Source organism: Pontibacter harenae, from assembly GCF_020907245.1.
GTDB lineage: Bacteria > Bacteroidota > Bacteroidia > Cytophagales > Hymenobacteraceae > Pontibacter > Pontibacter harenae.
The window spans coordinates 1-115343 of sequence record NZ_JAJJWH010000010.1 but is presented as its reverse complement, the minus strand read 5'-3'; the positions used below and the strand labels follow the sequence as shown (position 1 = coordinate 115343).

Sequence of the window (115343 nt, the reverse complement as noted above, 5' to 3'; positions counted from 1 at the left end):
TCATTTGGTGTGAGGGTACCGTTAGCAGCATCCAGGCGGTAGCTCATCACTTTGTCGGTACCTAAATCTACGGCCAGCGCAAACTTATTTTCTGGGTCTGGAGCAATGTAGTGCGCATGCGCCGCCTCCTGCCTATCTTTGTTCGGGCCTGACCCCTCGTGCTGCTTCACATCCTTCGCCTGGCTTAACTGTCCGCTTTCCTGTATCTGGTAGGCCGCCACATTTCCTCCCATATAATTTGCTACCAGCACCGTTTTGCCAGTCTTATCTATTGATATATGACATGGCGCCCCTCCCTGCGAAGCAATCCTGTTCAGGAAATTGAGCCTCCCAGAATGCTCGTCTATCGCAAAAGCACTGACAGCTCCGCTCTCCTTACCGTCGTAATTCATTGTCTCGTTTACTGCATACAGGTAACGGCGCTCTTCATCTAATGTCAAGAAAGATGGGTTTTCGCCTCCTTTTGCCGCCGACTTTCGGGTTAGCTCACCTGTTTCAGAATTTAAACTGTATAGAAAGATGCTTTCGTCGTTAGCGCCCGCATATGTGCCTACATAAATCATAGCCGATTCTGTGTTTGTTTGTTCGTTCTCAGCCACGGCCTCATCTGTGGCTGCATTATCAGACTCTTTTGTGGTAGAGTTGCAGGAAGCAAATGCAAGCGATAAACTTGCCATGCCTAAGGCCGCTACTCTCATTAAATTATACTTCTTACGGCTTTTACAGTATTTCATGTTATATTATGTTCAGGTCAGGTTGAGGCATTTACGACTTTAACCTCTGTACCTCTGTGTTTCCAACCCAATTTAGCAAAATTATAGTAGTGCTGCGCCAAATTAAAAATTAGAAATTATGAATTAGAAATGAACAGTAAAAGAGTGCAGCTTCAGTTTCTAATAAATAAGTAACTCTAAAAATTAAATTGGTCAAGCAGTAGCAGCCTTATGCTTTTAAGCTAATTTAAAAGCGCCCTTCGGCCTGAAAGGTGTCGCTAATACCTGCGGAGCATTTTTGCTATAAACTTAAGTTACTATACTTGCCCTCTTGCTCCACACATAGCGGCATTGCTATTTTTCAGAAAAGGTGGTAAATTGCATGCTTCGCTTGGTCATCATCCTTACTTATTTATCCTACACTGTGTCTTCTGTTTTTGAGACTTACCTGAAACTGGGCTTCCACCACATCTACGACTTTGGGGCTTACGACCACATGTTGTTTCTGCTGGCCCTGAGCGCTATTTATACTTTAGGCGACTGGCGAAAAGTAATTGCATTGGTTACCTGCTTCACCATCGGGCACTCTATTACGCTGGCACTGGCAACTTTTAACATTATTCAGTTCGATTCTGCACTTATCGAGTTCCTGATACCTGTCACCATCCTTTTCACCTGTATCATCAACTTCTTTAAGTTGAAAGGAACAGCGTCTAAGCAGCACCCCATCTGGTCGCTACACAACCTGATGGCCATTCTTTTTGGCCTGATTCATGGCATGGGTTTCTCTAACTTTCTGAAATCTATACTTGGCAGAAATTCAAAGATATGGGAACAACTACTGGCTTTTAACATTGGAATTGAACTCGGGCAGCTGCTGATTGTTTCTATACTGTTGGTAGCGGGCTTTATCGTTATGAACGTTTTTAATGCTAAAAGGCGCGACTGGATTATGGTGCTTTCGAGTGCCGCAGCAGGCATATCCTTGATTATGATCTTAGAAAACAATATCTTTTAGCGTTCAAACACCTAACACTCAAGAATAAACAAAACTAATCTACCTTTCATCAACTTAATAATGAGAAACCTATTTAAAGGACTTGCGCTATTCGGCTTATTGGCTGGGCCACTGGCAGCCATGGCGCAGGACACCAAGTTTGGGCAGTTGGGGCAGGAGCTCCCTACGCCTAACACCTACCGCACCGCCTCTGGTGCCCCTGGTCATCAGTACTGGCAGCAACGTGCCGACTATACCATAAATGTAGAGCTGAACGATGATAATCAGTCTGTAAAAGGCTCTGAAACCATCACGTACACAAACAACTCTCCAGATGTGCTTTCTTACCTGTGGATACAGCTAGACCAAAACATCTTTGAGCCGAAGTCGATGAGCAACATGACTAACACGGGTGGTGTGCAGGAAAGAATGTCGGTTCAGGCACTGGAGCACCTTACGCGTGAGGAGTTTGACGGCGGCTTTAAAATTGAAGGAGTAAAAGACCGTAGCGGAAAGGCGCTGAAGTATACTATCAACAACACGATGATGCGTGTCGACCTGCCAACATCGCTTAAGCCGAAGCAGAGCTATACGTTCAGCATAGACTGGCACCACAACATCAACGACCAGAAAGCATTGGGTGGCCGCTCAGGTTACGAGTATTTTCCTGAGGACGGAAACTACCTGTACGAGATGGCGCAGTGGTTCCCACGCATGGCTGTGTATGACGATGTAAACGGTTGGCAGCACAAGCAGTTCCTGGGCAGCGGCGAGTTTGCCCTTCCTTTCGGCGACTATAAAGTGAGCATCACTGTTCCTGCCGACCACGTAGTAGGCGCAACAGGCGAGCTTCAGAACGCAAACCAGGTATTATCATCTACCCAACAGAAGCGTTGGGCTACAGCTGCTAAATCTGATAAGCCTGTAGTAGTGGTATCGCAGGAGGAAGCCACACAAGCAGAGAAAGCCAAGGCAAAAAGCAAGAAAACATGGGTATTTGCCGCTAAAAACGTACGCGACTTTGCCTGGGCAAGCTCTCGTAAGTTTATCTGGGATGCTATGAATGTAAACGTAGCAGGCAAAAACGTACTGGCTATGTCTTACTATCCGAAAGAGGCAAACCCACTTTGGGGACAATACTCTACAGAGGCAGTAGGCCATACGTTGCGCACTTATTCTAAGTACACCATTGACTATCCTTATCCTGTTGCCATTTCTGTACACGGCCCTGTAGGCGGTATGGAGTACCCAATGATCTCTTTCAACGGCTATCGCCCTGAAGCAGACGGTACGTACACTGATCGTATTAAGTATGGTTTGATTTCTGTGATTATCCACGAAGTGGGCCACAACTTCTTCCCGATGATTATCAACTCTGACGAGCGCCAGTGGACGTGGATGGATGAAGGCTTGAACACCTTTGTACAGTACCTTGCTGAGCAGGAATGGGAGCGTAATTACCCATCCAGACGTGGTGAGCCAAAAGACATTGTTAGCTACATGAAGAGCGCCAAAAATACGCAGGTGCCAATCATGACGAACTCTGAATCTGTGCTTCAATTTGGCCCTAATGCTTACGGAAAACCAGCAACAGGCTTAAACATTTTACGCGAAACCATTATGGGCCGCGAGTTATTTGACTACGCTTTTAAAGAATATGCTACCCGTTGGGCCTTCAAGCACCCAATGCCAGCCGATTTCTTCCGTACCATGGAAGATGCCTCTGGTGTTGACCTGGATTGGTTCTGGAGAGGCTGGTTCTACACAACCGACCACACCGACCTTTCTATTGAAAACGTGAAGTGGTATACTGTAGATTCTCAGAACCCAGAGCTGGTAAATGCTCAGACACGTGAGCAGCTTAACAAAGCTCCTAAAACACTTTCGCAGCAGCGCAACCTGCAGGATATTTCTAAAACGCTTGTAGACACGAAGCCTGAGTTGAAAGACTTCTATAACAGCTACGACCCATTGGCAACTACATCAGCAGACCAGCAGCGCTACCAGTCTTTCCTAAGCAGCCTAACACCAGCACAGAAGAAAACCTTGGATGCTGGCTTGAACTTCTACGAGGTTGATTTCAAGAATTTGGGTGGTTTAGTTATGCCACTGATTGTGCGTATGGAGTTTGAAGACGGATCTGAAGAAATAGTTAACATTCCTGCTGAGATCTGGCGCTATAACAACAACGACATTACAAAAGTGTTTATCACTGAGAAACCTGTTGTAAACTTTACGCTGGACCCATACCTGGAAACAGCCGATGTGGAGCTTGCAAACAACAACTTCCCTCGTCGTTTGGCACCATCTCGCTTCGAGATTTACCAACAGCAACAAAGGCAAACGCCTCTGAACCCGATGCAACGTGAGCGTGCTACAAGCCGCAGAAACCAAAGCAACGGTAACGGACAATAAGCTAGTTCAATCATAAAAAAACCCCTTCGGATGTAATGTCCGAAGGGGTTTTTTATTTGTTAATCGTGTATTGAATTAGTAATCAGTACAAAAAGTCGTAATTCTAAAAGCTATTCATCAGCGTTATAGTTATTTATAAACTTCCGCTTCGCTCTATCGCCTTTGCGCACAAACGGCCTGATGATTAAGCGAGTGCCTCTCTCATAAGTAAAGAAGTGGTAAATCCAGTTACTTAGCACCACCAGTTTGTTTCGGAAGCCAACCAGGAACATGATGTGCACGAACAGCCAGATGATCCAGGCAAAGAAACCTCCCAGGTGCTTGTTCTTAGGCAAGTCAGCTACCGCTTTGTTTCTGCCAATAATAGCCAGCGAACCTTTGTCATGATATTTAAAATCCTCCAGTTTTTCGCCTCTTACCAGCCGTTGGAGGTTCTTGGCTAGCAATTTTCCTTGTTGTATGGCTGGTTGCGCTACGCCTGGGTGCCCACGCGGGTACTCATCCGTTTTCATGAAGGCAATATCGCCAATGGCAAACATGTCTGGGTAGCCAAGTATTTGGTTATGTGTGTTCACCAGTATTCTTCCTCTTTCAACTGCTTCAGTTGGAAGTCCTTCAATCAAAGCTCCTGACACACCTGCGGCCCAAATAAGCGTGTGTGCTATAATTTTTTCCCCGTTTTTAAAAGTCGCCACACTTCCGTCGTAAGAGTCAACCAAAGTGTTAAGCATAACATTTACACCTAAGCCTTGCAGATACCCTAGCGTTTTGGCACTAGACTCTGGCGACATAGGAGGCAACACCCTGTCCATGCCCTCTACTAGGTAGATGTTCATTTTCCCAAAATCTATACCTGGGTAATCGGTAGGCAGCACGTTCTTGCGCATTTCAGCCAGGGCCCCAGCAAGCTCTACTCCCGTTGGTCCTCCGCCTACAATTACAAAGTTTAGCAAACTTTGCCTGATCTCTGGGTCTATCGTCATGCTGGCCTGCTCGAAGCACTGCAGAAACTGGCTACGCAGGTTAAGGGCATCAGGCACTTTCTTTAGAGGGAAAGAGTACTTTTTAATTTGATCGTTGCCAAAGTAATTCGACTTGGTGCCTGTTGCGATTACAAGGTAATCGTAAGGCAAGTCTCCGATTGGCGTGGATACTGTTTTTACGGCAGGATTTATTTGCGTGACACGTACCAACCGAAAGTGAAAGTCCTGGTAGTCGTCACTGCCGAATATCTTTCGTAGTGGTTCTGCAATGGCATCAGGCTCTAGCCCAGCCGTAGCTACCTGGTACAGAAGTGGCCAGAAGCCATGATAGTTCTGCTTATCGAACATGACTATCTGAAAGTCTTCACACTTCAGTTTTTTGGCGAGGTTTATTCCTCCAAAGCCTCCACCTATAATCACGACACGTGGTTTGGTGGTATCAGGTATATTTAGCGATAGCTTATCGAATTCAAGCATAAGTATGTTTAGTTAAGGCTATGAGCAACCGCACGTAGCACAGGCACAAAATGGTTCCTCCTGCAGTATACGCACGTATCTATATAGGCAAATAACGAAACAGACTGATGTTGGTTACTTTTACAAACTGAATTGCATAGCTTGAAACTACCTATTACACTTACTCCCGCTTCTTATAACTACAGTTTCTTCTAAAAGATAGAATCTTCAGTAACGCTGGCAACCTATGAACACCTCCTCGGCAGGCATCCGTAGAAAAGAAAAAAGGCTATAGGATGTTCAAATACATCCTATAGCCTTTGCAGAAGCACTTAGAAGTACAACAGCTAAGTAGTATCGCGGCATATAAAATGCTACATATAATATACCGCTTTAGTTATTACCTTTAAAAATGGAGTTGATAAGGGCTGGAATAGCAAAAGGGCTTATAGTTGGATACATAATGCGATTCTGCTGTTGCTGTATCTGCTGCTGATTCCAGAACCTGAAGTTACCACCGCCATCCATTGGTGTAGTCAGGAATAGCTCCTCAAGCCTCTTCGGGTCCAGGTTTTGTGTTGCAATGGCCCTACCTTCGTCAGGAAGTTTAACGGCTAGCACTGCATTTTTGAAGTCTCGTTCCGTCGCCCAGGGTATAACTGTAATCTCTGGCAGCGTCACGGCATCTTCCTGCATCTGTATGATAACTGAATAGCTATCGTTTTTGAAATTCTTTGGGATAATCAGGTATTGGGTTTTATAACCTAAAGCGCTAAAAAGCACGCTATCGCCAGTAACCACCGGCATAGAGAAGAAGCCGAATTCATTCGTCATGCTTCCTCTTGTAGTTTCAGGCACATACACGTTCACGCCGCCAATGCCAAACAAGCTATCGCCGAACGCTACAAAACCTGAAAGCTGTACTACGCGCTTCTGGCCTTGTGCCATAGTGCTTTGCGGCATACTTATACCTATAAGCACAAACGCCAACATTGCAAAAAGGCCCTGTCTCACTTTTTTCTCTAGCTTATCAGGAAGGGGTATTGAAAACTTCATGTAGTACAATTATACTGTATTTTCTTTTATTATGGCAGCTTTTAGCTATTTTTGTTTAAGCAGCCATTACAACTATGAGGCTAAAACATTTCAGTCTAACTTTCGGAGAGCAAATCTTTAAAGCTCTTTCCGATGAATCCCGTATTCGGATCGTTAACCTGATTATCCGAAACAAGGAGATGTGCATCTCAGATTTAGAGCAGGTACTGGATTTTACCCAAACTAAAACTTCCAGGCATCTCTCCTACCTCAAAGGTGCTTCGCTTGTAACACCGCGTAAACTAGACCAGTGGGTATTTTACTCTCTAAAAGAGGAGGCTGCCGATGTTGTGCTCCAGATTTTTAATTACCTTGAGCGTGATCCAAAACTACTAAAGGATCAGGAAATATACGAGATATTACACTCTAACAGAGAACTGGCAGCTAACAAAATACAGGCACGCCACTGGCACGCTCCCTGAAGGATTTAACCTGCTTTAAAACTAATAAACGCTGGTTTTATTGTAATCATTCCCGCTCTTTTTCTAACTCTGTCTTAATACAACAACCCCTACGTTATTATAACGTTTTACTTTTAGCACCCCACTACGATTTCATGAAAGCCTATAAGCATATTTTATTTGACCTGGACCACACGCTCTGGGATTTTGAAAAGAACTCCGAAGAAACACTTTTTACATTATTTGAGCAGTATAACCTTGCCAGCCACGGCAAATTCGACTGCAACTCCTTTTACAAGAAGTACAAATTTGTGAACCACCTGCTCTGGGACCTTTACAACAGAGGCAAGATAAATCAGCAGGAGTTACGTGATACACGTTTCAAGAAAACATTAATGGGCTTAGGCCTTGAGGAGCACGAAATACCTGCCGACATCTCTGAAACATATACCTACCTCTGCCCTACCAAGTCTGCATTGTTTCCGTTTACGCACGAAGTACTACAGTACCTGCAGCCAAAGTATGGCCTGCACATTATTACCAATGGTTTCAAAGATGTGCAAGCTATTAAGATGAACTCATCCAAACTGCAGGACTATTTCAAAGAAGTGGTAACATCGGAGTGCTGTGGGTATAAAAAACCTGATAATCGCATTTTCGAGCATGCACTGGAGCGAATCGGCGTAAAACCTGAAGATTGCCTGATGATTGGCGACAACCTCCTCTGCGATGTAGCGGGAGCCCGCGCCGCAGGCATAGACCAGGTGTACTTTAACCCCGAAAGGCTTAAGACAACGCACCGCCCCAAGCCAACTTACGAGATAGCCTGTCTGAGTGAGTTGAAAGAGATTTTGTAGTTCTAGAAGTTAAGCGGATGTAGTAATCTAACCACCCCTACCCCTCCTTGTCTAAGGCGGGAAGCCTGCTATTACTTCTTTCTTTTGCTTTGTGCTATAGTCGAAGGTACTGATTAAAATGCCAGATGAATGATGTCATAGATAAAAAGAGGTAGCTCAGCGACAAGTTCAGATTCCTTTTTTTTGATGAATTAAAGGTTGCATCTACATGCAAGGCAATGGCGGTAGTAAATAAGGCTCCCCTCCTTAGACAAGGAGGGGCAGGGGTGGTTGAACAACAGTAGCTACAATTCAAGAATCTAATTCTCCGAGAATTAGTCAAAAACTGCCTCTATTTCACCGCATCTCACGCAAATTTTAATTCCTACAGAATAGCCCTACCTTTGTGTAGAGGCTTTTGCAAGTACAAAGTACAAAAATTGTATCTCTTGTATCTTTAATACTTGTGTATCTTTTTAAACCGTATACCTCAAATACACCTATAACCTAACTATAGAAAAAAATGGCAACTGGATTTTTTAAAGTACCAACACCTGTTAACGAAACCGTTAGATCGTATGCACCTGGCTCACCTGAAAGAGCAGAATTACAGCGTGTTTATAAAGAACTGAAATCGCAGGAGTTGGATGTTCCAATGTATATCGGCGGTGATGAAGTACGCACAGGCAATACGCACCCCATGCTGCAGCCACACGACCACCAACACATACTGGGCCGCTTCCACGAAGGCGATGCAGACCACGTGGAACAAGCTATAAACGCTGCCTTGGCTGCCCGCGAAATGTGGTCAAACATGGCTTGGGAACACCGTGCCAGCATATTTTTGAAGGCTGCAGAGTTATTGGCTGGCCCTTGGAGAGCACGTTTAAATGCGGCTACCATGCTTGGTCAATCTAAAAATGCTTACCAGGCCGAGATTGATTCTGCCTGCGAACTGATAGACTTCCTGCGCTTTAATGTGCAGTACGCTACTGATATTTACCGCATGCAGCCTGAGTCGTCGCCAGGGGTTTGGAACCGCATGGAGCACCGCCCGCTAGAAGGCTTCGTTTTTGCGCTAACACCATTCAACTTCACGGCCATTGCAGGTAACTTACCAACATCGGCAGCCATGATGGGTAACGTGGTGGTATGGAAGCCAGCTTATACACAGATTTATGCGGCTCACATGATTATGGAGTTACTCAAAGAAGCTGGGCTGCCAGATGGTGTCATCAACTTAATATATGTAGATGGCCCTGTGGCTGGAGATGTAATCTTCAACCATGCAGATTTTGCGGGTATCCACTTTACAGGTAGCACCTCTGTTTTCCAGAACATTTGGAAAACCATTGGCAACAACATACACAAATACAAAGCTTACCCACGCATTGTTGGCGAAACAGGTGGTAAAGACTTTATACTGGCTCACAAAACTTCCGAGGCAAAACAATTAGCAACAGCCATCACACGCGGAGCTTTCGAATATCAGGGTCAGAAGTGCTCTGCTGCCTCCCGTGCTTACATTCCGAGCAACCTTTGGGAAGAAGTAAAAGACTATGTGATCGAGGACCTGAAAACTTTTAAAATGGGGCCTCCTGAAGATTTCTCTAACTTCATCAATGCTGTTATCGACGAAAAGTCTTTCGACAAAATAGCGAAGTACATTGATGACGCCAAAAACAGCAACGAAGTAGAAGTGATAGCAGGCGGAAACTACGACAAGTCGAAAGGCTATTTTATAGAGCCAACCGTACTGCTGTCGTATAACCCAATGTACGTAACCATGTGCGAAGAAATCTTCGGACCAGTTATTACAATCTATGTGTATGACCAGGACAACTGGGAAGACACGGTGGAACTGGTAGGTTCTACTTCTCCTTATGCCTTGACTGGTGCTATCTTTAGCCGCGACCGCTACGCTATTGAGTATGCCACCAAGAAATTAAGCGATGCTGCTGGTAACTTCTATATCAACGATAAGCCAACTGGCGCTGTGGTAGGCCAACAGCCATTCGGTGGTTCCCGTGCTTCGGGCACTAACGACAAAGCGGGCTCTATGCTGAACCTGCTGCGCTGGGTGTCGTCTCGTTCTATTAAAGAAACCTTTGCACCGCCAGTAGATTACCGTTACCCATTCTTGGGCGAAGACAAGTAGGTAGATCCGCTATGACACACTCTTCCTAGCTCTTACGAGGAAAGCAATTCTATCGCAGTAATTGATTTTCCTCTTCAGAGGAGCTAAGGATGGGTTCAGGTATCAGCAAAAGGGTGCACAGCCATCTGCATTAATTAGAATCATTCTAAATTTAAGAGCCATGTTCGCTAGAGCATGGCTCTTCTGTTTATATTGCGCAGACATAATTATAAATCAAATATTTAAGCTATCCATCAGCAGTCGTATCTACCAAATTCACTATATATTTATACCTTTGATTGTTGTTATTTTATAGCTAATTTTGCTCCCAAATCTCAAAAAAGACACCCTTAATATGGAAACTTCTGTGGATCAGTACTTACCATCAGACTATCTCCCGATAATCATTCAGTTTGCAGCGGCTATCGGCTTTGTGGTTTTTGCACTGGTAGTTACACACTTATTAGGTCCAAAGCGAAGCAGTGCGGTAAAAGACGCTGCTTGGGAAAGTGGTATTGAGTCTGTGGGTGATGCGCGTACGCCAATCTCCTATAAGTACTTTATGACGGCCATTCTTTTTGTGCTCTTCGACGTGGAGATCATCTTCCTGTACCCATGGGCTGTAAACTTCCGTGAGTTCGGCATGACAGGTTTCTTGCAAATGCTCGTTTTCATGGGTTTGCTGTTAACGGGCTTCTTTTATGTGTTAAAGAAAGGCATTTTAAACTGGGAGTAAGCCATTAAACTTTTACAAGCGCGTTGATGTTGAGGTATTAAGCATCAAAGCCCTGTTTGTAAAATAAAAATCCTAAAAATGAGTGATTCAAATAAAGATATAAAATTGGTGGACGCCCCTGAAGGGCATTCAGGAGCTGGCTTCTTTGCCACTTCATTTGAGAAAGTGATTGGCCTTGCCCGTAAAAACTCGCTTTGGCCTTTGCCATTTGCTACTTCTTGCTGCGGTATCGAATTCATGGCTACCATGGGTTCTCATTACGATATTTCCCGCTTCGGTTCAGAGCGCCCAAGCTTCTCGCCACGCCAAGCAGATATCCTGTTGGTGATGGGTACGATCGCTAAGAAAATGGGGCCTGTTGTAAAGCAGGTGTATGAGCAGATGTCTGAGCCGCGTTGGGTAGTAGCCGTTGGAGCCTGTGCTTCTTCTGGTGGTATTTTCGATACTTACTCTGTGTTACAGGGTATAGACCGCGTGGTACCAGTAGATGTGTACGTGCCAGGTTGCCCTCCGCGCCCAGAGCAGATTTTGGATGGCTTGATGCGTGTTCAGGATCTGGCAGCAAACGAATCACTCCGCCGCCGCAATTCACCTGAATACCAGGAGCTTTTAGCCTCTTACAATATCAAATAAGTAAATGGAGCTTACGAACGAAAACGTACTCGGCAAAATAATCAGCGAGTTTGGCGAAGAGAACATCAGGGACGCTTATAGCCCCGATGGCATCATGACCTTCACGACAAACCGTGAAACCATTATTCAGCTGATCAAATACCTGCACGACGATGAGGAACTTCAAATACGTTTCCTGACCACGATGTGCGGTATTCATTTTCCTGATCAGAAAGGCAGTGAACTGTGCATGATGTACCAGTTGCACAGCCTGCGCCATAACTACCGCCTCCGCATTAAGGTATTTATGCCAGCATCGGACCCTATTATGCCAACCCTGACGCAAGTTTACGCTACTTCGAACTGGATGGAGCGTGAGACTTTCGACTTTTACGGCATTAAGTTTACAGGCCACCCTAACCTGACACGCATCCTGAACATTGAGGAGATGGAGTACCACCCGATGCTGAAGCAATATCCGCTGGAGGACCAGACCAGGGAAGATAAGATAGATACGTATTTCGGACGTTAAGCCAGTTTGGCTGCCAAGCAGCTAACAATTAGAAAGGAAAACAATGGCTACTGAACATAAAACCGCTGAACTAACTGAGCTGGAGCAATTCCGTAAGGATCACGGCCTTGCCCTGCACGAAGAGCAGCAATTAACTACGCTGAACCTGGGGCCAACGCACCCAGCCACGCACGGTATTTTCCAGAACATACTCCAGATGGACGGTGAGAAGATTGTGGACGCAGTGCCAACAATCGGCTACATTCACCGTGCCTTCGAGAAAATAGCAGAACGCAGACCGTTCTACCAGATTACGCCGCTGACGGACCGCATGAACTACTGTTCTTCCCCTATCAATAACATGGGGTATCATATGACGGTAGAGAAGCTGTTAGGTATAACTATACCGAAGCGTGCTCAGTACATCCGCGTAATTATGATGGAGCTGGCCCGTATCTCCGACCATCTGATTTGTAACTCTATTTTGGGTGTGGACTCTGGTGCGTTTACGGGCTTCCTGTACGTGATGCAGGAGCGTGAGCACATCTACGATATATACGAGGAGGTTTGCGGTGCCCGTTTAACAACGAACATGGGCCGCATCGGCGGTATGGAGCGCGACCTTTCTCCAAAGGCCTTGCACCTGATCGGCGAGTTCCTTAAACGCTTCCCGAAAGTATGGGCGGAGTTTGAGAAAATGCTTACCCGTAACCGTATCTTCATCGATAGAACAACGGATGTAGGTGCTATCTCAGCAGAGCGTGCGTTGAACTATGGCTTTACAGGCCCTAACCTACGTGCTACAGGAGTAGACTACGATGTGCGTGTAATGAACCCGTATTCGTCTTATGAAGATTTCGAGTTCGAAATTCCTGTAGGCTCTAAAGGCGATACCTACGACCGCTTCCTGGTGCGTAACGAGGAAGTATGGCAAAGCTTGAAAATTATTGAGCAGGCTTACAAAAACCTGCCAGAAGGCTCTTACCACGCCGATGCACCGCATTATTATCTGCCTCCAAAGCAAGAAGTATACACCAACATGGAAGCCCTTATCTACCACTTTAAAATAGTGATGGGTGAGACAGACGCTCCAAAAGGAGAAGTATACCACAGCGTAGAGGGCGGTAACGGTGAATTAGGTTTCTACCTGATCAGCGACGGTGGCAGAACGCCTTACAGATTACACTTCCGCAGACCTTGCTTTATCTACTACCAGGCATACACTGAAATGATTAAAGGCGGCCAGCTGGCTGACGCCATCCTGACGCTGAGTAGCCTGAACGTGATTGCAGGAGAGTTGGACGCTTAATATTAAATACAGATTATCAGAGGCTGATGGCTTTTTGGTAAATTGAACTATAAAAATGGCAGAGACTATAAACGAAGTAAAGTTTTCTGATGCGGCCATGGCCGAAATTCAGCGCTATATTAGCCACTACCCAGAAGGCCGACAAAAGTCTGCTATTCTGCCTATCCTGCACATTGCGCAGGCAGAGTTTGGTGGCTGGGTTAGCCCTGAGGCAATGGACAGAGTGGCTGAAATCCTGAACATCCAGCCGATTGAAGTATACGAGGTGGCTACTTTCTATACTATGTTCAACCTAAAACCAGTTGGCAAGCATGTGTTAGAAGTATGCCGTACAGGCCCTTGCTGCCTTCGCGGTGCCGACCAGGTAATCGATATGCTAAAGCAAAAGCTGAACATTGAAGAAGGTGGAACAACAGCGGACGGAATGTTTACTCTAAAGCCAGTTGAATGCCTTGCTTCCTGTGGAACAGGCCCTATGCTGCAGGTACGCGAAAAGTACTACGAAAACTTAGATACAGAAGAGCGCGTGGATCAGTTTCTGGAAATGATGCGCAATTCTGAGGTAGAAACACCTTTTCATCAGCGGCCAGAAGCGAAAGAGCTAAACTAGACAAAAGACTATGTGACATAGGATATAAGACCTCTTTGAAATAAAAAATCTTTTGTCCTTCATCAAAAAATCCTTTGTCTGAATAGAGTAAGTAACCGAGTGAAATTGGTAAGCTTTAGAAAGTAACCCTTAAAATAAATCCTGTTACCATGGGACTTAAAATATTAACCGAACATATAAATGTACCTGGCATCGAGAAGCTGGAGGTATATCGTAAGCATGGCGGCTACCGCTCGGTAGAGAAAGCCCTGAAAACGATGACACCAGAAGAGGTGGTGGAAGAAGTGAAAACCGCTGGCCTGCGTGGCCGTGGTGGCGCTGGTTTCCCTGCAGGTATGAAATGGAGCTTCCTGGCTAAACCCGAGGGTGTTCCGCGTTACCTTGTTTGTAACGCCGACGAGTCGGAGCCTGGCACGTTCAAAGACCGCTATTTCATGGAGAAAACACCACACTCCCTGATTGAAGGTATGATTACGTCCAGCTATGCGTTAGGAGCCAACACTTCTTTTATCTATATCCGCGGTGAGCTGATGTTTATTCTGCGCATCCTGGAAAAAGCAATCGCAGAGGCTTATGCAGCTGGTCTGCTGGGCAAAAACATACTTGGTTCAGGTTATGACCTGGACCTGCATGTGGCCCCAGGTGGTGGCGCTTACATTTGCGGCGAGGAAACAGCTTTGCTGGAATCGTTGGAAGGCAAGCGTGGCAACCCGCGTAACAAGCCGCCATTCCCAGCTGTGAAAGGTTTGTTCGCCTCTCCTACTGTTGTAAACAACGTGGAAACTATATCTTCTGTGCCCTGGATTGTGAACAACACAGGTGCAGAATACGCCAATGTAGGGATAGGCCGCAGCACAGGCACCAAATTAATCTCAGCCAGCGGTAATATTAACAACCCTGGTGTTTACGAGATTGAGCTAGGTGTACCTGTAGAGGAGTTTATCTACTCTGATGAATACTGCGGTGGTATCTGGAAAGGCAAAGAACTGAAAGCAGTTGTACCAGGAGGTTCTTCTGTTCCTATTCTGCCAAAAGACCTGATTCTAAAAACGGCGGCTGGTGAGCAACGCCTGATGTCATACGAATCGTTATCGGACGGTGGTTTTGTGAGCGGCTCTATGCTGGGTTCAGGCGCTTTTATCGTGTTTGATGAAGACCAGTGCATCGTACGTAACACGTGGAACTACTCCCGCTTCTACCACCATGAATCATGCGGCCAGTGTAGCCCATGCCGTGAAGGTACAGGTTGGATGGAGAAAGTGCTGCACCGCATCGAGTACGGTCACGGACATCCGCAGGATATAGACCTGCTGGTAAGCGTGGCGAAGCAGATTGAAGGTAACACCATTTGCCCGCTAGGTGACGCAGCCGCATGGCCAGTTGCCGCCGCTATCCGCCACTTCCGCGAAGAGTTTGAGTGGCACATAAAGCACCCGAAAGAAGCAACAGCTCCAGGTGCCGTGTACAGAGGTCAACTGGCGACAGTAACCGCTTAAGGAGATATTAGACGCTAGATTTTTCTAAAATCTAGTGCTAAGTAAACTCCCCGCCTTAGACAAAGAGGAGTTGGGGGTGGTTGCAAAGCGGATCTGAAAATGTCCTCTTTCATGTCATATTGAAAGAAACTTGATTGAAGGGTGTTTAAGCAGATGCTACTCCTCAACAAGATTCTTACAGAATGACAAATAATTTGAAGTAAATAAGTATAGCTTAAATCGTTAGTTGCTCTGCTTTCATCCCGAAAAATGAACAACGAAAGACGAACAACGAAATATAAAAATGGCTAAAATAACTTTTGACGGTATTGAGGTAGAGGTAGAAGACGGAACTACCATTCTTCAGGCCGCTAGAAAAATAGGAGGCAATGTAGTACCTCCAGCCATGTGTTATTACGGACCATTGAAAGGCAGTGGCGGTAAGTGCCGTGTTTGCCTGGTAAAAGTAACACAGGGCTCTACAAGAGATCCTCGTCCTATGCCTAAGCTGGTAGCATCGTGCATTACGCAGGTGCAGGACGGCATGGTGGTAGAAAATACAACAAACGAAGACGTACTGAATGCCCGCAAAGGTATTGTAGAGATGCTGCTGATTAACCACCCGCTGGATTGCCCAATTTGCGATCAGGCTGGTGAGTGTAGTTTACAGGACCTTTCTTACGAGCATGGTGTAAGTGCTACCCGTTACGAGGAAGAGCGTCGCATATTCAATAAAGTAGACCTGGGTCCATACATCCAACTGCACATGACGCGCTGCATCCTTTGCTACCGTTGTGTTTACACCGCCGATCAGATAACTGAAAAGCGTGTGCATGGCGTGTTAGGTCGTGGTGATGCTGCAGAAATAGGTACGTACATCGAGAACGTAATCGACAACGATTTCTCAGGTAACGTGATTGACGTTTGCCCTGTAGGAGCTTTAACGGACAAGACCTGGCGCTTTAAGAACCGTGTTTGGTTTACAAAGCCTTTGGATGCGCACCGCGACTGCCCTACCTGCAGCGGAAAAGTAACCCTGTGGAACCGTGGCGAAACGGTGTTGCGTGTAACAGCTAGAAAAGACCAGTACAACGAGGTAGAGGAGTTTATCTGTAATACCTGCCGTTTCGATAAAAAAGAAATGAGCGACTGGACGATTGAAGGCCCGCGCCACATCGACAGGCAGTCTGTTATCTCGGCTAACCATTACGAGTTGCCAGTTATAAACGTGCCGATCGTACCGAATTTACCAGTATCTACTAAGAAAAACCTACCACAGGAATAAAATGGAGTCAGTAGACCTAATCTATAAAGCTGTATACATTCTGGCAATTTTTGGCATTACGCTACTAATTGCCACCTACTCTACCTACTTCGAGCGTAAGATAGCGGCCTTTATTCAGGACCGTGTGGGGCCAAACAGAGCTGGTCCTGCTGGCTTGCTACAACCACTGGCCGATGCTGGTAAACTGTTCTTCAAAGAAGAATTTATACCTGCCAAAGCCAATAAGGCGCTTTTCATCATTGGTCCTGGTGTGGCCATGCTGGTAGCTACCATGTCGAGTGCGGTTATACCTTTCGGCGATATGCTGCTGGTGGGTGGCCGTGAGGTTTGGCTACAGGCGATAGAAGTAAATATTGGAGTATTGTATGTATTTGGCGTTGTATCGTTAGGTGTATATGGCTTGATGATTGGTGGTTGGGCTTCGAACAACAAGTTCTCGTTGCTGGGTGCTATTCGTGCCGCTTCACAAAACATCAGCTATGAACTAGCCATGGGCTTGTCGCTTATTGCGGTGCTGATGCTGAGTGGTTCTCTTTCTTTAAGAGAAATAGCAGAACAGCAGCATGGCTTTAACTGGAACATCTGGTATCAGCCACTTGGCTTTGTCATCTTTCTGGTGTGTGCTTTTGCAGAAACCAACCGTACGCCTTTCGACTTACCTGAAAGTGAGGCCGAATTAATTGGCGGTTACCACACCGAGTACGGCTCTATGAAACTGGGTATGTACCTGTTTGCAGAGTATATCAACATCTTTGTAGCATCGGCAGTGATGGCAACTTTATACTTTGGAGCCTATAACTTCCCGTTCATGACAGAGTTGGAACTATGGTTAGCTGACGCAACCGAAAGTGTGGTTACAGCCAATAACATCGTAACTATGTTGGGGGTAGCCGTTATGTTTGCAAAAATCTTTATGTTCATCTTCTTCTTTATGTGGGTACGCTGGACATTGCCACGTTTCCGTTACGACCAACTGATGAAGCTGGGCTGGCAGATCTTAATTCCGCTTTCTATCTTGAATATAATTCTGACAGGTGGCGCAATTCTGCTGAAAGACTCTTTATTTTAAATTATAGTACCTAAACTTGAATGTTGACTGCCATATCTCTGTTAAAAGACAAGAAACACGACAACACTCATAAGCTGTAAGAAATGGAACCATTAACTAATAGAAGAAAGAACGTAGAGCAGAAGGAGATGACTTTCGCTGAGAAAGCCTACCTACCTGCTATTGCACAGGGCCTTGGCATTACGATAAAGCATTTCTTCAAAAAGAAAGCAACTATAAACTACCCAGAGGAAACCCGCCAGCGCAGCGATGTATGGCGTGGACTGCATGTACTGAAGCGCGACGAAGAAGGTCGTGAGCGTTGTACTGCCTGCGGTTTGTGTGCTGTGGCATGCCCTGCTGAAGCCATTACCATGACAGCTGGCGAACGCAAAACTGGAGAAGAGAAGCTTTACCGTGAAGAAAAATACGCTGTTACTTACGAAGTAAACATGCTGCGTTGCATTTTCTGCGGCCTATGCGAAGAAGCTTGCCCTAAGGCTGCCATCTTCCTGCAGGATGATAAGCTTGCCCCAGCACGATACGAGCGTGAAGAATTTATATACGGAAAAGACCGCCTGGTAGAACCGTTAAAAACCACCGAAACAAAATAACCCGATGACAGAGAATCTGTTTTACTTTCTTGCTTCGCTAACGCTGCTGTGCGCCCTGATGGTAGTAATATCAAAAAACCCTGTGCATAGCGTTATCTTTTTGATCGTTACGTTCTTCACCATTTCAGGACATTACATTCTGCTGAATGCGCAGTTCCTGGCAGCGGTGAACATCATTGTATATGCAGGCGCCATCATGGTATTGTTCCTGTTCGTGATTATGTTCCTGAACCTAGGTAAGAATGAGCGTGATGTCAAAACATCTACTTTAACCAAAATTGCGGGCACTATAGCTGGCGGCCTTTTATTTGTAGTGATGATTGCAGCGTTGAAAGATGCAGCTATTGCACCAGCCGTTGGCCCTTTCAATTCGCAGATAGGTATGGTGGAAAGTTTAGGTAAAGTACTCTTTACTCAATACCTATTACCGTTTGAGCTTGCCTCTATTCTGTTTTTGGTAGCGATGGTAGGTGCCGTAATGCTAGGAAAGAAAGAAGCAGGAGAAAGACACTTCTAAGAAGACTTTTTCATAGATGATAGATATAGGAAAGCCAGGGCGATAGCTCTGGCTTTTTTGTTTACTAAAAGCTACAGACGAAATGAAAAACAAAATTAGTGCTGGTGCGCGCTTGCAACTCGTACCTCCTTATCATTTGTTGTCAGCAAACCGTTGATAACAATATTATGATAGGAGCAAACAGAGGTTAGGAGCTGCAAACTCGCACCAGCGACAAGTAAATTAGCTAATGAAGAACTACACTTTGCCACTCTCCCTACTTCTCATCCTGGAACCTTACACGCAGCAGCTCTGAATGGCCTAAATCATCATCTGAAACAACTATAACCTCACACTGGCCTCGCTTCAGCTGACGTGTTACTACCAACGATTCTGCTTTGCCTTTGTAAGCCTGGCCGTTACTATCATTTATAACGGCAGTTGGAGCAGGAAACGGATTTTGTGGATCTGTAGCTCTTGATAATTCACCTAGAGGTATGAAACCAATAAAACTGCCGAGTACTTCTCCATCGTCTATAGCATTTAATGTGCTTTCTACAGATGCAGTAAAAAACAGTCTGTCATGGAAAACGTGAGCACCCGAAAAACCAGCTTTAAAATACTGCAGTTGGGGAAGCGAAAAGTAAAAAGCAGCCGTGGCAGGCAGATCTCCGCCTTCCATCAGATACGAAATAAAAGAAGGAGCTTCAGCACGAAAAAGTATGTTTTTAGCCCCGCCGTACGCTCTTTGCAGGAAATATACATGTGTATCATCTATGGTAACGCCTTCCAGGTTCAGTTGCTGGGCACCCTGTTTGTCCAGTATCTGCTGCAGAAACACGTACAAGCGGTTCAGGCCAATTTCCATCACTTCAAAATTTTCCGACATCCTTACCACAAAGCCCTTGTTACGGGCAGGGCTGGAGCCAGAACCGAGCAGCAGCAGGTAATCTTCGTTTTTATACTTAAAGCGGCTCATGCACTCCAAGTCGGGTTTAAGCGCTTTAGGAATACGGCCTGTGGAGAAATCCGAGGTCTCGAACAGCGGGTACTGCGACACCTGGTTATACTGCATATCCAGCATGTAGAGGTAAGGCGAATCATCTCCCACTATATAAAAACTGTTGGAATAAAAAGACTCTATACCTGAGGCGGAAGGCAGGTTCTCATAGAATTTCTTCGATTCAATAACAGCCAGAGGCGTGACTGCCATAGCAGCAGTACTGCTGCTGGTGTTGGTTTGCAGACAAGATTCCAAAACAAAGGCTAAAACAAGTATAAAAATAATGATTAGCTGTGAGCGCATAGGTAACAAAAGGTTAGACAAAGTATAGTGAGCCCCTCCGAAATGGTTTCAGAAGCAGCTTATCGATAAGTACGGCAAAAGCAGCCAAAGAGGTAAAGTAGCGCCTAAGGAGTCATGGCCTGAAAAGAGGCAACTATGACTATAAAGGTTTCTGTGGTGAGTAGCTAAAGTAGCAGAAAATGGTTCTGGAGCAGCAGCAGCGGCAAATAACAGAGGTTTAGTGTGGAAACGAAGCGAGTAATAAGAATAGAAAATATGTTATGTATTTAGCAAAATTGGGATAACTTTGCAACTTGATTTTTGGATTGTAATAAACCAGTAATACGTTCAGTTCCACAGAAAATGAACCAAATACCTGAGGTTATCAGAACCGTTCCGCTTGAGTATTATTTATACTTCAGCACAGCACTTTTTGTTATAGGCGTGATTGGTGTACTTACCAGGCGCAATGCTATTGTCATTTTCATGTGCGTTGAGCTAATGCTGAATGCAGTAAACGTGCTACTTACAGCCTTTGCTTCTTACCGCTCCGACGCCAGCGCACAAGTGTTCGTGTTCTTTATTATGGCGGTGGCGGCCGCAGAAGTATGTGTGGGACTTGCTATTATCGTAATGACCTACCGCAACATACGCTCTACAGATGTGCAGCTGCTGAACTACCTGAAGTGGTAACGGTTTCCTTTTTCACCCTGAATCTTAAACACCTAACATAAATGCAAGAGATAGTAATGCCCATCAATAACCAAGACATGGCACTGCTCTGTTTGCTCATTCCGCTTCTGCCGCTGCTGGGCTTTATCGTGAACGGACTTGGCAACCGTAAAATTGCCAAGGGCTTGGTCGGACTGATTGGTAGTGGCACGGTGCTGGCCTCCTTCCTCATTTCGATTTACCTGTTCCTGCAGTTTAAGGCCAACGGCAGCCAGCCTTACCTGGTCGATTACTACGACTGGATAACAGCAGGTACGCTAAGAATTGGTTTCTCTTTTATGATAGACCAGCTCACGCTGCTGATGATGCTGATGGTAACAGGTATCGGTTTCCTGATACACGTTTACTCGGCTGGCTATATGAGCCACGACGAGAACTTCGGGAAATTCTTCGCTTTTATCAACCTGTTCATGTTCTCAATGCTGCTGCTCGTAATGGGCTCTAACTACGTGATGATGTTCGTAGGATGGGAAGGCGTAGGACTTTGCTCTTACCTGCTCATCGGCTTTTGGAACAAGAATACCAACTATAACAATGCCGCTAAGAAAGCTTTCGTGATGAACCGTATCGGTGATTTAGGCTTCTTATTAGGTATATTTTTGATCTTCATCACCTTCGGAAGTGTAAGTTACCCACAGGTGTTTTTAGCCGCCAGCAACTATACAGGCATCGATACACCTGTGATGATTGGCATTACGCTGCTGCTTTTTGTAGGTGCCATGGGTAAAAGTGCCCAGATTCCTTTGTTTACCTGGCTACCAGACGCGATGGCAGGCCCGACCCCAGTTTCAGCCCTGATTCACGCGGCAACCATGGTAACAGCGGGTATTTACATGGTGCTTCGCTCGAACGTGCTGTACGTGCTGGCTCCAACTACACTCGATGTAATTGCATATATTGGTTTAGCTACTGCCTTGCTGGCTGCTACCATCGGTCTGGCACAAAACGATATCAAAAAGGTACTTGCCTACTCCACTGTCAGCCAGTTAGGTTATATGTTCCTGGCATTGGGTGTAATGGCTTTTACTTCTTCTATTTTCCACGTACTTACGCACGCATTCTTCAAAGCCTTGCTGTTCCTTTGCGCTGGTAGCGTGATCCATGCTATGAGCAACGAGCAGGATATGCGCAGCATGGGCGGCCTTCGTAAAGTACTTCCGATTACGTTCATCACTTTCCTAATCGGTACTCTGGCAATTTCAGGTATACCGCCGTTTGCAGGTTTCTTCTCTAAAGACGAGCTGCTGGCGCACGTATACGAGCACAGCAAAGTGATGTGGGCTTTTGGTGTACTGGCCTCTTTCATGACGGCATTCTATATGTTCCGCGCTGTGTTCCTGACCTTCTTCGGAGAGTTTAGAGGTACCGAGGCACAACGCAGCCACCTGCACGAATCGCCTGCCTCTATGACCATTCCGCTGATCGTTTTGGCTATACTTTCAACCATAGGTGGTTTTATAGGTATGCCAGAGATTTTCGGAACAGAACACGTACTGGCGAATTACTTAGCTCCTATCTATACCTTTGCCCGTAACAGCGGCAATGCCATAGCCTTAGAACCAGCTCAAATTGACCACGCCACAGAATACATGCTGATGGCAATTTCGGTAGGTGTGGCTGTGGTAGCGACCATTATTGCCTACGTGATGTACGTGAGCAAAAACACAAGACCTGCCGCTGAAGGCGAACGCCTGGGTGGACTGCACAGCCTGATTTACAACAAATACTACATCGACGAGATTTACAATGTCATCATCGTTCGTCCGCTGATGTGGCTTTCCAGTGCCTTCCACCGCTTTATAGATGTTATTGTGGTAGATGGTATTGTGAATGGCTTCGGCAAATTGGTGGTACTGAGCGGAAACGTGTTGCGCTACGCACAAAGCGGCGTGATTGGTTTTTATGTGCTCGTGATGGTGTTCAGCATCGTGCTGATTCTATTTTTAAACTTCTTTATCGGATAAGGTTCTTAGAAGATGATAACAGCTCTATTACTTTTCTGGCCTGCCTTAGCTGCCCTTCTGGTGCTGCTGATAAAAGGACAGGGAGCCAAGAAAGTGGCATTTATCGCAGCTCTGGTGGAGTTTGCGCTGGCTTTATACGCTATCTCAGCTTTTGATGCTTCCCGCGGGTTAGCACAGGGCGTGCTCAATTTCCCTTGGGTAGAAAGCGCAGGCATTAGTTTCCACATCGGCATGGATGGCATTAGCCTATTGATGGTGCTGCTGACAACCTTCCTGGTGCCGCTTATCGTGCTTTCCTCTTTTAAGCACGACTATAAAGACCCGAACGTTTTCTACGCCCTGATCCTGTTTATGCAGACGGGCCTGATTGGTGTGTTTGTGGCGATGGATGCTTTCCTATTCTACTTCTTCTGGGAAGTAGCACTTATTCCGATCTATTTTATCGCCGCTATCTGGGGCGGTGCCAACCGAGTGCCTGTTACGTTTAAGTTCTTCGTGTATACCATCTTCGGCTCGTTTTTCATGCTGGCTGCTTTTGTATACTTATACTTCCAAACAGGTCCTGCAGGTGCTGCGGCTCACTCTTCCAACATCAACGCCTTCTATCAGCTTTCTTTAGATACAGGCACACAGAGCTGGATTTTCTGGTTCCTGTTTATCGCTTTCGCTATTAAAATGCCTGTGTTCCCGTTTCATACCTGGCAGCCCGATACTTATACAGAGTCTCCTTCACAGGCCACTATGTTACTGGCTGGTATTATGCTGAAGATGGGTATCTACGGTGTATTGCGCTGGCTGCTGCCAGTGGTACCGCTTGGCGTAAGCGAATGGTCTGAACTGGTGCTGATACTTTCCATTATTGGCATTGTGTACGGTTCTATTATCGCTATTCGTCAGCGCGACATGAAGCGCTTGATCGCCTACTCCTCTTTTGCACACGTGGGTTTGATTGCAGCAGGTGTCTTTACTTTGAACGATCAGGGCTTGCAAGGCGGTGTAATCCAGATGCTGAGCCATGGTATAAACGTAGTTGGACTGTTCTTCATTATCGACATTATCGCTAGCCGTACGAATACGAGAGAGATCAGCAACCTGGGCGGTATTACACAGACAACACCAGCTTTATCCATCTTCTTTATGATTTTGCTGCTGGGTTCTGTAGCACTACCGCTTACTAACGGATTCGTGGGTGAATTTCTGCTGCTGTCTGGTGTGTTTCAGTACAATGCCTGGTTTGGCGCTGTAGCTGGCTTGACCATTATATTGGGTGCCGTGTACATGCTGCGCATGTTCCAGGGTGTGATGTTCGGTACCAGAAGCACTTATACTGAGAACTTCACAGATCTTACACTGAACGAAAAAGCAGTGCTTATCCCGTTGGTGATCATGGTATTCTGGATTGGTTTGTTCCCGAATATGTTCCTGAGCATTTCAGAGCCTGCTGTTGGGCAGCTGCTGAATATCATTAACCGATAGGTAAGGCATCTATTTTAATAAGAGTATCACAGGAAATAATACGACATGACTTCGATCATACTTCTATCCGTTTTCGGCATCATCAACCTCTTCGTAGGTTTCATGAAGTCAAAGAGGATACTGCTGCCATTGGCGCTGCTCTTCCTGCTAGTGGTTTTTGGCGCAAACATTTTAAACTGGGACAATACGCAGAGCTACTTCAACAACATGCTTACCATCGACAACTATGCGGTGGCGTTTACGGGCGTGATGGTGCTGACAACGATGCTGCTGCTGCCTTTCTCGCAGAACTATGTAGAGGAAGCGAACGAGAATCTGGCTGAGTTTTACTCTCTGCTGCTTTTTGCTTTGGTGGGAGGCGTAATGATGGTGAGCTACGAGAACCTGCTGATGCTTTTTATAGGTATAGAAGTGCTCTCCATTGCCATGTACGTGCTGGCTGGTAGCCGAAAAGGCAGCCTGCGCTCCAACGAAGCTTCGCTGAAGTACTTCCTGATGGGCGCTTTCTTTACAGGTATTCTGCTGTTCGGTATCGTGCTGATTTACGGTGCGACAGGCACTTTCAACATTACAGAGATCGGCGATGCGCAAAGAGCGACAGACGGTGTAACAAACACCATGTTTCTACTTGGCCTGCTGTTGCTGGTAATCGGTATCTCCTTTAAAATATCAGCTGCTCCGTTCCACTTCTGGACTCCAGACGTGTATGAAGGTGCCCCTACCCTTTTCACTTCGTTTATGTCTACCGTAGTGAAAACAGCTGGTGTGGCCGCTTTCTTTAAACTGCTGTGGAATGCTTTCCCTTTGGCTTCAGACTGGTTCCCGACGATCATTGCTATTACTGTACTGACGCTGGTGGTAGGAAACATTGGCGCAGCCGTACAGAAAAGTGCAAAACGTATGTTGGCCTACTCCAGTATCTCGCACGCAGGTTATATGCTGATGGCGCTCGTAGCCTTCAACCAAAGCTCTGATTCTTCTATCTTCTTCTACTCTATTTCTTACGCTGCCGCTACCGTAGCCGCTTTTGGTGTACTGCAGTATGTAAGCAGCCAGCGTGGAGGCGAGACATTTGAAGCATTCAACGGCTTGGGCAAAACAAACCCACTACTGGCTTTTGCCATGACGGTGTCCATGCTTTCGTTGGCTGGTATACCGCTTACAGCTGGCTTCTTCGGTAAGTTCTTCGTGTTCTCTGCAGTAGTTCAAGACCCGAACCTGATGTGGCTAATTATAGTAGCTGTTATTCTGGCAGCTGTTGGTATTTACTACTACTTTAAAGTAGTAATTGCGATGTATATGCAGCCAGCTGGTAACCATGCCCGAGTGCAGGTAGGCAGCTTCGCCTCTTTCATGCTGATCTTTATTTCTGTACTTACCATTCTGCTAGGTATAGTCCCAGGTCTAGTAAGCGATTTGATCTAGAAGTATCTTAACTTATAATAGGAAAGGCTGCCAAATGGCAGCCTTTTTTGTTTTGTTGGTAGACGCTAATATTGGTTTTTACCAGAAGTGTAGAACTCATCTCCCCTTAGGAAAATCTTTCACGGGAAGTACTTATACGTTTCAAAACATTATACACTAAGGTTGAACAGAGCGGCAACTGTTGGTTACCTATGACAACAGGTTTATGATGTTTTTTGGCTCTTATTGTGAAGTTTTTACTACTTCAAAAAGATTCAAAAGTTAGCCCTTTCAGTTTCTCCTTTCGCATCTTTTCCTTGGTTAAAGGTGCAACTACAATGATTGGATGTAGTGGACTATCATGTTTTCCCATTCTTCCGCCAAACAATAAATCAGATCGATAAAAACCATCTTGTAACGGCCCTATAATTCTTTCAGTATCTACCTTATAATCAACTACAGTTCTATACTGACTACATTTGTCGCAAAATTCCTCTACTAAATTAGCAGTAAAGGGAATCAATTTATCATGTACAATTATTTGATAGAAACCTAGATTCCCTTCTAACTCTTTAAATAAGATGTTATTGTAGTTATTACGATTACAAAATTCCTTAAATCTTAATGAAGCAATTGCTATTCCATCGTAAGTATAGGAAAGATCAAAGCTTTTCCTTTTAATCTTGAATAGATTGTTTATTTGTTGGTATTCTGTTCGATAACCACAGCCATCGCATTTACTAGGTTTTACAAGAACATCTAATTCATTAAACATCTCTGAATCATTGTCTTGTCCAAATAAAGCATATCCCAAAACCATCTTTTTTATTTAGATGCAAAACAACTTACGAAACTTTAAAAACTGACACAGTTTGAAAGTAATCAATATCCTCGTCAAACAGAAAAGCCCCTGCCGCTAACTACAGCAACAGGGGCTATTCTATATCCAGAGCAAGAGTTACTTCTTCTTCACATCAATAGAGAGTTCATCTAACTGTGCAGGGGCAATCGGAGATGGAGCATCTATCATGACATCGCGGCCTGAGTTGTTTTTCGGGAAGGCGATGAAGTCGCGGATGGAGTCGGCACCACCGAACAGCGAGCAAAGCCTGTCGAAACCGAAGGCGATACCACCGTGAGGAGGCGCACCGTATTCAAAAGCATTCATCAGGAAGCCAAACTGGTTCTGCGCCTCTTCTGGCGTAAAGCCTAATAGACCAAACATCTGCGCTTGTAGCGTGCGGTCGTAAATACGGATAGAACCACCGCCTACTTCCACACCATTGATCACCATATCATAGGCATTGGCGCGAATAGCACCCGGGTCTGTGTCTATAAGATGCAGGTCTTCAGGTTTAGGCGACGTGAACGGGTGGTGCATGGCGTGGTAACGCTGCGTTTCCTCGTCCCACTCCAGTAGCGGAAAGTCCACTACCCAAAGTGGCGAGAACACATTTTTATCGCGCAGGCCAAGTTGCTCACCCATCTCCAGGCGCAGCTCGTTCAAGGCTTTACGTGTTTTGTCTGCTGCACCAGCTAAAACTAAAATCAAATCACCTGGCTCGGCATCAAAAGCAGTTGCCCATGCCTGCAGGTCTTCTGGTGAATAAAATTTATCTACCGATGATTTTACGCTGCCGTCTTCCTGCACACGCGCATATACCAAGCCTGTAGTACCAACCTGCGGACGCTTCACAAAATTTGTCAGCTCGTCTAGTTGCTTACGGGTATAGCTGGCGGCTCCTTTGGCGTTGATACCAACTACCAACTCGGCATCGTCAAACACTTTGAAGCCTTTATTCTTTACTACATCGTTCAGCTCTACAAACTGCATCCCGAAGCGGGTATCAGGTTTATCAGAACCATAAAGTCGCATCGCATCGGCATAGGTCATGCGAGGCAGTTCTTCTATCGTTACGCCTTTTACCTCCTGGAACAGGTGGCGGATAAAACCTTCGAAAGTATTCAGAATATCTTCCTGCGTGATAAAAGCCATTTCGCAGTCTATCTGCGTGAATTCAGGCTGGCGGTCGGCACGGAGGTCTTCGTCGCGGAAGCATTTTACAATCTGGAAATAGCGGTCGAAGCCCGATACCATCAGCAGCTGCTTAAATGTCTGCGGCGATTGCGGCAGTGCGTAGAACTCGCCAGGGTTCATGCGGCTTGGTACCACAAAGTCACGGGCTCCTTCTGGCGTTGATTTTATCAGCACAGGCGTTTCCACCTCAATAAAGCTCAAGCCATCGAGGTAGTTGCGGGTTTCGCGCATCATGCGGTGGCGCAGTTCCAGGTTTTTACGAACGGGCGTACGGCGCAGATCCAGGTAGCGGTACTTCATGCGCAGGTCGTCGCCGCCGTCAGTCTCGTCCTCGATCAGGAAAGGCGGCAGCTTGGCTGGGTTCAGCACTTCCAGTGCCGTCACCTTCACCTCTATGTCACCTGTGGCTATTTTATCGTTCTTTGAATAGCGCTCTATAACGTTACCTGTGGCTTTTATCACATACTCGCGGCCCAGTTCGCGTGCCTGATCAAACAGTTCGGCGGCAGATACGCCTTCTTCAAAAGAAAGCTGCGTTATGCCGTAGCGGTCGCGTAAATCAATCCAAAGCATGCCGCCTTTATCGCGGAGGCGCTGCACCCAGCCAGTAAGTACAACCTCCTGCCCTACGTTCTCGATGCGTAAGTCGCCACAAGTATGAGTTCGAAGCATAGTATATTTCAAATATTATTTACCGCAAAGGTAAGGATTTGTAAGTATAGAGTATAGGATAAAGATAAAGCAGATATTCTAAAAGCCAATATTTGCTATGAGAACACATATTTATAAGTTAGTAAAACAGCGCCCGTCTAATTTTCTAACCTTTTTGATCTAGTTTAGCTTATTTCATTCTGCTGGTTTTTCGCCTCGCTGGCTGGGCCTTACTTTTCTCCTTGATGAGAAAAGTAAGCAAAAGAATCAAGACGATTTTGAATAGAGGGCCCCTTCCCCCACTCGCTGACCGCTCAAACAAAAAATCGTCGTTAGTGCACCTGGCAAAAGTTTTTTGCTTTGTAGCAGAAATCAGCTTTATACTTGCCCCAAATTCCTTAATCTTAGAAATTGCTTAGCATGACCAAGTATCTAAATTCATCAACAGTTGTTGAGTTCAATCAACCATGGAGCGCATGGTTTCTACGTTGTTTACTTGTATCGCATCGGGCTCCAAGCTTAGCATTTTGGCGATGCGGGAGCGGGACTTGCCGCCGAACAGCACTACTTGTAGGTTATGCTGCCGTGCCTCCTGCACCTGTGCTTCGGTTACTTCTTTACCGTTGGCACAAACGCCATCAAAATTATGCTCCAGTATCTGCTGAAGCGCCTCCTCAAAGTTACCACCTGTATCTATCATCAACGTACTCCTTGGCTCCACCTCACGAAAAGCCTCCAAAAAATCAGGATTGGGCGAAATGAAAACCAGCTTCTCCTGCGGTACTTTATACTTGTTTAGCAAAGCCATCAGGGTTTGGGCGTAGTACTGGTGCCTTGCTGGGTTGTGGTTGCGCAGGTCGATGTGCAGGTGCGGAAAAGTACCGTAGGTGCTAAACCGCTGCAGGAGTGCTTCTAAAGTGATTATTTTCTCATCATGAAAAAGTTCGTATACAAAGCCACCCGTATAGCGCAGCCCCACTACTTCGCTGGCTGGCAGGTCTTCTATTTTTCCCTGCTTCTCCGTCATCGACTCCAAGTCTACGTCGTGGTACAGAATCGGCACCCCGTCCTTGCTCAACTGCACATCTACCTCCACACCATCGGCTCCGTCGTCCTCAATGGCTTCCACAATAGAAGCCATACTATTAGGTGGTAGCGGATTAAAAGGAAAAAGCGGTGAGAAGAACCCAGAACCAGCATGGCCCAGCACCAGCGTATTGGCCCCTTTTCCGTTAGCCGAAAGGCCGAAAAGAAAGTAATAGCCTACACCCAGTGCAATAGCCAGTACCGCTAAACCTGCCCATATAAAACCTTTTGATTTGCCAGAGGACTTCTGACTTTTTGTGGGTGTAAAGTTCATTCACAAATTTATGCACTACAGGCTTAAGGTAACACCATTTTTTTTGACTTACTTTAATTTTGCATTTTCAGATTAGTATGAAGCTTTCATCCACTTCGTCGCTTAACAGTAGCACTTCAAACCAGCTGCAAGACAACCCGATGCCACCTGCCCGCTACATGGTGCCGCTATCAGTTATACTTTTAATTGCTTTGGCAGTGCGTTTGCTGGCAGCCTTTTTCTCGAAGGGTTTTGCCTTTCACGACGATCATTTTGATGTTATAACGATTGCACAGGGCTGGCTGAATGGCTTGCCATACTGGCTCCACGAAGACCTGCCGCCGCGCCACAGTATGTTTTATACCGGCATCCACTATGGCATTCTATACCTGCTGGAAAGTATAGGCATTACCAGTCCTGACGGTAAAATGACAGTTATTCGCCTGTTGCACGGGCTATATTCGCTACTGGTGGTGTACTATGGCTATAAAATAACAGAAGAGCTTTCGAATAAAGCCAATGCCCGCATTGTGGGACTGATACTGGCGCTACTTTGGTTTATGCCCTTTATGAGTGTGCGCAATTTGGTGGAGATGGTATGCATTCCGCCTTACCTAGCTAGCTTTTACCTCATGATCAGGAAAACAGAAAAAGGGGTGGTTATGCGTTATTTCTGGGCAGGTGTGTTGTTCGGGGTGGCTTTTGTAATTCGTTACCACACGGTACTTTTTGCAGCTGGCGCAGGATTGGCCTTGCTCTACAACAGGCAGTGGCGCGAAATCCTTTTCCTGATTCTGGGCTTTCTAGTTAGCGCCACCATCATTCAAGGCACCATTGATATTAGCTTCTTTAATTACCCTTTTCATTCTATAGTTGCTTACTTTTTGTACAACTCCGAAAACGCAAACAACTTCAGTACTGGCCCTATATATAGGTTTTTGCTTACTATACTTGGCTTTTTGGTGCCACCAGTAAGCGTTTTCCTGCTGATTGGCTACTCCCGAACAACCAAACTGTCGCCGATGCTGTTTTGGGGTGGAGTAGTGTTTTTTGTGGCGCACTCGCTTTTCCCGAACAAGCAGGAGCGTTTTATACTGCCGCTCTTTCCCGTGCTTATCATTCTGGGCGTGATTGGCTGGCAGGGTTTTGTTCGCTACTCCGATTTCTGGCGCAATCGCAAAAAACTGCTGGCTGCCAGTTGGGCCTTCTTTTGGATATTAAATATTGGCGTAGCTATTGGCATGGCGCTTACCTATACAAAAAAAAGTCGCATTGCGCCGCTCGTGTACTTATCTGAAAAAGAAGACATGGATGCCGTACTGCTGGAGTTTGGTAACCACGGCACCAAAATGCCACCGCTCTTTTACCTGAACAGAAGCCTAGCGGCACAATACGAGGAGTACGACTTGAACGACAAGCGTGTGTGGGGGCCTTATAAAGATGGCTCTACTCCTTTTCCTGACGACTTTGTAATGGTATATAACCTGAACTGGGACAAGCGTGTAGACAGGCTGGCCAATGAAATTGGGAGTATGCCTTTCAAACCAGACTATGTAGTGGTGGTGGGTACCGACGACATTCCGCAGCGCATGGAACGTATTCAAAGCCTGTATCCAAAGCTTAAGCTCAAGCATACTATAGAACCCTCGCTCTACGACCAGGTGCTGCACAAGCTTAACCCTAGGGTACATAAAGATGAGTTGGTAAGGATTTATAGGGTTTTGTAAAGTCTCGGTATTTATGTCTCTCTCTTAGTTAATTCTTGTCTTTGCTAGCGTAGCTGCTGTTCATCCTCAGCTTTACAGACCTCTAGTTTTATAGTTAATTTTGTGCGCTCCAAGTCCGCGGGGACTCGTTTTCCCATTCAGCGCTGCTTTCGTTTCCTGCTTTACGGCTGCCGCTACCGCGGCACCAGAAACTCTCGAGGCGCTTCATGGAAAAACTGGGAAAGTTTTTTCTCTTCGATTAGCAATGAAAAAGTACTTGCTTTGGCCCAATCGATAACTTAATCCAGTACCATATCTCTTTCTTACTTTAACTATGAAGTATGAGGTCCTGGCCAAGTGCGCCAACGATGATTTTTTGTTTGAGCATTCAGCGAGTTCAATATGGTCTTGATTCTTTTGCTTACTTTTCTCCTTGATGAGAAAAGTAAGGCCTAGACGGCGAGGCGAAAAGCCAGTAGAATGAATAAAGGATGAATATTATTAAGGGAAGTCGCAGAGAAGAATTGCTAAATTGTAAGTAAACTGGATGTTATTGTACTAATTAACAGCCATTAAGATAGTGTGCGACATTTTAATTCCACAAAAACACCGTTAGCAAAAGCTACTCGCATGAGCTTACCTTCAGCGCTTCTATCACAGCAGGAGCTACAACTATTCCTGTCAACACACCCGCTATGCCAATCACAATTACATTACCGTACTGCCTGTAGTCTAATCCAGTACCTAGTCTTATTATTATCACTACTAAAGCAGTTAGAACAACACATAGCCAATAAACTCTTTTGTTGGACAAAGTAGCTACTCCTCCTCCTTTTGGTAATTGCATAATAGCATAAGCTATTATAAGCGCTCCTAACAATGAACTACCATGCTGCAGTATTTTATATAGAGGTACCTCAAGGTTTCCCACCTGCACGACATGAGATAAAACTGATAACTGCTCCACAAACAAACCATGCTCATGTGTAAAACCATCCCACAATACATGCGAAAGCGCCCCAATTACAGTAGAGGCTATCACTATAGAAGAGTGCTTTTGAAAGGTCTCTGTCCAACTCATATCTTTTGTCCATTTAAGCCTTTGGCTAATGAAAGTTGGTAAGTTAGCTATCAGAGCATCTCTAACTAAGAGATGAAAAACGAAGGCAATAGCCAAAGCTAGAGGAACATCAAACCAAAATATACCTGCCCAGGTGTGGCTGTAGATACTATAAACCCTTAGCCTCATAAAATACTCAAGATCGGGAGCAATAGACCCAGCGACAAGACCAGTTAATGAAACCCACCTCTTCGGAAGATAAGCCAGTGGCAACACAACAGCAGGGTGAGAGAAAGTAAAAGGCATACGCTTAACTAATATAGTTTAATCTTGGGCGTGATCATAGCTATAAGTTTGTAAACCTGCCACAGCCTGTAACCTCTCTCTACCTCCCTACAAAAGTAAAAAAGTAATTCAGCGTGAAATTCCAGAGGAAGACGATGAAGGTGGCGCTGAGTTTGGAGAAGTAGAAATTGAGCCTGAGCTTTTCCGTCATCACGAAGATAATCAGGTTATTTAGCGCCAGCCCTACTAAAGCTACCCCCATAAACTTGCCAAACTGCCAACCAACATCAGGATCTGTGCTGTGGAAAGTATAGATGCGGTTCAGGTAGTAATTGTCCGTGACAGCCACTACAAAGCCACAGCTATTGGCTATGTACTTGTTCCACCTCAGTTTCTCCTTCGCTAGGTAAGTAACACCAAAGTCGAGTGCTGTGCCCGACAAACCGACAATGCCGAATTTGAATAACTTCAGGAAAAAAGAATCTACACTAAAGGGCATCTAGGGTTGCTTTGGCTTTGTAAAAATTGTTGTTTACAGAGAGGTTTAACCTACTTGCAAACTGCTAAATTAAACACTTCTGCTGTGCCACCCAAGAACCAGCAGTGCGACAACACTTTTTATATAAAGATTTTCTTCAAGCTCTGCTTTCAGCATTGGTCGAGAAAAGGCCGTGGTTTGTATAGTTTATTTTGATTAGCTCCTACTATTCATTTACTTATCTTAACTAATTCTAACTTTTCACCCTCTTTGCCCATGGAACTTGTCATACAAAACCTCTCCAAAACCTACCCTAACGGCACCAAAGCCCTAAAAGACATTAACCTGACCATTCCGAAAGGTATGTTTGGTTTATTAGGCCCGAATGGCGCAGGAAAGTCCTCTCTGATGCGTACCATTGCTACCTTGCAGGAAGCCGATACGGGCAGCATTATGTTGGGCGATCTGGATGTGCTGCGTCAGAAAGAGGAGATGCGCAAGGTGCTGGGTTACCTGCCACAGGAGTTTGGGGTATATCCGAAAGTTTCGGCAGAAGAGATGCTCGACCATTTTGCGGTGCTCAAGGGCATCAGCAACTCCAAAGAGCGCAAAGAGATTGTGAGGGCCCTGCTGCAGCAAACCAACCTGTACGACGTGCGCAAAAAGAACCTGGGCGGTTACTCAGGTGGTATGAAGCAGCGTTTTGGCATTGCACAGGCGCTGCTAGGCAACCCCCAGATTATTATTGTGGATGAGCCAACCGCTGGCCTGGACCCTGCCGAACGGAACCGTTTCCATAATTTACTAAGCGAAATCGGCGAGAATGTAATTGTTATACTTTCCACACACATTGTGGAAGACGTGACAGACCTCTGCCGCAGCTTTGCCATCATCAACAAAGGAGAAGTGCTGCTGACTGGCGATCCACTGAAAGTAATCGATAGCCTGCATGGCCGCATCTGGCGCAAATTCATCCATAAAACAGAACTGGTGGAGCACCAACTGCAGTACGAGGTTATCTCTTCGCGCCTCTACGCTGGCAAAACCATCATTCACGTGCTCAGCGAGGTGCAGCCAAGTATAGATTTCGAGCCTATCACTCCAGATTTAGAAGATGTATACTTCAGCAAAATACACGAAGCCGTACGTCGTGAGCAAGCAGAGCCAGCTAATTTAATTATGAATTAGAAATTCAGTACAGCTTACATTTCTAATCTTTAATTTCTAATTCATAATTCACTGAAAAGATGTTTACAGAGATATTTTTATTTGAGCTGCGTTACCGTTTAAAGCGGCCAGCTAGTTATATATACCTGGGGCTGATGCTCCTGATGTCCTTCCTGCTGATGCTGGCGTTGGGCGGTGCATTTGGCGGAAGCATTATTTTGGGCGATGCCAGCGGCGGTAAAGTGTTTGCTAATTCGCCTTACCAGATCAACTGGATTATAACCCTGCTTAGCTGGTTTGGTGTGCTGATTACCTCAGCCATGATGGGCACGCCTATTTTCCGCGATTTTGAGCACAAGACACACTCGCTGTACTATACAAGTCCAATAAGCAAGTCTGGCTATCTTTTCGGGCGCTTTCTGGGTTCTTTCCTCATCACGTTTCTGGTGTTTCTGGGAGCAGCGGCGGGTGCTATGCTGGCCACCGTTATGCCTTGGGTGGAGGCCGATAAAATAGGACCGTTCAACTTAATGTGGTACCTGCAGCCTTACCTGACCATCGTTATTCCAAACCTGATTCTGACGGGAGCCATTTTCTTCACCTTTGCCACGCTTACCCGCAGCGCCCTTTCTATTTACGTGGGCGGTGTGCTGTTCCTGGTGCTCTACGGTGTTTCCAGCAGCCTTACTGGCGATTTGGATAATGAAATGGTGGCCAACCTTGTCGACCCGATGGGCGCTTCGGCCATTTACTACACCCAACGCTACTGGACTACCGCCGAACGTAATACGCTCATGCTGCCATTCAGCGAGCACATAATCCTGAACCGTGCCCTCTGGACTGGTGTGGGACTGGCGCTGCTGGCTTTCTGCTACTTCCGTTTCAGCTTCTCGTTTGCTAACGAGGGTGTAAAATTGTTCCGCAAACGCAGCAGTGCCGAGGCAGCTGGAGCCTTTGTACCTACCGCGCGCCTGCAACTGCCAAAGGTTAGTCAGAACTTCTCCTTCAGCCTGAGCCTGAGCCAATATTTTAAACTCTCGAAGCTGGAATTTAAAGGCGTTGTGAAGAGCGTATATTTTATCGCCATAACCATAGCAGGTGTTGTTTTTCTGTTCGCTTCTGGCTCGCAGGTAGGTAAAATGTATGGCACCACTACGTTTCCTGTAACTTCAGAGGTTGTTCAGTTACTAAGCGGCACTTTTGCGCTGTTTTTCCTGATCATCATCACGTTTTATGCTGGGGAGCTGGTGTGGCGCGAGCGCGATACACGCATGAACCAGATTTACGATGCACTTCCGATTCCCAATTGGGTACCTTTTGCCTCGAAACTAACGGCACTGATGCTGATACAGGTGGTGCTGCTGTTCGTGATCATGCTCTGCGGCATTATTATTCAGTCTTTTAAAGGCTATTTTAAGTTTGAGCTGGATGTATACTTTGTGGGGCTGTTCGGAATTCAGCTGATAGATTACCTGCTGCTTTGCGTGCTGGCGATGCTGGTGCAGGTTATTGTGAACAACAAGTACATGGGCCATTTCGTGATGGTGGTGTACTACCTTTTCAACATCTTTAAAGGCCAAATGGGCTGGGAACACAACCTCTACTCTTTCAATTCTGACCCAGGCATTACGTATTCAGCCATGAACGGCTACGGGCATTTTGTATGGCCTTTCACTATTTTTAAGATTTACTGGGGTGCTTTTGCTTTGCTGCTGGCTATACTGTCTAACATGCTTTGGGCTCGTGGCTCAGAAACCATGTTGAAGTGGCGCTTTAAGCTGGCAGGGCTTCAGCTTACCAAATCTACTTTGTTTGTAACGGCGGCGGGTTTAGTTGTTGTTTTGGTTACAGGCAGCTTCATCTTCTATAATACCAATATCCTGAATGAGTATAAAACCTCCGATGAGCGGGAGAAGATGTCAGCGGATTATGAAAAGAAGTATAAAAAGTACGATGGCATACCGCAGCCACGCATTACAGATGTAAAGCTGGATGTAGATATTTATCCGCAGGAGCGTGTTTTTGCCTTCAAAGGATATTACTGGGTAAAGAACAAGCATAACACTCCTATCGACTCGGTGCACCTGATGATTTCGGACGAAGCGGAGATTCGGAAGATGGAGCTCAGTAAGCCTGCCGAGCTGGTTCTAACCGATAAAGAATACGGCTACTATATCTATAAAATGGCGCAGCCGCTGCAGCCAGGTGATTCGGTGCAGCTGAACCTGGACCTAAACTACGCCACCAAAGGCTTTCGCAACAGGGGCTCCAACACGGGCATTGTATATAACGGCACGTTCATCAACAGCCAATATTTGCCTGCTATCGGGTATCAGTCTGCTGGCGAACTAAGCGATGATGATACCCGCAAAGAGCAGGGGCTGGAGCCGAAGGAGCGTATGGCCGATGTCAACGACATGAACGCCCGTCAGAACACCTACATCAGCAACAGCGCCGACTGGATAAATTTTGAAGCAACTGTAAGTACATCCAAAGACCAGATTGCCATTGCGCCAGGTTACCTGCAGAAGGAATGGACAGAAGGTGACCGCCGCTATTTCCACTATAAAATGGATGCGCCTATCCTTAACTTCTACTCTTTCCTTTCGGCTGATTACCAGGTGAAGAAAGATACGTGGACAGGCAAAGACGGTAAGGAGGTAGCCATAGAGGTTTACTACCACAAAGGCCACGAGTATAACTTGGACCGCATGATCAAGAGTGTGAAAAAGTCGCTGGACTATTTCACGACGAATTTCAGCCCTTATCAGCACCGTCAGGTACGCATCTTGGAGTTCCCTGGCTACCAGAGCTTCGCACAATCTTTCCCGAACACTATTCCATACTCAGAGGCCATTGGTTTTATTGCTGATGTGGATGAAAACGACCCTGAGGACGTGGATTATCCGTTTTATGTAACGGCTCACGAGGTAGCGCACCAGTGGTGGGCACACCAGGTAATTGGCGGTGATGTGCAAGGCTCAGTGCTGATGTCGGAAACCATGAGCCAGTATAGCGCGCTGATGGTGATGAAGAAAGAGTACGGCGAAGAAAAAATGAATAAGTTCCTGAAGTATGAACTGAACTCGTACCTGACAGGCAGAACCGCTGAGCGCAAAAAAGAAATGCCGCTGTATAAAGTAGAGAACCAAGGCTACATCCACTACCGCAAAGGCAGCATGGTGATGTATGCACTTGCAAACTATATTGGTGAAGACAATTTAAATGCGACGCTGAAAAAGTACATCAACAAAGTTGCTTTTCAGAAAGCGCCATATACCAATTCTATAGAGTTTATGCAGTACATCAGGGAGGCCACACCAGATTCGCTACAGTACCTGGTAACTGATATGTTCGAGAACATCACCCTGTACGAAAACAAGGTAGCCGATGCCTCTTACAAAAAGCAGCCTGATGGCAAGTATAAAGTTACTTTCACAGTAGATGCCAAGAAGATGTACGCAGATAGCCTCGGCAACGAATCAGTGGCTCCGCTTAATGATTGGATAGACGTAGGTGTGATGGCCCGCAAGAAAGTAGAAGGAAAGTGGCAGGACAAGCCGCTGTACCTGAAGAAGCATAAGCTGAAGGAAGGCCAGAACAAGTTTGAGTTTATCGTTACAGAAGAGCCTAGCAAGGCGGGCGTAGACCCTTACAACATCCTGATAGACCGAAACCCAACCGATAATACCAAGTCGATGACCGCGAGTTCTTAAAATACAGTATAGTTGTTTGTGAGGAGATGCTACAGTTGGCACTCCAAAATAAGAGCCCCTGCCAATAGCAGGGGCTTCTTTTTAAGATTATGGTCTGGCAGAGCTTGATCTATCGTCGTTGTTGTGTGCTTTCACTAACAACTAAATCTGCAGCAGAAGCCAACAGGAACCTCTTTTATATTGCAAGTTCTACTAAAGGCAGTCTCGGCACTCATAGCCACTAGCGGTTGTTGGTGAAAACGCACAACAACGGCAGTGGTTAAAGTACATATATTGCCGACTCGGGTCTTTCAGTATATTACTTCAAATCAAAGTCGTGCGTCATGCTACCTGTGTCTCTTTACACTTATTAAAACAAACCGCCCAGTTTATCGCCAAGGCCTTTCGGCAGTTTGTCTTTTAGGCCTCCGCCTAATCCGCCGCCAAGCATTCCCATTATGTCAGACTGCCCCATGCCTTCGGAGTTTACTTTACCAGTAAGCTTTTGCATCAGAAACGTGATAACATATGGCCCCACCTGCTTCGCCACAGATTCAGGCACACCTAACTTTGTGGTTAAGTCATGTACATAATTGCCGATGATGCTGTTAACTCCTGCATGTTCAGTAGCACCCTTGTTTCCTTTCAGAATATCCATGATACCGCCGAAGTCACCGCTGCTTGCCTGATTTTTCAAGCCATTCGCCAGGTTGTCTTTTGCCAGGTCAACAGATTTGTTGGCTGTGTCTGGCTGTAAGTTAAACTTATTCTGCAGCTCACCTGTAAGCTGCCCTTTTACATTATTTATGATATTTTCAAGCATCGTTTTATCTTTTGTTTTGTGCTTTCTTACGCTTCCCAATTATAACAGGTAAACATAACAGAAGATATTTTGCATAATACGGCACTATCTTTTTCCGTTTAGGGTTTTGGCAGAGTAATTGCGGTTGTAAGCTAATACCATCATTTCCCCAAGAATTTTTAGCTTTGCCTACTGAAACATATGAACATGCGATATTTAGCTTTTTTAGCGATTATTTTACTGGCGGGTGTAGCCTTTGCCCAGCCGAAACTGAAGAAAACCCAGATCAGCAAAGAGATTAGTGTGTCGCTGCCACAGGACTTTACGCCTATGACGGACGACATGATAGCCCGCTCCTATCCTGCCACCACCAAGCCCTTAGCCGTTTATACTGCCCCAAGTGGTCAGATAGACTTTAGCGTTACACAGAAGCGCTCCATGTTTGGCGCTGGCGACCTGGATATGTTACGCGAGTTTTACAAAGCCTCTATCATGGAGAAATTCACCAAAGTTGATTTTATACGCCAAGAGGTAACTAAGATCAAGGGTCAACCATTTATTGTGTTTGAGTTTGTGTCATCGCTGGCTGGCGAGAAAAACAGCATGCTGAAGCCTGTGCAGAAGTATAGCATCATTCAGTACACCATTAAAGGCGATCAACTGATGATTTTTACGCTACATGCGCCCTTTGCCATGAAGAACGACTGGCAACCAACTGCCCGCGAGATTATGGATTCTGTTAAAATGTAAATTAAATAGTACCTATAGTTTCTAAAGCCTCTCCATTGCTGGAGGGGCTTTTTTTTGTGTCTTCTCAAAAAGAGGACAACTTAACTACGTAAATAGTTGTATAACTATAAAAATAGTTATGTCTTCATTTAAAGCTTCGCAACTACTACAACATGAAAGAACTAACCAAGGCTGAGGAGCAGTTAATGCAGATACTGTGGGATATTAAGCAGGGCTTTGTAAAAGACGTGCTGGAGCAGTTCCCAGAACCTAAACCTGCTTATAATACCGTTTCCACTATTATCAGAACATTGGAGAAAAAGGGCTTTGTTTCTTACAAAGCTTATGGTAAAACACACGAGTATTACCCACTGGTGCAGAAGAAAGAGTACCAGCGCTTCTTTATGAAGAACTTCCTGAATGGCTACTTCGGAGGCTCCTTCAAAAGAATGGTTTCTTTTTTTGCCCACGAAGACGACCTGGATGTGAAGGAATTGGAAGAAGTACTGCAGCATATAAAACAAGAACCTAAAAGAGAAGGAAATGAATAGCAACCTACCTCAGTACCTGCTGGAATCTGGCGTTTGCCTGGCCGCCTTCTACCTCTTATACCTGGTGGCACTAAGAAAGGAGACATCCTTCCAGTACAACCGCTTTTACTTGCTGGCAGCTGTGGCTATTTCTTTTCTGCTTCCCTTGCTACAGCTTCCGTTACTGCCGCAGCAAACGGCAGCGTCTTTTCAGCCTATAGTATCTCAGCTTGCCCCATTTGTGATTTATGCTTCGGCAGAAGATGCAGCAGAGATTAGCCGAGGTATAAGTTGGCCAAACATAGTACTTATGGTTTATGCTATCGGCTGCTGCTTCTTCATCTATAGGTTCCTCCACCAGTTGTACGGCCTTTACCAGTTTATCCGCCAGCACCAAACTGAAATAACACGCTGGAACGGCATTAGCTTGATCAACACAAATGGCAGGTTTTCTACTTTCTCTTTTCTGAACTACATTTTCTGGAACAATAGCCAGCCACTAAACCAGGCAGAGCGGGAGCAGGTGCTGCAACACGAGGCGGTGCACGTGCGGCAAGGTCACAGCTTCGATATGTTGTTCCTGGAGCTACTGCAAATTGTATTCTGGTTTAACCCACTCCTGCTACTCTACAAGAAAGCGCTAATTAGCACCCACGAGTTTATAGCCGATGCCCAGGTGCTCCGACAAGCAGACAGGCAAGCTTACGCACACCTGCTGGCAAAACAAGTGTGTCTAAAAATGGAATTTGCCATAGGTAACTACTTCAATAAATCTCTCACTTTAAAACGTATGAAAATGATTCAGACACAGAAACACCACACCTCCTTCGCCAGAAAAATAGCTGCTTTGCCGCTGCTGGCCTGCCTCCTTTTCGTATTCTCCTGCGACTCTTTAGCTGAAGAGCCAAACGATTTACAAGAGATTACTGTAAAGGGTTTTCCCTCAGAGCAAGCTATAAAAACACCAGAATTCCCTGGTGGTGAAAAAGAGATGCTTAAATTTATGGGCAGGAACATGCGGTATCCTAAAGAGGCTCAGGCAGACAAAATTGTAGGGTATGTTGTCATTCAGGCGACTGTTGATGAAAAGGGAAAGCTTGGAAATTATAAAACAGTACAGGCTCCTGGGCAGGTACTGGAACAGGCTGTAATTACAACTTTAAACAAAATGCCTGCCTGGGAACCAGCTCTTCAGAATGGCAAAGCTATTCCGTCAACATATCTTTTCACGGTTAACTTTTTGATTAAAGGAGAGGACAAAGAGATCAGTGAATCCGCAAAACCTGACCTGGAAAGTATAACTGGCCAGCTTTCTGCTCAGGCCCCGAAACAGCCAGTATATGTGGCAAGTGATATAGTGGTTGTAGGTTATGGCGTAAGTAAAGTAAAATAAAATAGAACGATTCTGCAAGTTGCCAGCTTACTTTACAAGCCTCTCCTTTTCTGGAGGGGCTTTTTTTTATACCTTCGGGTGTGGCAAAAGATAAGGCGCATCAGTCTTAAAACAGAAACTAATAAAGCCCTTTGTCTTTTGTCCAGAAATCCATTATCCAAACAACACCTATGGCTACAAGCTTTTTATCCATTTACAGCGACGATCATTTTATGCAGGAGGCTTACCGCCAGGCCACCTATGCTTTTGAGGAAGGCGAAATCCCGATCGGAGCTGTAGTAGTTTCCAATAACCGCATTATCGCTAAAGCCTATAACCAAACCGAGAAGCTGAACGACGTAACGGCCCACGCTGAAATGTTAGCTCTTACGGCTGCTGCTGAATACCTAGGCAATAAGTACCTGCACGACTGCACCCTTTATGTTACCTTAGAACCTTGCGTGATGTGTGCAGGAGCCAGTTATTGGGCGCAGCTACAGCGGGTGGTATACGGTGCTTCGGAGCCGAAACGTGGCTATCGGCGCGTAGGCAATCTGCTGCATCCTAAAACAGAAATGGTTAGCGGCATTCTGGCGCAGGAGTGTGGGGATCTGATGGCTTCGTTTTTTGCAGGTAAAAGAAATTAACTAACTTTGAAGGGAAACGTACAATTTAATAACAATTGTATATACAAACATTTTTCACACATAAACTATAAAAACTATGGCTTTCGAACTTCCGGAACTACCTTACGCTTACGACGCTTTGGAGCCGCACATTGATGCGCGCACCATGGAAATCCACCATACAAAACACCATCAGGCTTATACCACAAACCTGAACAACGCTATTCAGGGTACTGACCTGGAAGGCAAATCAATCGAAGAAATCCTGACCAGCATACCAGCCGACAACAAGGCGGTTCGCAACAACGGCGGTGGTTACTACAACCACAACCTGTTCTGGACTATCCTTTCTCCAAACGGTGGCGGTCAGCCATCTGGCGAGTTAGCCGATGCAATTAACTCTGCTTTCGGTTCATTCGATCAGTTTAAAGAGAAATTCAACGCGGCTGCGGCTACTCGTTTCGGCTCAGGCTGGGCATGGCTTTGCGTAAAAGACGGCAAGCTGGAAGTTTGCTCTACTCCTAACCAGGACAGCACGCTGATGCCGTTTGCAGAAGGTTGCGGTGGTCAGCCAATCCTTGGCTTAGACGTATGGGAGCACGCTTACTACCTGAACTACCAGAACCGTCGTCCTGATTACATCAGCGCTTTCTGGAACGTAGTAAACTGGGAAGAAGTAACGCGTCGCTACAACGAAGCAAAGTAGTCTTTTTAGACGCTAAATATTAGGCATTAGACTTTCTGATGTCTGAAAATAAAAAGCCCTGCCGTACTGGTAGGGCTTTTTTGTTGAGGTAATGTCACTACCGCAAGTTTCCAACTTGCGGTATCTTCTTTTAGCAGGAGGAAGAGTAAGCGGAGCAGCCTTCACTATTCTTTCCGAGCCCGTGGAGTCGCAGAGACCACACTATAAAAAGTCATGAATCTGGAGATTCGCGCCAGTAACTAAGACTTCAATATAGTAGGTACGAAGTAAAGCAGCCCTGGCACAAACGTTTGTGCCAGGGCTGCTTTGAATATGGAAGGCTTACGACCTACAACGCTTTATCGTGTGTAGCTTTATAAGCTGCTACGCCAGCATCCAGAAAGTTAACAAAGTTCTCTACATTTAAGTCATAGGCAATGGGCTTTACCAGCACGTTCTCTTGTGCATCCATCAGCACATAATATGGCTGGGCATTTACGTTGAACTTGGTGATCTGGTAATCAGCGTACTTTTTACCGAGCGCCTTCTTCTCTTTGTTATCGTAGGTGCTGGTGTACCATTCGCTCTGAGCTAGCTCTGTCTTATCATCTACATACAAAGCTAGTACAATATACTCTTCGCGCAGGCGCTTCAGCACCGCAGGATCAGACCATACCCTTGCTTCCATTTCGCGGCAGTTTACGCAGCCATGGCCTGTGAAATCGATAAAAATGGGTTTGCCTTGCTCCGCAGAGCATTTTTTGGCCTGCTCCAGATCAAAGTAGCCTTTTAAGCCGTGCGGCAGCTCCAGAAAGTCTGCATATTTCGGTTGCTCACACAGTTGGTTATCGGCACTCGTTACGGCACCACCGCCGCCATTCTGGCGAATAATGCTGTTCAAGTCAAAATCGTGGGTAGTTTGTGGCGGCAGGTAACCAGCCAGTGCTTTAAGCGGAGCTCCAAATAAACCTGGTATCAGGTAAACCACAAATGAAAAAGTAGCAATGGCCAGGAAAAGGCGCGGCACACTCAGATAAGGTAGGTCAGAGTCGTGCGAGAACTTCAGTTTACCCAGCAGGTAAAAGCCCATCAGCGTGAAAATCACAATCCAGAGGGCCAGGTAAATGTCGCGGTCCAGGATACCCCAATGGTATACCTGATCGGCTATGCTTAAAAATTTAAGGGCCAGCGCCAATTCAACAAAACCCAGCACTACCTTTACAGAATTCAGCCAGCCTCCTGATTTAGGCAAACTGCTAAGCCAGGAAGGAAAAACTGCAAACAAGGTAAAAGGCATGGCAAAAGCCATCGAAAAGCCGAACATACCTACAATAGGGCGAACAACTTCACCTCCAGCCGAGGCCACCAGTATGCTTCCGACAATAGGACCTGTGCAGGAGAAAGACACCAACACCAACGTAAAGGCCATAAAGAAAACGCCCAGAATTCCCCCGCGGTCAGCCTGCGCATCTACTTTTGTTAAAAACGAACTTGGCAATGTTATCTCGAACAAGCCAAAGAACGACATGGCAAAAATGATGAACACCGCAAAGAACAGCAGGTTCGGGAACCAGTGTGTACTGATAAAATTAGCACCATCGGCACCGAACAAACGCGCTACGATAGTGCCTATTAAAGTATAGATTACTATAATTGACACGCCATATAATAAGGCTTTGCCGACAGCTTGCCCACGATTGGCGCTACTGCCTGTAAAGAAGCTCACCGTCATCGGTATCATCGGGAATACGCAGGGGGTAATTAAGGCTCCCAAGCCAAACAGAAAGGCAAAGAACATAAAGGTCCAAAGGTTGCCAGATTCTATGCTTGCTGCATTATCTTCAACTTCAGGAAAAGGTGTCAAAACAGCTTCAGCCTCACCACCGTTATTTACTCCAGTGTTATCCACATTAGTTGGAACTGCTGAAGCGGTGGCTGTATCTTCCTGCGGCACAAGCGACGGTGTTTGCGCCAAAGCTGATTCCTGCGCAGTGCTAACAGTGCTATTGTTTGCCTCTTCCTGTCTCGGCTTTGCCTGCGGCTGTTGTGTGTTTCCTGCAGGACTATCTTTAACCTGTGATTCAGTAGTAGTTGGAGCTGCTGCATCTACTTTTACTTGCGCATTTGTAAAAGCAAAGTCATCCTCAAAAGGAATGCAACGACCGTCTACATCTGTACACACCTGGTATTCGTAAGTGCCTTTTACCTGCAGGTTGGGCTGCAGCACTTTTATCTTCTGTCGAAACTGCGCTGTACCTGTAAAATAGGTATATTCTCCCTCCCACAGGTCGTCGTACTTTTTCTTTGGGTTGATAGGTTTTACTTTACCCACCAGTTCATAAGAAGGATGCTTGGCAAATTTAAATTCTGTCACCATCGGCCCCAAGTCTGGGTCAAAGTCAGAAGAGTACAGATACCAGTCCTTGTCTATGCGTACGTTAAAGATCAGCTCTACCTCCTCGCCTACCTTTACCTGCTTTTTAGATACATCGTAGCTCCAGGTGGCAGGCTTTAGCACTTGGCCCTGTGCACTTACTATACTAAGCAGCATTACCAGCAGAACTGCCATTGGCTGCCAAAAAACTTTTTTATTCATGTTTATTTACATTATGCCTTATGCCAGAGCGGCTTTACCTTAAGCCACCATAGGAGTAGTAAGGCTTTATCTATAACAGCACTACTACAAATAAGATTACAAAAGTAAATATTTTTACACGAAAGAAATACTCTAAACCCGATGCGCGATTTATAAGCTAGATCAGCAACAGCTCACATCGGTTTTTCACATATTCACCCTAAGCATATTTACATAGGGCAATCAATTTTTCTTTTACCTTGAATAAGAAAATGTCTGTTACAGTTTTTTCTGTTTTTCTTCTAATTCAAAATGTGGCTTTACGTGCTGCAATGGCAGAAATAACATTCTAACAGTTATTATTTACATATTACTAATACCTAATTGTAGGTATTTTCAGGTATATTCAAATATTTTATATTTTTAATATAATATTTACAAAAAAAATTACTACCTTTATTAAAAGTTACAGAAACGGCTAAAGTATAACTCATATACACCCTTAAAAAAGGCACGTTTACAATTAATTACCTTATTACATTAAATAGTTGGAATTTTACAAGCTACTTTTAATGTCATAAGGATGCAGTAAATCCGAAAACAACTTTACATCCCATGGAAGAAATTCTACACAACAGCGCAAGCCAGACCCTTAGAACAGAATGCGGAAAAGAATTTGATTATGTTTTTAGAGCAATCAAATTAGTACGCGATGAAAAGCATAACTTCCATGTGGTTTACAAAACTTTCCAGAATGAGTATATTTACTCTTTCTGCAATCCATTTCAAGACTCAGCTGTAAATACATACAATGTAATCTCTGAAGAAGAGGCAAAGCGGATATTTCTTGCTCGCCTTTCAGAAGATAACGCACACGAGCTCTTCAGCATGGCAAACATGACGTTATAGAATCTACTTTCTTCATTTCTACAGATTTTTCATAAGTATAAAGAGGTGCCTTAGGGTGCCTTTTTGTGTTTATATTCAAATTTGAATATCTCTCTTTGTCTTTTCATCTTCTGAATACGTACTTTGCATAAAATACAGGGCGTGCACTCTCCTATGCAACACACACATATTTTACTTATATTTAGCTATAGTATGTGCACACAGCCCCATTAAACTATGATCCTAAACATCATATTAACCATCTTCCTGGTTTTACTAAACGGGTTTTTCGTGGCTGCCGAATTTGCCATTGTTAAAGTTCGTGCCTCCCAAATAGAGTTAAGAGCACTAACTGGCAGCTCAATGGCAAAGATGGCACAGCACATGCTTACCCACTTAGACGCCTACCTTTCTGCCACACAACTAGGCATAACACTGGCTTCGCTAGGCCTGGGTTGGATTGGAGAGAGTGTGGTAGCGCAGATTGTCGTCAATACCATGGAGCTTTTTGGTTTTGAGGGTGGCGAAGAACTTGCCCACAGGATTGCGCTTCCAGTTTCCTTTGCCGTTATTACGGTGCTCCACATCGTGTTCGGCGAGTTAGCTCCAAAATCGATTGCCATTCAGCGTTCCGAAGCTACCACCTTGGCAGTAGCCTTACCGCTTCGTGTTATCTACATCATCTTTATGCCTTTTATCTGGGTGCTGAACGGTTTGGCAAATCTTGTGCTTAAAGGCATGGGTATTCGGCCAATGCATGGTGCCGAGGTACATACTGCAGAAGAACTACGCTTGCTGTTTGAGCAAAGTGCTGAAAGTGGCGCCATTATAGAGTCGCAGCAAGAGCTGATTGAGAATGTGTTTCAGTTTAACGAGCGCATGGTGAAGCAGATACTGGTGCCACGTACGCGCATGGTCGCCATTGACGTTAATATCTCAGAAGAAGAGCTGATGGAGGTGGTCTATAATGAAGGTTACTCCCGCTTACCTGTGTACAATAACACGATTGATAACATTGTGGGGATGCTTTATGTAAAGGACCTTCTGACGATTATCCGCAAAGGAGAACCAATCGTAATTGAAAAGCTTATGCGGCCAGCTTATTTCGTTCCCGAAACAAAGAAAATCAACCGTTTGCTGCAGCAGTTCCAGCGCCGCCACATGCACATTGCCGTGGTTACCGACGAGTTCGGTGGCGTATCGGGCATTGTTACCATTGAGGACATTATAGAAGAGCTGGTTGGCGAGATACAGGATGAATATGATGAGGAAGCACCGATTGTAGAACGTGTGAACGACTACGAGTATAAGGTAAATGGTGGGGCACCCATCTCCGATGCCAATGATTTTTTACCGTTTGCCCTACCTGAGGGCGAGGATTATGAAACAGTAGGAGGTCTGATTACCATGATTTACGGACAGATACCAGAGAACCTGAACGAAGTGGCAGACTTTAACGAGTACGAGGTACGAGTGCTTGAGAAGGCAGACCGACGCGTAGAACTGGTGCTGTTTAAGGTAAAGGAAGAATTTAGAGAAGTAATACAGTAACTCCCTCATGAAACGCCACGAAAGCATCATTCCTATATCAAGGCAGCACCATGGAGGTTTGCTTACTGCCAGGCTCCTACAGTTAGATGCACCACCTTATAAAGGAATGCCTGCCACCGCACCAGCTAAACGCGACTATGTGCTTACGTTTTACGAAGACCATTTGCAGCCACACTTTTTGCTGGAGGAAAACACGGTCTTTAAGCTAGCTTATACCTTGCCCGCGCTCGCACAACAGGCAAAAGATTTGGAAGCACAGCACCGCCAACTGGAGCAGCTTATAAAGGAACTGCCGCAGGTGTCTGAAACTGCACTTCCAGAGAGCTTAGACTATGTAGGCAAACTACTGGAAAAGCATATTCGCCAGGAAGAACGGGTGTTTTTTGAGGCATTGCAGCAAGAACTGCCTCCTGAGGAGTTGGCTAAGCTACAGCAACTCGTACTAGAGCATCTGCAATAAAAGACTTATTCTTTGCCCGTGAACCAGCCGCTGTACATCACGTAGTTGTTCGCAACTTTTTCCAAACCATCTACCTGCTCTGCGCTTAGCTGTTTTACTTTCTTGGCTGGTATACCTGCATATATAAACCCTGACTCGCAGATGGTATTTTCCAACACAATGGCACCAGCCGCTACAATACAGTTTTTCTGCACCACCGCATTGTCCATCACAATCGCGCCCATACCTATCAGCACATTGTCCTCCACTGTACAGCCGTGCACAATAGCCCTATGCCCTATCGACACATTATTGCCTATCGTCGTAGATGCTTTCTGATAGGTGCAATGAATAACTGCACCATCCTGAATGTTTGATTTGTTCCCGATACGGATGCTGTTTACATCGCCGCGAATTACTGCATTAAACCATACAGAACACCCATCTCCTAATAACACATCGCCTACCATCGTAGCATTTTCGGCAATAAAACAATCTTCGCCCATACGTGGCTTCACACCTTTAACAGGAAGTATAACTGGCATTTTTTGAATTATAAATTAAGAATAATTAATTACGAATGTAGACACTTGAACACACCCACCCTTTCTCTCTACTATTTTTTCATCTTGAGTCCTGTGTCTGGATACTTATATCTCTAAAAAGGCAAAAGCCTTTTCCAGGTGCCTTTCTGGATGTTGTACTTCATGGTACTGGGTAGGGCACTCCAGAAATATTTATTAACCTCTACCGCAAAACTGGGTTGCATGTAACAGTTGATGGTACAGCCTTCGCAGGCTGGTAACTTACCCTCCAGCGCCTTTTGTGCCTCCACTTCTTTAGAGGTATACAATTGGTACAGGTTTCCGTTTATCGGAAACCTTTCTTCTCCCAAGTGGTAGCAAGGCAGTACCAATTCATTTTCGGGCGAAATTACTAACGTAGTGCTTGCTGCTTTACATACAGGTTTAGCTGTATGGTTGCCACCGTCTCTGCGTAATTGAATAAAGCCTTCGTTTAAGTATACGCTCCTGCGTTTGCCGAAAGCTGTCAGGTAATCTAGCTCCTCTTCTGTTAGCCTCTCTCCTGCCTCCACAGCATTGTATTCAAAAGCAGGATTGATAATTAGTATCAGTTCGTTCGGCAGCACCACTTCCTGGTACACCTGTTCCAGGTCCTGCAAGTTATGCTTGAAAACGGTAAATAATATATCAGGCCGCTCCCCCAGCCTCTTCGCCACTTGTATCGACTCCATCACGAAATCATAGCAGGCAACGCCACGACCTGCGTCATGCACTTCTTTAGATGCCGAATCTAAGGAGAAGTGCAGCATGTCTATCTTACCTTTTAGCCGCTCTGCCAACTTCGGATATAGCATACCATTTGTGGTAAGCGTCGTGATGAATCCCATATCGTGGGCTAGCTGCAAAAATTTATCGATCTGCCTATGGAGCAGTGGTTCTCCGCCTGTAAAGTCTATTACCTGCACTCCTAGCCGTTTCAAGTCGTGGAGGTTCTGCTCTACATCCTCCAAGGTTATGTAAGGCGAGGGCTTTTCCCAAATATCACAAAACGAGCACTTTGCGTTACACCGATAAGTAACGTAGTAATTACAAAGCACAGGTTTTTTGGTAAGGCGCATGACTCGAAGTATTTCAATTCAAAATTATGAATTATGCATGAGGATTGGGCAGGTAAATATATATTCTTATAATCCGTATATTAACTTTACGAACACCAGACAAATAAAATGAGACGACAAAACTTTTCTTCAGATGATGTGTAGGAAGATAAGGCAGGCCGCACCCTTGTCGTACGTAAAGGGCAATACTACAGCGTATAACAGGCAGTAAATTTACCCTCTAACGCATACATGCTTCGGCGTTTTTTTCGTTATGATGCAACTATACTAATTTAAAACTGAGACTTTAAAACTATGAAAAATTTAACCTTACTGGTTGTTGTACTGCTCATAACTACAACAGCCGCTTTTTCTCAAGCATTTCAGGCTGGTATAAAAGTAGGAGTCGGTTCCAGCAATGTGTCTATAGATAACGTTCGGAACGACCCCTGGCAATATGCAGATGATGATAATATTACAAGCTATCATGCAGGTATCTTTACCCGTTTGAACCTGGGCCCTATTTTTTTGCAACCTGAAGCAGTTGTCACGTCATCTGGCGGCAAAGTGGAGATCACTGACAACAGCAGTAGTATACCTAGCGTGCGTACCGAGGAGTTTGATTTCAATCGCTTGGATGTTCCGCTTATGGTTGGCGTCAGCTTTTTGAATGTGGTTAGGGTACAGGTAGGTCCTGTGGCCTCTATGATGCTTAGCGCCAAGCAAGAAGGCGACGACATAGACGATTACCTAAACAAATCTGATTGGGGCTGGCAGGCAGGCGTTGGCCTAGACATCTCCCGAATTACCCTTGACTTGCGCTACGAACGCATTAAAAGAGAACTTACAAATGATACCAGACAGAGTAGCTTCGACATTAACAGCAATCAGATACTGCTAAGCCTAGGTTTCAAACTAACCAGGTAGACTAAACAGTTGTTCATAAGCCGAGGCTGCTCATAAAGGCAGCCTCGGCTTATTTATTTTGTCTGAGTGAGTCAGGATTAGACCGTGTCATATATAATCTGCTGCTCGAAAGGTAAGCTACTCAGACCATAGCTTATTTTCCCACATTGAAATATTGCTCCCCAAGCTTATTGGCATGTTCTCATATTCTAGCTAAAAAAGCCTATCTTAGGCCATTGCCGAACAAAGCTTAACAATGATCAAACCCTTACAACCTGGCGATAAAATTGCCATACTTGCCACCGCCCGAAAAATAAGTTTAGCCGAAGTAGAATTTGCCATTCAAGTTTTTGAAAGTTGGGGCTTAGAGGTAGTGCTAGGCAGAACCATAGACACGGCTTACCACGTTTTTGCTGGCGACGATGCCCTTCGCATACAAGACCTGCAGCAGGCCCTCGATGATCCAAGTATAAAAACCATTGTCTGCGGCCGTGGCGGCTACGGCACCACCCGCATCATAGACCAGGTTGACTTTACAAAGTTTAGGCAGCACCCTAAATGGATTGTTGGCTTCAGCGATGTAACGGCGCTGCTCTGCCACGTGCATAATTTAGGTATAGAGTCGGTACACGGTATTATGCCGCTGCTGTTCTCAAAAGAAGGTGCTGCCCCCTCTATAGAAAGCCTACGTCAGGTTCTTTTTGGTGAAGAGTTGAACTATACAGCTGCTTCACATGCCTTCAACCGCACTGGCACTGGCCAGGGCCAGATTATTGGCGGCAACCTATCGCTGCTCGACTCTATTATAGGCACGAAATCTGATATAGACACAACAGGAAAAATACTCTTTCTGGAAGACCTAAACGAGTACCTCTACCATGTAGACCGCATGATGGTGCACCTCGATCGCAGTGGCAAACTTAATAGCCTGGCAGGGCTTATAGTTGGCGATATGAGCGACATGCTTGATAATGCCGACCCTTTTGCCAAAGATGCCTACGAAATTATTGCAGAACATGTAGCCAAGTATAACTACCCTGTCTGCTACGGTTTCCCTGTTGGTCATGAGCCGCTGAACTTGGCTTTGGTATGTGGCAGAGAAGCGAAGCTGGAGGTGCAGGAAGATGGCGTAAGGTTGGGATATATTTAACGAATACTATACAGCAGGAATAAGATAATCTGATCCTGCTAATCCAAGCTAAAATAGAAAAGCAGTCAAAAACTTCTTCATTTATTTTTCATCCATATGATTAAAAGAGAAGAAAAAGTAATCAAGTATCTAGAAAGGTTTAATAACGTCAAAGAGCACCTACAGGTAAAGTACAAAAAAGAATTCCCTTCATGGTTTTTATCCTCTCTGCTAGGACATCATTTTGATAGTGATGATGTTCATAGATACCTAATTGCAAACAAAAATTTGGAGTCGATTGATCTGGAGTCGATCTTAGATAGGAAAATTGCTTTGGTTATTGGCAGCTTTGAATTTGATAGCACTCTCTTCGATTCAATCCTATCAGATAATATAGAAAAAGCAAGGATCAGAGATAATGGACGTATTTGGATTATCCATAATGACGATAAGGATCCAAAGCCATCATTACCACATGCTCATGATTACAATTTAAACTTAAAACTTCATCTTGGAACAGGCGAATATTTTCGTAAAAATAGAAGACTTGGAAAACTTGACAAAAAAGAATTCGAGAGATTAAAGTTAAAAATTGCCCAAGCGGGAATAGACTTAACACAAGTAAAATAAACGGCAGAAGCTTCGGTAGATTTAGTAAACGTATAATGAAAAAATTCTTTCAATAAAAGAAGCACCTGTCACTTAATAAGTAACTATAGATAATGACTAATAACCAAGATACCAGACCCGTTATCGTTTTTGCAGGAAATCCTATGGAAGCGAATATTGTCCGAAACTTGCTGGAAAACGAAGGCATTTATGCTTTTTTGAAAGATGAGTTTATTGGCACAGTGGCTCCTTGGCAGGCGGCTCCAGGAGGAGGAGGCGCTGTAAAAGTAGTCGTATCCAGTGCTGACCAGGAGGAGGCTCTAGAAGCAATTGAAGCATACCAAAACAAGGAATAACCGTAACAGCAGCTTTCAAACTATACATCTATAAAATGAATTTTAGAACCACCCTTACTGCCTGTATGCTTATACTTGGCAGCTTTGCAGTTAATGCACAATCAGTAAAGAAGCATGGCCAGCTGAAAGTAGACGGCATACAGTTGCAGGATAAAAACGGCAACCCGATTGTGTTGCGCGGCATGAGCTACGGCTGGCACAACTTTTGGCCAAGGTTTTATAACGCAGGCTCAGTTAAATGGCTTAAAAAAGACTGGAACGCAGGTATAGTACGTGCCGCCATGGGCATAGAACCCCAAAACGGCTATCTGGAAAAACCAGAATGGTCGAAGGAGAAAATTAAAGCGGTTGTGGATGCTGCTATTAAAAACGACATGTATGTCATCATCGACTGGCACAGCCACAATATCAACCTTAAAAAAGCCAAAGAGTTCTTTGCTGAAATGGCTCAAACCTATGGCAAGAACCCACATGTAATTTATGAGATCTTTAACGAGCCCGACGATGAAAGCTGGGACGAAGTAAAAGCTTACTCCGCAGAAGTAATTTCTACCATCAGAGCTATTGATCCAGATAATATTATTTTAGTAGGTACGCCACACTGGGACCAGGATATACACCTTGCTGCCGATGCTCCTCTAGAAGGATTTGACAATATTATGTATACCGTACACTACTATGCAGCCACGCACAAACAAGAATTGCGCGACCGTTGCGATTATGCTTTAAGTAAAGGAACTCCAATTTTTATCTCAGAATCTGCGGGTATGGAAGCAACAGGCGATGGGCCGCTTAACCTGGAAGAGTGGCAGAAGTGGATAGATTGGTCTGAGAAAAACACGGTAAGCTGGGTTACCTGGTCTGTATCGGATAAAAATGAAACTTGCTCTGTGCTGCTACCTAGTGCCAACGCCGAAGGCAAATGGAAAGCAAGCGATCTAAAAAAATCAGGCAAAACAATAAGATCTATCTTGAAAGGTTTTGCTAATAAGCAACAGTAAACCAGAAGCTAAAAGGTAATTTCTAGTTTGCCTATAACAAACCCATCATCAGCTTTTTGAGGAGGAGCTAATGATGGGTTTGTTGTGTAATATGCTTTTGCAGCTTAATTGAAAGGGCTGTGTTAATTTTCTGCTGTTACATACAATTTCTCCAAGGCTAGTTAGTTCTTATATAGTACAAGGCTATATAGAACCTAACACCTCAGGATATGAACCTCAAATTCTGGAAAAGAAACAACTCTAAAAAAGAGACAAAGCAGCCTAAAAGTGCCTTACGCGAATGGGGAGATGCCTTGATGTTTGCGTTAGTAGCTGCCAGCATTATCCGTTGGGCAACTTTTGAGGCATATGCTATACCCACCTCGTCCATGGAAAAATCGCTGCAGGTGGGCGACTTCCTGTTTGTGAGTAAGCTGCACTATGGTTCCCGTACACCGCTCACGCCTCTGCAGCTCTCGCTAACGCACCAAACCATTTGGGGCACCGATATCAGCTCCTACTCCGATGCCATACAGCTGCCGTCTTTCCGACTGCCTGGCTTCTCTAAAGTAAAACACAATGACCCAGTTGTTTTTAATTATCCTCCCGAAAAAGGGCATCCGCTTGACCTAAAAACCTACTACATTAAACGCTGTGTAGGCCTAGCAGGCGACACATTTGAGATTAGGGATATGCAAGTTTATATTAACGGAAAGACAGCCGACACCCCTGAGCAGCGGCAACACAAGTATTTTATGGCAACCGACAAGGTGCTAAACAACAAGTTTTTTCATGATCGCGACATTACGGATGTTTACCCTGTACAGGGTGGTTATGTAGTAGAAACCTCCCCTGCTAAAGCTGAAGCACTTGCTACACTTACTTTTGTTCAAGAAGTAAAAATTCAAAAGCTGCAACCAGGGCAAGAAGAGTTCAGAATATTTCCGCAGGAGCCAGGTAAATACAAATGGAACAGAGACAACTTTGGCCCGCTCTATGTCCCAGCCAAAGGTGCAACAGTAACCATTAACCCAAACACGCTGCCACTATACGAAAAGGTAATATTGGAATATGAAGGCAATGAGGACGCTGAAGTGATAGACAGAAAGCTGTACCTAAACGGCAGAGAAACCGCCAGCTATACTTTTAAGCAAAACTATTACTTTATGATGGGCGACAATCGTCATAACTCTGCAGATTCACGCTACTGGGGTTTCGTGCCAGAAGATCATTTAGTAGGAAAAGCAGTATTTGTCTGGATGTCTATCGACCCAGTAGCTGACAGTTTCCTGGACAAAATCAGATGGAACCGTCTTTTCCAAAGTATACCTTAATGGGTTTTACTACCACTTGTACCTGTGCCTCTTAGGCAGCTTTCTTATCAATATCTTTTTCGCGTACATCCTGATAGTAGTTGCAGAAGCTATTAAGCACACACTTTTCACATTTAGGCGTGTACCAGGTACAGATGCGTTGCCCATGCCAAAAGAGATGCTTATGGAAGTTGAAGAGTTCCACAGGGTCTTTAGGCAGCATCGCGAGCAAAATTTGATGCGCTTTGTTGGCGTTTACTCTTGCTCCAATTATACCTACACGTTGGCTTACCCTGAATACGTGCGTATCGACAGGCAGCACAGGCTTTTTAAAGTTGAAAAGCAGTAGTAGCGTGGCTGTTTTCAACCCTACACCTGGCAGTTTGGTTAGCCACTCCATGGCTTCGTCTACGGGCATTTCTTTCAAAAAATCAATATTGATCTCGCCTCGTTCCGCTTTTATAATTTGCAGCACCTGTTGTATCTGTACCGCTTTTTGCTCTGGGTAACGTGTGGTCATAATGGCATCAGTTAGTTCCTCTATGGGTGCTACCATTATACCTTCCCAATCTCCGAAGCGCTCCAGCATAGTACGGTAAGCTTTTTCTTCATCGGCATGGTTTGTTCGGTGCGACAGCATCGTCGAAATAAACTCATGCATAGGTGTGCGTCTGCTTTCCAGTGTCAATCGTTTATAAACTTCATTTAGCAGGTTATGTGTCAGTAAAACCTTTTCTTCAGCAGGTAAATGGTGTGCTTCCATCTTGTTGTGCGTATCATTCATTAAAATACGCAGCAAAAACAAACAGTGTTAAGCTAAGTTCATGCCTACCAGGCGTATCCCCATTCTACGATCTTCCAGATCAAAAAGAAGTAGCAAGCATAATAATTGTATTCACGTCACAACAAATTGAAAAATTAAACGATATATGGCTTACACTTAACCTTTATTATACTTACGGTTTCACCTTATGCCACAGGGGAAAAGGGGAAGAGATAAGACATAGGCATATTTATTCGGAGCAGTATATTTTTTATTTTATGCAAATCAAATTTTTAGGCACAGGCGGAGCTTTCGATATTGATTATCTTAACTCAGCAGCCCTTTTGGAGTTCAGAGGTATGCATATTCTGATTGACTGTGGATTTACGGTATTTACGGCGCTCGTAAACAAGAATCTGGTAAACAGAATAAGCCACATCCTAATCACGCACCTCCACAACGACCACGTGGGCAGCCTGGCTAACCTGTTGCTTTACAAGCGCATTATAGAAGAAAACGAACGTCCTGTTATTATTTACCCTTCTGAGCATTTTAAAAATCAGATTTATAGATTTTTAGAAATGCAGGTTCAAGACCCCGATAAGTATGTAGAATTTGTTTCGATGGAACACTTAGAAGGTGTAACTTTCGTCGATACTTTTGGACAGCACTCAGAAGGGTTTCAAACTTACGGCTACATTTTTGAAGAGGAAGAGCAGCGTATTGTTTATTCTGGCGATTTGGGCAACCCCGACATACTCTTCGATAAGCTAACAAAACTACCTCCTCTAAACACGCACGTTTACCACGACATTACTTTCAACGCTCAAAACTCTGGTCATACTTATTACAAAAAGCTGTTGCCCTACCTGAATGGCAACGAAGTGTTTGGCTACCACTGCGACCCTACACAAAACCCATCCGATAACCCGATCAGGTTAGTATTCTATGAGAAAAGCCTGTTGGCATAGCCTCCTATACTTCAAGTTTTATATCATTTAGTTATCAATCAGCTTATCTTTCATCATAGCTAAAAAAAGGGGATTATAGCTAAATACTGAACTTCACAAACATTTTTGAAAACAAGAGCAGCGCATTTATAGTTAATGCTGTTGGCAATTGCTGTACAAAAACGTATAGCCCCAAAACGCATTGCATGTACTCTCAACCGAACATTAAAATACCTTACCTTCAGAAAACGCTGCACATCGTGTACAGCATTTTATTTGCAGCGTTTTGGGTGTATACAGGCCTTACTACCTCCGATTTAAATAACTGGCTCCTCGAAAATACACTTACGCTCTCGCTCATCATTTTCCTGATAGCTTTTTACAACATCTTCAGGTTCTCCGACCTGAGCTATACTTTAATTTTCCTCTTTCTGCTGCTGCATGTGTATGGCAGCCAGCATCAATACCCTGACAACCCGTTTGGAGAATGGCTAAAGCAGAACTATAACCTAGAACGGAACCACTACGACAGATTTGTGCATTTTGGATACGGGTTGCTTCTGACCTACCCCATACACGAAGTGCTGGCCCATGGCTTTAAATTGAAAAAGCTAATCAATTACCTGTTGCCGATAGAGCTTATACTCTCGTCGAGTGCTCTTTACGAAATAGTGGAGTGGATGGTAGCCGATTGGGTATATGACGGTGGTGAAGCAGGAATGAACTTCCTGGGAATGCAAGGGGATATTTGGGATGCCCAGAAAGATATAGCCTTAGCTTTTACAGGAGCTTGCATAACAATGGCAACAGCCTATTTGCTGCGCAGCAAGAACAATGCTTCTGAATTGTCCTGAAGTTATCATTGGTAGTAGCACCCTCCAACGTTTAGCACCTCTTTGCATAAGCACAAAAAAAGGAACCGCTCCAAATAGGAACGGCTCCTTTTTTTATCTGCCAGATAACTGCCAGTTGCTACAGTTCACCACGTTCGGCGGCTTTCTTCATGTCTTCGTTGGCAAAGATAGCAACCTCTACACGGCGGTTCTGCTGGCGGCCAGCAGCTGTACTGTTATCAGCTACAGGCTGGTCAAAGGCATATCCTTGAGTTGTAAGACGGCTACGTTCTACTCCAAGAGATGCTGCATAATCTGCCACAGATTGTGCACGACGCTCAGACAGGCGCTGGTTAAGCTCTCGTGTACCTGTATTATCAGTGTGGCCTTCAATCAGAATGTTTGTATCAGGATACTTTTTCAAAGTTTCAGCAAATTGGCTTATCTCTGTTTTGGCTGCAGGCTGCAGTTCGGCAGAGTTCGTTTGGAAAAGGATACCAGAGTCGAAAGTAATTTTTATACCTTCACCTACACGCTCAACAGTAGCATTTTCCAGGTCACGCTGTAGTTCCTCAGCCTGCTTATCCATACGACGACCGATCAACGCACCAGCCGTACCACCCACTGCTGCACCAATAATAGCACCAGCAGCCGTGTTACCAGCCATCCTACCTACAACACCACCAACAACGGCACCACCGCCAGCACCAATAGCGCCTCCTTTACCTGTTCGGCTCATGTTGCACGATGTAAAAAGAATACCAATTATGGCAATCAGCGATAAATAAATTTTTATGTTTTTCATAATGTTCTCTTTTCTTAAAAATAGTGACTTAGTAACTTAAAAGACTGTATTTACATTCGCCTAAAACCTTTACAAAACCTGCCTTCTGCTTCTGTAGCAGCTGTAAAACAGCTACAGCTTTGTGCCCTATGACATATGCAATTGCTTAAACGTTTTTGATGTCGTGCAGGTTTTTAATCCATCTATACTTCCAACACTAACTTTATTAAGTACAAGTAAGCTCAAGAGAGGCTTGCAAACAAAAAGCGCCTGCCACTTTACAGTAACAGGCGCTTTAGAAGCTTACATTATAATCAAGCTAATTATTTAATTTCACCACTTTCTGCAGCTTGTTTCAATTCTTCGTTAGCCACAATAATAATTTCAACGCGGCGATTCTGCTGACGGCCTTCTACGGTGCTGTTATCAGCGATAGGCTGGTCGTAGCTGTAGCCTTTAGACTGCAAACGAGAACCTTCAACGCCCAGGCTGCGGGCATAAGCTGCCACAGCTTGCGCACGGCGCTCAGAAAGACGCTGGTTAAGCTCATAAGTACCTGTGTTGTCAGTATGTCCTTCTATGATTACGTTTGTACCTTCGTAATTCTTCAGCGTTTGGGCCAGTTTCTCAATGTCGCGCTTAGCGTTGGCACTCAATTCTGCTGAGTTAACCCCGAACAAAATACCTGAATCAAAGTTAACACGGATTGCTTCGCCCACACGTTCTACGGTAGCATTCTCCATGCTCTGCTCCAGTTCCTCTGCTTGCTTATCCATACGGCGACCTATCACGGCACCTGTAGCGCCACCCACTGCGGCCCCTACAATGGCACCTGCAGCTGTGTTGCCAAGTCGATTTCCGATTAAGCCACCTAATACAGCGCCACCACCAGCACCAATCACACCGCCTTTGGTTGTTTTATTCATGCCAGTCTTATCTCCTTGCGTGGTTTCTGTACCTACCGTAGATCCTGTGGTAGTACTGGTATCAGAACCATTGCCAGCCACTGGTCTTGTTGTCTGGCAAGAAGAGAACAGCATAGTAGCTGCTAAAAAAGACGTTAAAGAGAGTTTCAATACTTTCATAGTGTATAAATTTATCTTAACTGAAAAAGGTTTATTTATTTTCAACCTGTAACTGTACATACAATACTAATGCCAAACTGTAACGCAGTTAAGTCTTGCTTAAAACATACGCTAACTCTACTGCAAACGTGTCTGAGCTTTAGTTTCTTATAAAAGGTTTATACGTAAATAAAAAAGCCTGCCAATAGATTGGCAGGCTTTGCAGTATAAATTTTCTATAATCAAGAGCTTTTAGCAGTCTTTTTGTTCGTTGGCTTCTCTTCGGAAGCAACTTCGTTTTTAGCAGCTAACATACCCAGCAGGTCAGCAAGCCTTGTTTTTAGCTGCTTGCGGTCAACTATAAAATCAAGAAAACCGTGCTCCAGCACAAACTCTGCACTTTGGAAGCCTTTAGGCAAATCTTTACCAATGGTTTCTTTTATAACCCGAGGACCAGCGAAACCAATCAGAGCACCTGGCTCTGCTATGTTAAAATCGCCTAGCATAGCAAAAGAAGCTGTTACACCGCCTGTTGTTGGGTCAGTAAGCATAGAAATGTATGGCAGCTTCTCTTCAGAAAGCAATGCTAGTTTAGCAGAGGTTTTGGCCATCTGCATCAGCGAGAAACCTGCTTCCATCATACGGGCACCACCAGACTTAGAAATCATCATGAAAGGTGTGCGGGTTTTACGGGCATGGTCAATAGCACGGGCAATTTTCTCTCCTACCACAGACCCCATAGACCCACCAATGTAAGCAAAGTCCATACAGGCAATGGTAATATCGAGACCGTTCATTTTTCCATAAGCCGTGCGTACCGCATCTTTAAGCCCTGTTGACTTCTGAGTGGCCGCAACACGCTTCGGATATGGTTTAGAGTCCACAAAGCTCAGAGGGTCTCCCGAGGTCATGTTCTCGTCCATCTCGGTAAACTCGTTGTTGTCGAACAAGATGGAGAAATACTCTTTAGAGCCAATACGGTCGTGGTAGTTGCACTTTACACAGGTGTTCAGGTTCTTACGATGCTCCGCCATGCTGGTAACAGTTTTGCATTCGGGGCATTTATACCATAAGCCGTCTGGAGTCTCTTTCTTCTCCTCTGTAGGTGTGTGTATTCCTTTATCTACTCTCTTAAACCAAGGCATCATACTTTAAATGTGCGTACCGCACTTTTTAGTTACAGCTATACTTTTACTTGAAGCAAAACACCTAATAAGAAGGTGGCCTGCTTCTTGCGCCTTTGGGAAAGGCAACACAAAAGCAGGCTACAAACTTAAGTAATATTCAGCAGTTCTGCTACAGATTATGCAACAGTAATGTCTTTATCCAGATAAACATCCTGCACAGCATGCAGAGATTCAATGTCTTTGCTAAAATCCCACTATAAAGCACATCCCCATAAAATCGTGCCCATACTGCCAGAACGTTTTTTTGATTTAGCCACTTGTCTAAAACCTTACTACGTATTACAAAGCTGTACATCTCCTACAGGTATCACTCATAAGCTATACTATCAGAATACTATTTGCCACGCCATAATATCACTGATTATGAAGCCATAAATCTGCATAAACCATATCCAATTCTAAAGGTCTGCGTTTACTAAAAGTAAGTACTAAACGAAACCATAACGATGAAAAACAAACAAAAAAACAATAAGTTACTTCAACCTTTGCTGGCATGCACTTTTATTATAGCATGTTTATTTATGACAGCCTGTGCGCCCTCCACGGAAGTTACAGGTAGCTGGCGCAGCCCTAATGCGACAACACAAACCTATAACAGAGTAATGGTTGCCGCCCTGACTGATAACGTGCAGGCAAGGCAAACTGTAGAAAATAACCTGCAGCAGGAACTGCAAAAGCGCGGTATTACAGTAACCAAAAGTATAGATGTGTTTCCGCCAGCCATGATGCGTGAGCGAGGCTCAGATTCAGATATGATTCTGGAGAGAATTCAAGGTGACGGCCATGATGCCATTTTAACAGTAGCCGTGGTAGACGAGGAAACAGAAACTCGATATGTACCAGGCACAACTTATGCACCTGTAGGTCGTTTTGGCTGGTATGGCAGCTTTAGAGGCTATTACAACCACTGGTACCCAACCATGTATGACCCTGGCTACTATCGCGAAGATAAAATATACTTCCTCGAGTCTAACCTCTACGATGCTAGTTCAGAGCAACTCCTGTGGTCGGCACAATCGAGGTCTCACAACCCATCATCGCTGAGCAGAGCCTCCGAAAAATTTGCTGAGGTAACTGTAGGGCAAATGCAAAAGGACAATCTGATACAATAAACTCGTTGCTCGGTTTTCGTTGATCGCTTTTTCAATAAGCTGAAAGATAGGCAACAACGAATTATTGAGGCGGTCGATTGGATACGAAAAAAGAATGGGGCGCTGTACTTTCAACGCCCCATTCTTTTTAATTTCATACTGAAACTACAAAGCTTACTACTCATTATACAGCACATGCAGTACCGTCTGGCCAACAGCCTTTAATGTATTTTTACTGATGATGTCCATGTTGTCGGTGTGGCGGTGGTGGTATGGGCCAAAGTAGTCGCCATTACCCGACATGTTATATTCAATAATATCGACCATCGGAATCTTAGCTATTTCATTTACATAATAATGATCGTCGGTAATGGCAGGTGCTTTTACGTACCTGAAGTAGTCTGAGTAGCCAATACGGTTGCCTGCTTTCCATATCTTATCTACAACTCTTTTGGCATACTGCATCGAAATTCCCTCACGTGCAAACTTAGCATTCTCAGCTCCTACCATATCCAACAGTATTCCGTACTGTGCTCTGTAGTTAGGTTTATGCTTATTCTTGCTCCAGTACTGAGCACCCAAGGCCCAAGAGTCTTCTTTGTAAGGCAGGTCACTATCGTCTGGCTGACCGTAATCTTCTCCATCAAAAAAGACTAAGTCTACTCCAACACCAGGTTTTTCCTGTGCCTCATGTATTGTTCTGGCTATTTCGAGCAATACACCTACACCGCTGGCCCCATCGTTCGCACCGTCTATCGGTTTATCTTGGTTTTGATCATCTCTATCTGCCACATGGCGGGTATCCCAATGGGCTGCCACCATGACACGCTTCGCCACATCGGGATTATAAGATGCAATAATGTTGCGCAGATTCAAGGTGGTGCCATCGTAAGCCTCCATCTGGAAGTTCTGTACTTTAACGTCAGCACCATATTCACGCAACTTGCTTATAATCCAATCTCCGGTAGCTCTATGTGGCCCAGTGTTTGGCACACGAGGGCCAAAAGCCACCTGCTCTGCTACAAAATGGTAGGCAGAGTCTGCATTAAAATCTGGTGCTGCTACGGCTGGCTCTGCTTCTTCTACTTTTGCTTGCTGACCATTGCCCCTGTCAGAAGAATCGCAGCTATGTAGTGCGACAGAAGCCAGAAATAGCAGAATTAGTAAAACCATTCTATTCTTCATAAGCCCAATCAATTCCTGTCTTTAAATCTTTAATCACGATGCCTTGCTTTTTCAGTTCAGCACGTATGGCATCTACTTTATCGTACGCTTTGGCCTCTTTTGCTTCTTTATAGAAATTCAGCACCAGGTCCAGCATCTCTTCTGCATGGGCAGTAGACTCTTCTTTCAGCCCCAGCACATCTAGCACTAACTCTCTGTAGGTGCTCTGAACAGTTTCAAGCGTACTCTTTTCCAGCGAAGCTATCTGCAGTTGCCCAAGGTACAAGCTGTTTATCTTCTTCAGCAGGTTGAACAGCGAAGCAATGGTACGGGCTGTATTCAGATCGTCATTCATGCCTCGGAAGCAATCCTCCGTCAGCTTCAGCAGGTCTTCGTTCAGTTTTGCATCTGGTTCGGCTGCCTCGGCTGGGTATTGCAGTTTATCCAGCACGCGTAAGCCGTTCATTAATTTTGTATAACCTTTTCGGGCTGCCTGCAGTGCCTCGTTACTAAAGTCGAGGGTGCTGCGGTAGTGCGCCTGCAGTATAAAGAAGCGGATCGTCATAGGCGAGTACTTCGCTTCCAGCAGCTCGTGGTTGCCGCTGAACAAATCGCTCAGGTTAATAAAATTACCCAAAGACTTGCCCATTTTCTGCCCGTTCACGGTAATCATGTTGTTATGAATCCAGTAGCGGGCGGCATCGGTATGGCTGTTGCTGGCCTGGCTCTGCGCTATCTCGCACTCGTGGTGCGGAAACATCAGGTCCAATCCTCCTCCATGAATATCAAAAGTAGTGCCTAAGTATTTGCGGCTCATGGCCGAGCACTCCAAATGCCAGCCAGGGAAACCATCGCCCCACGGCGAAGGCCAGCGCATGATGTGCGTTGGCGAAGCTTTTTTCCATAGCGCAAAATCCAGCGATGAACGCTTCTCCCCCTGTCCTTCCAATTCACGGGTATTTGCCAGCAGGTCTTCTACCACACGACCAGAAAGCTTGCCATAGTTATGGTCTTTGTTGTACGCCTGTACATCGAAATATACCGACCCATTTGCTTCATAGGCCAAGCCATTCTGCAGTATCTCCTGTATCATCTCGATCTGCTCTATAATATGGCCTGAAGCACGCGGCTCAATATCTGGGCGCAGCACATTAAGCTTATCCATATCCTGATGATACACGTTGGTGTAATGCTGCACTACCTCCATCGGCTCCAGGTGCTCCAGTTTGGCTCGTTTCTGAATCTTGTCCTCCCCCTCATCAGCATCGTTTTCGAGGTGGCCGACGTCGGTAATATTGCGCACAAAGCGTACCTTATACTCCAGGTGCTTCAGATAGCGATACAGTACATCGTAGGTAACAGCGCTACGGGCGTGCCCCAGGTGCGGCTCGCCATAAACAGTAGGTCCGCATACATACATGCCTACAAAAGGTGCGTGCAGCGGTTCAAATGCTTCTTTTTTTCTGGTAAGTGTATTATACAGGTTTAATTTCTGTTGCATGATATCTGGTAAGTACAGCACTCCTTGCGGACGTTGCAGTTTTCTACTTTCTGATGTTTTATCCCTGCTGCCGCAGCCACGACAGCAATTCGGGTTCAAAACTATAAATAATGCTTTCTATCTCCTAGTACTACTCCGCTTTCGGCTGCAGCACATACTTAGCCGAAATGGGGTAATGGTCCGACAAGCCCATCTCCTGGTGTGTCTTAAAATCATATGCTTTCAGGCCTTCGCTATAGAACTGATTATCGATGCGCAGGAACGGCAGCGGCCCATTGTAAGTAGCTCCTACCCCTGCCCCTGCATTTACAAAGGCATTTTTCAGTTCTTTCGCCATCTCGTTGTAAGTATAGCTGAATGGAATATCGTTAAAATCGCCACTAACTATAACGGGGTACGGCGAGGACTTTATATGCTCCAGCAGTATCTCTACCTGATACCCTCGTGCTATAAACCCTCTTCGCAAACGCCTGGCCAGGTTACGGCTTTCCTTTTTAAAGTTCTCCTCGTTTCCAATAGAAGAATACGTGTTTTCAATGTCCTGAGACTTTATGCTCATAGACTGCAGGTGCACCCCGTAAATACGAATGGTATCTCCTTTATAATTCACATCGGCCCAAATGGCTCGGTTATGGTTCGACTCTCCAAAACGGATCACGCCTTTGTCCAAGATCGGGTGCTTTGAGAAAATGGCCATTCCTACATCAGCCTTTTCTCCATCAACATAAGAGACTGAAAAAAAGCGGTGCTTATTGTAACGATTGCCGATTCTGTTCACGGTATTGTAAACGTTGGAACCACGGTTGCTGTAGAACTCCTGCAGGCAGTATACATCGGCAGGATGCGTGGCTACCCACTCTATCATATCTGTAGAAGCTTGGCGCTCGCTTCCGTCTTTATCGGCGTAGGCGTTAAAGATGTGGGTATTAAAGCTTAGCACCTGCAGCACCTTTGCTTCCTGCGGCACCTCTTCTGCGTTAAAGTTGAGGGCGACAAGACGATTATAGTAGTTCCACCCAAAAAAAACTGTTGCCAGCGGCAGTACCACTAACCAGGAGCGCCGCAGCGCCCAGTATAACAAAAACAGCACATTTAGCACCAGCGCCCCAGGCAAGGAAAAAGCGATAAAGGCAGCTGGCCAAAAGGAATAAGGAGGCACCTGCAGGCACACCACTCCCACCAACACCCACAACACGATGCCAACGTTAAGGATGAGCCAAACTCTCCTGCGTATTTTTTTGAATGTACCTGCCACAAAACAAACATACAAAGAATGCTCATATACTGTCATACCCTCCTGCCAGAATATCTTGCGCAGCCAGCGCGATTGGTTCCTGCTGCACAACTATTGGGGTAAAGCCAAAGCCATTTGCCTTTACCCCCTACCGCCATAACTACACACAGTAACGTTATCAAAACTAATCGAACTTAAAGGCTGCTGCCTCTGTTATCCTTCTAATGTACTTGGCAAACGCTTCCTAAAAAAGCACGTACAACTCCTCCTACCATAGGAACATAAAGATAATTTAATACAGGCATGAAAATGAGCAGTATTGTTTATATAATGTTTTTGTAGTAAATTTGTGACATTATTTCCAAGGAGATGCGGGGGGACACGAAGTCCCCTTCTTTATTTCTTAACCGTTACTTATGGCAATAACAGCGAAAACCATACGAGAGATGGCCGAGGCGAGCCTTCCAGATAGCGATCTGTTTTTAGTAGATGTAGCTGTTTCTGATACGCCCGTACGCCCGAAGATAACCGTGTTAGCCGATGGCGAGCAGGGTATAACCATTGACCAGTGCGCCATCATCAGCCGCCGTGTAAATGCAAAAATAGCGGAGACTTTCGGAGAAGAAGTGTCTTATGTGCTAGAGGTAAGTTCGCCAGGTGTTGATTTTCCGCTAACGCAGCCCAAACAGTTTATGCGCCACATTGGCAGAAGCGTAAAAGTAAAACTGCAGGATGGCACTGAGAAAACAGGCAAACTGGAAGAGGTAACAGAAACTGGCCTCAACATGATGGAAGAGATCAAGCAAAAAGGAAAGAAGGTTTCTTATGAGCCTTTACAAGTTCCTTTCGAACAGATTGTGAAAGCAAATGTTGTAATATCTTTTAAATGATAAAATAATGAATAGTTCAGTCCTGATAGAGTCGTTCGCTGAATTTGCGAAATTCAAGAACATAGACCGCCCTACCATGATGCGTATCCTGGAGGATGTATTCCGCACCATGATCCGTAAGAAGTGGGGTACTGACGAGAACTTTGATATCATCCTGAACGTGGAAAAGGGTGACCTTGAAATCTGGCGTAACCGAGAAATCGTAGACGATAACTCAGAGGACATCTGGGACCATGACAAGATCAGCCTTACAGATGCCCGTAAAATAGAGCCTGACTTTGAAGTTGGTGAAGAGGTGTCGGAAGAGATACAACTGGAAGACTTCGGTCGCCGTGCTGTGCTTACTGCCCGTCAAACCCTGATCCAGCGCATTAAAGATATGGAGAAGGAGTTGCTTTTCCAGAAGTACAAAGACCAGGTAGGAGAAATCATCTCTGGTGAAGTATACCAGGTGTGGAACCGCGAAGTGTTGTTGCTAGATCAGGAGGAAAACGAGCTGCTGATACCAAAAGGTGAGCAGATACCAAAAGACCGTTACCGTAAAGGCGATGTAGTACGTGCCGTAGTACAGCGCGTGGAAATAGTAAATGGTAATCCTAAGATTATACTTTCTCGTACATCTCCAGCATTTTTGGAGCGTTTGTTTGAAAACGAAGTACCCGAAATTTTTGATGGCCTGATCGCCATCAAAAAGATTGTTCGTGAACCAGGCGAGCGTGCTAAAGTGGCCGTAGAGTCTTTCGATGATCGTATCGACCCTGTAGGTGCTTGCGTAGGTATGAAAGGATCTCGTATCCATAGCATAGTGCGCGAACTGGAAAACGAGAATATTGACGTGATAAACTATACTGACAACTTGGAACTATACATTCAGCGTGCGCTTAGCCCAGCTAAGATCAGCAGCATGAAAATAGACGAGGAATCAGGGCGCGTATCGGTATTCCTGAAGCCAGACCAGGTATCATTAGCCATAGGTAAAGGTGGTCAGAATATTAAGCTGGCAAGCCGACTGGTAGATTACGAAATTGATGTGTTCCGTGAGTCTGAAAGCTATGAAGAAGACATCAGCCTAGAAGAATTCACGGATGAAATAGAGGATTGGGTAATCGCAGAATTAAGACGCATTGGTTTGGATACTGCTAAGAGCGTATTAGCTGTAAGCAGAGAAGACCTGTTGCGCCGCACAGAACTAGAAGAGGAAACTATAGATGACGTACTCTCTATTCTGCGCGAAGAGTTGGAAGAAGAAGACAATCAATAGTTGTGAGTTGTGCTCTATTACCTTAATTTTGAAAGAGTTTTGTAATGGAGCACAACTTAACCTACAGTAGGGCAACTATAATTTTACATTACATTAAAAAAGACAGCATATTAGAACAACATGGCAGAAGAAAAAACAAGGAGGCTTAAACAGGTTGCAACTACTTTAAACATTGGTACATCTACCATTGTCGACTACCTCTCTGCTAAAGGTTTTGACGTGGAAAATAAACCCACCGCCAAAATCACGGCAGAGCAGTTCGGTATGCTGGCGAAAGAATTTGCGTCCTCTATGCAAGATAAGCAAGAGGCAGAAGAGCTAAACATAGGCAAGAAGCCACAAAGCAACCAGGTTATCGGGTCTGATGTTCAGCCACAACAGCAAGAAACTAAGAAGGCAGCAAGCGAGCCTGAGCAAGAAATATTGATAAAGAATGCTAGCCAGCCTAAGCCAGAAGCTGCGCCACAAGCACCAGCACCTGCAGAGGCAACGCCAAAAGCGGAAGATGCTGGTTCTAAGCTGCCAGGCATAAAGGTATTAGGCAAAATTGAGCTAGACGCCAAAGGTCGTCCAGTACCTCAAAAACCAGCTCCTGCACCTGCACCAGCTCCTGCAGAGCCAACGCCTGCACCTGTGGCTGAAGAAAAGCCAACAAAGCCAGCCGAAGAGAAACCAGCACCAGTAGCCGAAAAGCCTGCTGCTACTGCTCCTGAGGCTCCTAAACCTGCACCAGTAGCTGAAGAGAAGCCTGCTGCACAACAGCCTGAGGCTCCTAAACCGGCACCAGTAGCAGAAAAGCCTGCTGCAACTGCTACTGAGGCACCAACTGCTCCTGCACAGCCTGAAGCACCGAAACAAGAAGAGCCTAAGCAACCTTCTGTTTCTGCTCCTACTCCTGCACCCGCAGCGCCAAAGGCTCCAGAGAAACCATCTCAGCCTGCGCCAGTAGCTGCAGAAAACAAGCCTGCTGCTAAACCAGAGGCACCAAAACAGGAGGATAAACCTTCTACACAAACAGAAACAGAAGAGAAACAGCCAATAGAAACGATTTCAGGAAAAGCAGGCCAGCTAAAAGGTCTGACTGTACTTGGTAAGATAGAATTACCAGTAGAGTCGCGTAGAAAAGGTTCAAAGCCAGTAGCGTCGTCAGACGAAAAGAAAGGCAAGAAAAAGAAACGCAAACGTATTATTGTGGGCTCCGAAGGAGCGCAACAAGGACAACAACAAGGTCAGGGCCAGCAAAACAATGCTCCTGGTCAGGGCAATAATCGCCCTATAGTAGCAGTACAGCAACGCGGACCTGCAGGTGGCCAAAGAGGACCTGGCGGTGGCGGAGGCAGAGGCCCTAAAGGTGGCAATCGCAATGCACCAGCACCTAGAGTAGAAAAAGCTGAGGTTACGGATAAGGAAATTCAGGAGCAGATTAAAGCTACTCTTGCAAAACTGAGCGGTGGTAAAGGAGGTAGCGGTAACCGCGCCAAATACCGTCGTGAAAAACGTTCTGCTATTGCCGATGCCACAGAAGAGCGTCGTATGCAGGAGCAGGAAGAAGCGAAAATACTGCGTGTAACAGAGTTCGTTTCTGCCAACGACTTAGCAGCTTTGATGAACGTAAGTGTAAACGACGTTATCAAAGTTTGTATGCAGCTGGGCATGTTCGTTTCTATAAACCAACGCTTAGATGCAGAAGCAATCACTATCATTTCAGATGAATTCGGCTATAACGTTGAGTTTATCACCAATGAAGATGAGCAGGCTCTGGAAACTATCGTTGAAGAAAACGAGGCAGACCTGGAAGAACGTGCACCGATTGTAACCATCATGGGCCACGTTGACCACGGTAAGACATCCTTGCTCGACTACATTAGAAATGCCAATGTAACAGCTGGTGAGGCTGGCGGTATTACGCAGCACATTGGTGCTTATAAAGTTAAAACGGAAAGCGGTCGTACTGTTACTTTCCTAGATACACCAGGTCACGAAGCCTTTACGGCCATGCGTGCCCGTGGAGCCAAAGTAACGGACGTTGTTATTATTGTGGTAGCGGCCGACGACTCAGTGATGCCACAAACAAAAGAGGCGATCAACCACGCACAGGCGGCGGGTTCTCCAATTATTATCGCACTTAACAAAGTAGATAAGCCAAATGCGAACCCTGATAAGGTACGTGAAGAACTTGCCAACATGAACATACTGGTAGAAGAATGGGGTGGTAAATACCAGGCTCAGGAAGTTTCTGCCAAAACAGGTCAAGGTATTCCTGACTTGTTAGAGAAAGTATTGCTGGAGGCTGAATTACTTGAACTAAAAGCAAATCCAGATCGCCAGGCAATAGGTACTGTTATAGAGGCATCTCTAGACAAAGGCCGTGGCTACGTAGCCACAGTACTTGTGCAGACTGGTACGCTTAAAATAGGTGATGTTGTACTGGCAGGCTCTCACTACGGTAGAGTAAAAGCTATGACAGATCATCGTGGTAAGAAAATGAAAGAGGCAGGTCCGTCTACACCAGTACAGCTACTGGGCTTGGATGGTGCTCCTCAGGCAGGTGATAAGTTTGTCGTAATGGAATCTGAGCGTGAAGCAAGAGAGATCTCTTCTAACCGTTCTCAGGTACAGCGTGAGCAGAGTTTGCGTACACGTAAGCACATTACGCTGGATGAAATTGGTCGTCGTTTGGCAATCGGTTCATTCAAAGAACTGAACGTGATTGTAAAAGGGGACGTGGACGGTTCGGTAGAAGCCCTTTCAGATTCATTGCTAAAACTTTCTACCAACGAGGTTCAGGTAAATATCATCAACAAAGGTGTGGGTGCTATATCTGAATCAGATGTACTCTTAGCCTCAGCCTCAGATGCCATCATTATCGGCTTCCAGGTACGTCCGTCGCAGAATGCACGCAGGCTGGCAGAGCAAGAGCAAATTGATGTTCGCTTGTACTCTATCATCTACGATGCTATCAACGAGGTGAAAGATGCCATGGAGGGTATGCTTGCTCCAACACTGAAAGAAGAGATTACTGGTAACGTAGAAGTACGTGAGGTATTCAAAATCACAAAGGTTGGTACCATTGCAGGTTGTATGGTAACAGACGGCAGCATACAGCGAAATGCAAAAGTACGCTTGGTACGTGATGGTATTGTAGTACACGATGGTGAGATACTAGCCCTTAAGCGCTTCAAAGACGATGTTGCTGAAGTAAGACAAGGCTATGAGTGTGGTATCAGTCTGAAGGGATACAATGACATTGAAGTTGGAGATGTGATTGAAGCTTATGTTGAGAAAGAAGTGAAGAGAACACTTTAATCGGTGTAGCTTATAAACAAGAAAGCCCCAGCCATTGAATTGGCTGGGGCTTTTTTGTTTATAAGCTAACTTATTTCTCTACAACAAAACAAATAAGGTTTGAAGGGACTAATTATTACGGCGTAGAAGTTTTTGTCTGCGTGCCAGGCGCTTCTTATCCTTTTTTCGCTTTTTCAAAATCTGCTCGTTCTGCTTATCAATCTCTTCCATTCGCTTGCTTCTGGTAACACGTTTTTTAGCGAATTGCTTACGGCTTGTATTATCGTAGGTGTTAAGGCTCGTATCAAGGCCACGGGAACGACGCTCAATTGCATCCGCAGAGGCTCCTCTAGATGTTTTAGGTGTTCCCCAATACGGATCCTTTGTAGTTGCACTCGTAGTTGTTTGAGCATTAGCGGTGTTGCTAAAGGCTAAAGTCAAGCACAGGCAGATTATTGATAAGAATAGTTTGTTCATAATCGGAGCACGTTTGTTTTGATTAAAACGCTAGAAGAAGGTAAAATGATATAGATACTCTGTTAACAAACTTAAAAAGGCTAAAAGTTCGTCTATTCTAGCTTATAAGACAAACCCAATCCAAAAGATTCTTTCATCTGCAGACGAGGTCCTTTGCTATCTTTATTGCCATCACCAGTACTGTCGTAAGAGATCAGCACATCATCGTCGTAAATCATATGTAAAAACAAGCTGGCCGAGATAAACTTGTTCACTTTAAAATTGACGTTATTCTCCCAGTTAACATCTATGTTTTCCGTATTCCGAACGTAGTTAGAGAACAGATCAAGCTTTGTATTCAGAGCTACGTTCTTCAGCACTTCTTCTTTATAGCGCACATTTACATAGCCCCCTGCTTCTTTCCTAATATGCTGCCCTGTACCTGCAATTACACTGCCTTCTCCATCCGTCTGTGCCTTATCAACACCAAATGCTCCTTGGTCGGCTAAAAGCTGATTTTTAACTATCGTGTACTTACCTGTTAGCGGAGAAATAAGCACAGATAACTTTTGGTTAGGCTTATAATCCATGCCGAGAGAGGTTTGGACTACACCTGGGGATAGGAAATCTGAATGGTAAATTTCCTCGTTATCTTTTATTGTATACGTTGGTGCAAACTGGCTCCTGAAGTTAAACTGTCCACTATAGTTCCAATCAGAGGAGGCGCTGCGGCCATATTTAATATTCAGTTCGAACTTATCATCGCTCTTACGCCAATTGGGGTCTCCAGCTTTCACGGTGCCATAAACAACATCAAAAGTGTTGTTCCATGACTTTTTGCCTTTCTTATAGTTAGTGTGTAAACTAACGTTACCTAACACAGAAAAAGAACTCTCTCCACCAGCGGCCCAGTTGCTAAGGGTAACCTGGTTAAAGTGTAAAGCACCCATTCCTCCAAAGTCCCAGGCACTAACAGAATCTGCCGCACTCCCAAAAGCATGGGCGTAGCTGATGAATGAAATTAAAAAAATAGCAAAAAAACGAGGTAAAAAACTGGTCATGTCAGGAGTGAAATTTTAAACGACCACCTTATCAGGTGCTTCTGGTGTATCTGTATTGTTTTTCTTGAGCAGGTCTCGAATCTCGGCTAAAAGCACTTCTTGCTTGTTAACGGGTGCTGCTGGTTTAGCAGCTTCTTTTTCGCGCAAACGGTTAATTGTGCGCACAAGTAGGAATATGGCAAAGGCTATAATGAAGAAGTTTACAACCGTCTGAATAAAGTTACCATAGTTCAGCGTTACGGCCTGCTCTACCACTTCTCCATTCTCTATCACAGCATCTTTCAAAACAAATTTCAATCTCGAAAAGTCTACGTTGCTGATCACAAGGCCGAGCGGCGGCATGATGATATCATCTACAAGTGACTTTGTGATGGTACCAAAAGCAGCACCAATTACAACACCTACCGCCAAATCTATAACGTTGCCCTTTACTGCAAATTTCTTAAACTCTTCAAAAAATGCCATGTAATATATTATATTTATTAATTTTAAGTAGAAAAATCGTAATCTTTATAACATCAAATTTAAGGTCCTTCTGTAGCACTAGCAAACAGATGTAAATATTATGCTGCCTCCCCTACACCACTAGGCATTATTAAAGAACACACTTAATACTTATATTTGTATCAGAAAAAGAATTTACAACAGAGTAAAATCTAACTATGGCTACATACGAAAACCTGTTACTGGAACTGCAACACGGTATTTTAAAAATAACGATAAACAGAGCAGATAAACTGAATGCCCTTAACATAGACACCATAAAGGAGATTAAAAATGCCATACAGCAGGTGTATGACGACCCTGAGGTAAAGGGTGCTATTTTTACAGGAGCAGGACAAAAAGCATTTGTGGCAGGAGCCGACATATCTGAGATAGCCGAGATAAACGATGTTACGGCCCGCAACTTTGCTGAAAGAGGCCAAGAAGTCTTTGCCATGATAGAGCGTTGCACTAAACCAGTAATTGCCGCTGTTAATGGCTTTGCCTTGGGTGGAGGCTGTGAACTGGCCATGGCTTGCCATATTCGTGTAGCCAGCGATAATGCCCGTTTTGGCCAGCCAGAAGTTAATCTAGGTTTGATACCAGGCTATGGTGGCACCCAGAGACTTACACAGCTGGTAGGCAAAGGCAAAGCCATGGAACTGATGATGACAGCTGATATGGTATCGGCAGAAGAGGCAAAAGCACTAGGGCTGGCAAACCATGTAGTGCCACAGGAAGAGCTGATGCCTAAGTGCGAGGAGATTATGCACAAGATTATGTCTAAGGCTCCGCTTGCTGTTGGTTTGGTGATAGACTGTGTAAATGCGGTGTATACAAAAGACGAAAACGGTTACCAGACAGAGGCAAACTCATTTGCACGCTGCTGTACTTCCGAAGATTTTATAGAAGGCACTAATGCCTTTCTAGAAAAACGAAAGCCTGCTTTCAAAGGCAACTAGTAATTCCAACCCGACCTTCGTAAAAACTACATGAGTATAGCCAAGAAATTGGTCGGGCAGACAGCTGCCTACGGATTAAGTAGCATTGTAGGCAGAGCGCTTAACTACCTGCTGGTACCTATCTACACAAATGTATTCCTGCCCGAGGAATACGGTGTAGTGTCTTACCTGTACGCGTTCGTAGGTTTCTTTAACGTGCTGTATACCTATGGCATGGAAACCGCTTTTTTCCGTTTTGCCAACAAGCCAGGCGCTAATAAACAACAGCTCTACAACCAGGTATTAACGGCCATTATGTGCAGTAGTATACTTATGACAGGTATACTGATATTTGCTTCAGGTGCTATTGCCAATTACATTGGCTACCCAGAGCAGCAGGAGTATGTTATTTGGCTAGCACTGGTATTGGCTATAGATGCAATTGTGGCCATACCCTTTGCAAAGCTTCGGTTAGAGAACAAGCCGATAAAGTTTGCCGCCATTAAGCTGAGTAACATTATCCTTACGGTAGGTGCCAACATGTTTTTCCTGGTGCTTTGCCACGACATCTACAACGGCGAGTATTTGGCTTCTCTACGGCCCTTGGTGGAGCAGATTTATGATCCTGAATTCGGTGTTGGTTATATTTTCCTGATCAACCTGGTAGCTAATGCATTGCAGATACCGATGCTTTGGCGTGAGTTTAGCAGTCTGCGGTTTAGTATAAACAAAGAGGTAATAAAACCTATGTTGGTGTATGCTTACCCACTGTTATTTATGGGTTTGGCTGGCATGGTAAACGAACTGATAGACCGTATCCTTTTAGAACATTGGCTGCCTGAAAACTTCTATCCTGATAAAAGTAACATGGCAGCTGTCGGTATCTACAGTGCCTGCTATAAGCTTTCTATCTTTATGACGCTTGCCATACAGGCCTTCCGGTATGCGGCAGAACCCTTTTTCTTTTCACAGGCCGAAGACAAAGCCTCCCCTAAGACGTTTGCCCTTGTTATGAAGTGGTTTATTATCGTCTGCGCTTTTATTTTCCTCTTTATTTCAGTTAACCTCGAAGACTTTGCCCTGCTGCTCCGCAGTCCGTCGTACCGCGAAGGAATTATGGTAGTGCCAGTTTTGCTGTTAGCAAACCTATTCCTCGGTGCCTACTATAACCTTTCTGTTTGGTTTAAGCTCACGGATAAAACCTACTTCGGCACCTACATCAGTTTTGGCGGAGCTGCCATTACCATCATTTTCAACCTGTTGCTGATTCCAGTACTAGGCTACATGGGCTCTGCCATTGCCACTTTCATTTGCTACTTTAGCATGGCACTTGTAAGTTACCTGTTAGGTAACCGTCACTACCCTATTCCTTACCCAGTCAAAAACATTGTTAGTTATATTTTGCTGGCATCGGTGCTGGTATGTATAGCTTTTTTTATATCTATAGAAAACTTTTGGCTGCGGCATGCGTTCCATTTGGCGTTGTGCATAGCTTTCGCAGCCACTGTATGGGTTCGTGAGCGTGAAAGCTTAATTCAATTAAAACGATAATTTAATACAAGATGCACAACAAGAACTTGCAGGTTAACGTCATAAATCAATCTAAGCATGCACTGCCGTCTTACCAAACCATACATTCGGCTGGTATGGATTTACGTGCAAACTTAGAGGCCCCCGTTACCTTAAAGCCACTACAGAGATCCCTTATCCCGACAGGTTTGTATATAGAATTGCCAGAGGGGCACGAGGCACAGATAAGACCCCGAAGTGGCCTTGCCTATAAGCACGGCATTTCTATTGTGAATAGCCCTGGCACGATAGACGCCGATTATCGAGGTGAAATCAAAGTTCTCTTAGTAAACCTTTCTGATCAGGATTTTATAGTGGAGGACGGAGAGCGCATTGCTCAGATGGTAGTAGCCAAGTATGAACGCATAGCCTGGGCAGAGGCACAAACGTTAACAGATACAGAAAGAGGTGCTGGTGGCTACGGAAGTACAGGCACTAAGTAAAATTTTTAACCCTTTTTCTTTACTTTTAAGTATAGCATTACTATAATATCATTGTTTAGCTATACTTTAAGAATAAATTTATCACTAACCAGCTTCAGCAGTAAAATTACGAGCTGCAGCATAAACAAAATTAATCGCTATGAGGATAGTAATACCAATGGCAGGAATGGGAAAGCGCATGCGTCCCCACACATTAACTGTTCCTAAACCACTTATTCCAATTGTTGGCAAGCCAATTGTGCAGCGTCTGGTAGAGGATATTGCCAAAGTATGCCAGGAGTCAATCGAGGAAGTAGCCTTTATTATTGGCAACTTCGGTGAGAAGGTAGAGCAGGACCTGGTAAAAATTGCCGAGTCTGTTGGAGCCAAAGGAAGTATATATCATCAGGAAGAAGCACTAGGTACTGCACACGCCATACTTTGCGCCCAAGAATCTCTAGAGGGTAAAGTAGTGGTAGCATTTGCCGATACACTCTTCAAAGCAGATTTCCAGCTAGACACCAACGCTGACGGTACCATCTGGGTGCAGCGTGTAGAAGATCCACGCCCTTTTGGCGTTGTGAAGCTAAACGACAGCAACGAAATAACAGATTTTGTAGAAAAACCAGAAGAATTTATTTCTGATTTGGCCATTATCGGTATCTACTACTTCCGTGACGGAGCCTACCTACGTGAGGAACTGCAGTACCTGCTGGACAACGACATCAAAGATAAAGGTGAGTTCCAGCTAACTAACGCGCTGGAGAACATGAAGAGCAAGGGCACTAAGTTTATACCTGCCGTAATTACAGAGTGGCTTGATTGCGGAAATAAAAACGCAACAGTTTATACTAATCAACGCTATTTGGAGTATATAAAGGATGAGGATGGCTTAGTGGCTTCATCTGCAAAGTTGGAGAACGCAGTGATTATCCCTCCTGTATACATTGGCGAGAATGCCCAAATCACGAATTCGGTGGTAGGGCCGCACGTTTCTATCGGAAATAATACCAGCGTATACAACTCAGTGGTAAGCAATTCTATCGTTCAGCAGAACACTACCATTAAAAATGGCAATTTTGCAAACTCAATGGTTGGCAACTTTGTTGAGTATGAGGGAAGCCAGAGAGATTTAAGCCTCGGCGACTTCAATACGCTTAAAGATTAAACAATGATTAATTTCAGAAATATTGCACTTGCCACATGTTGTTTAGCGGTATTAACCATAGGTGAATCGAATGCTCAGTCTGGCAGAAAGAAAGCTAAAACAATAGAAGAAACTGCCACAGCACAGACCCAGGCACCACAGCCTTCGGAGCGCGAGCGGCACATTAGCGAGGCATTATTTCTGGATGGTATGAAATATTTTTTGCTGGAGGACTATAAACAAGCCCTCCAGCTTTTTCAAAAAGCTTATACCGTTACCCCTACAAACGCAGCTCTTAACTATAAAATAGCAGAAACTTATCTGCATCTTAAAAACCCAAGAGAGGCTTTACCTTTTGCAAAGGCAGCCATTGCACAAGAGAGCAAGAATGCTTATTACTACCTGCTACTGGCACAAGCCCATACCGAGCAGAACCAGATTACGGAGGCCGCCCAGGCTTATAACAATTTATTAAACAATGTACCAGGTTCCGAAGCCTACCTTTTCAACCTGGCTGACCTGTACCTCTCCCAGTCCCGCTTCGATGATGCCTTGAAAACTTACGAGCGCATTGAAAAGCAGTATGGTCCGTTAGAACAGCTTTCGGTTAGCCGCCAGCAGATTTACCTTCGTCAGAAAAACGTGGTAAAGGCCATACAAGAAGGCGAAAAGCTTATTGCCACCAACCCTACTGAAATACGGTACTACCTATCGTTGGCTGAGTTGTACAATGCCTCGAAGCAACCTGATTATGCTATAAAAACACTGCAGAAAGCATTGCAGGTAGAACAGGCGAATCCTTTTGCGCACCTGATGCTTTCAGATTTAAACCGGCAGAAGGGAAACCTAAGGGAATCTGAAAAGCAGGTTAAGTTAGCTTTTGCAAGCCCAGAGTTAGATATCGATACCAAAGTTCGGATCTTGGTAGATTTTATTCGCCAGTTACCAAACCCTGCTGTTGAGGGCATTGCATTAGAATTGGCCGACCTTACAATGCAGTCACATCCTGAGGAAGCAAAAGCCTACGCTGTTGCCGGCGATTTGCAAACTATAATCGGCAAGAAAACACAAGCCCGTGATAATTACTTAAAGGCTGTCACTTTTGACGATTCTCACTTTAAGATCTGGCAGCAGATTGTTTTGCTAGATGCAGAACTGTCACAATCAGATGCTTTGGTTAAACACTCAGAGCAAGCGCTGGAGCTGTTCCCAAACCAGTCAGTGTTTTGGTTTTACAACGGCACAGGGCATTTAATAGAAAAAAACTTCGACAAAGCTGTAAAAGCACTAGAGTACGGCAAACGATTATCAGCAAACGAACCAGAGCTGGCAATGCAGTTTAACATGCAGCTTGGCGATGGCTATAACTCCCTGAAGAACTATAAAAAGTCTGATGAGGCTTATGAGGCTGTTCTTGCCGTGGATGTTAACAACGAGCACGTTTTAAACAATTACAGTTATTTTCTGTCGCTGCGCAACGAGAAGCTGGAAGTGGCAAAGAAAATGGCCAGCCGATTGGTGCAGCAGCATCCAACTAACCCAACTTACCTCGACACTTATGCCTGGGTACTGTACAAGTTAGGCGATTACGATGGAGCACGTAAATACCTGGAGCAAGCAGTGGCCATATCAGATGATGCAACTGTGGTAGAGCATTACGGGGATGTATTATTTAAATTAGGTAAAAAAGAAGAAGCCGTAAGCCATTGGCAAAAAGCAAAGCTGAAAGGCGAAGCCTCCGCATTCATCGACAGAAAAATAAAGGAAAAGAAACTGTATGAGGAGTAAGAACATTCTGCTGTGCCTGCTGAGCCTATTGGCATTTGCAAGCTGCAAAAAGGATACTGTACCCACTACCGCCACAGCCACCACAGAAACCGTAGGGCGCGTAAGCGTAAAAAACCTTGAATTTAATTACCTGACGACACGCGGCCAGCTTAAGCTAGAAGATAAAAACGGCACCACTTCCTCTGGCTATGCCCTACGCGTAAAGAAGGACAGCATTATCTGGATATCAGTGCTACCAGGATTAGGCTTCGAGGCTGCTCGCATTAAAATCACAACTGATTCTATTTATGTAATGGATCGCCTGCATAAAGAGTATCTAGCCACAGACTATAGCTTCCTCAGAAACAAGTTTCATGTTGACATGGATTATAATGTGCTACAGGCCATACTGCTGGGCAATTACCAACCTGCAGGAGCCGAAAAGGTAATGGATGAGGCTGACTTACATCATATACAGCAAGCTCGGGAAAACCTGCTATTCGATTATTTTGTAGGGCGCCAAAGTAGCAAACTGCAGCAGCTAAATGTGCAGGACAAAAATACAGGCAACACCATAACAGTAAAATACGATAGTTTCCAGAGTGTAGGAGAAACGCCATTTGCTTATGCTTTGGCAGCACAAGTGCTGCAACAAGGCCAATCCTCTAATTTCAGCCTTACCCACAACAGAGTAACTGTTAACGACGAAGCATTGGAATTCCCCTTCAATGTGCCTAGCGATTACAAACGCATCAATTTTAATTAATTAGCTACTGCAGTTGGTTCTTCGCGTTTAGATTCACCATATTTGTAAGCTCGGAGTACAAGAACCAATATCCTAATGAAGGCCTTTTACAAATCCGTCTTCTTTTTACTTCTACTATCACTGCCACTTGTTAGCCACGCACAAAAGGTTAAATCGAAGGCACAGCTAGAGAAAGAGAAGAAGGAAAACCTCAATCGTATAAAAGAAGCCAATCGAATTCTGCAACAAACCAAAGTGCAGAAAGAGGCCTCTATTGGCCAACTTAATGCCATCAAAGAAAAAATAACAGTACAAAAAGGTGTTATCAATAACATATCGCGCGAGCTTACTTTTATAGAGTCTGATGTTAAAAAGACTGAAGGTACTGTAAAGGAATTGGAAGCTGATCTGGATAAACTAAAAGCCGAGTATGCTACCATGATTTATTCGGCATCGAAAACTGCAAACAGTTACAACAAGCTGATGTTCTTGTTTGCTTCCGAGTCTTTCAACCAATTGGTAATGCGTTTGCGCTACCTAAACCAGTATTCTGAAGCCCGAAAAGAGCAAGTAGCGCAGATGAATAAGGTGCAAAGTGAGTTAACAGGCAAACTAACGGTGCTTGAAAAGCAAAAGAGGGAAAAAGAAAATCTGCTAAATAAACAGCTGGTAGAGAACAAAAACCTTCTTACCCTGAAAACACAGCAGGATAGCGTTGTAACGAAACTGAGTCAACAAGAACAAGGGCTAAGAAAAGAGGTAGCAGAACGACAGCAGGCAGTAAAAAAGCTGGACAACCTGATTGCCGATATAGTACGTGAAGAAATAGCCCGAGCCGCCCGTGCAGCACGTGCCGCAGGCAGAGCAACCAGCGGCAGCGCGAACAAAATTACGCTTACGCCTGAAGCTGCACTTATCTCCTCCTCTTTTGCAGGTAACAAAGGACGTTTAGCATGGCCTGTAGAGCGTGGCTTTATTTCACAGAAGTTCGGCCGCCACAACCACCCTGTTTTAAAAGGTGTTGTCGTAGAAAACAGAGGTATTGATATTCAGACAGCCCAGGGAGCAGCAGCTCGTGCCATTTTCGAAGGTAAAGTAGTTTCGGTTGCCAGTGTGCCAGGCATGAATAACATTGTCATGGTGCAGCACGGAGAATATTTTGCCGTGTATGCCAAGCTAAAGACCGTTAATGTGTCTATAGGGCAGGATGTAAAACTGAAAGACACCCTTGGCACAGTTTATACCGATACTGACGGTACTACTGAACTACAGTTCCAGATCTGGAAAAACGATGCTAACCTTAACCCCGAAGGCTGGCTTATCAGAAAGTAATAGAAGTATATAAATAATAAAAGCGCTGGCCCTGAGGTACTATAACTTCAGGGCCAGCGCTTTTATATTTAACAAGAATGAAGTTTATCCGTAAGAATATACTGTACCTAATGCTGTTAGAACAGCAACCACACCTTTGGAAATAAAAAAACACCCTACAGAGCAGGGTGCCTTTCCAAGCTATGAAAACAAACTTAATATTTTTAGCAGATTCAGGCCCTCGAGGCCTGTCTGTTTATTATCTATATCTTTAGTTAAATCAACTGCAACTTAACTTAATCTCTTACAAATTCAAAGTAGGTACATGAATCACTGTAAAGACATAAAGCATGCAGCTGAAGTTCCTTTCTGTCGCTTAATCTTTCTATGTTAGAGATACCCTTTATAGTGTCTTTAGCATATTTTTGTTTCACTATATTAGACTTTTTTTATCAACATTTTTGATAGTACCAAAGTTAATATAGTTTTTCTTAGATATTAGCACTTGGATCCAGAACTTTTAAAAGAACATCATTTTTGCAAAATATGATGTGTTAAATTCGCAAGCTCCCGAAGTAACTCTAAAACAACTTACAAGCTACCAATCAGCAATAAAGTAGCAGCCATACCAAATTTAGTAGCATTGCGTTATGGCTAAGCCGTTAGCTTTACATGCTGCTATAAGAGTTATAGCAAGTTTGGCACCAAAACACAGATATTCAATAAAACATTACATATCAATGAGATGTACAAAGGCAGACAAGAAAGCTTTTCCCATAAAAGGACAGTTACACAGCTGTTTGGGAAATAAGTTACCTTATTTGTCATTCCACACTTTCCTAAGCTCCGCAATCCGCCACTCTTGCAATCTCGTAGGTAGCTAGTATTCTGAACATAGAATAAACTTATCTCGGCAGATATGGGTTTATTTAAAATATTACCTTTAATTTTGTAGCAATCATTTTAAAATTTAAAAAGATGGGTATCAACAACGTATTATTATTTCTTGGCGGTCTTGGAGGCACAGAGGTTATCCTAATTCTGTCTGTAATTCTGCTTTTCTTCGGTGCTAAGAAATTACCAGAGCTAGCTAAAGGCTTAGGTCGTGGCATCCGTGAATTCAAAGATGCGACAAAAGAGATACAGCACGACATAGAGAACTCTGTAAAAGACGACAGTAACACTACCAAGTAGTATTATAACGCCTTTATAGGTTAATTGCACATGTACTTCAGTACTGTTTTCCTCTTCTTAAGCGACTTGGGAGGAGGAGAGATGCTTGTCATCGTATCAGCAATTCTCTTACTGTTTGGAGCCGATAAACTACCGAATATAGCACGCACTGTTGGGCGGGGCATGCGGGAGTTTAAAGATGCTACAAATGAAATTAAACACGAACTAGAACGGTCCATAGAAGACGACACTAAGTCGAAATAGATTGAGACAGTATAACTCGCTACGTGACATCCGCGCGGACATTGCCAATGGGCAGGTTACGTGCCGCCAGCTTGTAGAAAATTACATTCGTAATATTTCTGAAAAAGAAAACCTGAATGCTTTCCTGGAAGTGTTTGGAGAAGAAGCACTTGCTCAGGCCGAGGCCATTGACCAGAAAATGGCTAATGGTACGGCAGGCAAGTTAGCTGGCATGGTAATAGGAATAAAAGATGTGCTTGCTTACAAAGGGCACAGCCTGCAGGCTTCCAGCAAAATGCTAGATGGCTTTGAGTCGTTATATACTGCTACGGCAGTGCAACGGCTTATAGACGAAGACGCCATTATTATTGGCCGTCAGAACTGCGATGAATTTGCCATGGGTGGCTCTAACGAAACGTCTGCTTTTGGCCCCGCGCTTAATGCTGACGACACAAGCCGTGTACCAGGTGGTTCGTCTGGAGGTTCGGCAGTAGCCGTACAAGCCGATTTGTGCTTGGCTTCTATCGGTTCCGATACAGGTGGCTCTGTGCGTCAGCCAGCTTCTTTTTGCGGTGTGGTTGGTTTTAAACCTACTTATTCCCGCATTTCCCGCTATGGCCTAATAGCATTTGCTTCCTCTTTCGACCAGATTGGTGTGATTACCAAAAGCGTGGAAGATGCAGCATTGCTTGTAGAGGTGATGGCAGGTAAAGACGAAATGGATAGCACCGTTAGCCACCGTCCTGTGCCAGCCTATAGCGAGTTACTGAATACAGACAAAAAGTATAAAATTGGTTATATCCGCGACAGCTTCGAAAACGAAGGTCTGAACAAGGAGGTAAAAGACAGTATTCTAAGTGTAAAGGATATACTGAAAGAGGCTGGCCATACCATAGAAGCAGTGGATTTCCCACTGCTGGATTACCTGGTACCAACTTATTATATCTTAATCACAGCTGAAGCCAGCTCAAACCTTGGCCGCTACGATGGCGTGAAGTACGGTTTCCGTAGCAGCAACGTAACTGATCTGTCGTCTTTGTATAAAAAGACGCGCTCTGAGGGCTTCGGCGAAGAAGTAAAGCGTCGAATTATGTTGGGCACTTTTGTTTTAAGTGCTGATTATTATGATGCTTACTATACGAAAGCACAGAAGGTAAGAAGACTGATCAAGGAGAAAACTGACGAGTTACTGCAGACTTACGATTTTCTTATCTTACCTACAGCTCCAACTACAGCCTTTAAAATTGGAGAAAACGTAGAGGACCCGCTTGCTATGTACCTGGCTGATATCTTTACAGTTCAGGCCTCGCTTGCAGGTGTTCCAGCCATATCTATACCAGTTGGCCGCGATGCCAACGGCCTTTCCATTGGGTTACAGCTCATGACCCGCTCGTTTGAGGAGCCGCAGTTGCTTGCTTTCTCAAATTACATACTGGATAAGATTACCGTTGAAGCATAAACTTTACCATGACCTACTGTAGACTCTTCACATTGCTGGCAGCCGTGGCTGCCAGCGTTTTTACATGTAATGCCCAAAAGAGTGTCTTTAGCATAGAGCAGGCAAAGCAGGTTGCAAAAAGTTTGGGAAATCCCCAGATAGACACCACTACTATTCTGTCTCCAGAAGAATTTGCATTACTTGTAGAAAACATTCCGAATGAGCCCAATGAGGTAATACAGGACAGGTTAAGCTGCATTGAGTCTGATATTCCGCTTACATTCAACCCGTTTGTAAGAAGCCACATAGATTATTTTACCATCCGAAACAGAAAATACACCCGTACCATGCTTTCGCGTGAGAACGTGTATTTCCCGCTGTTCGAAAAATACCTGAAGAAGTATAACATGCCACAGGAGTTAAAGTACCTCTCTATCGTAGAGTCAGGGCTTAACCCTAAAGCAGCCTCATGGGCTGGAGCTGTAGGTCTGTGGCAGTTTATCAAAGTTACAGGCAATGAGTATGGTTTAACCCAGAACCAGTACCTGGACGAGCGCATGGACCCTGAAAAAGCGACTGACGCTGCTTGCAGGTTTCTGAGCAGGTTATATAAGTACTATGGAGATTGGGAACTAGCATTGGCTGCTTACAACTGCGGGCAAGGCAATGTAAACAAAGCTATTCGTAAAGCAGGCGGTGGCAAAAAAACATTCTGGGAGGTTTTCCCGCACCTGCCACGCGAAACACGCAGCTATGTACCGTCCATGACCGCTGTGATATACTCTATGAAATATGCTGGCGAGCACGAAATCTTTACTGATTCAGTACTATACGTACAGGATACCGAAATATTCTTCGTTAACCAAGCATTGGATTTAGAGAAGTTTGCAAATGAACTGCATGTAGCACCCGAAACATTAAAGGCGCTAAACCCAGAACTCAAAACAACGGTATTACCAAAAGATTTGCGCAAGTATCCGCTTCGCATACCTGTACAAGCATCTAAACTGTTGGCAGCAGAAGAAAGCTGTATACTTTTGGCAGCATCTCCTACACCAGCTGCTGCACCAAAATCAGTAGCACCAGCACCAATTATGCTAGCAGCGGAAACAAAAAAAGCAGAGACAAAAGTTGATTCGCTGCTGCAAAAGCAAGAGTATATTGTTCGCCGAGGCGATAATTTATCTACTATAGCGCAGAGCTTTAATATAACGGTGGATGATCTAAAGGATTGGAACAACCTGCGCAGCGCCAGCATTATGCCTGACCAAAAGCTGGTCGTGTATCAGGCAATAAGCAAAGAGGAAAAAGATAATGCTGCTTCAACTGTTCCCCTCCTTGCCTCGACTGAGAAGGCTGAAGCAGCAACATCTGCAAAACGAGTAGTAAACAAACTGCCACAACCAACGCAGGAACAAAAAGAACGCATTTTACATCTGGTGCAGCCAGGTGACACGCTGTGGAATATATCCCGCAAGTATGAAGGCATTACGGTAGATCAAATACGCAAGCTTAACAAGCTTAACGATAACTCTGTATTAAAGCCTGGGCAAAAACTTATTATTAGTTAACAGTCAGTAGTTAAAAATCTATAAAGCAAAAGCACCTGCCACTACAGCAGGTGCTTTTGCTTTATAGGCCACTCCCAATTTAAATTGTATTTTTCGAAACCAAACATTACAAATTGTATCTTTGCTGCAGTACTTTGATTAGCCATAATTTCTTATGAAATTGCTTTCTATTCTTATAAAGGCTTTACATTTGGCAGCTTAAATAATAGCTATTGTTGCACCTGCCTAATAACAAATACACCTACTATGATTAAGGTAAACAAAGAAGACGCATTAAACTACCACAGACTAGGCCAACCTGGTAAAATTGAGGTAGTACCTACTAAAATGCTAAGCACCCAGCACGACCTGGCATTGGCTTACTCTCCTGGAGTAGCAGAACCATGTAAAGAAATTGCAGCAGACAAAGACAACGCTTATAAGTACACTGCCAAGGGCAACTTGGTAGGTGTTATATCAAACGGAACTGCTGTGCTGGGTTTAGGCAATATAGGGCCAGATGCATCGAAGCCTGTTATGGAAGGTAAAGGAGTTCTCTTTAAGAAGTTTGCGGGCATAGATGTATTCGACATTGAGGTAGACTGCACTGACCCTGAAGAGTTTATTCGCATTGTAAAGTCTTTGGAGCCAACTTTTGGAGGTATAAACCTTGAAGATATCAAAGCTCCAGAAAGCTTTAAGATTGAAAACGCCTTAAAGCAGCAGATGAACATTCCAGTGATGCACGACGATCAGCATGGCACTGCCATTATATCTTCTGCAGCGTTACTTAATGCACTGGAAATAGCTGGTAAGAAGATAGAAGAAATAAAAATTGTGATGAACGGTGCAGGCGCAGCGGCTATAGCCTGTACTAAATTATATGTTGCACTAGGTGCTCGCGTAGATAATATCGTCATGTTTGACAAGAATGGTATTATTCGGCCTGAGCGCGATGACCTGGACGTTTACCAGTCCCAGTTCGTAACGACGCGTAACATCCATACGCTGGCCGAAGCGATGGAAGGTGCCGATGTGTTTATAGGCTTATCGGCAGGCAATGTGTTGGCACCTGAGTTGGTGAAAACCATGGCTGCTGATCCAATCATTTTCGCGCTGGCCAACCCAGACCCTGAAATTGCTTACGATGTAGCTATGGCTACGCGTGAAGACTTGATTATGGCCACAGGCCGCTCCGACCATCCGAACCAGGTAAACAACGTACTAGGTTTCCCTTACATATTTAGAGGAGCCCTGGATGTGCGTGCTACTGAGATAAACGAAGAGATGAAGCTGGCGGCAGTGTATGCCCTGGCAGCACTTGCCAAAGAAACTATACCTGATATCGTTCACAAGGCTTACGGTGACAACACCATCACATTTGGCCGTACCTACCTGATACCAAAGCCCCTAGACCCACGCCTGATTACAACGATTTCACCAGCCGTAGCTAGGGCAGCTATGGAGAGTGGCGTTGCCAAGCAGCCTATTACGAACTGGGAAGCCTACGAAAGTGAATTGCAGGAGCGCATTGGCATTGACCAGAAGCTGATGACGCGTATTACCAACCAGGCCAAAAAAGATCCTAAAACGGTTGTATTCACAGAAGCTGACAATTATAAAATTTTAAAGGCAGCTCAAACCGTAAAAGATCAGCGAATTGCCAATCCAATCTTGCTAGGAAACCGCAAACGCATTCAGGCCATCATAGAAGAAAATAACCTGGATTTGGATGGTACGCTTATCATCAACCCTTTTGAAGAGGACGAAAAGCTGGAATCATTTGCCCAGATACTCTACAAAAAACGCCAACGCAAAGGCCTTACCTTGGCAGAGTGCCGCCGCCTGGTAAAAGACAGAAACTACTTTGGTAGCTTGATGCTGGAAACAGGAGAAGCTGATGCCTTAATTTCTGGTCTTACACGAGAGTATGCTAAAACCATCAGCCCTGCCCTACAGGTAATTGGTGTGGCAGAGGGTATAAACAAGGTGGCAGGTATGTACATTATCCTGAACAAAAAAGAGCCATACTTTTTTGCAGATACCACTGTAAATGTTAACCCGACAGCCGATGAACTGGTTGACATTATAGGGCTGACAGCACGTACGGTTCGCTTCTTTGACACAGAGCCGCGTGTGGCAGTTCTCTCCTACTCTAACTTTGGTACGGTAAGAGGCGAAGTGCCAGAAAAAGCTGCTGAGGCTGTTCGTAAGGCCAAAGAACGTTACCCGAACCTGCTTATAGACGGAGAAATGCAGGCAAATACTGCACTTAATCGTGATTTGCTGCGCGAAGTATACCCGTTTAGTGAGTTGGCAGACAAAGGAGCAAATACCTTGATTTTTCCAGCGCTTACCTCTGGCAACATTGCCTATAAGGTGCTGCAGGAAATTGGAGGTGCAGAGGCGATCGGCCCTATTCTGATGGGTATGCGCAAGCCAGTTCACATTCTGCAGTTGGGTAGCTCTATCCGCGAAATCATTAATATTATAACTATTGCGGTAGTGGATGCCCAAAATCATAGTAACAGAATTATATAAATATAACTATAAATGATAGCCTACATAGACGGCAAGCTGACGCATAAGGACCCAACCTATGTTATCATAGATGTGAATGGCGTAGGCTACCAAATCAAAATATCTTTAAGTACCTATTCTTCTTTACCATCGGGCGAGCGTTGCAAGCTGCACACATACCTGCACATTAAAGAAGATGCCCATACTTTGTATGGTTTTACTACTGCTGCAGAAAAAGATGTTTTTTTGCACTTAATCTCGATTTCAGGTGTTGGGCCCAATACCGGGCTCATGATCCTGTCTTCTTTGTCGGTAGAAGAAGTACAGCAGGCTATTGTGCGGGAGGATGTGCGCACGATACAGCATGTAAAAGGTATAGGAGCTAAAACAGCTCAGCGCATTATACTGGAACTTAAAGATAAAATGAAGAAGGAAGTTATGGCTACAGATGCTGTTGTTGTTCCTGCTACCGCATACAATACAGTACGTTCGGAAGCGTTATCTGCTTTAGTAACATTAGGCTTTGCCAAGAACGTAGCCGAGAAGACCCTCGACAATATTATCAAGCGGGAAGGCAGAGAGATGAGTGTGGAAGAACTGATAAAGTTTGCGTTGAAATCTTCTTAAGAATTATACCCGATTTTGATCTGGAAAAGTAAAAAGAACAACCTGATTGTTGGGCTGGTTGCTGCTATAGCTTTGCTGACCTGGTGGTCGGATGCGGAAGCATTACGCCTGCGCAATCGGTTCAGGTACACTGTTCTTAAAGATTTCCTGTTACAGGATACCATAAAGACAGACACTACAAAGAAGTATACGCCAAGTACCCGCCCAAATGTTACACCAACTGACAGACGGGGTAATCCTTTCGGCTCCCGAACAGGCTCATCTCCCCTGTTGCTCGGTCCACCGCCTGGCAACATTGAGATGGAAATGCAGTTGGATGATAGTTTAAAAGGCTACAACATCACAGAAACCATTGGTGGTGGTTTAAACTACCGCCTCCCCTCCTCCATGACCTTGCAGGAGTACTCTGAATGGCAGCAGCGGGAGTCCATTCGAAACTATTGGCGAAGCAAGTCGAAAGGATTAGATGGTGAAAGCCTTACAGGCAATAGCCGCCTTGTTCCTAAAATATACATTAGCCCCATGTTCGACAGGATATTTGGCGGCAATGTGGTGGATATACAGCCCAATGGTAACGTCTCTCTTAAATTTGGAGCTCGTTTCAACCGTAATCAAAACCCTACCATTCCTCTGCGCCAGCAGCGCACTGGCGACTTCGACTTTGAGCAAAACATCTCTCTGAACCTGGTAGGTAAGATAGGTGAAAAGATGCGAGTTAACTTTAACTGGGATAACAACGCCAACTTCGACTTTGAGAACAACATGAAGTTGGACTATACTGGTTACGAAGAAGAAATCATCCGCAAGATTGAGGCTGGTAACGTAAGTCTGCCGCTAAACAACTCGCTGATTACAGGAGCACAGAACCTGTTCGGTATTAAAACACAATTGCAGTTTGGCCGCTTAGCCGTAACTACCATTGCCTCTAATGTGCGAGGCAGAAACGATGAGGTTATCATACAGAACGGTGACCAGAACAAGCCTTTCGAAATCAGGGCAGATCAATACGACAGAGACCGACACTTTTTCCTTTCGCAGTTCTTCAGGGGCCGCTATAACAATGCACTCAAGAATCTGCCGCTCGTAAATTCAGGAATCGTTATCAGGCGACTGGAGCTGTATGTAACAAACAACAACCGCGCTACTGAAAACCTGCGCAACATAGTAGCTTTTATGGACTTGGGTGAGGCCGACCCTTACCGTGGCCAGTTTGAGCAGATACGAACAGCACCAGCCAGCAATGCTGCCAACAGACTGTATAGCCAAATATCAAATAACCCATCGGCCCGAAACAGTAATACTGTAGATAATTACCTGCAGCAGTTAGGCCTGCAAAAAAGCATAGACTATGAACACGTAAGGGCACGAAGGCTGGACCCACGTGAGTATAAATTTAACCCGCAGTTAGGCTATATTTCTTTAAACTCTGCCCTTTTGCCCGATCAGGTGCTGGGTGTGGCGTTTGAGTATACCTACAATGGCAAAACTTACCAGGTTGGTGAGCTGATGGAAAATTACCAAAACCTGCAGGACGATCAGATTATCCACATGAAGATGCTAAAGGCGACAAACCCGTCGCTGGAGTATCCGACTTGGGACTTGATGATGAAGAACGTCTATTCGCTTGATGCCTCGCAGGTGAACCGTGAGAATTTCCAGTTGCAGATCATCTATAAAGACGATGAAACGGGTGTAGACATTACAAGCCTTAAAGAACCAAGCCCTATTCAGAATATTCCGTTGGTAGAAGTACTGAACCTGGACAACGTAAATACGAACAACGACAAGCCAAGCGACGGTAACTTCGACTTTTTACCAGGTATAACCATTGATACAGAAAGCGGCCGTATCTTTTTCCCTCAGGTAGAGCCATTCAGCGATTACTTACGTGAGAAGCTGGAAGGCAGCCCTGAACTGGTAGAGCGATATGTTTTCGATGAACTGTACGAGCAGACACAGACCGACGCACAGCAAAATACCATCAAGGCAAAATTCTATATTAAGGGTAGATTTAAGGCCAGTTCTACAGACGAAATTATACTTCCTGGATTTAGAGTTGCAGAAGGCTCTGTAGCAGTATATTCTGGAGGTACGCGCTTAGAAGAAGGCACCGACTATCAGGTATTCTACGATTTGGGACGCATCAAAATTCTGAACCCAAGCTACATTAGCTCCGCCAACGATCTGCGTGTTACCTACGAGAAAGCAGAGCTCATGAACATTCAGCCTCGCTCACTACTTGGTGCCCGTTTCGACTATAGGTTAAACGATGACGTAAATTTGGGAGCTACCGTATTGCACCTGAACGAGCGCCCTTATATAAACCGCGTAAGCATCGGCGATGAGCCTAGCAACAACACCATCTACGGCTTCGATGTTAACATTACAAAAGAGTCACGGTTCCTGACGAAGATGACGGATGCCATACCGTTCATCCAAACCAAGGCCCCATCCAGCATAACATTTAGTGGTGAGTTCGCGCAGCTTTCACCTTCAAAAACCAAGTCTCCTGCCAACGAAGACGGTACCTCTTACATAGATGATTTTGAAGGAGCAGAAACACCATACAACCTGGGGGGCTTTAATAACTCTACTTGGCGCCTGGCAGCTACGCCTGCACCGCTTGTACCTGGGGCTGGTTTAGCTTACTCATATAACCGCGCCAAACTTGCCTGGTATACCATAGATCAAATATTTTACCGCAATGCCGATAACCTGAAGCCTTCTAACATTACAGATGAAGAGCTTAAGAACCATTATGTGCGCGGTGTTTCCCGAAACGAAGTTTTCCCTGGACGCGACCCAGAGGTAGCTACTACATTTGAGTATACCTTTGACCTGGCTTACTATCCACGCGAAAGAGGGCAATACAACTATAATCCTAACTTAGATGCACAAGGTAGGCTGTTAGGCGACCCACGCAGAAACTGGGGCGGTATTAGCCGCGAGATCAGCTTCGACACAGACTTTGACAATGCCAACATCGAGTATGTGGAGTTCTGGCTAATGGATCCATTTATTACAGGCCCGAACGGCAGAAAAGACGCAGAAGGTAATCCTATCGTTAATAATGATGGCGGCGAGCTTGTACTGAATCTGGGTAGCGTTTCAGAAGACATCTTAAAGGATAACCGCTATTCTTTTGAAAACGGCTTACCTACCTCTCCTAACGATCAGCAAAACCTAACAAGAACTGAATGGGGACTGGTAACTACACAACAATTTCTGACTGATGCTTTTACAGGAGTGGCAGGAGCCCGGCAGTTCCAGGACATTGGCTTGGATGGACTAAGTGATATAGCCGAGCGTGAATACTTCCAGACACCATTCTTAAACCAGATTCCTGGTGCCATACCACAATCTGTACTGGATGACCCGTCTGCCGACAACTTCCTGCACCACCTCGATAGCCGCTATGACCAGGTAAATGCTGGCGTACTGGCCCGATACAAGAACTTTAACGGCATGGAGAACAACTCGCCAGAGAACAGCCGCTTCTCCAACTATGCATACCCAGATAAAGAAGACCTTAACAAAGACAACGTAATCAGTGATCTGGAGCAGTATTACGAATATAAAATAAACCTGCGCCCAGACCAGCTAAACGTGGGGCAGAATTTCATTGTGGATCGTGTAGTTCAAAATAAAAACGGCGATGAGGTAAACTGGTACCAGTTCAGGATTCCAGTACGCCAGCCTACAAACAGCGTCGGTAACATTAACGGATTTAAATCTATCCGCTTCATGCGTATGTACATGACCCAGTTTGCCGATCCTGTGGTGCTTCGCTTTGTACAGTTCCAGTTTGTGGCAAACCAGTGGCGTACATTTCTACAGCCTATCACAGACGGCAACCCTTGCCTGACTTGTACGAATGATGCTAAAGCCTTTACCGTTTCGACAGTAAACATAGAAGAAAACGGGCAACAGGTAGCCGAAGGAAATAAAATTCCTTATGTAGTTCCTCCAGGCATTGATCGTCTGCGCGATTATGCAGCCACCAACAACCGTCGCCAAAATGAGCAATCGCTGCAGCTATGTGTCGAAGACCTGAGAGACTCATTCTCGAAGGCAGTTTATAAGAACCTGTCGCTGGATATGCTTATTTACAAGCGCCTGAAAATGTACATCCACGCCGAAAGCAGCGACCTGAACACCAAAGATGACGATGTACAGGCATTTATTCGCATTGGTACAGACTATACGCAAAACTACTATGAATATGTAGTGCCGTTAAAGCTTACCCCGCAAGGTGCCAGTACACCAGACGCTATCTGGCCAACAGCAAACGAAATAGACATTGCCCTAGAAGATTTTGTAAATGCCAAGGTAGAGCGGAATAAAGCAGTCGGTAGAGACCTCTACCGCCCTTATGAAGTGGTGTTAGGCAACGGCAAAAGAATACGCGTGGTAGGTAACCCAGACTTTAGTGAGACCCAAAGTGTCATGATAGGTTTGCGAAACCCTAGCGACGATTCGCAGCCGCATTCTATTTGTATGTGGGTAAACGAACTGCGTGTAACAGATTTCAGAAACCAGACAGGTTGGGCTGCCAATGCAAGGCTAAATACCAAACTTGCCGACTTTGCTAACATAACGGCAACAGGTGCTTATACCACCGTTGGCTTCGGTGGCCTACAGCAAAAGATCGCGCAACGTGCTAGAGAGAACACAGCTGCAGCCGACATAAGCGCTAACATTGTAGCTGATAAATTCCTGCCTGAGAAGTTAGGTGTTCGTGTGCCGCTTTCGTTGCAGTATGGAATAGTAAACAGCGAACCCCAGTTTGACCCCTTAGATAAAGATGTGCCGCTAGAGCAGTCGCTGACACGCTTTGGAGAGGATGAGGACGCTAAGCGAGAGTATAAAAGAGAAGTTACCACCCGCGAAACAAGAAAAAGCATCAGCTTGCTGAACGTAAGGAAAGAGCGAACAGACCCTGAAGCAAAGGTAAGACCATACGATATCGAAAATCTGGCCTTCTCCTATTCCTATACCGAGCGCTTATTCACAAACATAGAAACAGACAGAGACTTTACGAAGAGCTATACAGGTGCCGTAACATATACATATGATAACCCGACTCCTAAAAGCTATGCTCCGTTTGCGTCTAATGAAAGCATGAACTCGCCTTACCTGCGCCTGCTGAAGGATCTTAACTTTACGCCGCTGCCTAGCAGAATAGCGATAAGGGCCGATTTAGATAGACGCTACAACGAGACTTTCCTGCAGCGCCGTGATCCTGCAACAGGGCTTATTACCACACGAGGCATAGATCCTACGTTCCAGAAGTACTTCTTCTTTAACCGCATCTACGACATGAGGTGGGATTTAAGCAAGAACTTGTCGTTCGACTACACGGCTACAAACAGATCGGTAGTAGATGAGCCTGATAACAGAATCAACAATGAGGTAGACTCACTAAGGTATAAGAACCGTGTAATTTGGGATAACCTGGTAAACGGTGGTCGAAACACGAACTTCAATCAGGTAATAGCCCTGAACTATAAGTTGCCACTGGATAAGTTTCCGCTAACCGATTGGATAGGTGCTGAGACACGCTATGCTGTTACCTATATTTGGACGGCTGGCTCTACGGCTCTTAACCAAGATACTACTTTCAGGTTGGGTAACACCGTAGAAAATAATACTGAGTTCAACCTGACGGGTAAGATGGACCTGGTGAAGCTTTACAACAAGATGAAGTTCTTAAAATCTGTAAACTCACCAACTCCACCTGCCCGAACGCCAGCACCAGCAGTAGCCGACAGTACAAACCAAAAGCCAAAGCCTGAACTGAAATTTGTAAAAGGGCTGGCGAGGCTGCTGATGATGACGCGTTCTATTAATTATACCTACTCGCAGAACCGTGGCACTTTACTGCCTGGCTACCTGCCGAGCACATACATGTTTGGCTTCGATCAAGGCTTTGAGGCTCCAGGTTTGCCGTTTATACTTGGCCAGCAGTACGAACTGGACGACCTGTACAACAGAGCTTATACCAACGGCTGGTACACAGACAGCAGCCAATATCTGAACACGCCGCTAAGTTCTATTTTTACAGAAACATTTACAGCCCGTGCTAACTTAGAACCCTTCCGCAACTTTAACCTGCAGGTAGATTTAAAAAGAAACAAGTCAGAGATAGAGGAAGTATTTTACCGTAAAGAGTATGACGACTTTGGTGATGTTGGTGATGTTGACCAGCGTCAGAACCCGTTTAACTCTGGTTCTTTCAGTACCTCCTTTATGGCACTGGGCACTTTCTTCGAATCTACCAGCAGCGGTACCTCTGGTGCTTTCGAAAATTTTATACGTAACAGGTATAATATTCGGGAGCAGCTAACAACCGCAAATGCTGCAGCAGGTGACTCGGGCTATACTCTAAACTCACAAGAGGTCCTTATGAAATCGTTCCTTTACGCGTACCAGGGCAGAGATGTGAATGGATATAAAGCAGAGTCTGAAGACAATCCATTTAAGCGACTGCCTATTCCTAACTGGAACATTTCTTACAATGGTCTGTCGCAGTTGCCGTTCTTCCAGAACTGGTTTAGCCAGGTAAATATTACGCATGCTTATAATGCCAGCTATAATATCACCAGCTTTACAACCTCGCTGGCTTATACGCAGCAACCTGCAGGCTTCCCAGACCAGTTAAACGAGTTCGGTCAGTTAGCACCATACTACATCGTGAACCAGCTGACCGTTAGCGAGCGCATGGCTCCGTTGCTTGGTATTAACTTCCGTACCAAGACGAACTTCACAGGCCGTTTGGAATATAAGATGGAGCGTAACCTGTCGCTTAATATGACAAATGCACAGGTAACAGAGACAAACGTAAAAGATTATGTGTTGGGCTTCGGCTATGCCACCTCTAACTTCAGGATTCCATTCAAGATTAATGGTAAGCGACAGGTACTGGAAAACGAGCTAACCATGCGATTGGACCTTTCGGTAAGAGACAACCAAACTGTACAACACGCCATTGCCAGAGACGAGCAAGGGCAGGAATACAGCCAAAACCAGATTACCAACGGTACACGGCAGCTGCAAATGCGCCCAACCATAGATTATGTATTGAGCCAGCGCGTAAACATTCAATTTTATGTATTGCGCACCGTGTCTGACCCTAAAATATCCACATCGTTCCGCAATAGTGTGTCAGAAGGTGGTATTCAGCTTAGAGTTAGTTTGCAATAATTTTTGCCTTTGCCGAAAAGGACTGTAATTTTGAACAGAGAAATTTAATCAGACATAACAAATGAACTTACCTGAGAACCTAAAGTATAGCAAAGACCACGAGTGGGTACGCGTAGAAGGCGATGTAGCCTTTGTTGGCATCACTGATTTTGCTCAGAGCGAGCTTGGCGATATTGTGTATGTGGACGTTGACACAGTAGACAAGCAAGTAAGCCAAAACGATGTATTCGGTACCGTAGAAGCTGTAAAGACAGTATCTGACCTTTTCAGCCCTGTAACTGGCACTGTACTAGAAGTAAACGAATTGCTGGACGGAAGCCCTGAGTTAGTAAACTCTGACCCTTACGGTGATGGCTGGATCGTGAAAATGTCTATAGATGATGCAAGCCAGATAGATGGCTTACTTACAGCAGAGGCTTACCGCGAACTCATTGGCCAGTAACAGTAGAACAAAGTAGGTTTTGATTTTACGCTACAACCTATTTACCATTATTTGGGCAGCAATGATCATGCTTACGACATTGCTGCCCTCTACTTCTATGCCCTCGCTTTCTGCATGGGAGCTTTTTTCGTTCGATTCCTTCGCTCACTTCTTTGTATTTGCTGTGCTCACTTTCCTGATGATTGTGGGCTTAATTAAGCAATACACTTACCCTCGCCTAAGGCACTACGCCATTCGCTCTGCCTTTTTAATCTGCAGCATGTATGGCGTGCTTATTGAGTTTATCCAACACTTTTTGGTTTACGGCCGCCAAGGCGATGTAATTGATGCACTTGCTGACACCATCGGTTGTTTAGTTGGCATTGTCCTGTTTAAGTGGGTTTACATCTGGTAGCTTGTTTCGTTGTTTGTTACTCGTTGATCGTTACTAGCATTTGCTTGTTTGTTATTGCTTAGGCGCATCATTATTTTTCTAGTAGCTAAGGAAGGCTTCAACTCCTAAATCTTCTCTTTTTTCATAGCTTTAAAAGATGAAGCAAACTCTTTTATTTTTCTTATTCCTGCTATACCTGATTTTGCCGAATGCTAAAGCACAGGATATGCAGCGGGTACGACAAACCATCGATACCCTCACCTCTCCTGCTATGCATGGGCGTGGCTACATTTTTGAAGGCGACACCAAAGCAGCCAATTACATTCAGGACAGGTTTAAGGAGGTGGGACTGCAAAGCTTCGGTAACTCTTACTTTCAGCATTTTACTTTGCCTGTGAACCGCGTGGTAGAAACACCACAGCTACAGGTAGAGGGCAAAGCCTTAATGGCGGGAAAAGACTTTGTAGCAAACGCTGCGACGGCATCAGGCACAGGCACCCTGAAGGTTATATACCTTGATTCAATTGTATACAGTAATGCAAAAGCAGCCGAAAAGTTTTTTGCTCAGAACCTGAAATCGAAAGCTGTTGTTTACCGCCAGCAAGACCGCCAGAGGCTAAATAATTTACCCGCTGCGCATTTGCAACAGCTACAGCAGGCAGGGCTTCATATTGTATTACAACCCAAAGAACTTTTAACCACCGTAGCCACCAGTCAACCACAGGTGCCTGTACTGGAGGTAAAAGCATCAGCATGGCCCAAAGGAGCCAAAAAGATAAAATATAGTATCAGTACAGACTTTGAGCCTAACTACAAAACCCAAAACGTAATTGGCTTTGTAAAAGGCACCACGCAACCTGACTCTTTTCTGGTTTTCTCAGCGCATTACGACCACTTGGGCGGGCAGGGCAAAGATGTTTATTTTCCTGGTGCCAACGATAACGCCAGCGGTACTGCTATGCTACTGGAACTGGCACAGCACTACAGCCAGCCACAAAATAGGCCAAAGTATAGTATTGCGCTTATAGCTTTTGCGGCAGAAGAAGCTGGGTTGTTAGGTTCTTTCCATTATCTGCAGCATCCGTTGTTCCCGCTTCAGCAGATTAAGTTTTTAGTGAACCTGGACTTGTTGGGAACTGGCGATGATGGCATGATGGTAGTTAACGGAAGTATACACCCAAAGCAGTTTCAGCTACTACAAAGTATAAACCAGCAGCAAAAGTACCTGCCACAGATCAGGCAAAGAGGCAAGGCTGCCAATTCCGATCATTATCCATTTTCAGAGATGGGCGTACCAGCTTTTTTCTTCTATACCTTAGGAGGCACCGCTGCTTACCACAACCCACAGGATTTTGCCGCACAACTGCCGCTTACACGGTTCCCAGAAGTACATAAACTTATACTTGATTTTGCAGAAGCTTTGCACCAGTAACTACATAATTTCAAATATTTCTTCTCTAGAAAAGTAAGTATAAAAATCGTAGCTGCTGTATTTACCATTAAGGAAGATATTGCTGATGTTCAGCAAAAAGTCGTATGTCTTGTGTCGTGATACTTGTGTCCTTTTACTTAACTACAAACAAAAATGCCTGCTATGGCTATAAGCAAAGCAGGCATCGAATTTAACAGTTGGAGCAGCTTACAATATATTATTAATCTGCTCTTTTATCTTCTCCAGTTCTTCTTTCATCTCTACCACATGATGTTGAATGGTGGCATCGTTGGCTTTGGAACCGATGGTGTTGATTTCACGGCCAATTTCCTGAGAAATAAAGCCTAGCTTTTTGCCCGTAGGCTCAGGTAGGTATACCGTTTCTGTGAAGTAGTGTAGGTGGTTTACCAAGCGAACTTTCTCTTCGGCAATATCTAGTTTCTCCATAAAGTAGATCATCTCCTGTTCAAAGCGGTTCTGATCGAAGTAATCAGAATTATTGATCTCAGTTAAGTGCGACTTTATGCGGTTACGTATATTTTCCATTCTCACAGGATCGTGCTTCTCTATCTCAGCCAACAAAATACGGATGCGATCTATGTACGATAATATTTCTGTGGCTAAAGCTTTGCCTTCATCTGCACGAAAGGCATTAATATTTTGGAGAGCTTCCTGCACCAGTGGCTGCACGGCTTCCCAGTCAGCATCGCTGTCATCATCATCCGCCTGGTCCTGCTGCATTACATCGGGCATGTGCAAGGCCAAACGAAACAGCTCATTCTTAGAGGCGCCTACCATGTCTGCAGCCTCGTTTAGTTCATTGTAATAAGCCTGTAAGAGTTCTTTGTTGATTGTACTCTTTGCCTTCTGTGCTTTATTCTTTGTGTAGTCTATACTGATGCTTACCTTGCCACGCACCAGCGCTTTTGTCACTAAGTTCCGTATCTCGTACTCTCGCTCCGTTAAAAACCTGGGCACCCGCACATTTAAATCCATTCCTTTAGAATTCAATGAACGTATTTCTACACTAATAGAATACTGTTCGGCATCAAGGCGAGCACTGCCAAAGCCTGTCATGGATTGCAACATATTTTATACTATAATGATACTTTGGCAAAGTACTCATATTTCTACAATTTTGCACTGAAATGGCCGCAAAAGCTGCTAAAACGCTTTGCCGAAATATACTGTCATTTTATACTTTGCTTTCATTTCTAACCAAGAACTTGGCGTAGTCGTTTTTTCAGGGGGCCAGCTGCGATTAAAACCATGTTGATGCCACTATTATGCAGCAGGATAAGTAAAGCTGCGGCAAAAGACCACAATCCGAAAGAACCTGATTTTGTACTGTTGCTTCGTACTTTCTCCTACAGTAACCTCCTGCTTTTGAAACTCTAAGTCTCTGTTCCTATTCGCTTCCTGCACGGGAAGCAATCCATCATACGAAGCCTGGCAACCTGTATAACGTCACATCCTCAACTTGCGGTTTACCGTGAACAGGCTAATATAAATGAAGGTATTTTATAATTATAGCCAGCAACAACATATCTCACCTTGTATCTTACATTAATTCCAAGCTGGTTACAGGAGCAAACACCAAATCATAACAACTTATATCACAACATCTTAGCCACTAAAAACGTAACCTTACCACAAAACCATAAACAGGTAATTTACATTATTACTACAGAAAGCAAATAAAAAATAGTATTTTTGCACCTGTCATGAAAAAAACTAATCTTTTCATAGCCGTTACTCCACCGTGACCTACCTCTAGGCCTAGCTCTTCTTGCTTGGCCTGTTCTGCTATTAATTCAATTATTTTACTTAACACTTTTCAGGTGCTGTAAAGGAGAACTTTCCTATACAGCCTCTCCTATATTTATTTAAGAATGAAGCCATATTTACGCCTATTCGATTTTAGCCAAAAAGTCGATTATAAAGTTGAAATTTTAGCTGGGTTAACGGTTGCCATGACCATGATTCCCGAGTCTCTCTCCTTTGCCATACTAGCAGGCTTTCCGCCATTGGTAGGTTTGTATGCCGCTTTTATCATGGGGCTTGTTACTGCTGTTTTAGGAGGCAGGCCAGGCATGATATCAGGAGGCGCGGGTGCTACCGTGGTAGTACTTATCGCCCTGATGCAATCTCATGGGTTAGAGTATGTTTTTGCAGCCGTGGCATTAGCAGGTATCATACAAATATTGGTGGGTATATTTAAGCTCGGTAAGTTTATCAGACTTGTGCCACAGCCAGTAATGTATGGTTTTGTTAATGGCCTTGCTGTAATTATTTTTATGTCTCAGCTGGAGCAGTTTAAAGTTGTAACTAACGGAGATGTTAGCTGGCTTTCAGGAAGCCCTCTGTACATTATGCTTGGTTTAGTGTTACTAACCGTAGCTATTATTGTACTGCTGCCAAGAGTTACAAAGGCTGTTCCTCCCTCACTTGTGGCTATTATAGTTGTATTTGCTATTGTCCTTGGTTTTGGAATAGAAACTAAAACTGTGCAGGACATTGCCTCTGTAAGTGGTGGCCTTCCTCCTTTCCATATTCCCCAGGTGCCTCTTAACCTGGAAATGCTTCAAATAATATTTCCGTATGCCCTAATTATGGCAGGCGTAGGATTAACAGAAAGCCTTTTAACCTTGAACTTAGTTGATGAAATTACAGCTACAAGAGGGCAAGGAAACAGAGAGTGCGTGGCACAGGGTAGTGCTAACCTCCTGAACGGCTTTTTCTTCGGAATGGGTGGTTGTTCCATGATCGCTCAGACCTTAGTTAATCTATCGGCTGGAGCCAGAGCGCGTTTGGCAGGTATTGTTGCCGCACTTACAATTTTAGTAATCATACTGATAGGAGCTCCTGTTATCGAGATGGTACCCATGGCAGCCTTAGTGGGTGTAATGGTGATGGTAGCTGTAGGAACGTTTGAGTGGATCAGCTTCAGGATTATAAACAAAATGCCAAAACAGGACGTGTTTGTAGGTATTCTAGTTGCTGTAATTACTATTTGGTTGCATAACCTGGCCTTGGCTGTTTTAATCGGTGTTATCATCTCTGCCTTAGTTTTTGCATGGGAAAGCGCGAAGCGCATCAGAGCCAGGAAGCACATCGATGCTAATGGCGTAAAACACTATGAGATCTATGGTCCTTTGTTCTTCGGATCTGTCACAGCTTTCAATGAGAAGTTCGATGTGCTAAATGATCCAAACGAAGTAATAGTGGATTTTAAGGAAAGTAGAGTAGCTGATATGTCTGGTATAGAAGCCTTAAATAAGCTGACAGAGCGCTACCACCAGGCAGGCAAAAAACTTCATTTAAGGCACTTGAGCGAAGATTGCCGTATTCTACTCAAGAATGCTGAGCAGGTTATCGATGTAAATATCATAGAAGATCCAAGTTATCCTGTTATGACAGATAAACTTGCTTAAGAGCTAACACCTATAAAAGGCAGCGGCTCCAGGTATACACCTGGAGCCGCTGCCTTTTATAGGTGTTTAGCTTGTACTATAACTTACTTTACTACCTCATTTACCGCATCAATCATGGCCAGCACCTCTCCTGGATGCTCGCCTTTTCGCTCTCCACGTTTTTCACCAAGACGAACAAATATGATGTTCTTTTCAGGTATAGCTACAATGTATTGCCCCAATATACCACGCGCATAAAAAATCTCCTGTCCTTTATAATCAGGAAGTAGCCACCATTGGTAGCCGTAAAAATCGGTAGGTTTACCGTTAGAGGCTTTCGGAATCATACTTCCTTTAAGAGAGGCTTTTACGTAGGCTGGCGGCACAATGGTATCGTTGTTCCAGATGCCGTTATTTAAGTACAGCCTGCCAAGGCGGGCAAAGTCGCGGGCATTAGAGAAAAAGCAGCAATAGGCTTTTTCATTACCAGCGGGGCGGTCCAGGCTCCATTCGGCATTGTGCACAGACCCTATCTTTTTCCAGAGCTTTTCCTCGGCATAAGCACTTACGCTTTTGCCTGTTGCAGCCTCCAACACAAAGCTTAACAATTGCGTATCGCCGCTTTTGTATTCAAATGCCTGTCCAGGATCTTCTGTTGCTTCGAGCCTATCTATTATACGCTTTAGGTTATCACCGTAATAAGCTTCTGTTGTTACGGAAAAAGGGTTACTGTACGACTCATCCCAATCAAGGCCAGAGCTCATCCACAGCAGGTGCCGCAACTTAATTTTTGCTTTAGCGCCTTCTTTGTATTCAGGCAGAAAATCCCCGACGGGCTGCTCTACGCTTTTGATTTTACCTTCTTGTATGGCCACACCTACCAAAGCACTTATAATACTCTTGGCCATTGAAAAAGAATTGCTCAACGATTCATCGGAATAGCCGTCCCAATACTGCTCATACACAATAGAATCATTTTTAATCACCAAAAAAGCTACAGTCTCCAGCTCCTGGTGCAACTGCGCCAAAGATTCAGGAAACTGTAGCTTATTATAGTTACTACTAATTGGCCAAGGCTCAGGACTCGTACCAGCCTCTATTTTACGCTGATGAAAAATGAGATTATCATCTATATCAGGAAAGTTATAGTAGGCGGCCTTATACACATAGTTTTTATCCGCTAGGTGTATCCAGGCTGCCAGCAGGCCCAGTACCAGCAAGGTGCCAAAGGCAAAGCGCTTTGCTCTTTTACTCATTAATGCTTTTAGAAGTCATACCCCAAGGTAACATATAACTTAGGTCCCTGAGTCGACATATCATCTTGGCTCCAGGCTACGTCCAACTTTCCATACACACCAAACAGTGTCGTGCGAGCTCCAAAACCGTAACCGTACAAGAATGGATTACGGTAATTGATAACTGTTATCTCGAATGGGTTGTTTTGCGTTTGGCCCGTTCTACCACCTACCACTCGGGTGTTGATAGAGTTATTTCCTGAGAAAGGATTGGAACCAGTGTAGGCAGAACCTGCATCGGCAAAAGCTGTTAGCTGCAGATTGCGGAAGAATCCAGACGGAATAGCACCGCTGTAAAGCGACTGAATAAGCGGGATACGAAGTTCCAGGTTAGCCAGCAAATGCTTACTGCCCGTACGCGTGTTAAAGTTAAACCCACGTAGCGGCGTTATGTATTCAAGGTAAAACAAGTCAGCAGGAGCACGTACTGTTACGTCGTTTCTATCTGTCTCTTCATCTTCGCTTGCAAAAAGCCAATTATCCATGCCACCGATTAGGTAGTTCTTTGGTGAATTGCCGAAAAAGGAGCCATAGCTAATGCGACCTGCCAGCACTACTTTGCTGAACAGCTTTTGATAGCGCCTGATGTCAACATAAAACTTATTGAAGTCGCCTCTTGAGTCGCTAAAGCCCTTTAGAGAAAGAATTCCCGCTTTCATACGTGTTCCTTCCAGCATATTAATGCCAGTCACAATTGTATTGTCAAACACAAGCTCTGCATTACCACCCCAGAAGTTATTAAGTGTGTCTGGTGTATTGAAGTCATTTACGAAGGTAAAGCGTGTGTTTACATACCTAGGCTGTGCTCTAAAGCTGGTGCTGTGGCTAAGCGGATAAACTAGCTTAGGAGCAAATTCATGCTTACTAAAGCGAACAATAGAGTTGGGTACCTCTGCAACAGACCCTACAATCACATCTCTAAAGTACTGCACACCAATATCGGTGCGGTTCTTCAGGTTCATGTATTCAGCAAACATTCTGCTGGTCTGCAAATCGGTCCGAAGAAATGCATTGCCTTTTATGCGGTGGTTCTCGAAAAGGTCGCTCATATTCACACCTGCTACAATACCAAAACCTAATTGCGGATCGGCATACACAGAGGTGATAATTTCATCTACGCTAAAGCCTACATCATAATTCAGTGGGCCTACTACTTGGTTTTGAGCCGCCGCCACAGTTCTTCTGGCAGGGTTTCGAACAATGGTAACCGTTGTATCTTGCTCCTGTCTTTCAGAGTTGAACTCATAGTTATCAATATTCACTTCCCCTGCTGCTCTTTCAGCCTGTCTTTTTCTCCTGGCTCCTATACTTTCCAGAATCTTTGCGCTAGACGAAGTAGAAGAAGCAGCATTTTGAGCTGAACGGGCACGCGTTTCAAGAATTATCTGTCTGGAAGTTTTAGGCAAACTTGCTATCGTTGTTGGGGTAAACTGAGGAAGCAGGTACACGAAATCAACAGCACGGTCGCCAGCTACTAAAGCCAATGTGTTTTTGGCCTTATTATAATCATAAGCCTGTATGCCTTGTATAAAGTTAGTAAGAGGCGTTTGCTCGCCAGTAGCTATGTTATAGCTGTGCAAGCTGCGAATGCCACTTTCCTCACTCAAAAATATGAGGTTGCCATCGTCTGTAGCACGCGGCCTTAGCTCACTGGCTATACTTGTGGTAAGCTGCTGAAAGTCTGCAATGGCACCAGCCTTTGTTACCAAAAAGATGTCGTAATTGTTAACTACTCCTGTAAAAGTAGGTGCTGGCGGTGTGCCTGTGGTATCCACCCAACGGTTAGAGCTAAAGGCAATTGCATCGCTGCCTTTCACAAAAACTGGCTGAATATCATCAAATATATCGTTGGTAAGCTGATCTAGCACACGGCCATTGCTGCTTAGTAGATACAGGTCAGACTGTCCGTTTCTGATGGCACTAACTACCAGGCGCTGCCCATCTTCTGAATAGCTCATATCCTGCACTTGCGAGAATTGGTTTAGGGTAACAGCTGGTGTTGTTAGGTTATCAATCAGTGGCAGAATAGATCTTCCGTTCGTAGCTTTTACTTGCCGCAGCGTCATGCGACCGCGGCGTGCTTCCACAAACCCCAGTTGCGTATTGTTTTTCCAGGCCAGCACAGGCAGATTATAGTCAGTTTCCTGGTCAAGCGTTTTGTAGCCGCTCTTCCAGACAACTCTGCTGCGCTTCCTGCCCACCTCCTGCACAATAATCTTGTAACTGCCCCAATCGTTCTCTACATAAGCCAGTAAGGTGCCAGCGGGGTTTAGCACTGGTTCAGTATAATGCAGGCGGCGTTTGTTTCTGTTAAACAGCTTCCCATCATCAGGCAAAGACACCAGCGGGTTGTCGGCTCTGGTATTTATCTGCACATAATAGTTTTGCCAATCCTGCAGAAAACGCTTATAAGGAATATTCAGGCTGCTCGTGATGCCGATTTCAACATCACGGGTGATGCGCGTCAGGTTCAGGATGTTTTGAATAGCCGTGTAGCCGTAGCGCTCTGCCACATAGTTCCAGATAGACTGCCCTGTAAGCTCCTGATTTCTGTTGAAGAAAGCGTCTGCACGACCTCCTGGGTTCTCGTCCAGCATGTCGCGCACAAAGTTATCCATCTCCAGGCTCCACCCTTCGGCAGTGTAAGCGGCCACGCCACTCACAAACCAATCGGGCAAACGAAGCAAGTAGCTGCTTTGTAATGCTTCTTTCAAGCTGCCGCCATACATCATGTCGTTAAGCAGCAATTCTGTAATCCTGTAGCTTAGGTTGCGTTTAAAATCCGTTTGCGTGCCTTCAAAAGCCAGTTCTACTTTATTTTTCAGAAACAGCGTTTCACCACCAGTCTGAAACTGATCTCGCTCTACCCCTATATTACTCTGCTTTAAATCTGTGGCAGAATTATAAAGTATAAGTGTTATTTTAGAATATGGGTAATACCCTATCAGGCTGGTGATTCGCTTCAGCTCCCGCTCTACATATTCTGCGGCATTCTTGGCAGCATCATCGCCCCCTTTGTAGAAGTAAATGTTAAAGTTTTGGGTGCTGTAAAGCTTCCATTCGAAAGTTTTATACTGGATGCGGCTCTTGCCAAACTGCTCACGCCCCGGCTGTGCCTGCACAGCAACAGTCATCGTGGTGAAAAGTCCGAACAGCAACAGTAATCTAAAGATAAGACGCATGTACTTATAGTTGTTGACTTTGTTGTTTTATGTATTCGTAATATAACGATAAATATCTTGAAATATGTACATCTGGCAGCAATTCTCCTTCTCCCTCCAGAGCTGTTGCCAATCTTTCTGCCAGATACGGTGCCATAACTACTCCCTTGGAACCCAAACCGTTAAAAACACTTAGTTGCTTATGCGCTGGGTGCACACCCAGCAGCGGATGTCGGTCGCGTACGGCTGGCCTGATGCCTGCCCAATGTCCTGTTACCTTGTATGGTGCTGCCGTTATCCGCTCGAACTTTTCTGATAATTCAGCCTTTCCCGAAGGGGTTGTCTCTTCATCGGCTTCGCGCCAGTTATAGGTTGCTCCTATTTTGTATTTACCTTCAACTACAGGAACAACGTAAACTGCTTTATTGTAGATACAACTTGCGTTAAAAATCTCATTTTCAACCTCTAAAACCTCGCCTTTTGTAGGCTGAAGCGGCAGCCATTTAAAGTAAGGGTTTTGCACCAGCTGATATCCTTCGCAAAACACCAGGTGATTTGCTGTTATACCTTTATAGCTTACCCCCTGCTCCGTCAGCTGCAAAGCTTCCATCTCAAAGCGCTCGGGCAGCATGTTTCCTGTTTGCAGCAACTCCTGGGCCAGCAACCTCAAGGTATCAGACACCAAAAGGTAGCCGCCTTTGCTAATCACAATGCCACCGTACGGGTCCTGCACGGCACCTTCGCCTGTAGATTGTGTGTAAGTGGCCTTAATATATTCGCTCCAGCTATCTTCAGCACTTTTGGCCATCCAAGTATTCTGTTCCTCAATCGTAGAGAAGATCTTATAAATCGGTTTATGAAAAAACAGCGGTTGCTTAAAACGCTCCTCCAACTCGTCGTAAAACTTATCGGCAAAAGGTATAAACGTGTCGGCCATCCACGATTTCGCAAAGCGTTTACCTGCCACAGGGTTTACCAGACCTGCCGCCACATTGGAGGCTGAGTTCGGCTTCGGCTCATCTATTACCAGCACTTGGTGGCCGCGCTTCTGCAACGTATAAGCTAGGGTAGAGCCAGCCAAGCCATGACCCACCACAATAAAATCGTAATTCATAGAGGCAAGTTACGACTTGTACACCTTAAATTCGTAACTTGGAGCTTATTTTACAGGCATTACTGTCGCACAAAAACTGTTGATATGGAGGTTACCTGCCTTACGTTTAATCCTTTTTCAGAGAATACTTATTTACTGCACGACGAAACCAAAGAGTGTGTAGTAGTGGACCCAGGCTGCTACGAGCAAGAGGAAAAAGATCAGCTGAAAGCTTATATAGAAAAGCAAGGCCTGAAAGTGGTGCGTCTTTTAAACACACACTGCCACATTGATCATGTGCTGGGCAACCAGTTTGTAGCCGATACCTACGGTGTACCGCTAGAGATTCACGAAGAAGACCTGCAAACCTTACGCGCCGTACCTGCCTACGCTCCTTCTTATGGTTTTCCGAAGTACAACGAAGTGCTACCAGCTACTTTCCTAAAAGAAGGTGATACGGTAAAATTCGGTAACATTGAACTAGAAGTATACTTCACACCTGGTCATGCGCCTGGGCATGTGGTGTTTTACAACACAGCACAAAAAGTATGCATTGGTGGCGATGTGCTGTTCAGGCAAAGTATAGGTCGCACCGATTTGCCTGGTGGCGATTTTGACACGCTCATTCAAAGTATAAAAAATAAGCTTTTTACGCTACCCGATGAAGTAGTTGTTTACCCAGGGCACGGGCCTGAGACCACCATCGGCCACGAGAAGAAAAACAATCCTTTTCTGCGTTAGTTACCGCACCTCCTCTACATGAAAAAACATATTCCGAACGCTATCACCTGTTTAAACCTGTTTACAGGCTGCATTGCTTTATTTTTCGCTTTCGAAGGAGAACTAATTACATCGGCCTACTTAGTTGGAGTTGCCGCCGTTTTTGATTTTCTAGACGGGATGGTAGCGCGTGTGCTGAAAGCTTACTCTGAAATTGGAAAGCAGCTAGACTCTCTCGCAGACGTAGTTTCTTTTGGGGTGGTGCCTGGTACCATTATGTTTGGGTTGCTCTTTGGAGCAGGCGCTTCTATCGCTGGCATTTCAGAAAGTTATGTACCTTTCTTCGGATTCTTGATTACCATTTTTTCTGCGCTTCGCCTTGCCAAGTTTAACATAGACACCCGCCAGACAAGCTCTTTTATTGGCTTGCCCACACCAGCCTGTAGTATTTTTGTGGCGTCGCTGCCACTTATTATGGAACACGATTCTTTGCTGGCGTTTGAGGTGCTAATAAACCCGTACGTGCTCATTTTCCTGACAGTGGTGCTCTCTTACCTGCTGGTGGCGGAGCTTCCGTTGTTCGCCCTTAAGTTCAAAAACCTGGCTTGGAAAGATAATTCCATCCGCTTTATTTTTCTGGGATTGTCAATCATCTTACTGGCCCTTCTGAAATTTACAGCCATACCTCTTGTTATAGTGCTGTACATACTTTTATCTGTTCTTAATAAAAGCACCTCACATTCTTAAACTTTCCCTCCTAAGCGGACACAATACTGTGGCAATTTTAAGTAAAGAATAGAGGCATCAGCAAAGAAAAAGTAGATAAAGCTTATAATATCTTGTTAACGTTTGGTATGGAGGCTGGCAGATACTAATTGAGGCAACAATAGCCTACTTAGTAATAAATTGTGCTTATTTTTGTTAAGTATAATGGCATCATAGCTCCTCATTGTGGTAGTTACGCCTCTATTACCCATACTTTACCAGTTTTATGCGGCTTACCAAACTGCTCTTTTTGTGCCTCCTGTTGCTAACGCTAGCTCCTTTTCAGTTACTGGCGCAGGATGCACAGCCAACTATAAAACTGGTCTGGAATGAACAAGTTGCTGTTTTCCCTTCTCCTGGCCTATCAGACAAACTTCCTGCCTTCCAAGGCGCAAGTATAGATTATATTGAACGGCTACCTTACTACAAACTGCAGTTGCATGGTTTACACATCAGCAATCTCTTTTTGAAAGAAACCACTTATACAGCCTTTACCCCCGACGAACAGAAAGCCTTTACAATCGCTGCCATAGGTGCAGAACCTGCTGTACATATTAATCGTGCTGTTCAGCATAAAGAAGCAGTTAGCATTATTAGTATACTTCCTGTAAGGCGCAACCCACAAACGGGGCAGTTAGAGAAGCTTACCAGCTTTAGCTACACTTACACTACGGCCGCTACCGCTTCTCAGGCACGCTTGGCAAGCACCCAAGGTAGTTTCACGACAGCATCTGTACTGAGCACAGGTAACTGGTACAAACTTGCCGTTACTAATTCTGGAATCTATAAAATTGATAAAACTGTACTTCAGGCTTTAGGCATAAACCCACAGCAACTAGACCCACGGAAGATTCAGATTTACGGAAACGGTGGCGGTATGCTGCCACAGAGTAATGCAGCTCTCCGTCCCGACGATCTGATAGAAAATGCCATAGAAGTAGTGGGTGAATCTGACGGAAGGTTTGATGACAGCGATTATGTACTCTTTTACGCACAAGGCCCACATACTTGGCAATTTGACCAAAACCAGCAACTGTTTAAGCATAACTACAACATCTACTCCGACTCTGCCTTTTATTTTCTGAGAGTTGATTTTGAGGCAGGCAAGCGCATTACTAGCAGAGGACAGACAGTTGGAGCCACACAAACCATAACATCGTTTAACGACAGGCAGTTTTGCGAAAAGGATATAAAGAACATGGTATTCTCTGGCCGCGAGTGGTACGGAGAAGAATTCAGTTCTTTTACCACCTCCCGTGAAGTTTCTTTTCAAGCTTCTGACCTCATACCAGGTTCAGCAGTTAAACTGACAGCGGCCCTCATGGCTAACTCTGCCACCAACTGTTCATTTTCGCTAAAGCTCAATGGGCAGCAGCTAGGCTCTATAACCATTCCTAACCGCGGCACTTTCGATTATCACCCAGAAGGTGTGGATAGAGTTAACACTTACAGTATAAATCAGCAACAGCTAGGAACAGGGGCTGTTCTGAAAACTACCATAGAATTTAACACAGGCGGTAGCAGCACTTCGTTGGGTTATTTAAACTCCCTGGTACTGAACACTAAACGGCAACTCAAGCTATACGGCGACCAAAGCAGCTTCAGGTCGTTAGCCAGCTTAGCAGCCCCTATTAGCACTTTTAGGATTTCAGGTACTACAAATGCTACCTCTGTCTGGGATGTAACTAATTCGCAGCAGCCGCTAAAGCAAGAAACAACAGGCACTACAGACATCAGCTTCAGCGCCCCAACCAGCATATTACGTGAGTTTGTAGCCTTTAACCAGAGCAGCAGCTTAAAACCCATAGCGTTAGGAAAAGTTGCCAACCAAAGTCTGCACAGCGAAAACCTGGATGGAACATTGGATTTTGTGATTGTGGCACACCCACAGTTTCTGCAAGAGGCAAACAGGCTAGCACAGCACCGCAGGCAACAGCAAAAAATGAATGTGCTGGTTGTAACGCCAAGCCAGATATACAACGAGTTTTCTTCTGGCGCGCAGGATGTAACCGCTATTCGCGATTTTATGCGTATGCTTTACAGCCGTAGCACGAAGCCATCAGGAGAACCACTTTACCTGCTCCTCTTCGGCGATACCTCTTACGACTACAAAAACCGCATCTACAACAACACCAACTTTGTACCTGTGTACCAGTCGCGGCAGTCTTTGCACCCCATTACCAGCTACTCCTCCGAAGACTACTATGGCTTTTTGGATGAAAATGAAGGCGAGTGGGAGGAAACTTCGCTAGGCGATCACTTGCTGGATATTGGTATTGGGCGTTTGCCTGCTAAAACAGCTACTGAGGCAGCCACTATGGTTAATAAGATTATCGCTTATGAAAGTCCTGAGCATTTTGGCAAATGGCGAAGCCAGATATCTCTTGTTGCCGACGATGGCGATAATTACGAGCACCAGAACGATGCAGAGTTCTTAGCCAATTATATGCAGCAGGAGCATCCAGATTATTATGCAAACAAGGTTTACTTAGATTTATACCCACAAACAGGTGTTGCCAGCGGTCAAAGATCGCCAGAGGCTACTGCCGCCGTAGATAAAGCTGTTGAACAGGGCTCGCTGATACTGAACTATACAGGCCACGGCAACGAAATAAGTTGGGCAAAAGAGCAGCTTTTAACACCCGCACAAATAAGTGCATGGCGCAACAGCCAAAAGCTTACGTTTATGCTTACAGCTACCTGCGAGTTTGGCCGCTATGATGATCCTGCCCGATCATCTGGAGCAGAATTGGCTCTGTTACAACCACAAGGTGGCGCAGTAGGACTTATAACTACTACCAGACCTGTATACTCTAACGGAAACAGAGCGCTTAACCGCAACTTCTTCAAGAGTGTTTTTACACCTACCAATGGGCGCATGCCCTGCCTAGGCGATTTGGTGCTCCTTACAAAAAACAACAGCATTACAGACAATGTAAGCGGCTCCAGGGGCGTCAACAACCGTAATTTTACCCTTCTGAGCGACCCTTCTATGCAGTTAGCTTATCCCGACGCAGAAGCAATAATTACTCACATCAACGGCAGGGCAGCTACAACCGATACACTAAGCGCACTTGGCAAAATAACTATAGCTGGCCAGGTACAGCAAAGCTCTGGCACTATGCTCAGCAATTTTAACGGCAACATCAGGGTTACGGTGTATGAGAAAGAGCAAACCCGTACTACTTATGCCGATGAAGCCTCTCAGCCTGTGCCTGTAAAGCAACGCGACCTTGTTATTTACGATGGCCAGGCAAGCGTTGCCAACGGCGTGTTTCAATCTTCTTTTGTTGTACCCAAAGACATAAACTATACTTACGGAACAGGTAAAATCAGCCTATATGCCACAAGCGACAAGCAGGATGCCTTAGGTTCTAACACTTCTATAGTTATAGGCGGTACAGCCAAAACTGCCGCAACTGATAATGTTCCGCCCACTATAAAGCTGTACATGAACGATGAGTCTTTTGTCTTTGGAGGCGCTACCAATGCAGATGTCATGTTGTTAGTAAAATTGAATGATGAAAGCGGCATTAATACGGCAGGCTTGGGCATAGGCCACGAAATAACGGCTGTGCTTGATGGTAAAACCGATAACCTTGTCACCTTAAATGATTACTATACTTCCGACAAAGACAGTTACCAATCAGGCACTATCAGCTATCCTCTTAAAGGCTTAGCGGCAGGTAGGCATACGCTAAAGGTAAAGGCTTGGGATACGCATAACAATTCGGCAGAAGAATATATAGAGTTTATTGTATCAAATGATAATAACTTTTCGTTATATCACGTACTGAATCACCCAAATCCGTTCTCGACAAACACACGATTCCATTTTGACCATAACCGTGCGGGCGAGGATATAGAAGTTCAGATTCAGATTTACACCATTTCAGGCAAACTGATTAAGACACTAGAAACAACAAGCTATGCAAGTAAAGCACATATAGCAGAGTTAAGTTGGGACGGTCGTGACGAATATAATGATGTGCTGGCAAGAGGCGTTTATATTTATAAACTAAATGTGCGCTCTAAACAAGATGGCTCAAAAACATCTAAATTTGAGAAACTTGTAATTTTGAATTAACTTACTCCCTTATTATCTCTATATTTGGTTTAGCTTTCAATACCTAAAATATGTATAAAAAAAGTGTACTATTAAAGGCAGCCCTTTCCGCACTTGCCTTATATTCGGCGCCTCAAGCATTTGCTCAGAATACAATTGGTCAGGACGTTAGAGCTGTAACAACAGCTGTTCCTGTTCTTACAATTGCCCCTGATGCACGTTCTGCAGCACTTGGCGATGCGGGTGTGGCTCTATCTCCAGATGCGAATACAACGTTCTGGAATCCAGCTAAACTGGGCTTTGTTGAAAACGACATGAGTGTAGGCTTCTCCTATTCTCCATGGCTTCGCAATGTAGTAGACGATATGTCTCTAAATTATCTTTCAGGATATAAGAAGCTTAGCGAAACATCAGCCATATCAGCCTCTCTAATGTATTTTGATTTGGGAGATATTCAGTTTGTAGATGAAAACCGCAACCAAATCAGAGATTATAACCCGAAAGAGTACGCTATATCTGTAGCCTACGGTCAGGCATTGAGCGAATACTTTAGCTTGGGCATAGGTGCTCGCTTTATACACTCTAACTTAGCGGGTAATGTTAATATCAGTGGGTCTAACCTGGAATCTCAGCCAGGAAACACGGCTGCAGTAGATGTAGGTGTTTACTATAACAGAAAATTGAACCAAGCGCTTACCCTTGCCTTCGGTGCGAACATATCGAATATAGGTGGTAAAATTGCTTATACAGACTCTGCAGATGCTAGAAGCTTCTTACCTACCAACTTGAAGGTCGGTACAGCCGTTACTTATAATTTAGATGCCTATAACTCCTTAACGTTTGTACTAGACGGCAACAAATTGCTTGTACCTTCACCTGGAGCCAATTCCAATCAATCTGTTATCAGTGGTATATTCTCCTCGTTCGGCGATGCAGAGGATGGCTTTAGTGAAGAGATGCAGGAAGTTAGCCTCTCTACTGGTTTAGAGTATTGGTACAATAGTTTGTTTGCTGCCCGCGCAGGATACTTTTATGAGAATCCAAACAAAGGCGGCCGCCAATATCTTTCTTTTGGTATAGGCCTACGCTACCAGAAGTTTGGTGTAGATGTAGCTTACCTTGTTCCAAACGAACAGAGCAACCCATTAGCACAGACACTACGTTTTAGTTTAGCACTGAACATTGATTAGATTTTTAATTTAAAATATAAGAATGCTTGATAGAAGTAAAGCACCTGAAATATACGAAGTAGATGCAGTAGCACTCCAGTTTGCAGAAGTAACAAACTTATCCAACGGATCGCGATTGCATATTATCAAAAACGAAACCCAGCCTGTAATCAGGCTGGATTTTGTTTTTAAAGCGGGGAAGTGGTACGACACCAAGCATGGTGTATCAGATTTAGCCACAAAAATGCTCCTAGAAGGCTCACAAAATTATACTGCTAAGCAAATTGCTGATACGGTAGCATATTATGGCGCCTCTTTTGATAGTAATCACCAGTACGACCGCACAGAATACACGCTCTACTGCCTTTCTAAATACTTGGATGATCTGCTACCACTTATAGTGGATATTCTGCAGAACCCAGTGTTCCCTGAAGAAGAGTTTAATCTGCTAAAGCAGCGAACATCTCAGAATATAAAAGTACAGCGTCAAAAGAACAGTTACCTTTCAACACAAAGCTTTACAAAACTTATTTACGGTTCAGATCATCCTTATCAGTTCGGGTTCGAGCAGCAGGTAATCGATAGTATCACGTTAGAGGATGTAAAGGCTTTTTATCAGAAGCAGTTTAGCACTGAAGGTTTAGAAGTTTTTGCATGTGGAAGTTTAGATGAAGATAGCCAGAGAAGGCTTGTAAATAGCCTTGAGACGTTAGCAATAGCAGGCAAGTCTGTAGAGGAAAGTAAGACATTCATCAACGACGCGGAAAAAGGAGAAAAGGAAGCCTTTAGAGAAGTTAAGGATAGCTTGCAATCTTCTATCAAAGTAGGAAGAGAATTGCCGCTTATTCAGCACGAAGATTACCATAAGCTAGTGCTATTGAATGAAGTTCTGGGTGGGTACTTTGGCTCCAGGCTAATGCGCAATATACGAGAAGACAAAGGTTATACGTATGGTATTTATTCGGCCATTTCGCCAAGAGTACATTCTACACTTTTCTATATCGGCACTGATGTGAACTATGCAGTAACAGAAAACACGTTAACTGAAATTCACAAAGAGATCAACTTGTTACAAACAGAATTGATACCCGAAGATGAGCTAGTGGTTGTGCAAAACTACATGATTGGCAAATTTATCAACGACATGGCCACCATATTCGATCAGTGTGACAGGTACAAGAGAATAACGCTTTACGACTTGCCTCACGATCACTACAGCAATTTCCTCCATACAATTAGAAACACAAGCGCTGAAGAACTACGAGCTTTAGCAAATCAGTACTTAAAGCAAGACGAGCTTTATACAGCCATAGCTGGTAGAAAAGCCTAAAAAATAAGGTTATAGGCTTACAGGATAGAGATAATTTATAAAACGATAATTTATTACTACTACCTAAGCCCATAAACAATAAAGGGAGGTACTGAGTACCTCCCTTTATTGTTTATGCTCATTGTTCTACTTTATTCTTCACTTCCTCGTACCTCATAGAGTTGTATTTCTCTAGATGAATATTACAAGAGCGTGTATTAGCTCTAAACTGCTTTTCAAATCTTCATCATCGGAGTACTGTACCGCAGCTTTCGGTTACCCTGCCGCTACGTTTCCGCTGGGTATAAAACGCGAACACCCC

92 protein-coding genes (1 of these 92 running past the window's edge) are annotated in these 115343 nt (G+C 44.7%); 65 read left to right on the top strand and 27 right to left on the bottom strand.

Annotated features, from left to right (window positions below):
• Nucleotides 1-734, bottom strand: partial view of a lactonase family protein gene (locus LN893_RS07765; protein ID WP_229969239.1) — the 5' portion only. It extends 514 nt beyond the left edge of the window; the window shows 734 of its 1248 coding nt (coding positions 1-734); the start codon lies at nucleotides 732-734; the stop codon falls past the left edge of the window.
• A gap of 361 nt (nucleotides 735-1095) precedes the next feature.
• Between LN893_RS07765 and LN893_RS07760 the strand changes: the two genes are divergently transcribed.
• Nucleotides 1096-1731: a HupE/UreJ family protein gene (locus LN893_RS07760; protein WP_255709941.1), complete on the top strand. Its 636-nt coding sequence runs from the start codon at nucleotides 1096-1098 to the stop codon at nucleotides 1729-1731.
• 60 nt (nucleotides 1732-1791) lie between these two features.
• The gene (locus LN893_RS07755) at nucleotides 1792-4125 is read left to right on the top strand and encodes a M1 family metallopeptidase (RefSeq protein ID WP_229969238.1); all 2334 of its coding nucleotides are present in this window, start codon (nucleotides 1792-1794) and stop codon (nucleotides 4123-4125) included.
• A gap of 110 nt (nucleotides 4126-4235) precedes the next feature.
• Here LN893_RS07755 and LN893_RS07750 read toward each other — a convergent pair whose 3' ends face one another.
• Together LN893_RS07750 and LN893_RS07745 are read right to left on the bottom strand one after the other, a co-directional pair.
• Entirely contained in the window at nucleotides 4236-5585 is a 1350-nt protein-coding gene (locus LN893_RS07750) for an NAD(P)/FAD-dependent oxidoreductase (RefSeq protein ID WP_229969237.1), read from the bottom strand.
• Nucleotides 5586-5957: 372 nt separating this feature from the next.
• Nucleotides 5958-6620, bottom strand: coding sequence for a carboxypeptidase-like regulatory domain-containing protein (locus tag LN893_RS07745; RefSeq protein ID WP_229969236.1), 663 nt, complete (start codon nucleotides 6618-6620; stop codon nucleotides 5958-5960).
• 74 nt (nucleotides 6621-6694) lie between these two features.
• Here LN893_RS07745 and LN893_RS07740 point away from each other — a divergent pair, with 74 nt between their 5' ends.
• The 13 genes from LN893_RS07740 (at nucleotide 6695) to LN893_RS07680 (ending at nucleotide 18750) form a co-directional block, all read left to right on the top strand.
• Complete coding sequence (locus LN893_RS07740) at nucleotides 6695-7081, top strand: ArsR/SmtB family transcription factor (protein ID WP_229969235.1); 387 nt, start codon at nucleotides 6695-6697, stop codon at nucleotides 7079-7081.
• 134 nt (nucleotides 7082-7215) lie between these two features.
• On the top strand, nucleotides 7216-7917 hold the full coding sequence (locus tag LN893_RS07735; RefSeq protein WP_229969234.1) for a YjjG family noncanonical pyrimidine nucleotidase: 702 nt from the start codon (nucleotides 7216-7218) through the stop codon (nucleotides 7915-7917).
• A 502-nt stretch (nucleotides 7918-8419) separates the two neighbouring features.
• Nucleotides 8420-10054 (top strand): L-glutamate gamma-semialdehyde dehydrogenase, encoded by a 1635-nt coding sequence (gene pruA, locus LN893_RS07730; protein WP_229969233.1) that lies wholly within the window; start codon nucleotides 8420-8422, stop codon nucleotides 10052-10054.
• A gap of 334 nt (nucleotides 10055-10388) precedes the next feature.
• Entirely contained in the window at nucleotides 10389-10769 is a 381-nt protein-coding gene (locus tag LN893_RS07725) for an NADH-quinone oxidoreductase subunit A (RefSeq protein ID WP_229969232.1), read from the top strand.
• A gap of 78 nt (nucleotides 10770-10847) precedes the next feature.
• Nucleotides 10848-11402, top strand: coding sequence for an NADH-quinone oxidoreductase subunit B (locus tag LN893_RS07720; protein ID WP_229969231.1), 555 nt, complete (start codon nucleotides 10848-10850; stop codon nucleotides 11400-11402).
• A gap of 4 nt (nucleotides 11403-11406) precedes the next feature.
• Nucleotides 11407-11913: an NADH-quinone oxidoreductase subunit C gene (locus LN893_RS07715; protein WP_229969230.1), complete on the top strand. Its 507-nt coding sequence runs from the start codon at nucleotides 11407-11409 to the stop codon at nucleotides 11911-11913.
• Between the two features lie 43 nt (nucleotides 11914-11956).
• The gene (nuoD, locus tag LN893_RS07710) at nucleotides 11957-13201 is read left to right on the top strand and encodes an NADH dehydrogenase (quinone) subunit D (protein WP_229969229.1); all 1245 of its coding nucleotides are present in this window, start codon (nucleotides 11957-11959) and stop codon (nucleotides 13199-13201) included.
• A 55-nt stretch (nucleotides 13202-13256) separates the two neighbouring features.
• Nucleotides 13257-13811, top strand: a complete 555-nt coding sequence (gene nuoE / locus LN893_RS07705; protein WP_229969228.1) for an NADH-quinone oxidoreductase subunit NuoE — start codon at nucleotides 13257-13259, stop codon at nucleotides 13809-13811.
• 149 nt (nucleotides 13812-13960) lie between these two features.
• Nucleotides 13961-15307, top strand: a complete 1347-nt coding sequence (gene nuoF / locus LN893_RS07700) for an NADH-quinone oxidoreductase subunit NuoF (protein ID WP_229969227.1) — start codon at nucleotides 13961-13963, stop codon at nucleotides 15305-15307.
• Nucleotides 15308-15590: 283 nt separating this feature from the next.
• Nucleotides 15591-16571 (top strand): NADH-quinone oxidoreductase subunit G, encoded by a 981-nt coding sequence (locus tag LN893_RS07695; RefSeq protein ID WP_229969226.1) that lies wholly within the window; start codon nucleotides 15591-15593, stop codon nucleotides 16569-16571.
• A 1-nt stretch (nucleotide 16572) separates the two neighbouring features.
• Nucleotides 16573-17640 carry an NADH-quinone oxidoreductase subunit NuoH gene (nuoH, locus tag LN893_RS07690; protein WP_229969225.1) on the top strand — a complete coding sequence of 356 codons (1068 nt, stop codon included), beginning with the start codon at nucleotides 16573-16575 and terminating at the stop codon, nucleotides 17638-17640.
• A gap of 83 nt (nucleotides 17641-17723) precedes the next feature.
• A complete protein-coding gene (locus LN893_RS07685) occupies nucleotides 17724-18233 on the top strand; it encodes a NuoI/complex I 23 kDa subunit family protein (protein WP_229969224.1) in 510 nt (169 codons plus the stop codon).
• Between the two features lie 4 nt (nucleotides 18234-18237).
• The gene (locus LN893_RS07680) at nucleotides 18238-18750 is read left to right on the top strand and encodes an NADH-quinone oxidoreductase subunit J family protein (RefSeq protein ID WP_229969223.1); all 513 of its coding nucleotides are present in this window, start codon (nucleotides 18238-18240) and stop codon (nucleotides 18748-18750) included.
• Between the two features lie 256 nt (nucleotides 18751-19006).
• Here LN893_RS07680 and LN893_RS07675 read toward each other — a convergent pair whose 3' ends face one another.
• Nucleotides 19007-20035 carry a DUF6929 family protein gene (locus LN893_RS07675; protein WP_229969222.1) on the bottom strand — a complete coding sequence of 343 codons (1029 nt, stop codon included), beginning with the start codon at nucleotides 20033-20035 and terminating at the stop codon, nucleotides 19007-19009.
• A 342-nt stretch (nucleotides 20036-20377) separates the two neighbouring features.
• Between LN893_RS07675 and nuoK the strand changes: the two genes are divergently transcribed.
• Genes nuoK through LN893_RS07655 form a run of 4 tightly spaced genes read left to right on the top strand, consistent with a single transcriptional unit; the run spans nucleotide 20378 to nucleotide 25611 of the window.
• Nucleotides 20378-20707, top strand: coding sequence for an NADH-quinone oxidoreductase subunit NuoK (gene nuoK / locus LN893_RS07670; protein WP_229969221.1), 330 nt, complete (start codon nucleotides 20378-20380; stop codon nucleotides 20705-20707).
• Between the two features lie 41 nt (nucleotides 20708-20748).
• Entirely contained in the window at nucleotides 20749-22710 is a 1962-nt protein-coding gene (gene nuoL / locus LN893_RS07665) for an NADH-quinone oxidoreductase subunit L (protein ID WP_229969220.1), read from the top strand.
• 12 nt (nucleotides 22711-22722) lie between these two features.
• Nucleotides 22723-24186, top strand: coding sequence for a complex I subunit 4 family protein (locus LN893_RS07660; protein WP_229969219.1), 1464 nt, complete (start codon nucleotides 22723-22725; stop codon nucleotides 24184-24186).
• Nucleotides 24187-24231: 45 nt separating this feature from the next.
• Nucleotides 24232-25611 carry an NADH-quinone oxidoreductase subunit N gene (locus LN893_RS07655; protein ID WP_229969218.1) on the top strand — a complete coding sequence of 460 codons (1380 nt, stop codon included), beginning with the start codon at nucleotides 24232-24234 and terminating at the stop codon, nucleotides 25609-25611.
• A gap of 244 nt (nucleotides 25612-25855) precedes the next feature.
• Here the strand turns inward: LN893_RS07655 and LN893_RS07650 are convergent, their stop codons facing one another.
• From LN893_RS07650 to LN893_RS07640, 3 genes are all read right to left on the bottom strand, one after another.
• Nucleotides 25856-26410, bottom strand: a complete 555-nt coding sequence (locus tag LN893_RS07650; RefSeq protein WP_229969217.1) for a hypothetical protein — start codon at nucleotides 26408-26410, stop codon at nucleotides 25856-25858.
• Nucleotides 26411-26548: 138 nt separating this feature from the next.
• Nucleotides 26549-28300, bottom strand: a complete 1752-nt coding sequence (gene aspS / locus LN893_RS07645) for an aspartate--tRNA ligase (protein WP_229969216.1) — start codon at nucleotides 28298-28300, stop codon at nucleotides 26549-26551.
• Between the two features lie 436 nt (nucleotides 28301-28736).
• Nucleotides 28737-29639 (bottom strand): glycerophosphodiester phosphodiesterase, encoded by a 903-nt coding sequence (locus tag LN893_RS07640; protein ID WP_229969215.1) that lies wholly within the window; start codon nucleotides 29637-29639, stop codon nucleotides 28737-28739.
• A gap of 77 nt (nucleotides 29640-29716) precedes the next feature.
• Here LN893_RS07640 and LN893_RS07635 point away from each other — a divergent pair, with 77 nt between their 5' ends.
• On the top strand, nucleotides 29717-31345 hold the full coding sequence (locus tag LN893_RS07635; RefSeq protein WP_229969214.1) for a glycosyltransferase family 39 protein: 1629 nt from the start codon (nucleotides 29717-29719) through the stop codon (nucleotides 31343-31345).
• A 601-nt stretch (nucleotides 31346-31946) separates the two neighbouring features.
• On the opposite strand, the gene LN893_RS07630 is transcribed toward LN893_RS07635, so the two are convergent.
• Entirely contained in the window at nucleotides 31947-32690 is a 744-nt protein-coding gene (locus LN893_RS07630) for a DUF4184 family protein (protein WP_229969213.1), read from the bottom strand.
• Between the two features lie 79 nt (nucleotides 32691-32769).
• Nucleotides 32770-33168 carry a GtrA family protein gene (locus tag LN893_RS07625; RefSeq protein WP_229969212.1) on the bottom strand — a complete coding sequence of 133 codons (399 nt, stop codon included), beginning with the start codon at nucleotides 33166-33168 and terminating at the stop codon, nucleotides 32770-32772.
• 255 nt (nucleotides 33169-33423) lie between these two features.
• Between LN893_RS07625 and LN893_RS07620 the strand changes: the two genes are divergently transcribed.
• Complete coding sequence (locus LN893_RS07620) at nucleotides 33424-34335, top strand: ABC transporter ATP-binding protein (protein WP_229969211.1); 912 nt, start codon at nucleotides 33424-33426, stop codon at nucleotides 34333-34335.
• A gap of 59 nt (nucleotides 34336-34394) precedes the next feature.
• Nucleotides 34395-38030, top strand: coding sequence for an ABC transporter permease/M1 family aminopeptidase (locus LN893_RS07615; RefSeq protein ID WP_229969210.1), 3636 nt, complete (start codon nucleotides 34395-34397; stop codon nucleotides 38028-38030).
• Nucleotides 38031-38379: 349 nt separating this feature from the next.
• Here the strand turns inward: LN893_RS07615 and LN893_RS07610 are convergent, their stop codons facing one another.
• Nucleotides 38380-38832, bottom strand: a complete 453-nt coding sequence (locus LN893_RS07610) for a hypothetical protein (protein WP_229969209.1) — start codon at nucleotides 38830-38832, stop codon at nucleotides 38380-38382.
• 186 nt (nucleotides 38833-39018) lie between these two features.
• Between LN893_RS07610 and LN893_RS07605 the strand changes: the two genes are divergently transcribed.
• From LN893_RS07605 to LN893_RS07585, 5 genes are all read left to right on the top strand, one after another.
• Nucleotides 39019-39561 (top strand): hypothetical protein, encoded by a 543-nt coding sequence (locus LN893_RS07605; RefSeq protein ID WP_229969208.1) that lies wholly within the window; start codon nucleotides 39019-39021, stop codon nucleotides 39559-39561.
• A gap of 152 nt (nucleotides 39562-39713) precedes the next feature.
• A complete protein-coding gene (locus LN893_RS07600; RefSeq protein ID WP_229969207.1) occupies nucleotides 39714-40091 on the top strand; it encodes a BlaI/MecI/CopY family transcriptional regulator in 378 nt (125 codons plus the stop codon).
• Complete coding sequence (locus LN893_RS07595) at nucleotides 40084-41463, top strand: M56 family metallopeptidase (protein ID WP_229969206.1); 1380 nt, start codon at nucleotides 40084-40086, stop codon at nucleotides 41461-41463. The genes LN893_RS07600 and LN893_RS07595 overlap by 8 nt, the downstream gene beginning before the upstream one ends.
• 170 nt (nucleotides 41464-41633) lie before the next feature.
• On the top strand, nucleotides 41634-42089 hold the full coding sequence (locus LN893_RS07590; RefSeq protein ID WP_229969205.1) for a nucleoside deaminase: 456 nt from the start codon (nucleotides 41634-41636) through the stop codon (nucleotides 42087-42089).
• A gap of 76 nt (nucleotides 42090-42165) precedes the next feature.
• Nucleotides 42166-42774 (top strand): superoxide dismutase, encoded by a 609-nt coding sequence (locus LN893_RS07585; RefSeq protein WP_229969204.1) that lies wholly within the window; start codon nucleotides 42166-42168, stop codon nucleotides 42772-42774.
• Nucleotides 42775-43102: 328 nt separating this feature from the next.
• Here the strand turns inward: LN893_RS07585 and LN893_RS07580 are convergent, their stop codons facing one another.
• Nucleotides 43103-45349, bottom strand: coding sequence for a protein-disulfide reductase DsbD family protein (locus LN893_RS07580; RefSeq protein WP_229969203.1), 2247 nt, complete (start codon nucleotides 45347-45349; stop codon nucleotides 43103-43105).
• 594 nt (nucleotides 45350-45943) lie between these two features.
• On the opposite strand from LN893_RS07580, the gene LN893_RS07575 reads away from it, so the two are divergent.
• The 3 genes from LN893_RS07575 to LN893_RS07565 all read left to right on the top strand — a co-directional run bounded on the left by LN893_RS07575 (nucleotide 45944) and on the right by LN893_RS07565 (nucleotide 48227).
• Nucleotides 45944-46237: a hypothetical protein gene (locus LN893_RS07575; RefSeq protein ID WP_229969202.1), complete on the top strand. Its 294-nt coding sequence runs from the start codon at nucleotides 45944-45946 to the stop codon at nucleotides 46235-46237.
• A gap of 216 nt (nucleotides 46238-46453) precedes the next feature.
• Nucleotides 46454-47767 carry a hemolysin family protein gene (locus LN893_RS07570; protein WP_229969201.1) on the top strand — a complete coding sequence of 438 codons (1314 nt, stop codon included), beginning with the start codon at nucleotides 46454-46456 and terminating at the stop codon, nucleotides 47765-47767.
• Nucleotides 47768-47774: 7 nt separating this feature from the next.
• Nucleotides 47775-48227 (top strand): hemerythrin domain-containing protein, encoded by a 453-nt coding sequence (locus LN893_RS07565; protein WP_229969200.1) that lies wholly within the window; start codon nucleotides 47775-47777, stop codon nucleotides 48225-48227.
• Nucleotides 48228-48232: 5 nt separating this feature from the next.
• Here LN893_RS07565 and LN893_RS07560 read toward each other — a convergent pair whose 3' ends face one another.
• Together LN893_RS07560 and LN893_RS07555 are read right to left on the bottom strand one after the other, a co-directional pair.
• Nucleotides 48233-48751, bottom strand: coding sequence for a gamma carbonic anhydrase family protein (locus LN893_RS07560; RefSeq protein ID WP_229969199.1), 519 nt, complete (start codon nucleotides 48749-48751; stop codon nucleotides 48233-48235).
• Nucleotides 48752-48864: 113 nt separating this feature from the next.
• A complete protein-coding gene (locus tag LN893_RS07555; RefSeq protein ID WP_229969198.1) occupies nucleotides 48865-49848 on the bottom strand; it encodes a radical SAM protein in 984 nt (327 codons plus the stop codon).
• A gap of 294 nt (nucleotides 49849-50142) precedes the next feature.
• Here LN893_RS07555 and LN893_RS07550 point away from each other — a divergent pair, with 294 nt between their 5' ends.
• From LN893_RS07550 to lepB, 6 genes are all read left to right on the top strand, one after another.
• Nucleotides 50143-50754 carry a porin family protein gene (locus LN893_RS07550; protein WP_229969197.1) on the top strand — a complete coding sequence of 204 codons (612 nt, stop codon included), beginning with the start codon at nucleotides 50143-50145 and terminating at the stop codon, nucleotides 50752-50754.
• Nucleotides 50755-50989: 235 nt separating this feature from the next.
• Nucleotides 50990-51883 (top strand): S66 peptidase family protein, encoded by an 894-nt coding sequence (locus LN893_RS07545; RefSeq protein WP_229969196.1) that lies wholly within the window; start codon nucleotides 50990-50992, stop codon nucleotides 51881-51883.
• A 96-nt stretch (nucleotides 51884-51979) separates the two neighbouring features.
• Complete coding sequence (locus LN893_RS07540; RefSeq protein ID WP_229969195.1) at nucleotides 51980-52492, top strand: hypothetical protein; 513 nt, start codon at nucleotides 51980-51982, stop codon at nucleotides 52490-52492.
• Between the two features lie 92 nt (nucleotides 52493-52584).
• Nucleotides 52585-52827, top strand: a complete 243-nt coding sequence (locus LN893_RS07535) for a putative signal transducing protein (protein ID WP_229969194.1) — start codon at nucleotides 52585-52587, stop codon at nucleotides 52825-52827.
• Between the two features lie 35 nt (nucleotides 52828-52862).
• Nucleotides 52863-53828 carry a glycoside hydrolase family 5 protein gene (locus LN893_RS07530; protein ID WP_229969193.1) on the top strand — a complete coding sequence of 322 codons (966 nt, stop codon included), beginning with the start codon at nucleotides 52863-52865 and terminating at the stop codon, nucleotides 53826-53828.
• Nucleotides 53829-54037: 209 nt separating this feature from the next.
• Nucleotides 54038-55141 carry a signal peptidase I gene (gene lepB / locus LN893_RS07525; protein ID WP_229969192.1) on the top strand — a complete coding sequence of 368 codons (1104 nt, stop codon included), beginning with the start codon at nucleotides 54038-54040 and terminating at the stop codon, nucleotides 55139-55141.
• A gap of 31 nt (nucleotides 55142-55172) precedes the next feature.
• Here lepB and LN893_RS07520 read toward each other — a convergent pair whose 3' ends face one another.
• Nucleotides 55173-55904: an endonuclease III domain-containing protein gene (locus tag LN893_RS07520; RefSeq protein WP_229969191.1), complete on the bottom strand. Its 732-nt coding sequence runs from the start codon at nucleotides 55902-55904 to the stop codon at nucleotides 55173-55175.
• Nucleotides 55905-56161: 257 nt separating this feature from the next.
• On the opposite strand from LN893_RS07520, the gene LN893_RS07515 reads away from it, so the two are divergent.
• Together LN893_RS07515 and LN893_RS07510 are read left to right on the top strand one after the other, a co-directional pair.
• Nucleotides 56162-56854, top strand: coding sequence for an MBL fold metallo-hydrolase (locus tag LN893_RS07515; RefSeq protein WP_229969190.1), 693 nt, complete (start codon nucleotides 56162-56164; stop codon nucleotides 56852-56854).
• A 185-nt stretch (nucleotides 56855-57039) separates the two neighbouring features.
• A complete protein-coding gene (locus LN893_RS07510) occupies nucleotides 57040-57687 on the top strand; it encodes a DUF2238 domain-containing protein (protein WP_229969189.1) in 648 nt (215 codons plus the stop codon).
• A gap of 118 nt (nucleotides 57688-57805) precedes the next feature.
• On the opposite strand, the gene LN893_RS07505 is transcribed toward LN893_RS07510, so the two are convergent.
• From LN893_RS07505 to accD, 3 genes are all read right to left on the bottom strand, one after another.
• On the bottom strand, nucleotides 57806-58471 hold the full coding sequence (locus tag LN893_RS07505) for a YiaD family glycine zipper/OmpA-like lipoprotein (protein WP_229969188.1): 666 nt from the start codon (nucleotides 58469-58471) through the stop codon (nucleotides 57806-57808).
• A 302-nt stretch (nucleotides 58472-58773) separates the two neighbouring features.
• Entirely contained in the window at nucleotides 58774-59490 is a 717-nt protein-coding gene (locus LN893_RS07500; protein WP_500797093.1) for a YiaD family glycine zipper/OmpA-like lipoprotein, read from the bottom strand.
• 266 nt (nucleotides 59491-59756) lie between these two features.
• A complete protein-coding gene (accD, locus tag LN893_RS07495) occupies nucleotides 59757-60659 on the bottom strand; it encodes an acetyl-CoA carboxylase, carboxyltransferase subunit beta (RefSeq protein ID WP_229969255.1) in 903 nt (300 codons plus the stop codon).
• Between the two features lie 563 nt (nucleotides 60660-61222).
• On the opposite strand from accD, the gene LN893_RS07490 reads away from it, so the two are divergent.
• A complete protein-coding gene (locus LN893_RS07490) occupies nucleotides 61223-61813 on the top strand; it encodes a DUF4136 domain-containing protein (RefSeq protein ID WP_229969186.1) in 591 nt (196 codons plus the stop codon).
• Between the two features lie 156 nt (nucleotides 61814-61969).
• On the opposite strand, the gene LN893_RS07485 is transcribed toward LN893_RS07490, so the two are convergent.
• The 3 genes from LN893_RS07485 to LN893_RS07475 all read right to left on the bottom strand — a co-directional run bounded on the left by LN893_RS07485 (nucleotide 61970) and on the right by LN893_RS07475 (nucleotide 65802).
• Nucleotides 61970-62965, bottom strand: a complete 996-nt coding sequence (locus LN893_RS07485; protein WP_229969185.1) for a M28 family peptidase — start codon at nucleotides 62963-62965, stop codon at nucleotides 61970-61972.
• Nucleotide 62966: 1 nt separating this feature from the next.
• On the bottom strand, nucleotides 62967-64457 hold the full coding sequence (gene cysS, locus LN893_RS07480) for a cysteine--tRNA ligase (protein ID WP_229969184.1): 1491 nt from the start codon (nucleotides 64455-64457) through the stop codon (nucleotides 62967-62969).
• Between the two features lie 130 nt (nucleotides 64458-64587).
• Nucleotides 64588-65802 carry an endonuclease/exonuclease/phosphatase family protein gene (locus LN893_RS07475; protein WP_229969183.1) on the bottom strand — a complete coding sequence of 405 codons (1215 nt, stop codon included), beginning with the start codon at nucleotides 65800-65802 and terminating at the stop codon, nucleotides 64588-64590.
• A 305-nt stretch (nucleotides 65803-66107) separates the two neighbouring features.
• On the opposite strand from LN893_RS07475, the gene rimP reads away from it, so the two are divergent.
• From rimP to infB, 3 genes are all read left to right on the top strand, one after another.
• Entirely contained in the window at nucleotides 66108-66581 is a 474-nt protein-coding gene (rimP, locus tag LN893_RS07470; RefSeq protein ID WP_229969182.1) for a ribosome maturation factor RimP, read from the top strand.
• A gap of 7 nt (nucleotides 66582-66588) precedes the next feature.
• Nucleotides 66589-67842, top strand: coding sequence for a transcription termination factor NusA (gene nusA, locus LN893_RS07465; protein WP_229969181.1), 1254 nt, complete (start codon nucleotides 66589-66591; stop codon nucleotides 67840-67842).
• Nucleotides 67843-67962: 120 nt separating this feature from the next.
• Nucleotides 67963-71148 carry a translation initiation factor IF-2 gene (gene infB, locus LN893_RS07460; protein ID WP_229969180.1) on the top strand — a complete coding sequence of 1062 codons (3186 nt, stop codon included), beginning with the start codon at nucleotides 67963-67965 and terminating at the stop codon, nucleotides 71146-71148.
• Between the two features lie 108 nt (nucleotides 71149-71256).
• Here the strand turns inward: infB and LN893_RS07455 are convergent, their stop codons facing one another.
• From LN893_RS07455 to mscL, 3 genes are all read right to left on the bottom strand, one after another.
• Nucleotides 71257-71568: a hypothetical protein gene (locus tag LN893_RS07455; RefSeq protein WP_229969179.1), complete on the bottom strand. Its 312-nt coding sequence runs from the start codon at nucleotides 71566-71568 to the stop codon at nucleotides 71257-71259.
• A 128-nt stretch (nucleotides 71569-71696) separates the two neighbouring features.
• A complete protein-coding gene (locus LN893_RS07450) occupies nucleotides 71697-72644 on the bottom strand; it encodes a DUF3078 domain-containing protein (RefSeq protein WP_229969178.1) in 948 nt (315 codons plus the stop codon).
• Between the two features lie 15 nt (nucleotides 72645-72659).
• Entirely contained in the window at nucleotides 72660-73109 is a 450-nt protein-coding gene (mscL, locus tag LN893_RS07445; protein WP_229969177.1) for a large-conductance mechanosensitive channel protein MscL, read from the bottom strand.
• A gap of 197 nt (nucleotides 73110-73306) precedes the next feature.
• Between mscL and LN893_RS07440 the strand changes: the two genes are divergently transcribed.
• The 17 genes from LN893_RS07440 (at nucleotide 73307) to LN893_RS07360 (ending at nucleotide 98030) form a co-directional block, all read left to right on the top strand.
• Nucleotides 73307-74089, top strand: coding sequence for an enoyl-CoA hydratase/isomerase family protein (locus tag LN893_RS07440; protein WP_229969176.1), 783 nt, complete (start codon nucleotides 73307-73309; stop codon nucleotides 74087-74089).
• A 30-nt stretch (nucleotides 74090-74119) separates the two neighbouring features.
• On the top strand, nucleotides 74120-75619 hold the full coding sequence (locus LN893_RS07435) for a lipopolysaccharide biosynthesis protein (protein WP_229969175.1): 1500 nt from the start codon (nucleotides 74120-74122) through the stop codon (nucleotides 75617-75619).
• Between the two features lie 11 nt (nucleotides 75620-75630).
• Nucleotides 75631-76080, top strand: a complete 450-nt coding sequence (gene dut / locus LN893_RS07430) for a dUTP diphosphatase (protein ID WP_229969174.1) — start codon at nucleotides 75631-75633, stop codon at nucleotides 76078-76080.
• 139 nt (nucleotides 76081-76219) lie between these two features.
• Complete coding sequence (locus LN893_RS07425; RefSeq protein WP_229969173.1) at nucleotides 76220-77227, top strand: sugar phosphate nucleotidyltransferase; 1008 nt, start codon at nucleotides 76220-76222, stop codon at nucleotides 77225-77227.
• Nucleotides 77228-77230: 3 nt separating this feature from the next.
• Nucleotides 77231-78994: a tetratricopeptide repeat protein gene (locus LN893_RS07420; protein ID WP_229969172.1), complete on the top strand. Its 1764-nt coding sequence runs from the start codon at nucleotides 77231-77233 to the stop codon at nucleotides 78992-78994.
• Nucleotides 78984-79739: a lipoprotein insertase outer membrane protein LolB1 gene (lolB1, locus tag LN893_RS07415; protein WP_229969171.1), complete on the top strand. Its 756-nt coding sequence runs from the start codon at nucleotides 78984-78986 to the stop codon at nucleotides 79737-79739. Before LN893_RS07420 ends, lolB1 begins: the two co-directional genes overlap by 11 nt.
• Nucleotides 79740-79814: 75 nt before the next feature.
• Nucleotides 79815-81050, top strand: coding sequence for a murein hydrolase activator EnvC family protein (locus tag LN893_RS07410; RefSeq protein WP_229969170.1), 1236 nt, complete (start codon nucleotides 79815-79817; stop codon nucleotides 81048-81050).
• A 957-nt stretch (nucleotides 81051-82007) separates the two neighbouring features.
• Nucleotides 82008-82223, top strand: coding sequence for a twin-arginine translocase TatA/TatE family subunit (locus LN893_RS07405; RefSeq protein ID WP_229969169.1), 216 nt, complete (start codon nucleotides 82008-82010; stop codon nucleotides 82221-82223).
• Between the two features lie 30 nt (nucleotides 82224-82253).
• Nucleotides 82254-82466, top strand: coding sequence for a Sec-independent protein translocase subunit TatA/TatB (locus LN893_RS07400; RefSeq protein WP_229969168.1), 213 nt, complete (start codon nucleotides 82254-82256; stop codon nucleotides 82464-82466).
• 1 nt (nucleotide 82467) lies between these two features.
• Entirely contained in the window at nucleotides 82468-83904 is a 1437-nt protein-coding gene (gatA, locus tag LN893_RS07395; RefSeq protein WP_229969167.1) for an Asp-tRNA(Asn)/Glu-tRNA(Gln) amidotransferase subunit GatA, read from the top strand.
• 8 nt (nucleotides 83905-83912) lie between these two features.
• A complete protein-coding gene (locus LN893_RS07390; protein WP_229969166.1) occupies nucleotides 83913-85454 on the top strand; it encodes a lytic transglycosylase domain-containing protein in 1542 nt (513 codons plus the stop codon).
• Between the two features lie 246 nt (nucleotides 85455-85700).
• Nucleotides 85701-87974 carry an NADP-dependent malic enzyme gene (locus tag LN893_RS07385; RefSeq protein ID WP_229969165.1) on the top strand — a complete coding sequence of 758 codons (2274 nt, stop codon included), beginning with the start codon at nucleotides 85701-85703 and terminating at the stop codon, nucleotides 87972-87974.
• Nucleotides 87975-87986: 12 nt separating this feature from the next.
• The gene (gene ruvA, locus LN893_RS07380; protein ID WP_229969164.1) at nucleotides 87987-88580 is read left to right on the top strand and encodes a Holliday junction branch migration protein RuvA; all 594 of its coding nucleotides are present in this window, start codon (nucleotides 87987-87989) and stop codon (nucleotides 88578-88580) included.
• A 15-nt stretch (nucleotides 88581-88595) separates the two neighbouring features.
• Nucleotides 88596-95783: a T9SS outer membrane translocon Sov/SprA gene (sov, locus tag LN893_RS07375; protein ID WP_229969163.1), complete on the top strand. Its 7188-nt coding sequence runs from the start codon at nucleotides 88596-88598 to the stop codon at nucleotides 95781-95783.
• A 61-nt stretch (nucleotides 95784-95844) separates the two neighbouring features.
• Nucleotides 95845-96225, top strand: a complete 381-nt coding sequence (gene gcvH, locus LN893_RS07370; protein WP_229969162.1) for a glycine cleavage system protein GcvH — start codon at nucleotides 95845-95847, stop codon at nucleotides 96223-96225.
• 19 nt (nucleotides 96226-96244) lie between these two features.
• On the top strand, nucleotides 96245-96619 hold the full coding sequence (locus LN893_RS07365) for a VanZ family protein (RefSeq protein WP_229969161.1): 375 nt from the start codon (nucleotides 96245-96247) through the stop codon (nucleotides 96617-96619).
• Nucleotides 96620-96755: 136 nt separating this feature from the next.
• Nucleotides 96756-98030 (top strand): M28 family metallopeptidase, encoded by a 1275-nt coding sequence (locus tag LN893_RS07360; protein ID WP_229969160.1) that lies wholly within the window; start codon nucleotides 96756-96758, stop codon nucleotides 98028-98030.
• Nucleotides 98031-98237: 207 nt separating this feature from the next.
• On the opposite strand, the gene LN893_RS07355 is transcribed toward LN893_RS07360, so the two are convergent.
• Complete coding sequence (locus LN893_RS07355) at nucleotides 98238-99119, bottom strand: YicC/YloC family endoribonuclease (protein WP_229969159.1); 882 nt, start codon at nucleotides 99117-99119, stop codon at nucleotides 98238-98240.
• 803 nt (nucleotides 99120-99922) lie between these two features.
• On the opposite strand from LN893_RS07355, the gene LN893_RS07350 reads away from it, so the two are divergent.
• Nucleotides 99923-101464, top strand: a complete 1542-nt coding sequence (locus LN893_RS07350; protein WP_229969158.1) for a SulP family inorganic anion transporter — start codon at nucleotides 99923-99925, stop codon at nucleotides 101462-101464.
• A gap of 83 nt (nucleotides 101465-101547) precedes the next feature.
• Here LN893_RS07350 and LN893_RS07345 read toward each other — a convergent pair whose 3' ends face one another.
• Genes LN893_RS07345 through LN893_RS07335 form a run of 3 tightly spaced genes read right to left on the bottom strand, consistent with a single transcriptional unit; the run spans nucleotide 101548 to nucleotide 107013 of the window.
• A complete protein-coding gene (locus LN893_RS07345) occupies nucleotides 101548-102699 on the bottom strand; it encodes a serine hydrolase domain-containing protein (protein WP_229969157.1) in 1152 nt (383 codons plus the stop codon).
• A gap of 8 nt (nucleotides 102700-102707) precedes the next feature.
• Nucleotides 102708-105920 (bottom strand): hypothetical protein, encoded by a 3213-nt coding sequence (locus LN893_RS07340; RefSeq protein WP_229969156.1) that lies wholly within the window; start codon nucleotides 105918-105920, stop codon nucleotides 102708-102710.
• A gap of 4 nt (nucleotides 105921-105924) precedes the next feature.
• The gene (locus tag LN893_RS07335) at nucleotides 105925-107013 is read right to left on the bottom strand and encodes an NAD(P)/FAD-dependent oxidoreductase (RefSeq protein WP_229969155.1); all 1089 of its coding nucleotides are present in this window, start codon (nucleotides 107011-107013) and stop codon (nucleotides 105925-105927) included.
• Nucleotides 107014-107097: 84 nt separating this feature from the next.
• Here LN893_RS07335 and LN893_RS07330 point away from each other — a divergent pair, with 84 nt between their 5' ends.
• The 5 genes from LN893_RS07330 to LN893_RS07310 all read left to right on the top strand — a co-directional run bounded on the left by LN893_RS07330 (nucleotide 107098) and on the right by LN893_RS07310 (nucleotide 115042).
• Complete coding sequence (locus LN893_RS07330) at nucleotides 107098-107733, top strand: MBL fold metallo-hydrolase (protein ID WP_229969154.1); 636 nt, start codon at nucleotides 107098-107100, stop codon at nucleotides 107731-107733.
• Between the two features lie 18 nt (nucleotides 107734-107751).
• A complete protein-coding gene (gene pssA, locus LN893_RS07325; protein ID WP_229969153.1) occupies nucleotides 107752-108459 on the top strand; it encodes a CDP-diacylglycerol--serine O-phosphatidyltransferase in 708 nt (235 codons plus the stop codon).
• Nucleotides 108460-108703: 244 nt separating this feature from the next.
• A complete protein-coding gene (gene porU, locus LN893_RS07320; RefSeq protein WP_229969152.1) occupies nucleotides 108704-112564 on the top strand; it encodes a type IX secretion system sortase PorU in 3861 nt (1286 codons plus the stop codon).
• Nucleotides 112565-112614: 50 nt separating this feature from the next.
• Nucleotides 112615-113733 (top strand): type IX secretion system outer membrane channel protein PorV, encoded by a 1119-nt coding sequence (gene porV / locus LN893_RS07315; protein WP_229969151.1) that lies wholly within the window; start codon nucleotides 112615-112617, stop codon nucleotides 113731-113733.
• A 22-nt stretch (nucleotides 113734-113755) separates the two neighbouring features.
• Complete coding sequence (locus LN893_RS07310; protein ID WP_229969150.1) at nucleotides 113756-115042, top strand: M16 family metallopeptidase; 1287 nt, start codon at nucleotides 113756-113758, stop codon at nucleotides 115040-115042.
• The last annotated feature ends 301 nt before the right edge of the window (nucleotides 115043-115343 follow it).

What these genes read in the sequence shown, in the direction of transcription:
- LN893_RS07510 (WP_229969189.1), top strand. Translation starts at nt 57,040, where the DNA reads ATGTACTCTCAACCGAACATTAAAATACCTTACCTTCAGAAAACGCTG.
- LN893_RS07570 (WP_229969201.1), top strand. Translation starts at nt 46,454, where the DNA reads ATGATCCTAAACATCATATTAACCATCTTCCTGGTTTTACTAAACGGG.
- nuoK (WP_229969221.1), top strand. Translation starts at nt 20,378, where the DNA reads ATGAACCAAATACCTGAGGTTATCAGAACCGTTCCGCTTGAGTATTAT.
- LN893_RS07715 (WP_229969230.1), top strand. Translation starts at nt 11,407, where the DNA reads ATGGAGCTTACGAACGAAAACGTACTCGGCAAAATAATCAGCGAGTTT.
- LN893_RS07385 (WP_229969165.1), top strand. Translation starts at nt 85,701, where the DNA reads ATGATTAAGGTAAACAAAGAAGACGCATTAAACTACCACAGACTAGGC.
- LN893_RS07620 (WP_229969211.1), top strand. Translation starts at nt 33,424, where the DNA reads ATGGAACTTGTCATACAAAACCTCTCCAAAACCTACCCTAACGGCACC.
- LN893_RS07550 (WP_229969197.1), top strand. Translation starts at nt 50,143, where the DNA reads ATGAAAAATTTAACCTTACTGGTTGTTGTACTGCTCATAACTACAACA.
- LN893_RS07650 (WP_229969217.1), bottom strand. Translation starts at nt 26,410, where the DNA reads ATGGTTTTGGGATATGCTTTATTTGGACAAGACAATGATTCAGAGATG.
- LN893_RS07440 (WP_229969176.1), top strand. Translation starts at nt 73,307, where the DNA reads ATGGCTACATACGAAAACCTGTTACTGGAACTGCAACACGGTATTTTA.
- porV (WP_229969151.1), top strand. Translation starts at nt 112,615, where the DNA reads ATGTATAAAAAAAGTGTACTATTAAAGGCAGCCCTTTCCGCACTTGCC.
- LN893_RS07720 (WP_229969231.1), top strand. Translation starts at nt 10,848, where the DNA reads ATGAGTGATTCAAATAAAGATATAAAATTGGTGGACGCCCCTGAAGGG.
- nuoH (WP_229969225.1), top strand. Translation starts at nt 16,573, where the DNA reads ATGGAGTCAGTAGACCTAATCTATAAAGCTGTATACATTCTGGCAATT.
- LN893_RS07555 (WP_229969198.1), bottom strand. Translation starts at nt 49,848, where the DNA reads ATGCGCCTTACCAAAAAACCTGTGCTTTGTAATTACTACGTTACTTAT.
- LN893_RS07590 (WP_229969205.1), top strand. Translation starts at nt 41,634, where the DNA reads ATGGCTACAAGCTTTTTATCCATTTACAGCGACGATCATTTTATGCAG.
- LN893_RS07545 (WP_229969196.1), top strand. Translation starts at nt 50,990, where the DNA reads ATGATCAAACCCTTACAACCTGGCGATAAAATTGCCATACTTGCCACC.
- LN893_RS07405 (WP_229969169.1), top strand. Translation starts at nt 82,008, where the DNA reads ATGGGTATCAACAACGTATTATTATTTCTTGGCGGTCTTGGAGGCACA.
- LN893_RS07520 (WP_229969191.1), bottom strand. Translation starts at nt 55,904, where the DNA reads ATGAATGATACGCACAACAAGATGGAAGCACACCATTTACCTGCTGAA.
- LN893_RS07750 (WP_229969237.1), bottom strand. Translation starts at nt 5,585, where the DNA reads ATGCTTGAATTCGATAAGCTATCGCTAAATATACCTGATACCACCAAA.
- LN893_RS07630 (WP_229969213.1), bottom strand. Translation starts at nt 32,690, where the DNA reads ATGCCTTTTACTTTCTCTCACCCTGCTGTTGTGTTGCCACTGGCTTAT.
- nuoE (WP_229969228.1), top strand. Translation starts at nt 13,257, where the DNA reads ATGGCAGAGACTATAAACGAAGTAAAGTTTTCTGATGCGGCCATGGCC.
- nusA (WP_229969181.1), top strand. Translation starts at nt 66,589, where the DNA reads ATGAATAGTTCAGTCCTGATAGAGTCGTTCGCTGAATTTGCGAAATTC.
- LN893_RS07530 (WP_229969193.1), top strand. Translation starts at nt 52,863, where the DNA reads ATGAATTTTAGAACCACCCTTACTGCCTGTATGCTTATACTTGGCAGC.
- pruA (WP_229969233.1), top strand. Translation starts at nt 8,420, where the DNA reads ATGGCAACTGGATTTTTTAAAGTACCAACACCTGTTAACGAAACCGTT.
- LN893_RS07390 (WP_229969166.1), top strand. Translation starts at nt 83,913, where the DNA reads ATGACCTACTGTAGACTCTTCACATTGCTGGCAGCCGTGGCTGCCAGC.
- LN893_RS07420 (WP_229969172.1), top strand. Translation starts at nt 77,231, where the DNA reads ATGATTAATTTCAGAAATATTGCACTTGCCACATGTTGTTTAGCGGTA.
- LN893_RS07695 (WP_229969226.1), top strand. Translation starts at nt 15,591, where the DNA reads ATGGCTAAAATAACTTTTGACGGTATTGAGGTAGAGGTAGAAGACGGA.
- LN893_RS07745 (WP_229969236.1), bottom strand. Translation starts at nt 6,620, where the DNA reads ATGAAGTTTTCAATACCCCTTCCTGATAAGCTAGAGAAAAAAGTGAGA.
- LN893_RS07675 (WP_229969222.1), bottom strand. Translation starts at nt 20,035, where the DNA reads ATGCGCTCACAGCTAATCATTATTTTTATACTTGTTTTAGCCTTTGTT.
- LN893_RS07600 (WP_229969207.1), top strand. Translation starts at nt 39,714, where the DNA reads ATGAAAGAACTAACCAAGGCTGAGGAGCAGTTAATGCAGATACTGTGG.
- LN893_RS07580 (WP_229969203.1), bottom strand. Translation starts at nt 45,349, where the DNA reads ATGAATAAAAAAGTTTTTTGGCAGCCAATGGCAGTTCTGCTGGTAATG.
- LN893_RS07610 (WP_229969209.1), bottom strand. Translation starts at nt 38,832, where the DNA reads ATGCTTGAAAATATCATAAATAATGTAAAAGGGCAGCTTACAGGTGAG.
- LN893_RS07685 (WP_229969224.1), top strand. Translation starts at nt 17,724, where the DNA reads ATGGAACCATTAACTAATAGAAGAAAGAACGTAGAGCAGAAGGAGATG.
- LN893_RS07680 (WP_229969223.1), top strand. Translation starts at nt 18,238, where the DNA reads ATGACAGAGAATCTGTTTTACTTTCTTGCTTCGCTAACGCTGCTGTGC.
- lolB1 (WP_229969171.1), top strand. Translation starts at nt 78,984, where the DNA reads ATGAGGAGTAAGAACATTCTGCTGTGCCTGCTGAGCCTATTGGCATTT.
- LN893_RS07740 (WP_229969235.1), top strand. Translation starts at nt 6,695, where the DNA reads ATGAGGCTAAAACATTTCAGTCTAACTTTCGGAGAGCAAATCTTTAAA.
- LN893_RS07345 (WP_229969157.1), bottom strand. Translation starts at nt 102,699, where the DNA reads ATGAGTAAAAGAGCAAAGCGCTTTGCCTTTGGCACCTTGCTGGTACTG.
- LN893_RS07605 (WP_229969208.1), top strand. Translation starts at nt 39,019, where the DNA reads ATGCGATATTTAGCTTTTTTAGCGATTATTTTACTGGCGGGTGTAGCC.
- LN893_RS07565 (WP_229969200.1), top strand. Translation starts at nt 47,775, where the DNA reads ATGAAACGCCACGAAAGCATCATTCCTATATCAAGGCAGCACCATGGA.
- LN893_RS07500 (WP_500797093.1), bottom strand. Translation starts at nt 59,490, where the DNA reads ATGCTGTTCTCTTCTTGCCAGACAACAAGACCAGTGGCTGGCAATGGT.
- infB (WP_229969180.1), top strand. Translation starts at nt 67,963, where the DNA reads ATGGCAGAAGAAAAAACAAGGAGGCTTAAACAGGTTGCAACTACTTTA.
- LN893_RS07655 (WP_229969218.1), top strand. Translation starts at nt 24,232, where the DNA reads ATGACTTCGATCATACTTCTATCCGTTTTCGGCATCATCAACCTCTTC.
- porU (WP_229969152.1), top strand. Translation starts at nt 108,704, where the DNA reads ATGCGGCTTACCAAACTGCTCTTTTTGTGCCTCCTGTTGCTAACGCTA.
- LN893_RS07760 (WP_255709941.1), top strand. Translation starts at nt 1,096, where the DNA reads ATGCTTCGCTTGGTCATCATCCTTACTTATTTATCCTACACTGTGTCT.
- LN893_RS07755 (WP_229969238.1), top strand. Translation starts at nt 1,792, where the DNA reads ATGAGAAACCTATTTAAAGGACTTGCGCTATTCGGCTTATTGGCTGGG.
- aspS (WP_229969216.1), bottom strand. Translation starts at nt 28,300, where the DNA reads ATGCTTCGAACTCATACTTGTGGCGACTTACGCATCGAGAACGTAGGG.
- LN893_RS07635 (WP_229969214.1), top strand. Translation starts at nt 29,717, where the DNA reads ATGAAGCTTTCATCCACTTCGTCGCTTAACAGTAGCACTTCAAACCAG.
- nuoD (WP_229969229.1), top strand. Translation starts at nt 11,957, where the DNA reads ATGGCTACTGAACATAAAACCGCTGAACTAACTGAGCTGGAGCAATTC.
- LN893_RS07595 (WP_229969206.1), top strand. Translation starts at nt 40,084, where the DNA reads ATGAATAGCAACCTACCTCAGTACCTGCTGGAATCTGGCGTTTGCCTG.
- LN893_RS07575 (WP_229969202.1), top strand. Translation starts at nt 45,944, where the DNA reads ATGGAAGAAATTCTACACAACAGCGCAAGCCAGACCCTTAGAACAGAA.
- LN893_RS07540 (WP_229969195.1), top strand. Translation starts at nt 51,980, where the DNA reads ATGATTAAAAGAGAAGAAAAAGTAATCAAGTATCTAGAAAGGTTTAAT.
- LN893_RS07615 (WP_229969210.1), top strand. Translation starts at nt 34,395, where the DNA reads ATGTTTACAGAGATATTTTTATTTGAGCTGCGTTACCGTTTAAAGCGG.
- LN893_RS07725 (WP_229969232.1), top strand. Translation starts at nt 10,389, where the DNA reads ATGGAAACTTCTGTGGATCAGTACTTACCATCAGACTATCTCCCGATA.
- LN893_RS07490 (WP_229969186.1), top strand. Translation starts at nt 61,223, where the DNA reads ATGACAGCCTGTGCGCCCTCCACGGAAGTTACAGGTAGCTGGCGCAGC.
- LN893_RS07410 (WP_229969170.1), top strand. Translation starts at nt 79,815, where the DNA reads ATGAAGGCCTTTTACAAATCCGTCTTCTTTTTACTTCTACTATCACTG.
- gcvH (WP_229969162.1), top strand. Translation starts at nt 95,845, where the DNA reads ATGAACTTACCTGAGAACCTAAAGTATAGCAAAGACCACGAGTGGGTA.
- rimP (WP_229969182.1), top strand. Translation starts at nt 66,108, where the DNA reads ATGGCAATAACAGCGAAAACCATACGAGAGATGGCCGAGGCGAGCCTT.
- LN893_RS07355 (WP_229969159.1), bottom strand. Translation starts at nt 99,119, where the DNA reads ATGTTGCAATCCATGACAGGCTTTGGCAGTGCTCGCCTTGATGCCGAA.
- LN893_RS07660 (WP_229969219.1), top strand. Translation starts at nt 22,723, where the DNA reads ATGATAACAGCTCTATTACTTTTCTGGCCTGCCTTAGCTGCCCTTCTG.
- LN893_RS07485 (WP_229969185.1), bottom strand. Translation starts at nt 62,965, where the DNA reads ATGGTTTTACTAATTCTGCTATTTCTGGCTTCTGTCGCACTACATAGC.
- nuoF (WP_229969227.1), top strand. Translation starts at nt 13,961, where the DNA reads ATGGGACTTAAAATATTAACCGAACATATAAATGTACCTGGCATCGAG.
- LN893_RS07330 (WP_229969154.1), top strand. Translation starts at nt 107,098, where the DNA reads ATGGAGGTTACCTGCCTTACGTTTAATCCTTTTTCAGAGAATACTTAT.
- LN893_RS07735 (WP_229969234.1), top strand. Translation starts at nt 7,216, where the DNA reads ATGAAAGCCTATAAGCATATTTTATTTGACCTGGACCACACGCTCTGG.
- LN893_RS07640 (WP_229969215.1), bottom strand. Translation starts at nt 29,639, where the DNA reads ATGAACTTTACACCCACAAAAAGTCAGAAGTCCTCTGGCAAATCAAAA.
- pssA (WP_229969153.1), top strand. Translation starts at nt 107,752, where the DNA reads ATGAAAAAACATATTCCGAACGCTATCACCTGTTTAAACCTGTTTACA.
- LN893_RS07560 (WP_229969199.1), bottom strand. Translation starts at nt 48,751, where the DNA reads ATGCCAGTTATACTTCCTGTTAAAGGTGTGAAGCCACGTATGGGCGAA.
- LN893_RS07335 (WP_229969155.1), bottom strand. Translation starts at nt 107,013, where the DNA reads ATGAATTACGATTTTATTGTGGTGGGTCATGGCTTGGCTGGCTCTACC.
- LN893_RS07585 (WP_229969204.1), top strand. Translation starts at nt 42,166, where the DNA reads ATGGCTTTCGAACTTCCGGAACTACCTTACGCTTACGACGCTTTGGAG.
- LN893_RS07350 (WP_229969158.1), top strand. Translation starts at nt 99,923, where the DNA reads ATGAAGCCATATTTACGCCTATTCGATTTTAGCCAAAAAGTCGATTAT.
- LN893_RS07535 (WP_229969194.1), top strand. Translation starts at nt 52,585, where the DNA reads ATGACTAATAACCAAGATACCAGACCCGTTATCGTTTTTGCAGGAAAT.
- LN893_RS07400 (WP_229969168.1), top strand. Translation starts at nt 82,254, where the DNA reads ATGTACTTCAGTACTGTTTTCCTCTTCTTAAGCGACTTGGGAGGAGGA.
- LN893_RS07425 (WP_229969173.1), top strand. Translation starts at nt 76,220, where the DNA reads ATGAGGATAGTAATACCAATGGCAGGAATGGGAAAGCGCATGCGTCCC.
- mscL (WP_229969177.1), bottom strand. Translation starts at nt 73,109, where the DNA reads ATGGCATTTTTTGAAGAGTTTAAGAAATTTGCAGTAAAGGGCAACGTT.
- LN893_RS07435 (WP_229969175.1), top strand. Translation starts at nt 74,120, where the DNA reads ATGAGTATAGCCAAGAAATTGGTCGGGCAGACAGCTGCCTACGGATTA.
- LN893_RS07625 (WP_229969212.1), bottom strand. Translation starts at nt 33,168, where the DNA reads ATGCCCTTTAGTGTAGATTCTTTTTTCCTGAAGTTATTCAAATTCGGC.
- LN893_RS07515 (WP_229969190.1), top strand. Translation starts at nt 56,162, where the DNA reads ATGCAAATCAAATTTTTAGGCACAGGCGGAGCTTTCGATATTGATTAT.
- lepB (WP_229969192.1), top strand. Translation starts at nt 54,038, where the DNA reads ATGAACCTCAAATTCTGGAAAAGAAACAACTCTAAAAAAGAGACAAAG.
- LN893_RS07505 (WP_229969188.1), bottom strand. Translation starts at nt 58,471, where the DNA reads ATGAAAAACATAAAAATTTATTTATCGCTGATTGCCATAATTGGTATT.
- LN893_RS07340 (WP_229969156.1), bottom strand. Translation starts at nt 105,920, where the DNA reads ATGCGTCTTATCTTTAGATTACTGTTGCTGTTCGGACTTTTCACCACG.
- cysS (WP_229969184.1), bottom strand. Translation starts at nt 64,457, where the DNA reads ATGCAACAGAAATTAAACCTGTATAATACACTTACCAGAAAAAAAGAA.
- LN893_RS07310 (WP_229969150.1), top strand. Translation starts at nt 113,756, where the DNA reads ATGCTTGATAGAAGTAAAGCACCTGAAATATACGAAGTAGATGCAGTA.
- dut (WP_229969174.1), top strand. Translation starts at nt 75,631, where the DNA reads ATGCACAACAAGAACTTGCAGGTTAACGTCATAAATCAATCTAAGCAT.
- accD (WP_229969255.1), bottom strand. Translation starts at nt 60,659, where the DNA reads ATGCCTTGGTTTAAGAGAGTAGATAAAGGAATACACACACCTACAGAG.
- LN893_RS07360 (WP_229969160.1), top strand. Translation starts at nt 96,756, where the DNA reads ATGAAGCAAACTCTTTTATTTTTCTTATTCCTGCTATACCTGATTTTG.
- LN893_RS07450 (WP_229969178.1), bottom strand. Translation starts at nt 72,644, where the DNA reads ATGACCAGTTTTTTACCTCGTTTTTTTGCTATTTTTTTAATTTCATTC.
- ruvA (WP_229969164.1), top strand. Translation starts at nt 87,987, where the DNA reads ATGATAGCCTACATAGACGGCAAGCTGACGCATAAGGACCCAACCTAT.
- nuoL (WP_229969220.1), top strand. Translation starts at nt 20,749, where the DNA reads ATGCAAGAGATAGTAATGCCCATCAATAACCAAGACATGGCACTGCTC.